The organism is Haemophilus sp. HN_Hi08 (assembly GCF_049824455.1).
GTDB classification, from domain to species: Bacteria; Pseudomonadota; Gammaproteobacteria; order Enterobacterales; family Pasteurellaceae; genus Haemophilus; species Haemophilus influenzae_D.
Map to the genome: position 1 here is coordinate 288,358 of NZ_CP187493.1, position 115,343 is coordinate 403,700.

Below are 115,343 nucleotides of genomic sequence, written 5' to 3' on the forward strand. Positions count from 1 at the left end.
AAATTCCAGCAGCTTCCATTTCCACGCCTAAGATGCCGTATTTTTCCATTACATCGAACATTTCAACATCAGGTGTATAGAATAAATCAGCGGAGAATAGGTTACCGACACGAACGGCTTTGCCTTTTGCTTTTGCAGCTTGAACTGCGGCTTGTGCCATATCGAAATCAGCAATAGCTGCAAAGTCGTTATCTTTGAAACGAATACGGTTTACTTTTGAATCAGTACATGCACCCAAACCGATAATCACATCGCGCACTTTTACGTCCATACGAACAGCACCACAAGACCCTACACGGATGATTTTTTTCACGCCATATTCAGTAATTAATTCTTTCGCGTAAATAGAGCAAGATGGGATCCCCATTCCGTGTCCCATAATAGAAATTTTACGACCTTTGTAAGTTCCAGTAAAACCAAGCATATTACGAACATTCGTTACTTCAACTACATCTTGTAAAAAAGTTTCTGCAATGTATTTTGCACGAAGTGGATCGCCAGGCATTAAAACAACATCAGCAAATGCACCTTCAGGCGCGTTAATATGTGGAGTCATAATTTTTCCTTAATTTTTGATAATGAATAAAAATGAATAAAGTGCGGTCATTTTTACCGCACTTTTTAATTGATTAAGATAAATTAAAGTGCTGCAGCACCTAAGCCGATAAATAAACCAGCAATAGTTGCACTCATTAAGTTAGCGAGAGTACCAGCGATAACGGCTTTGATACCTAAACGAGCAACATCACTACGACGGCTTGGAGCCATACCACCTAAACCACCGATTAAGATTGCAATTGAGCTGAAGTTAGCAAAACCACAAAGCGCGAAAGTAATAATAGCTTTGGTTTTTTCAGTTAATACAATCGCAGAATCTGGTTGTAAATATTTTGCAAATTCAAGATAACCCACAAATTCATTAACCGCTAATTTCATCCCGATCATTTGTCCTGCAATACCTGCTTCAGCACCATCTGTTACACCGATTAAGTATGCTAATGGTTTGAAAATTAAACCAAAGATAGATTGTAACGTTAAGTCGCCGTAGCCAAACCAGCCACCAACGCCACTTAAAATACCATTAATTAATGCAATTAAACCAACAAATGCGATTAACATTGCACCTACGTTTAATGCAAGTTGCATACCTGCAATCGCACCGCCCGCCATTGCTTCAAGTACGTTAGTTGGTTTTTCTGAATCATTGTCTTCTGGTTGTTTATCTGTGAATTGTTCAGTTTGTGGGAACATTAATTTCGCAAATAATAAACCTGCTGGCGCTGCCATAAATGATGCTGCGATTAAGTATGTCAATGGCACGCCCATTCCTGCGTAACCCGCCATTACTGAACCCGCAATAGAGGCTGTTCCACCTACCATAATGGCAAATAATTCAGATTGGGTCATATTTTTAATGTAAGGGCGAACAACTAATGGTGCTTCAGTTTGACCAACAAAAATATTCGCAGCCGCTGACATTGATTCTGCTTTTGACGTACCCAATGCTTTTTGCAATGCACCACCTAATACTTTAATCACGACTTGCATAATGCCGAGATAGTAAAGCACAGAAATTAAGCCAGAGAAGAACACGATAATCGGTAATACTTTCACTGCAAAAATGAAACCGGATGGTTTACTTGGATCTGCCAATCCGCCGAAAACGAAATTAATCCCGTCGTTACCATAGGCAATAACGTTAGATACCATATCCGCAGCGGCACCCAACGCCTGTTTACCTGCTGGCACATATAAAATAAGGGCGGCAAATCCTACTTGGATTGCTAACGCCCCCATTACGGTTCGAATACTAATCGCTTTACGATTATTGGACAGTAACACGGCAATAGCGATTAATACGACCATTCCCAAAATGCTGCTTAACACACTCATTTTTGATTCCCCTAGATTAGTTAAGTTAATAAAATTCGGCTTATTCTACTTGTTTTCTTATGAAAAGTCGGCGAATTTTCACCGCACTTTTTGTAAACGTCTATAAAATAGTCAAAACCTTGTTAATTCCACATTGACGTGCATAAGTAGCTAGGGCATTAGTTTCTTCCACACTTGGAATATATGCTGATAACCCTGATTCATCACGCGCACCTTTACTATGCACACGGATAATTTTTAATGCCACGTCTGGATAATTTCGTAGTAGTTGAGCAACTTTGCTCACTAAATGTTCCGCATCAAAAAAATGCTTCAAAAAAACCAACCGCACTTCTTCCACTTTATTTAATGGCAATAAGGTAGCTAAATTTTGCAAATTCCGCTCCAGTTTGTCGTTTTTTATATGTAAACGTTCTGGCATCACTTGCTGTGGTACGATTCCTGCTTGATTTTTCCGATCGAAACAAAGTGTTTGCAAGCCAACCCCCTCTCCTTTCAGATCGAATAAAAATTTGTCAGTAACATCTATTAACGAACGAATACGATCAAATTCAAAAAAGCCACTACTATCCAAATAACAAGTCAATCCTTTTGAACGTAAAGCCTTAAAGAGTGGCACAAGTTTTTTGTGATGAATAGTGGGTTCTCCACCAGAAACCGTTACACCTCGAATAAAGGGCGTAGCTTCCATCACTTGATCACATAAGTACTGTAAACTGACTAATTTTGCACTTTCCGTATAACGTGGAATGGTTTCTGGATTATGGCAATACAAGCAATTTAGTTTACAGCCTTGTAAAAAAATACTGGTACGATTGCCTTGCCCTTCTACATTTGAAAACGGAATAATCCGATGCAACGGCACAAAAATCTCAGAAAGTGCAGTCATTTTTTCAATTATTTTTCAGCAATGACATCTTTCTCATCGCGTAATTGGCGATCAAACACGTTGGCACATTCATCCGTACCCGAGCCATACCAAGTTGTATCGCGTAATGCGACTTCGCCTTTGCGATATTTTTCAACTTCGCTTTTCTTCACTAAATAACCTGTAACACGAATTAAATCTGTATTTTTCAAATAGGTGGTAATGTAGCGATAACCTAAGGAAAATGCACCATCAATAATATCTACCACCGCATCGCAGTGATCTACATAGGTTTGATCAAAGGCGAATAAATCCCCTGTACCAGATGGGAAATATTTATGGAACGGTGCAGACTGTTTCAAATGCGCAAGTAAAGTCGGTTCTTCGCCTACACGAATACGATGCGCTGGTGCGTTGCGTTTGTCTTCTTCGTGGTTGCTTGCGCCCACTTGTGCGTGTAATAAATAACGATTGCCAGTGCGTTCGGCATAAACTCCTTCGTGCGCATCAGTAATTTCTTTCAATTTATCCATAATCGCTGTGGCAATGTCATCGCCACGAACGCTCTTACCAAAGGTTTCATTTAAGCCTTCACATTGCAATAAGTGATTTGTGGCATCAGCCAAGCCTACAATTGCGAACATCCCCGTAAAATTAGTACGTTTGATAAAGCCTTCTTTTTCGAGGAATGAACTGTTAAAGAAATTACTTTCTTCCACTACAAACTTATGGCGTTTATCCATCGTCGAAAGAGCACATTTTGCCACACGTGGTAATAATTCGTTTACCATTTCATCCGCACTTTTACAGGTGCGAGCAATTGTCCCTAGACGTAAACGCGTTAATGTATAAGCACCGCCACATTCAGGCAGTGCGTTATAGCAACTTGCTACGCCATATTCTTCACCAAGATCGGAAATATAGTAAGCATCGTTCGCAAAAGATGGTTTAGAAACTAATAAACAGGCTTTTGCTGCAAGTTCAGCAAACTCACGGCTCGTTTTGGATTTATCATAACGAATAGTCATATTCGGTGTTGGCGCTTCAAGCTCAATCACCGCGCGTAAAATCAAGCGACCCGCTTTCGTATCATAAGGTCCAATATTGGCATGACAGAATGAATCAGGCACAGTTTTGTCGATATGATTTAAGAAACGTTTAATTTTGATGTAGTCTTTTTCTTCATCAGTAATGAACGGTTCGAGCAATACATCAAGACGACCAACATAAACAGGATAAGTTGTAATGGATGGCACGTGGGAGTAAAGAATCAATAATCCATCAAGTGCCTCATCAAGATCTTTTGGTGGCGGCAGCTCTAAAAATTCGCAGCCTTTTTGGATATATACATTATAATCAGGCAGGATATAGCGAGGGCGATAAATCGCGTAACCTTCACATAAATCACAAATCATCTGATTCTGTAAAAAGCTCCATTCTTCATCGGTATAGCCAAGCAAATCGCGAGGATCAAATAAACGCTCAGCAATATTGCCTAATGTCATTAATTTTTGATGATAAGTCAGATTATTGGCTTTAACCGTATCGAGAATATCTTGAAGTGAAGCTAACATAACGTCCCCTTTAAAAATGGTTTTGTATTGTACGCAATGGTAACAAAATAGACAATTTTGAAAACGTGAGGAAGATCACAGTTTTAGAAAATAAACATTATGCAAACGGTTACTCAAAATAAATAATATGTTTTTGATATAAATGAACTGACAAAATTATTTCTGTTTTTGCGTCTTTCCTTTTATGATAAAACGGAACATAAAAGGTAATAAATATGAAGAAAAAAGCACGCGTTATCCCCCACACATCTTGGGCAGCCACATCATTATGGACAGTGCAATATAAAACCATTTCAATCTTACTTTTTGCTCTTTCTATTTTAGGTATTGGAGATGGGCTTATTGTATTATCAGGTTTAGGATCGACACCTTGGACTGTACTTTCACAAGGTATAGCAATACAGACAAATTTTGACATTGGCTGGTCATCTTTTTTAATTAGTTGCGCAGTAATGTTGGTATGGAAACCACTCAAATTACGCCTTGGGCTTGGGACATTATTAAATATTATCATTATTGCTCTATTTCTAGGGATCACAACAAAAATACTGACGCCGCCAACCGCACTTTTTTCACGAATGATCTTCTGTCTGATCGGTATATTACTCTATGGTTTTGGAACTGCCTTATATCTCACTTGTCACTTAGGCGCAGGCCCTCGAGACGGATTAATGGTTGGTATTTGCCAACGTTTTCATTTAAGCATCAACGTGGTACGCTCAAGCCTTGAAATCTCGGTTTGTTTACTTGGTTTTTTACTTGGAGGTGTCGTTGGCTTGGGTACTGTCCTTTTCGCCACTAGCATAGGCAGCGTTGTTCAATTCTTCTTAAATATTATTGCTCGTTTGCCACATATTCCGTATGAAAAGTGATATTTCAGCTAACGCATTGTCTATTGAAATTAACTCTAAATTCATTTGAGTCTCTTTTCCCGCAGGTGGGCAAAATGCAAGATGCTTATCTGCATCATTAATAGGCTTCCAACGTCTCGGCTGAGAAGAACGGCTATTTGGATAAAACCCAATGGTCGGAATATTAAAAGCGCTACTTAAATGCAATGGGCCTGTAGAACCTGCAATAAATAAATCCGCACAAGCCAAAGAATGAGCAAAATCCACTAAACCTTTATTCTTATCGTAAACAACTACGCGTAAATCATTCACAAGAGCTGCCAATTTATGGGCGTTTTCACTTTCGCCAGGCCCTGCTGTCAGCACAACATTGCAATCAAATTCAGCCAATAAGCCTTTAATTAAATCCGCATATTGCGCTAAAGAAAGATTCGTTGCTGAACCACCGGAACCACTATGCACAAAGATCCATTTTTTATTTGCGGAAAGCCCTAAACTCTCTTGCAAGAAAACACGCTGATTTTCCACCGCACTTTTCCCGAAAGTTAAATAAGGCGGTTTAGGTTCAACAATTGACATATTATGCTTTTGCAAAAAAGCCCGAACTAAGTCTTGATTGTATTCAGCCTCCGATTTTTCAGAACGAGAACGGCGTTGTGTTAAGCGGTGATTATAGAGAATTTGAACCCATTTAGTCGCAGGTGCAAGGCGATATTTAATCCCACTTTTCCAAGCAAGTTTTCCATTATGGGTATTAGAAAAGAAACTAATCATTCCATCAAACTGCTGCGCTTTGATTTCCTGCACAAGACGATTGAAATCCGTTTTATCATTTTTTTTGCTATCAATAATAACATCATCAATAAACGGACAAACTTCCGCTAGAGGTGCAGTGTAACTCGGCACAAGTGCGGTTAATTTTAAAGAAGGATTTGATAACTTCAACATTGCAAAAGCAGGCCATGCTTGCATAAAATCGCCTAATTTATCGTTACGAATAACTAAGATCTTTTCCATAATTTCTCCGCTAAAATAAAAAACCGCACTAATAAAGTGCGGTCGTATTTTATGTTATTTTTGTAGATTATAAAACATCAACACAGTTTAAGTCTTCGAAAGATTGTTCTAAGCGTTTAGACATAGATTCTTCCATTTTACGTAACCAAACACGTGGGTCGTAATATTTTTTGTTTGGTGCATCTGGGCCTTCAGGATTACCTAATTGACCTTGAAGATATGCTTCATTTGCTTTGTAGAAGTTCAAAATACCATTCCAAGACGCCCATTGCGTATCAGTATCAATGTTCATTTTGATTGCACCGTAGCCAATTGCTTCGCGGATTTCTTCGCGGCTAGAACCAGAACCACCGTGGAATACGAAATTAATTGGTTTCGCAGGAAGATTGCGTTCTTTCGCAACGAACTCTTGTGATGCACCTAAAATAGATGGTTTTAATTTTACGTTACCTGGTTTGTAAACACCGTGTACGTTACCGAATGCTGCAGCAACGGTAAAGTTAGGGCTTACTGGGCGTAATTGGTCATAAACATAAAGTACGTCAGAGGGTTGTGTATATAAACGTGATTCATCAACATCAGAATTATCTACGCCATCTTCTTCTCCACCAGTAATACCAATTTCGATTTCAAGGGTCATCCCCATTTTATCCATACGCGCAAGATATTCACGGCAAATCGCCATATTTTCTTCCATTGGCTCTTCAGATAAATCGATCATATGTGAAGAGAAAAGTGGACGACCGGTTTCTGCGAAATGTTTTTCGCCTGCATCTAATAAACCGTCGATCCAAGGTAATAATTTTTTCGCTGCGTGATCAGTATGAAGAATAACAGGCACACCGTATTCTTTCGCTAAAGTATGAACCTGTTTCGCACCAGCGATTGCACCAAGTACATCAGGACGAGTACCACTCGTTGGTTTGATACCTTTACCTGCATAGAAAGCTGCGCCACCATTTGAGAATTGAATAATCACTGGCGCTTTTACGCGAGCAGCAGTTTCTAACACAGCATTAACAGAGTCAGAACCCACACAGTTTACCGCAGGAATAGCAAAGTTATGCTCTTTTGCATAAGCAAAAACTTTTTGCACATCTTCGCCTGTTACAACACCGGGTTTCACGATATCTAATAATTTAGCCATACTTGTGTTTCCTTTTTTATGTTTAGCGAGACAAGCCCGCAATTTGAAGAATTTGTATTGATGATGGCATTTTTGATGCCACCATCAATATGTTATAGAGGAAAAGTGCGGTTAGTTTTTCGCACGTTTTTCAAGAATCTCTACTGCAGGTAATACTTTGCCTTCTACAAATTCTAAGAACGCACCGCCACCCGTTGAAATGTAAGAGATCTTGTCAGCAATACCGAATAAATCAATAGCCGCTAAGGTATCTCCGCCACCAGCGATAGAGAATGCATCGCTGTTTGCAATGGCGTGAGAAATAATTTCAGTCCCTTTACGGAAGTTAGGGAACTCAAACACGCCAACTGGGCCATTCCATAAAACAGTTTTTGCATTTTTGATAATTTCAGCCAATTGTTCTGCTGATTTATCGCCAATATCAAAAATAGATTCATCATCTTTCACTTCATTTACCGCTTTTTCTGTTGCTGCTGCCGTTTCAGAGAACTCTAAACCTACACGAACATCAACTGGCACAGGAATATCAGTGCTTTCTGCTAATTCTTTCGCAACTGGGATTAAATCAGCTTCATATAAAGATTTACCTACATTATGGCCTGCTGCCGCAATGAAAGTATTTGCAATACCACCGCCCACAATAATTTGGTCAGCGATTTTTGAAAGAGAATTTAATACTTCTAATTTAGTTGAAACTTTAGAACCACCAACAATAGCCACCATTGGACGAGCAGGTTCTTTTAATGCTTTACCTAATGCATCTAATTCAGCAGCTAATAATGGGCCTGCACAAGCAATTGGTGCAAATTCTGCAACGCCGTAAGTGGAAGCTTGAGCACGGTGTGCAGTACCAAACGCATCCATTACAAATACGTCACAAAGCGCGGCATATTTTTTACCTAATTCAGGATCGTTTTTCTTTTCGCCTTTGTTTACGCGTACGTTTTCTAAAACAACGATTTCGCCTTCTTTAACCTCTACGCCGTTTAAATAATCTTGTTCTAAACGCACATTGAAGCCTGCGTTTTTTAAGTAATCAACAACTGGCTGTAAAGAATCTTCTGGTTTGAATTCTCCTTCAGTTGGACGACCTAAGTGAGAAGTTACCATCACTTTTGCGCCTTTTTCTAAGGCTAATTTTAAAGTGGGAATGGTCGCACGAATACGCGCATCTGAGGTCACTTTGCCATCTTTTACTGGCACATTAAGATCTGCACGGATAAATACACGTTTACCCGCTAAATCTAAATCGGTCATTTTGATTACTGACATAATCTATCCTCTTGTTAAGTTAAAATTAAAATTGAAAACTTTTCGTATTATACCTACTTCGTGCTAGGTTGTAACGATTTAGATCAAAGAAATTCTTATTTGCTTTGGCAATTCATTACCTGCCATTTTTTATCATAACAAATAAATAATTCATTTCGACTTGCCTTCAAATACGCATTTTTTAATTGTGGATTATGTTGTTTCATCCAACCAAAAAGTTCATTACGGCTTAATTTTTGATTCGGTAATTTTAATGCGTTAAATAATTCCTGCTCCTTAGCAAAATATTGCTGGGCAGAATCAAAAGCACAACTACCGTGTTTTTCCCACTCGCCTTGCAATAATTGCTCGCTCGGAGAAATTGCCAAATATTGTGCTAATAAACCTTTTGGCAAAGCAAGTAAATCGCCTTTGCAAAAACGAGGATGATCTGAAACAACGCGAGCATTTGCATTTTGGGGCCATAATCCATGTACAACCCAACCAAAAGTGCGGTTATTTCCACATTGATATTGGGAGGATGCAGGCAACTGATCGCCATATTTTTCACGCTGAATATCACAAAATCCAGGCGACCAAGATAATGCCAACATATAATAATCGACTGGTGCCTTTGCATTTTGCCCAATATGATCATTGCGCATAATCACATCATAGTTTGCAAAAACATCTGGATTTTTTACCGCACTTTTTTCAATATCTGTCCGCTTTGTCTCAAATTGAGGCTCTAATTTAGGTTCAGGTGCTTTTGTTTGCTTAGCCTGTTCGATTACGGGAGAAGACGATTGATGTTTAGCTTTGGTTGGATCAGTAAAATATTGCCAAATTGCTAATACAACAAGGATAATAAGAGAAAGAATGGAAGTAAGTTTTTTCATAAATTTTGTTTAGTTTTTGTCAATCAAGTTTTTGTCAGCTATAATTCGCCGCTTTCAACTTCTATTAAGGATCACAATGGCATTACTCATCACTAGCAAATGTACCAACTGCGATATGTGCTTGCCTGAATGCCCAAACGAAGCCATTTCCATTGGCGATGAAATTTATGTGATCGATCCTGTACTTTGTACGGAATGTGTCGGCCACTACGACACGCCAACCTGCCAAAAAGTTTGCCCAATCACTAACTGCATTAAGCCCGACCCTGCACATCAAGAAACCGAAGAACAGCTTTGGGAACGCTTTGTAATGATTCATCATTCCGATAAGTTGTAGAAAATAACTTGCCTTCCCCTACTTGTGGGGGAAGGTGCCCGAAGGGCGGAAGGGGGCTTTCTATATATCCCCTCAACCTTCGGAAGCTCCCCTGCAAACAGAGGGAGAAAAGTGTTTTCTCTAGGGAAAAATCAAATATTATCCCGCTACGGCTGGTAAATATCCCCATTGAATTAAAAATGGAATAATCATAATCACGATGCCAATCAATAACGCAATCACCAAAGCAAAATTACCGCCAACAACACGATATGATAATGTTGGATTTTCAATACGTGTACGCCACGCCAAACCAATTGGTAAAATTAAGCAATAGAACGCACACAATAAACCTGCGTAACTTAATGCTGTAATAAATCCTTCAGGATAAAACAATGCAAACACAAGTGGCGGTAAAAATGCTGCAATGGTTAATACAAAGCGATTATTTGGCAAATGATAACGCTTGAATAAATCCCCCAATCCCTCAAATACACCAAGCATTACGCCTAAGAAAGAAGTGATCAGTGCAAGTGATGAAAACGCACGCACAACCTCTCCCATAAAATGCGAACCTGTGATTTCACGTGTTGCATTCACTAAGCCATTTAGGGTTGGATCGGCTTTTAAAATTCTCACAAATTCGCTTTGGCTTAATACACCGTGGGTTGCTAACTGCCATACAAGGTAAGCAGCTAATGGAATCGCAGTACCAATCAAAATGGCACGACGAAATTTATCAACACTTCCACCTAAGTAGCTATTTACACTCGCCATAATGACGTGGAAACCGAAAGAGGTAAAAAATATTGGTGCAGCAGAAACCACAAAAGCATAATCCAAAGGCAATGCCATTAAATTATCTGTTGCTACTTTTGGAAGCATCATAAATAGCACAAAAGCAAAGGCAATTAACTTACCAATAAATAACACGCGAGTTAAGCCATCCACGCCTTTTGTTCCTACAACCACAAAAGAACCTAATACCACCGTAAAAATAATAATCGCAGTTTTAAGTGAGATTGCGTCCATTCCAAAAGCCGTTGGCAAGCCTGAAAGCAAAGAGCCACCACCAGTAATATATGCAGCAGAAAGCGCATAAAGTAAAATTAACAAACTCAACGTTGCTAAAATTCGTCCCGAAACGCCAAAATATTTTTCAGCGAGGGTTGCGACACCGTCATCCAACTGATCCGCTGTTTGATACACTTCCACAAACAACAATCCACTGTAAACCAACAAAGCCCACAAGCCAACGAGCAATAACACGGTGTAACCAAAACCCATGCCCGCTGATGTAAGCGGCATAGCAAGCATACCTGCACCAATGGTTGTGCCTGCAATAATCAGCGCACTCCCAAATGTTTTGTTTTTTAGCATAAAATTGTCCTTATAATGTTGTGTTTAAAAACTAATTTAAATCTGTCCGCACTTTTCTTTATAGTGTAAACGGCAAACAGAAAGGTAAGAGTCATTGCCCCCAATTTGAATTTGCGCACCTTCTTTAATGACCTCACCTTGATCATTTAAGCGCAAAACAAAGTTAGCCTTGCGGCCACAATAACAAATTGTTTTTAATTCTTCGAGTTGATCCGCCCAAGCCAGTAAATATTTACTTCCTTCAAAAAGTTCCGCTTGGAAATCTGTTCGCAAGCCATAACAAAGCACAGGGATTTTGAATTTATCAACAACATCACTCAACTGGTAAACTTGTTGTTTGCTAAGAAATTGCGCTTCATCCACCAGCACGCAATGTACTTTTTCTTTTTTTATGTGTTCATTGATTTCATCAAACAAATTGGTTTCCGAGCGAAATAAAAAGGCATCTTGCGAAATACCAATACGCGATGTGACTTTCCCCACGCCAAAACGATCATCAATCGCAGCCGTATAAACTAATGTATTCATATCACGCTCACGATAATTATAGGAAGATTGTAGCAACGTCGTTGATTTTCCAGCGTTCATTGTGGAGTAATAAAAGTAGAGTTTTGCCATTTTTTTCCTTCATACCTAGGGTAGGTATACCCTAGGTTCATTTCAGTGTTATCCCTTTGGGATAAAGTGATTGTTCTCCAAAAGATAAGTTTATTACTATAATTAGCTGTGGATATACCTACCCACGATAAAACATAAACATTAAATCGCTTCTAATTCCGTCATTGCCCAACGAGGCTTAACATCAATAGCCAGATCGCTATGCTGACCTTTTTTTAAACGTAAAAAACCTGTGTAAGCAATCATTGCGCCATTATCTGTACAAAATTGAGGTTGAGGATAAAACACTTCTCCACCTAAATTTTGCATTAAGTGCGCAAGGCTTTCTCGGAGTTTTTTATTTGCACTCACTCCCCCCGCAATCACTAAACGTTTATAGCCGGTTTCTTTCAATGCACGTTTACATTTAATGGCAAGTGTGTCCACCACTGCATCTTGGAAAGCATAAGCAATATCTGCTTTTGTTTGTTCTGTCAGTTTGCCCTCGTTTTTAATCGCTTGATTAATCGTATTCGCAGCAAAGGTTTTTAAACCAGAAAAACTAAAATCAAGACCTGCTCGATCTGTCATTGGACGTGGAAATGTGAAACGATTTGGCGCACCTTTTTCTGCTAAACGAGAAAGTGCTGCGCCGCCTGGATAATCTAATCCAAGTAATTTTGCTGTTTTATCAAAGGCTTCGCCAGCAGCATCATCAATGGATTCGCCAATCACTTCATATTTTCCTACGCCATCTACACGTACCAATTGAGTATGACCACCCGATACCAATAAAGCAACAAAAGGAAAGTGCGGCGAATTTTTATCAAGCATTGGCGCAAGTAAATGCCCTTCCATATGATGAACACCAATCGCAGGGACATTCCACGCATAAGCTAAAGAACGTGCGATAGTTGCGCCTACAAGCAATGCACCAACCAAACCGGGCCCACTCGTATAAGCAACACCATCAATATCTCTCGCGGTTAAATTGGCTTCTTCTAATGCTGCCTTAATAAGAGGCGCTGTTTTACGGATATGATCGCGTGACGCCAATTCGGGTACAACGCCACCATAATCAACGTGCAGGGCAATTTGAGTATAAAGTTGATTAGCAATTAACCCTTTTTCTTCATCATAAATTGCCACGCCCGTTTCATCGCAGGAGGTTTCAATGCCTAATATTTTCATTGATTTTCTTCATTTATTACCTAAAATGTTGCGCGATTTTACCCTGTTTAAGCGGTTTTAACCAGTTGAAACCACAAATATTAAGGTGAATTGGCATTCTATCCTTTACTTTTTGCCTAAAAGTAGATTAGAATTGCATCCTTTATTAAATTTGTCATTTGCACACAGGTGCTTTGGCAAAAATAGAATTTTAAATTGCAATTAAATTAAACTCATTGAGGTGATTGGCTTATGCCTGTAATTAAAGTACGTGAAAACGAATCATTTGACGTAGCTTTACGTCGTTTCAAACGCTCTTGCGAAAAAGCGGGAATCTTAGCTGAAGTACGCGCTCGCGAATTTTACGAAAAACCAACTACAATTCGTAAACGTGAAAATGCAACACTTGCAAAACGTCACGCAAAACGCAACGCTCGCGAAAACGCGCGCAATACCCGTTTATACTAATTTATAGTATTTTCTGACTCGAGTTAAGACAAACCGTGAATCCTTTGGACTCACGGTTTTGTTACTTTAAGCACAACAAAAATCTACGCCAAAAACGACCGCACTTTCACACCACGATCACGGAGGCTCGACAATGAAAGGTTCTATTCCACGCCCCTTTATTGATGATTTACTAACAAAATCCGATATTGTCGATGTGATTAACACGCGCGTAAAACTAAAAAAAGCTGGCCGCGATTATCAAGCCTGCTGCCCTTTTCACCACGAAAAAACTCCATCCTTCACAGTTAGCCAAAAGAAACAGTTTTATCATTGCTTCGGCTGTGGCGCACACGGTAATGCCATTTCCTTTTTAATGGATTATGACAAACTTGAATTTGTCGAAGCTATTGAAGAACTTGCAGCAATGGCAGGACTTGAAGTACCTTACGAAAAACGCGCTAATAACAGTGGAAAACCTCTAGCTAATTATCAAACCAAACGAAATCTCTATGAATTAATGCAAGAGATTGCCAAGTTTTATCAAAACCAATTACCATTAAATACGCAAGCACAAGAATATTTACAACAACGCGGGCTTTCAGCTGAAATTATTAAGCGTTTTCAAATTGGGTTTGTGCCGAATGCAATGGATACTGTACTGCGTAAATTTGGCGTTAATCGTGAAGAACAACAAAAACTCATTGAGTTAGGTATGCTTTCTCGCAATGATCGTGGCAATATTTACGATAAATTCCGCAATCGCATAATGTTCCCGATTCGCGATAAACGTGGTCGTACAGTGGCTTTTGGTGGACGAGTATTAACGGATGAAAAACCGAAATATCTGAATTCGCCAGAAACCATTACTTATCATAAAGGTAACGAGCTTTATGGTTTGTATGAAACCTTACAAGCCAACGATGAACCAAAACAATTACTGGTTGTTGAAGGTTATATGGATGTGGTGGCATTAGCACAATTTGGCGTGGATTATGCGGTCGCTTCTTTAGGTACGTCCACGACATCAGAACAAATTCAACTTATTTTTCGTTCGACCGAACAAGTGGTTTGTTGTTACGATGGCGACCGTGCTGGGCGTGATGCAGCGTGGCGAGCGTTAGAAAATGCGTTGCCTTATTTAGAAGATGGCAGACAACTCAAATTTATTTTCTTGCCAGAAGGAGAAGATCCTGATACTTACATTCGTCAATACGGCAAAGAAAAATTTGAAGAATATATCGAAAGTGCGCAATCTTTAAGCGAGTTTATGTTTGCACATTTAAGTCCTCAGGTTGATTTTTCCACTAAAGAAGGGCGCGGAAAATTAGTTGCGCTAGCTGCGCCGTTAATTCGCCAAATTCCTGGAGAAATGCTTCGCTTATCGCTACGCAATATGCTTGCTCAAAAACTTGGGATTTTTGATCAAACTCAGCTGGAAAATCTTATTCCAAAACAATTAGAACAAGCCAATACACAACAAAAAGTCGCTAATAATAAGATCAAAAAGACACCAATGCGAATGGTCATTTCATTGCTTCTGCAAAATCCTGAATTAGTAAAACGTATGTCTGAAAGTGGCGTGCAAGCATTACGTGCGGAAGCAGGGTTTGAAATTCTGGAAAAATTGACCGCACTTTGTCGCCAACGAGAGGGCATTACTACGGGGCAAATTTTGGAATACTTCCGCAATACATCTTACAGTAATCCCCTTGAAATACTGGCAACTTGGGATCATTTATTAGACGAATCCGATATAATCAACGCATTTTCACAAAATTACCGTCGCTTAAATATTCAAGCTATTGAGCGCGATATTGAAATGCTTATTGCCAAAGAACGAACTGAGGGTCTCACTAATGAAGAAAAAACGGTACTTGTACATCTTTTAGCTGGTAAAGAACAGCAGAAAAAACAGTTAGTGAATCCGCTGTAACAATGGTAGAATCTCAGGTTCATAAAAAATCTTATCTTCTCAATCACATCAAGCAAAACGAGTATAAAAATGGAAAAAAATCAACAATCTACGGCTGAACAATATTCAGAACAAATTGAGCAATTGATGGAGCTAGGTCGTACACAAGGGTATTTAACTTTTGCTGAAATCAATGACTTATTGCCCGAAGATGCTATTGATCCTGAATATTACGACAAGTTGCTACAAACGTTGCAAAATGATGCAGGCATCCCTGTGTTAGATGAAGCACCAGAAAGCGATGATATGATGTTGAGTGATACCATCCCTGATGAAGATGCAGTGGAAGAAGCAACTCAAATTCTTTCTAATGTAGAATCTGAAATCGGTCGAACAACGGATCCTGTCCGTATGTATATGCGTGAAATGGGAACAGTTGATCTTCTTACTCGTGAAGATGAAATCAGCATTGCAAAACGTATTGAAGAAGGGATTGATGAAGTTCAAACCTCTATCGCAGCCTATCCTGAAGCATTAAATGGATTACTAAAAAACTATGATGATGTAGAAAAAGGTAATTTCCGTTTGACCGATTTAATTACAGGTTTTGTTGATCCAAATGCCGAAATAGAAGAACACAACGGACTTGATGAAGACTTTTCTGATGAAGATGAAGATGAAGATGAAGATGATGAAGAAGAAGGATCGAGTAATGCAGATGTGGAAGACAATGAATCAGAATCCACATCAGATTCAAGCGACTCTGATAACAGTATTGATCCTGAAGTTGCTCGCGAAAAATTTCAGCAATTAAGAGAACAGCACTCTAAAACCCTTGCTGTTATTGAAAAACACGGTCGCTCTGGAAAACGCGCTCAAGATCAAATTGCACTACTTGGCGAAATTTTTAAACAATTCCGTTTAGTGCCAAAACAATTTGATTTACTCGTTCTATCAATGAAAGAAATGATGAAACGTGTACGTTATGAAGAACGTCAGCTACAAAAAATATTAGTGGATATAGCAGGAATGCCAAAGGATGATTTTGAAAAAATTATTACTACTAATGGCAGTAACAGAGAATGGGTAACAAAAGCATTAAAATCTAGCAAACCTTGGGCTAAACGTTTAATTAAATATGAAGATCGTATTTATGAAGCCTTAAACAATCTAGCGATAACAGAAGAAAATACTAAACTTACCATTACGCAAATGCGTAACATTTGCGATGCAGTCGCACGAGGCGAACAAAAAGCACGCCGAGCTAAAAAAGAAATGGTTGAAGCTAACTTACGTTTAGTAATTTCTATCGCGAAAAAATACACAAATCGAGGTTTACAATTCTTAGATTTAATTCAAGAAGGGAATATCGGTTTAATGAAAGCGGTAGATAAATTTGAATATCGACGTGGTTACAAATTCTCTACCTATGCAACTTGGTGGATTCGTCAAGCAATCACTCGCTCTATTGCGGATCAAGCGCGTACAATCCGTATTCCTGTGCATATGATTGAAACGATCAATAAACTTAATCGTATTTCTCGCCAGTTATTACAAGAAATGGGACGTGAAGCAACACCAGAAGAATTGGCAGAACGTATGGGAATGCCAGAAGATAAAATCCGTAAAGTACTGAAAATTGCAAAAGAGCCAATTTCGATGGAAACACCTATTGGCGATGACGATGATTCGCATTTAGGGGATTTTATTGAAGATTCAACCTTAGAACTTCCTCTTGATTCTGCCACAGCACAAAGTTTAAAAGTTGCAACTCACGAGGTGCTTGAAGGTCTGACACCACGTGAAGCAAAAGTATTACGTATGCGTTTTGGTATCGATATGAATACCGACCATACGCTTGAAGAAGTGGGTAAACAATTCGATGTAACACGCGAACGCATTCGTCAAATTGAAGCAAAAGCATTACGTAAATTACGTCATCCTAGCCGTTCTGAAACACTGAGAAGTTTTTTAGATGAATAGAGAGAAACATAAAAAAGAAACATCAATCTAAACTTAAAAATCAGATACATTTATTTAAGGACTAAGTTCTATAATCCGCAGAATTTAGTCCTTTTATGTTTTACTTAAAACATTTTAACCATAAAAAATCTGCGCCCGAATTAGCTGGTTTATTTATTCAGCTTTAAGGCACAGATTAAAGTGCGGTAAATTTTTTTGATATTTTTACTTAAATTATTTATTTAACTTCGCTTTGTAAGTTGGGTTCATTAAGTTTTCTACAGAAAGAATGTCATCTAATTGTTCTTCTGTTAATAAACCTTTTTCTAACACAACTTCACGTACGCCTTTGCCTGTTTGAGCACAGATTTTACCCACTAAGTCGCCGTTGTGGTGACCGATAAATGGATTTAAGTAAGTCACGATACCGATTGAGTTAAACACATAGTTTTCACAAATTTCTTTGTTTACAGTGATGCCATCCACGCATTTATCGCGTAAGTTCACACAAGCATTGGTTAAGATGTCGATAGATTCGAACATTGCTTGACCAATCACTGGTTCCATTACGTTTAATTGTAATTGACCTGCTTCAGATGCGAAGGTCACCGTTGTATCGTTACCAATTACTTTAAAGCATACTTGATTTACTACTTCTGGAACAACTGGGTTTACTTTTGCTGGCATAATAGAAGAGCCAGCTTGTAATTCAGGTAAGTTAATTTCTTTAATACCAGCACGTGGACCAGAAGAAAGTAAACGTAAGTCATTACATACTTTAGAAAGTTTCACTGCAGTACGTTTTAATGCACCGTGAACCATGACATAAGCGCCACAGTCAGATGTTGCTTCAATTAAATTTTCTGCAGGCACGCAAGGCAAGCCTGTTACTTCAGCAAGATGTTTTACAACTAATTCCGTATAGCCTTGAGGCGTATTTAAACCAGTACCAATAGCAGTCGCACCAAGGTTTACTTCAAGTAATAAACCTGCAGTACGTTTTAAGTTACGCACTTCTTCTTCAAGTAATACAGCAAACGCTTTGAATTCTTGACCAACCGTCATTGGCACCGCATCTTGCAATTGAGTACGCCCCATTTTTAAGATATTCGCAAATTCTTTTGCTTTATTGTCAAAACCATCTTGTAAATATTGAATTTTATCGATCAATTTTAAGATGCTATTGTATACCGCAATACGAAAACCTGTAGGATACGCATCATTGGTTGATTGACTTGCATTAACGTGATCCATCGGATTAATCACGTTATATTCGCCTTTCTTATGACCAATTTTTTCAAGGGCAAGATTAGCAACCACTTCATTAGTATTCATATTGACAGACGTACCTGCACCACCTTGATATACATCTGATGGGAATTGATCTAAGCATTTTCCAGTGGTAAGGATTTCATCACAAGCTGCTACAATCGCTTTTGCAATATCACTTGGAATTGCACCTAATTCGCCATTGGCTAAAGCCGTTGCTTTTTTTACCATTACCATACCACGTACAAACTCAGGCACGTCCGAAATGGTTACGTTAGAAATATTGAAATTTTCTACCGCTCTTAATGTATGAATTCCCCAATATGCTTCTGCTGGCACATCACGTTCGCCGAGTAAATCTACTTCTTTTCTAAATTGAGTCATTTTAATTACCTTTTTGGGTTAGTTAATTTATCGTCATTATAGAAATTTCAAGAAGAAAAAACTTGATGAAGATCACATTTTCAAAAAATGCTCTCAAGACATATTTTCATTTTTCGGATTAGTTTTTTTAGGGAAAAATAAGATATCCATTAATCTTATGTAGATTTCAAGAGCTTACCAATTTTCTCAAACAAATTCTGAATTTGCTCTGCACGACACCCGAGTATCCGCACCATTAAGCCATATTCATTGAGTTGTGATATGCCTATCAACAAACCTTGTTCTTCCATAAACTGCTGTTGTAAGGCTTGCACTTGTTGCTTAATTTCAAGTGAACTTTTCCCTAAATGCAAATAAATTAGCGAACCTTGATGGGAATAATTTTCCATCTGGCTCAAAGCGGTAAGGTTCATTTTAGACGGCAGCCATTGAATACAATCACTGACAAGCGGTCGTTTTTTACCATCATTTTGCAAAGCATAAATCTTCAAATGGGAAGAAAACTGACGGAAAGCAAAACGTTCGTCATTCAACACCCGACCAATCGCCACGATTTCACCGTAAATCAGCTCGCTTTGTTCGTCCATTTCAATCTGGGTTTGCTGCTTAAAAACGGAATCTTTATGCAACACCAGTGGATGCGGCAAATAGAATAAACGGCTGTTTTCGGCAAGGGCAATACGAGTAATTTGCTCTGCACTGTCGCCCTCATTCATCGCCAGCACCCGAGTAAATGCCTGCGTATTGAGCGAAAGTGCGGTCAATTTTGCCAACGAAATGTCAATCTCTAACACATCGCCCGCTAGCACCCCAGGGGAGGAAGACATCTGCATCGCATTCAAGCCATTCGCCCACGCATCATCGTAACTTGGCAACGTTATCAATTTAAACGGTGGCATCGCAAAGTATTCGGCAAGCTGGGTTTTACCGTTGGAGGAAAGTTTGGTGGAAAGGGATAATTTGCTGTTCATAGATTTTGTAGAGGCTAATTATTATATTAGCCCCGATATTTCACCAATAATTGGGCAAATGTAATTTGCCCCTACGATTAACGAACTAAAGATGCGGGTTCTTCCACATTCTTCAACAACGCATATTTTTCAATCCAACCAATCACTCCATCTAGATTTTCTTTTTTCATCAGGTTGGTGAAAATAAACGGCTGACCGTTACGCATACGGCGGGCATCGCGTTCCATCACGCTTAAATCTGCCCCCACAAACGGAGCAAGATCTGTTTTATTAATGACTAACAAATCTGAACGAGTGATACCCGGGCCACCTTTACGAGGGATTTTTTCGCCTTGTGCCACGTCGATCACGAAAATCGTCACGTCTGCCAAATCTGGGCTAAAAGTCGCCGAGAGGTTATCGCCGCCCGATTCAATAAATACAATTTCCACATCAGGGAAACGTGCCACCATTTCATCTACCGCCTCCAAGTTCATTGACGCATCTTCACGGATCGCCGTATGCGGACAACCGCCCGTTTCCACACCCATAATTCGCTCAGGCGGAAGTAAGCTGTTTTTCGTTAAAAATTCCGCATCTTCTTGAGTGTAAATATCGTTAGTAATGACTGCCACACTATATTTTGACGCGATTTCTCGAGTGAGTTTTTCAATTAACGCCGTTTTACCCGCGCCAACAGGGCCAGCCACGCCGATTTTAATGTAGTTACGCATTTTTCTTTCCTTTAATTAACCTAGCAACTGTGATTATTTACTACAAGCGGTAAGGTGGACATAAGCCCACGCATTTAGCTCTGAGTTTTTATTTTCCTTCTAAAACGCTCTTTAGAAAAAAGGGAAAAAATGTGGTCAAAATCAACCGCACTTTTCATTGTTAAATAAACACGTGGGCTTACGCCCACCCTACCCCTGAAAAATAAAAACACAGCAATCACAGATTATGACATATATAATCTGGTATAAAGCACTTCGTGTTGCATAGCCCGAATATCATTCGCCAGCGTTGCCGCACCAAGCCATTCTTCGTCGGGTTCAAGGCTTAATTCCACCGCTTGCACGAGTGAGCCTCGCAAATAAAACAGAATATCTTGCCCATCCATTTGGCTGAGGGGAATAAGCTTCACACCGTTAGTGATTGCACCGACTGCTGCGTTGTAGTAGAACGCATAGAGTGTGTCGGTTTTGCTTAAACCCATTGTTTGAGCAACCATTGCAAATACTATCGGAAAATAGCCCTGTACTCGTTTTTCGACAATCGCTTGTTGGTAAGTCGTAAGCAGCGTATGTGTTTCATAGCGAATAAAAATTTTCAGCAATCGTACGCCGAGTTTGAAACTCCCTTCTCGGCTTTCACGTGCCACTTTGGTGGCGGAAAGTTGCCAATCCAGTTCGCACAAGCGGTCAAAATTACCCTCATTCATTGCATCGAATGCAAGGGAAAGATATGCCCCGTCGTTGTAAATCCAGTTTTGTAAAAGCTGGGTTTGCACATACTCTTCGAGGCTTGCTTTAGTGGAAACAACGCCTTGCTGCACAAAGGTTTCCAAGCCGTTGGAGTGATTAAATCCACCAATCGGCAAGGTGGGATCGACCAAGTGCAGCAACGCACCTAAATCCGTTAAAGACCGGTTTAATGTTGATGCCAATTGCCGTCTCCGTGATGATGATAACCGTGATGATCGTGCGAATGACTATGTGAATGCCCGTGCCCTTGTACAGAGTTAGCTCTCAACGCTTGGCTTAAACGGCGTTCTGCTTTTTTCGGTTCAAATCCCGCCGCTTGTAACCACTCAAACATTGGCTTATCGTAAGGTAATGTCACTTCATCGCCATCTAAAAACAGCGGCGAATGTTTATTGCCAATTTCATAGCACGCCCGTGCCATTTCAGGCAAGGTTTTCGGAGACAGTACAATTACTTCGCTTGGCAAAATTTCAATCGCAATCACTAATTCATCGCTGATAAACACCACATCATCGTGTTTTAAACGTTGCCCTTCTTTGAGTAGGCGAAAAGCGACTTCACGCCCAGTATTTGTGGTTTTACGCAAAATATTCCGTTCGCTTTCATACCACTGCAATGCCACGCGTTCAATAGTCTGATTAGTAATTTTGCCTTCAGCCTGAAGGCTAGTTAAGTCGCCCAAAATGGTATCCATAATGGGCAAAATGGGGTTGAGGATTTTCATATTTCGTCTTATGCCTGTGGTTTTGTGCTAAACAAAACCTCATATTTTTCATTCATCTCTGCCGCCCAAGCGGTTAAATTTGGAAATTCTTTTGCAAGATCTAATCCAATTTTCTCAGCTCTGAATAAGAACCAATCAATGACTGCGACTGTCGTTAGCGTACCAATGTTTAATTCAGTGCCAAACGGTTTTAAATCTTGCTCAAGTCTTACAAAACTTTGACGATTACGTTCGGTTAGTTGTTGATGGCGAGCTGTCCACCATTCACTTTCAGGGCGAAGCATTTTTTCCGCCATCATTGGCACGGTGTTTTCCATAATGCCATCAGCTAAATTATGCAACGCTAACGTTGCCCAACGTGGCTTGCCACTCTCTGGAATGAGTTTAGGCTCTACCTTGCCTTTTTGATCAAGATATTCGCAAATGAGCAAACTGCCATAAAGCCAATTACCACAATTACGTTCTAACGCTGGCACTCGACCTAGTGGATTTGCCTGATTATGCGGAGAGCTTGCATCAAATGATGAACCAATTTTAATCAGTTCTGTTTTGTCTAAGAGTTGTTGATATTTCAACGTTACCAGCACTTTACGTACATACGGGCTGGTAGTGGAGTACCAAAGTTTCATTATAAATTCTCCTTAAAATTTGACCGCACTTTTCAGCTTAGAACATAAAATATCGTTGTCCTAACGGCACGGTATCCACGGGTTCACAGGTAATTAACTCTCCGTCCACTCGAACTTCATAACGTTCAGCATCAACAGTAATATTTGGTGTTGCATTGTTGTGAACGAGATCTTTTTTACCCACACTGCGGCAGCCTTTCACAGCAATGGTTTCTTTGTGTAAACCGAATTTCGCACGAATATCTGCTTTTTCAGCGGCTTGTGAAACAAAGAATACCGCGGTTTGTGCTGTCGCTAAGCCTTGTGCGCCATACATTGGACGGTAGAATACAGGTTGCGGTGTTGGAATTGAGGCATTTGGGTCGCCCATTTTCGCATAGCTAATAAAGCCTTTTTTAATTACTACTTCTGGTTTTACCCCAAAGAACATCGGTTTCCATAACACAATATCTGCAATTTTGCCCACTTCTAACGAACCAATATGATCTTCAATACCGTGTGCAATTGCTGGGTTGATAGTGTATTTCGCAATGTAGCGTTTAATGCGGAAGTTATCGTTTCCTTCATTACCTAGCTCACCACGTTGCATTTTCATTTTATCAGCGGTTTGCCAAGTACGAATAACGACTTCGCCAATACGTCCCATTGCTTGAGAGTCAGAACTCATAATGGAGAAAACGCCCATATCGTGCAAAATATCCTCCGCTGCAATAGTTTCAGGACGAATACGGCTATCGGCAAATGCCACATCTTCTGGCACGCGTTTATCTAAGTGATGGCAAACCATCAACATATCTAAATGTTCATCAATGGTGTTTTTCGTAAATGGACGAGTCGGGTTGGTTGAAGCAGGCAATACGTTTGGATACATCGCTGCTTTAATAATATCAGGAGCGTGTCCGCCACCCGCACCTTCTGTATGGAAGGTATGAATTACACGTCCATCAATTGCTTTCATCGTATCTTCTAAAAAGCCACTTTCGTTCAGCGTATCGGTGTGGATTGCCACTTGAATATCCATTTCATCAGCCACTTTTAATGCTGAATCAATTACTGCAGGTGTTGCGCCCCAGTCTTCGTGGATTTTTAAACCTAATGCACCTGCTTCAATTTGTTCGCGTAGCGGATCTAAAGTTGAGCAGTTTCCTTTACCAAAAAAGCCTACGTTTACAGGCAATGCTTCTGCTGCTTGGAACATACGCTCCATATACCACGCACCCGGTGTACAAGTAGTCGCGTGTGTACCATCAGCAGGGCCTGTTCCGCCACCAATTAGCGTGGTAACCCCACTTTCAATCGCATGCTGTGCTTGTTGAGGGCAAATAAAGTGAATATGCGTATCAATACCGCCAGCGGTCGCAATTAAATGAGCACCGTTATGCACTTCCGTGCTTGCACCGATAATCATATTTGGCGTGACATTATCCATGGTGTCAGGGTTACCAGCTTGACCGATGCCCACAATGCGACCATCACGAATACCAATATCCGCTTTGATAATGCCTAATTTGGCATCAATAATCATCACGTTGGTAATCACAAAATCCAATACATTTGGATTGTCACGAGTTGCCGTACCACTTTGAGCCATGCCATCACGCACACTTTTACCGCCACCAAATTTACACTCATCGCCTTTGGTCAATAAATCTTGTTCAATAGTTGCCCATAAATTGGTATCGCCTAAACGGACTTTATCGCCAACGGTTGGGCCATAAGTTGCTACATATTGTGCTCTTGAAATTGTTAATGTCATCTTGCCCTACTTTATAATTTGCCATCAATTTGATTATGGAAACCGTAAATAATTTGGTTACCACCAAAAGCCACTAACTCAACGGTTTTGACTTCGCCTGGTTCGAACCGTACCGCATTGCCTGAAGGCACATTCAAACGCATACCGCGCGCCAAAGTGCGGTCAAATTTAAGGGCATTATTGGTTTCAAAAAAATGGTAGTGAGAACCCACCTGAATGGGTCTATCACCCGAGTTGGTTACTTCAATTGTCACTGTTTTTCTGCCGACATTAGCGAGAATATCGCCTTCGGCTAATTGGTATTCGCCTGGGATCATATCTTTGTTCCTTGTAGGGTGGGCTTTAGCCCACCATTAATATTTTTATTTTGGTGGGCTAAAGCCCACCCTACGGTTATCTAATCGGATTATGCACGGTAACAAGTTTTGTGCCATCTGGGAAAGTTGCTTCAATTTGTACTTCGTGTACCATCTCAGCGACGCCTTCCATCACATCATCAACGGTTAAAAGTGTTGAACCATACTGCATGACTTCAGCCACACTCATTCCATCTCTTGCCGCCTCTTGTAAATGACTCGCAATATAGGCAACAGTTTCTGGATAATTTAATTTAACGCCACGTGCTTTGCGTTTTGCCGCCAATTCTCCTGCGAGGAAAAGCATCAGTTTTTCTTGTTCTCTGGAAGTTAAATGCATATTTTCATTCCTTAATTTATTTATTATACGAAAGTCAGCGAATTTTACGTAAAAAATCTAAAATAGGAAAAATATTTTGTCAGAATTTTTTGTAACTCCCCTTGAAAGAAAAAAAATCTTCCTTATATAAAGACCGCACTTACAAACTCTTAAGAAGGAAATTAATTATGAATATTCGTCCTTTACACGATCGTGTAATTATTAAACGTGAAGAAGTCGAAACCCGTTCAGCTGGCGGTATCGTATTAACAGGTTCAGCGGCGACCAAATCAACCCGTGCGAAAGTATTAGCTGTGGGTAAAGGTCGTATTTTAGAAAATGGCACGGTTCAACCTTTAGATGTTAAAGTTGGCGATACCGTAATTTTCAACGACGGTTACGGCGTGAAAAGCGAAAAAATCGATGGCGAAGAAGTATTAATTATTTCTGAAAACGACATCTTAGCAATTGTAGAATAATTAGATAAGGAAAAAGAAAATGGCAGCAAAAGACGTAAAATTTGGTAATGACGCACGCGTAAAAATGCTTAAAGGCGTGAATGTATTAGCAGATGCAGTAAAAGTAACCCTTGGCCCTAAAGGTCGTAATGTAATTTTAGATAAATCATTTGGCGCACCAACTATCACTAAAGACGGTGTATCTGTTGCTCGTGAAATCGAATTAGAAGATAAATTCGAAAATATGGGCGCACAAATGGTAAAAGAAGTAGCATCTAAAGCAAATGATGCAGCAGGCGATGGTACAACTACTGCAACTGTGCTTGCTCAAGCTATCGTAAATGAGGGATTGAAAGCAGTAGCGGCAGGCATGAACCCAATGGATTTAAAACGTGGTATTGATAAAGCAGTAAGTGCGGTTGTTTCTGAGCTTAAAAATTTATCTAAACCTTGTGAAACAGCAAAAGAAATTGAACAAGTAGGGACTATTTCTGCAAACTCTGACAGCATTGTGGGTCAATTAATTGCTCAAGCTATGGAAAAAGTGGGCAAAGAAGGCGTGATTACTGTTGAAGATGGTACGGGTCTTGAAGATGAATTAGATGTGGTTGAAGGGATGCAATTCGATCGTGGCTACCTTTCTCCATATTTCATCAACAAACCAGAAACTGCAACGGTTGAATTAGATAATCCATATCTTCTTCTTGTAGATAAAAAAATCTCTAACATTCGTGAATTACTTCCAGTGTTAGAAGGTGTTGCAAAAGCAGGTAAACCATTATTAATCATCGCTGAAGATGTGGAAGGCGAAGCACTTGCAACCTTAGTAGTGAACACGATGCGCGGTATCGTAAAAGTTGCAGCCGTGAAAGCACCAGGCTTTGGAGATCGTCGTAAAGCGATGTTACAAGATATTGCAATTTTAACAGCGGGTACAGTAATTTCTGAAGAAATCGGTATGGAGCTTGAAAAAGCGACACTTGAAGATCTTGGTCAAGCAAAACGTGTTGTTATCAATAAAGATAACACAACCATTATTGATGGTATCGGAGATGAATCTCAAATCAAAGGTCGTGTGGCTCAAATTCGCCAACAAATTGAAGAATCAACTTCTGACTACGATAAAGAAAAACTTCAAGAGCGCGTTGCTAAATTAGCTGGCGGCGTGGCAGTAATCAAAGTAGGCGCAGCAACTGAAGTTGAAATGAAAGAGAAAAAAGACCGTGTAGATGACGCATTACATGCAACTCGAGCTGCGGTTGAAGAAGGTATCGTTGCCGGTGGTGGCGTTGCATTAGTTCGCGCAGCAGCGAAAGTTGCAGCAAGCCTAAAAGGTGACAACGAAGAACAAAATGTGGGTATCAAACTTGCATTACGTGCGATGGAAGCACCTTTACGTCAAATCGTCACTAACTCAGGCGAAGAAGCATCTGTTGTGGCAAGTGCGGTTAAAAATGGCGAAGGAAACTTTGGTTATAACGCAGGTACAGAACAATACGGCGATATGATCGAAATGGGTATCTTAGATCCAACTAAAGTAACTCGTTCTGCATTACAATTCGCGGCATCCGTAGCAGGCTTAATGATTACCACTGAATGTATGGTAACTGATCTGCCAAAAGATGATAAAGCCGATTTAGGTGCTGCTGGAATGGGCGGTATGGGTGGAATGGGCGGAATGATGTAATTCGCTTATACGAGTAAAAAATCTATCCCAACAGAAAATTTGAGCTCTATATGACTTAGGGCTCAAATCTACTAAAATAAGGGATACTAATTTTAGGCTTAGAAGATATCTGTAATAGTCATAAAAACAACTATATACAAAATGATACCCTTATAAAAATAAGGGTATCTTATGCAACACTAGCTAAATTTCGATCTTTTATGCAGCTACTACATAATCACCAGAAATTTTAACCGCACTTTTAATTAATATTAGATTACTTCGCAGGAATATCGGCAAGTACTCTTGTCAATAAATCCCAATAGGTTTGTACTGTTGCGATTTCCACTTTTTCATCTGGCGAGTGAGCATTTCGGATTGTTGGCCCAACAGAAATCATTTCAATGTGTGGATAATGTTCTTTTAAAAGACCACATTCTAATCCTGCGTGAATGACTTTCACTACAGGTTGCTCGCCTAGCACTTCAGCATAATGTTTGCGAGTAACGTCTAAGATAGTTGAGTCATTTACTGGTTGCCAGCCTGGGTAAGGCGCAGAAAACTCAACTTTTGCATTTGCTAAGATTGCAAGTGAGCTAAGCATTTCAGTTACGTAATATTTACCGCTTTCAATTAATGAACGAATTAAAATGGTGCTTTTTACCGCGTTACCTTCTGTTTTCAATACGCCAACGCTTAATGAGCTTTCTACAACATTTTTAACTACATCACTATTGCGGATTACGCCGTTTGGCAATACGTTGAGTGCATTAATTACCGTTTGAGTACTTTGTGCTGTGAATACTGTTGCAGATTTTTCTACAAATTCTACAAAAAGTGTGAGATTAGGTTCGGCAATGGCTAATTCTTCTTTAAGCACAACTGCGAGATTTTCTACCGCACTTTCTATGGCTTTTACATCGCCATTAAAGGCTAATACAGCCACAGCTTCTCGAGGAATTGCATTACGAATTGAGCCACCACGAATTTCAGAGAGAGTAAAGTGCGGTTCATTTTGAGAGAGTTTTGCTAATACTCGCGCTAACACTTTAATTGCATTTGCACGTCCTGTATGAATATCAACACCAGAATGGCCGCCACGTAAACCTTTAAGGGTGATTTGTACACTATGCTCAAACGTATTGGTTTCATATTGAACTGGAATTTCAAAGTTTGCGTTAATGCCGCCCGCACAACCAATGTAAATTTCGCCAATTTCTTCGGTATCTGTATTGATTAAAATTTCAGATTGTAACCAGTTATGACGCAGGTCTTTCGCACCATCCATCCCCGTTTCTTCTGTCATTGTTAAAAGCACTTCAAGAGGTGGATGCGCTAAATCATTGCTTTCTAACACAGCTAGAGTAGAGGCTAAACCGATACCATTGTCAGATCCTAATGTTGTACCTCGCGCTTTTACCCATTCTCCATCAATATAAGGTTGAATAGGATCTTTGGTAAAATCATGCGGGTTACCTTCATTAGCCTGTGGCACCATATCTAAGTGCGCTTGTAGAACAACAGGTGTGTGATTTTCCATTCCTTTCGTCGCGGGTTTACGAATGAGAACATTGCCTACTTCATCGCGTTCCACAAAAAAATGCTTTTCTTTCGCCCAATTTACAATAAAGTTAGCTAACGCATCTTCATAATGAGAAGGATGAGGGATTGCACAAATTTGATCAAACCATTTCCATAACAATGAGGGTTGAAGTGTTGTAATTTCAGACATAATTGCTCCTTTTACTGAAAATATTTACGAAATAATAGCATAAAACGCCATTTCGGGTTATCCTTACGCAATTTTTTATTTCTCGATAAATTTAAACTAAGGTGCAATTATGAGCGAAAAATATGTGGTGACCTGGGATATGTTTCAAATGCATGCCCGCAAATTATCAGAACGTTTACTTCCAGCTTCCCAATGGAAAGGTATTATTGCGGTAAGTCGCGGTGGTTTGTTTCCAGCGGCTGTGTTGGCTAGAGAATTAGGTCTTCGCCATATTGAAACCGTTTGTATCGCAAGCTATCACGATCATAACAATCAGGGAGAACTACAAGTTCTGCATGCAGCCCAAGTGCCAAATGGCGGCGAAGGGTTTATCGTAGTAGATGATTTAGTTGATACGGGTAATACAGCGCGTGCAATTCGTCAAATGTACCCAAATGCAAAATTTGTCACTGTATTTGCAAAACCTGCAGGTGCGGAATTAGTAGATGATTACGTGATTGATATTCCACAAAATACTTGGATTGAGCAACCTTGGGATTTAGGTTTAACCTTTGTTCCACCTCTCTCTAGAAAATAATTTTTACACAAAAAAGTGCGGTTAAAATAAAAGAATTTTTAACCGCACTTTCTTTCATTTTATCGTTTTTCCTAATTTTTCACGGTAAACTGGTTAAAATTTTACTCACAACAAATATCCGTATGCGACTTCTTATTTTAATCCTTCTTTCAGTATTAGTATTGTTTCAATATGATTTTTGGTTTGGCAGTAACGGCTTTTTAGATTATCGTCAAAATGCTGAGAAAATTAAGGAAAATCAAGCAGAAAATGAAAAGCTATCTCAACGTAATCAGCGTATTAATGCAGAAATTCAAGGATTAACAAAAGGTTTTGAAGCGATCGAAGAACGCGCACGAATGCAACATGGCTTAGTGAAAGAAAATGAAGTGTTCTATCATATTGTAAAAGAGAGTAAATAATGGCTCGTTCAATTATTGTGGTCTTGCCTGCGGCTGGTGTTGGTTCACGGATGCAAGCGGATAAACCTAAACAATATTTAACGCTGCTTGGCAAAACACTGCTTGAACATACACTCGATGTGATGCTTTCTTATCCTGCCGTATCTAAAATTATTTTGGCTGTAAGCAAAGATGATCCTTATATTTCTACACTATCGCTCGATCCTAAAATTCAGCTAGTGGAAGGTGGCACAACGCGAGCTGAATCTGTCTTAAATGGTTTAAATGCAATTGCGGAAAAAAATGCGTGGGTGCTTGTTCACGATGCTGCTCGCCCTTGTTTACAACATGCTGATATTGATAAATTGTTAGCTATTGAAGATAAACAGGGTGCGATTTTGGCAATCCCAGCAACAGATACGATTAAACGGGCGGATAATCAGCAATGTATTGTGAAAACAGAAGATCGTAGCCAGCTTTGGCAAGCAATGACACCGCAGTTTTTCCCAGTAGATATATTAAGAGATGCGCTTTCCACAGGAATTCAACGAGGTGCGAATATAACAGATGAAGCATCAGCAATGGAACTGGCAGGATTTCGACCGCACTTGGTGGCTGGACGCGGCGATAATTTAAAAGTGACTCGTCCAGAAGATTTAGCATTAGCAGAATTTTATTTAACAAGGAATAAATTATGATCAGAATTGGACACGGCTTTGATGTTCACGCTTTTGGCGAAGATCGTCCATTAATTATTGGTGGTGTAGAAGTGCCTTATCACACTGGCTTTATTGCGCACTCTGATGGCGATGTAGCACTACACGCATTAACTGATGCAATCTTGGGGGCAGCGGCTTTAGGCGATATTGGAAAACTTTTCCCAGATACCGATATGCAATATAAAAATGCGGATAGTCGAGGCTTACTGCGTGAAGCGTTTCGTCAAGTGCAAGAAAAGGGATATAAAATTGGTAATGTTGATGTTACCATCATCGCACAAGCACCTAAAATGCGTCCACATATTGATGCAATGCGTGCCAAAATAGCTGAAGATCTCCAATGCGATATTGAGCAAGTTAATGTAAAAGCAACGACCACCGAGAAATTAGGCTTTACAGGAAGACAAGAAGGAATTGCTTGTGAAGCTGTTGCCCTTTTAATCCGACAATAATTGCCTATCCTTAAAAGTGCGGTGAAATTTTAAAAGAATTTCATCGCATTTTTATTTTTGTGATCTGGATCACAGTTTTAACCAAAGAAGAGGCATACCATATTCTTGTACAGTCAGTTTGTAGTTGATAATACAAACAATAAATGAAAAGGTTTCGGCGCAAGAAAGGAAGTTTGCGCCGTTTGGCATTGCACTGTGCAATTTACCTATTGGGTTTGGCGGGCTGTTGTCTGACATTCCCGATTATCCCAAATCAGTGAAATAATAAGCGATTGCTCGGTATTATTAAGTGGTCATTGGTGAAAGGAAACGCCCATTTATAGGTGAGGGAGCAATGGAGGGCTTCAGTCCGCTTTTTGCTTACCAACCTTGTTGTTAGGTAATATATGGTTCATTATTAATTGATGGAATTTATACGTTTTAACAAGAATATTCCATTCACTAAACCATTTAATAAACAAATGTAAAACAGCGAGCTTATTACCAAATTCGATTTTCTTGTTATACATTTAACCAAAACGTCACAGGCCCATCATTTGTTAAGCTCACTTGCATATCCGCTGCAAATTGCCCTGTTGAAACAGGTAATTTCTCACCGCACTTTTGGATAAAATATTCATATAATTCATTAGCCAATGCTGGGGACGCACCTTTTGAAAAACTCGGGCGTAGACCTTTTTGTGTATCCGCCGCTAATGTAAATTGCGAAACGATAAGTAATTCCCCTTGTACTTGTTGAACATTTAAATTCATTTTGTCATTTTCATCACTGAAAATTCGATAATTAAGCACTTTTTCAGCAAGTTTATCCGCTTTTTCTTGGTTATCTTCTTTTTCTACACCAAGTAAAACTAATAACCCCTTTCCAATTTGCCCTATTGTTTCGCCATTTACATCCACTTTTGCTTGAGACACACGCTGAATTAGGGCAATCATTTCAATCCCTCAATAAAACTCGGTAACCATTCTTCAGCATAACTTTCTTGATCATCCACGTTTAACACGTCAATTTTTAAAGTCTCACAAATTTTGACCGCACTTTTTGCTTGAAGTGTTTGCTCCACTTGTTCCGCAGCATAGCAGAAAGTATCATAATCAGAATTACCTAATCCAACGACCGCAAAGCGAACATCTGAAAAATCCTTTTGGCTATTCGCTAATTCATCAAATAGAGGTTTTAAATTGTCTGGTAATTCGCCTGCACCGTGCGTTGAAGTGACAATCAGCCAAATTTTCTCGTTTTCAATGTCAGATAAATTTGGTCCGTGAAAAAGTGCGGTGGAAAAACCTTGAGTTTCTAAAACATCGTTTAAATGCTCGGCAACATATTCCGCCCCACCTAAAGTGCTGCCTGAAAGAATACAAATGTGCATTTTATTATCCTATATTTATTTTCTTCTCAAAGAGAAAAGAAAATTATTGAAATGATTAATAATAAAAAGGCTTAGAAAATCTAAGCCTTTTATTACGATTAAACGTTATCAAACTTACCAAGTAATGAACGAATATGCTCTTGCCAGTTACGATGTTCGTTTTTCAGCTGTTCATTTTCAGTTTGTAAGTTTTCAATATTTCTTTGAGATTCTGCGTTTTTCTCTTTTAATTCTTCAACTTCTAATTGAAGTAATTGGATAGTTTCTACCGCTTGTTTAATTTTTTCTTCAAGCTGGTCTAAAATTTCTAAAGACATAATGATTTCCTTTTAAATATGGGTAAGTTTAGGGGTATTTTACCCAGTAAATTTACCTTTTTAAAGCATTGAATAAAAATTTATTATGCAAACGATTACTCAGTGATAGAATGATGCTATTTTTGCCATAATCTTGAAAAATAAGCAGAAGGAGAATAATAATGAATCGAGCATTAGCCATTGAATTTTCACGAGTGACGGAAGCAGCCGCTCTAGCAGCTTACACGTGGCTTGGTCGAGGAGATAAAAATGCGGCAGACGATGCAGCGGTAAAAGCGATGCGTTATATGCTGAATTTGATCCATATGGACGCTGAAATCGTTATAGGTGAAGGCGAAATTGATGAAGCCCCAATGCTTTATATTGGCGAAAAAGTCGGCTCTGGCTTAGGGGAATTAGTTTCTATCGCAGTAGATCCTATTGATGGTACACGTATGACCGCAATGGGGCAATCTAATGCTATTTCTGTCTTGGCTGCAGGTGGCAAAAATACCTTTTTAAAAGCACCTGATATGTATATGGAAAAATTAGTGGTGGGTTCAAATGTAAAAGGCATAATTGATTTAAATTTACCACTGGAACAAAATCTTCGCCGCATCGCATCTAAACTAGGAAAATCCCTTTCTGACCTTACCGTAATGGTATTAGCAAAACCACGTCACGAGGCCATAATTAAACAAATACATAATTTGGGCGCGAAAGTATTGGCAATTCCTGATGGCGATGTAGCAGGTTCTGTACTTTGCTGCTTACCTGATGCTGAAGTCGATCTTCTTTATGGAATTGGTGGTGCGCCAGAAGGTGTGGCAGCTGCTGCAGCCATTCGAGCATTAGGTGGCGATATGCAAGCGCGGTTAATCCCACGCAATGAAGTAAAAGGCGACACCGAAGAAAATAAAAAAATTGCAGCTAATGAAATTCAGCGTTGTGCAGCACTGGGCGTAAAAGTGAATGAAGTGTTAAAACTGGGAGATCTCGTGCGTGATGACAATCTTGTATTTACTGCAACGGGCATTACCAATGGCGATTTGCTTAAAGGTATCTCCCGCAAAGGTAATTTAGCCAATACTGAAACCATTTTAATTCAAGGAAAATCTCGTACAATTCGTAAAATTCAATCCATTCATTATTTGGATGACCTTTATAAAATTTTGAATATTTAGTATTAGAAACAAAAAAATCGCACCTTTAACAGTGCGATTTTTTCTTATATTAATTTAGGACATTCTACCGTTTTCTATACCAATTACCTGATCACAAATTGCCATAGTGGATTGGCGGTGGCTGACGAGAATAATCAATTTTTCAGCTTTAACATTGAGTAATGATTTCAAAATCATTGCTTCGTTTAAGCTATCCAAATTGCTAGTTGGTTCATCAAGTAAAATAATCGGCGCATTATGCAAGAATGCTCGTGCAATACCGATACGTTGTTTTTCTCCGTCAGAGAGATTGCCACCCAATTCCGTCATTTTTGTTTGATAGCCTTGTGGCAAACTCAAAATAAAATCATGAATTGAGGCTTTCTTCGCTGCTTCCATAATTTCTTCTAAGGTTGCATCACGGCGAGCAAGGCGAATATTTTCCTCAATAGTTTCGTTGAAAATATAGGTTTGCTGAGTAATGTATGCCATATTGTCACGCAAGCTACGAGTGTTAATATTCGGTAAAGTTTCGCCGTTAATTTTAATGCTACCTGATTTAGGATCGTAAAAACGCATAAGCAGTTTTAACAAAGTACTTTTACCGCTGCCGCTTCTGCCGTGAATACCTAAAATTTCGCCTTTTTTCACAGATAAGCTGACATCCGATAAAATTTGTTCTTCGCCGTAAGCGAAGTTTAGGTTCTCTACATCAATGCGAGAAACATCTTTTAAATCTACCGCACTTTCTACGTCTTTTAACTCTGGTTCTTCTGCTAACAAACTTAATACTCGTTCGCCAGAAGCCAAAGTTTGTAATAAGTTGCTTGAAAGGTTACTTAAGGCGATAACTGGCCCATAGCTCGACATTAATAAAATAACGCCGATTAAAAAGGCAGCGAAATCAATTTTATCTAAGCTAAACAAAATTAAGCCAGTAAACAGCATAATGATGTTGAAAACAGATACTGCCACTTCAGTATAAACACGAACTTTCGCTTCTTGGTCTTTAATGCGTTCAAAGGCGGTATCAATTTTTTGGCTACGTTGTTGGATTTCTGCTAAACGTTGTTGTGCATAGCCAAAAAGCTGAATTTCTTTCATACCACGCACGCTGTCAAGGAAGAAATCATTCATTTCGCCGACTAATTCACGATAGCGTCTGCCATCTTCACGAGCCAATTTGGTGGTGATAATCGGTAAAATCACACCTACCGTTAAATAAGCGGCTAATGCGACAACTACAAACCAACCTGAAAGATGGGCAAAGACCAACAATAGAATCGCAGAGGTAAAGAACGCAATCATAATTGGTGCAATGGTGTGTGCATAAAATACTTCGAGCAATTCAATATCATTGGTTACTAATGACACTAATTGCCCTGCTTGTTTATCTTGCAACTTCACAAAAGCCAAACGACGCAAAGAAGAAAACACTTTGTCACGCAATAATGCGAGTAATTTAAAAGCAATATAATGCCCAGACATTTGCTCTAAATAACGCAATACACCACGAGCCACCGCTAATACGATAAGTGCGGTCAAAATGCCAGAAAAACTTAAATGGGTGTCAAAGTTTAAGAGATTTACTAACCCCATTGCACCAAACACCATAATAAAGATGGCAGCAAGGAAACCGAGCGTCCCCATAGTAATGGTAAACGCCATAATGTGTGCAAGTGGAGTCACTAATTTCAACAAATGCCCCATTACAACAAAACCATTTTTACGCATTTGCCACCTCTCTAATTTGTTCTAAATCTTTTTGTTGTTGGAACATTTCAGCATACGCACCTTGTTTTGCCATTAAGCTTTCGTGTGTGCCTTGCTCAATCAATTTGCCTTGGTCAAGCACATTAATACAGTCCGCATTCACAGCATTTGCCAAACGGTGAGAAATCATCACAATGGTTTTTTGTTGTTTAAATTGTTGAATAAACTGCAAAATAATTTCTTCGCTTTCCACATCAATATTACTGGTCGCTTCATCAAAAATATAAAGCTCGGCATTGTGTAACAAAGCACGCGCTAAAGCTAAACGTTGAATTTGACCGCCCGATAAATTCGCACCTCGGCTTAATAGCTGCATATCTAAGCCGCCATTTTCGCGTACAAATTGGGCGAGATTCACTTGTTCTAAACAAGCATAAATTTGTTCATCTGTGGCATCAATTTTCGCCATCGTCATATTTTCACGCAGCGAGCCTTTAAACACATAACTGCTATGGCTTACTAACGATACTTTTTGATAGAAAGAAGTGCGGTCAATATTGAGGGCGTTTTGTCCATTAAATAAAATCTCACCTTGTTGCGCTTTATTAAAGCCCATCAATAACGAAACCAAGGTTGATTTACCGCAACCACTTTTACCCACAAATACAGAAAGTTGGTTTGGCAAGATACTCAAATCTAAACCTGTAATTGCTGGTTTTTCTTCACTATAAGAAAAATGCAGATCTTTAATTTCCACTTGAAGGTTATTTTTGGCTTCAAAATCCACCGCACTTTGTTGGATTTCCACTGGTGTATCAAGCAATGTGAAGATCTTATCTGAAGCCGCTTTGCCATTCATCGCCACATGGAAGAATGAACCAAGCAAACGAAGCGGAATAAAGAACTCAGAAGAAAGGAGAATAAATAAAATCACGCCTAACACGCTGAGTTGTGCATCTTGGAATTGCAATAATGCAGTTAAAATCCCAATTGCAGCACCACCGTAAGCAAGTAAATCCATCAGTGATACCGAGTTAAGCTGCATAGTAAGCACTTTCATGGTGATTTTGCGGAAATGCTCAGCCTCTTTATCCATCGCTTTCGCTTTATAAGCGTCGTCTTGATAGATTTTTAGCGTAATTAAACCCTGTAAGTTATCTAAAAAGCTACTGCCTAATCCCACATAAATCGACCAATATTTTGCCAAGAGTTTTTTCGCAATTTTATTTACTGCAATGATCGACATAGGGATAAGCGGCACGCAAATTAATAAAATAATGGCTGTTTTAAAGCTGAAAAATATCAGGAAAGCAAAGAGGGTAAGCGGTGCAAGCAAGCTATAAAAAAGCTGCGGCAAATAACGCCCAAAGTAGATTTCAAGCTGTTCTACACCTTCTGATGCCACTTGGATAATGCTTGAAGTGGATTGCTGGTTCACTTGGTTAAGCGGCATAGAAGCCAATTTACGATAAATAAGGCTACGCAATTCATGCTTCACTTTTGTGCTGGCAAAATAAGACGCCTGCACCGATTTTTTACCCGCAAAAGCACGTAATGCCAATGCTGCAATCAAAAGGATGCCAAAAATGACCGCACTTAACGGGCTCAATTCGTGAAAATAAGCCGCCTGTAAAATATAAGAAAACACGACGGCACTAATAATCCCGCCAACTAACGCCACCCAATTCCACAACACCGTGACGCCAATCCATTTTTTGCTGTCAGCCACCGTGTTAATTAGGCGTTTATCTATCATCATAATGATTACTCCTAAAATAAAAAGAAGTACGCATAGAAAGAATTATACGTACTTAATGTAGGGTGGGCTTCAGCCCACCAAAATATCTCACGACTGTTTGATGGTGGGCTGAAGCCCATCCTACAACTACTAACGCCACCCAATTCCACAACACCGTGATACCAATCCATTTTTTACTGTCAGCCACCGTGTTAATTAGGCGTTTATCTATCATCATAATGATTACTCCTAAAATAAAAAGAAGTACGCATAGAAAGAATTATGCGTACTTAACGTAGGGTGGGCTTCAGCCCACCAAAATATCTTACGATTGTTTGTTGGTGGGCTAAAGCCCACCCTACAACTACTAACGCCACCCAATTCCATAACACTGTGACACCAATCCATTTTTTGCTGTCAGACACCGTGTTAATTAGGCGTTTATCTATCATCATAATGATTGCTCCTAAAATAAAAAGAAGCACGCATAGAATGATGCGTACTTAATGTAGGGTGGGCTTCAGCCCACCAAAATATCTCACGATTGTTTGTTGGTGGGCTAAAGCCCACCCTACAACTACTGAAGCCCACCAAAATATCTCACAATTGTTTATTGGTGGGCTAAAGCCCACCCTACAACTACTAATCAACAATCAATGGCTCGCATTATAGGAAACAAGCAGGTTTAAATACAGAAAATAATAAGAATAGTTTTTATTTCTTGATTTTTATCAAAAATCAATCTTTATTGTTGTGAGAAAATGCTTCCTCGTATAATATATTTGAGAATTATTATTATTTTTTTATAGGATTAAATATGACCAATTTTAGATTAAACGTGCTTGCCTATTCCGTTATGCTTGGGCTAACGGCAAGTGTTGCTTATGCTGAACCAACCAACCAACCAACCAACCAACCAACCAACCAACCAACCAACCAACCAACCAACCAAAATAGTAATGCTTCTGAACAACTAGAACAAATAAATGTTTCTGGCTCTACCGAAAATACTGATACGAAAGCTCCGCCAAAAATTGCCGAAACTGTAAAAACGGCTAAAACGCTAGAAAGAGAACAAGCAAACAACATTAAAGACATCGTTAAATACGAGACGGGCGTTACTGTTGTTGAAGCAGGAAGATTTGGACAAAGCGGTTTTGCGATTCGTGGGGTAGATGAAAATCGAGTAGCGATTAATATTGATGGATTACGTCAAGCTGAAACCTTATCTTCTCAAGGCTTTAAAGAACTTTTTGAAGGTTATGGTAACTTCAATAACACGCGTAATGGTGCAGAAATTGAAACCTTAAAAGAAGTAAATATCACAAAAGGTGCTGATTCTATTAAGAATGGTAGTGGTTCCTTAGGTGGTTCTGTAATTTATAAAACAAAAGATGCGAGAGATTATCTCCTTAACAAGGATTACTATGTAAGTTACAAAAAGGGATACGCTACGGAAAATAATCAATCATTCAATACCCTTACTCTTGCTGGACGTTATAAAAAGTTCGATGTGCTAGTGGTTACAACAAGCAGAAATGGACATGAACTTGAGAACTATGGTTATAAAAATTATAACGATAAAATTCAAGGTAAAAAAAGAGAAAAAGCAGATCCATATAAAATTGAACAAGATAGTACATTATTAAAATTATCTTTCAATCCTACAGAAAATCATCGTTTTACCTTTGCCGCTGATTTATATGAACATCGTTCTCGTGGGCAAGATTTATCCTATACACTAAAATATCAACGTAGTGGTTATGAAACCCCTGAGGTTGAATCTAGACACACCAATGATAAAACAAAGAGACGTAATATTTCATTTAGTTATGAAAATTTCTCCCAAACTCCATTTTGGGATACGCTAAAACTCACTTATTCTGATCAACGTATTAAAACTCGTGCACGCACAGATGAGTATTGTGATGCAGGTGTAAGACATTGTGAAGGCACAGACAATCCTACGGGACTAAAATTAACAGATGGCAAAATAACACGTCGAGATGGATCAGAACTTCAATTTGAGAAAAAAAACAAAAACAATAATGATGAATATAACTTCAATAGATTTATTGATACTGATGGTCAAGTAATTGACAAAGGAATTAAGCTAGGGCGCACCTCTGAAACTTGGTATGATTGTTCAATATTTAATTGTGATGATAAAAAAATAAAAGTTTTTGAGGGTAACAATTCTTATGGCCATGATGGAAAATGGAAAGAAGTTGAACTTGAAACAAAAACATTAAATGGCAAAAAATTCGCTAAAATAAAGGATACGGGTTATAAAATAAGATCTATTCTTCCCTCTTCACCTGGTTATTTAGAACGTCTCTGGCAAGAGAGAGATTTAGACACCAACACTCAACAATTAAATTTAGATTTAACCAAAGACTTCAAAACTTGGCATATTGAACATAATCTACAATATGGTGGATCATATAATACCGCGATGAAGCGCATGGTTAATCGTGCTGGCAATGATGCTTATGATGTGCAATGGTGGGCTGAACGTACTTTAGGCTTTAAAACAAGTTGGTACGCACCACTAGAAACTCCAGAAACCTGTGAAGGATCATCTACCTGGAATGCTAACCTTTGTCCTCGAGTTGATCCTGAATTTTCTTACTTATTACCCATTAAAACAACAGGAAAATCAGTCTATCTCTTTGATAATTTTGTTATAACTGATTATTTATCTTTTGATTTGGGTTATCGTTATGACAATATCCATTATCAACCAAAATATAAACACGGTATCACACCCAAATTACCCGATGATATTGTGAAAGGATTATTTATTCCATTAAAACAAAATGCAAAGACTGATGAAGATATTAAGAAAAATGTACAACAAAATATTGACTATATCGCTAAGCAGAACAAAAAATATAAAGCACATTCTTATAGTTTTGTTTCAACGATTGATCCAACGAGTTTTCTTCGTTTACAACTAAAATATTCTAAAGGTTTTAGAACACCAACTTCAGATGAAATGTATTTCACCTTTAAACACCCTGATTTCACTATTTTGCCAAATACTGATCTAAAACCAGAAATAGCAAAAACCAGAGAAATTGCTTTCACATTACATAATGATGATTGGGGATTTATCTCGACAAGTCTGTTTAAGACTAACTATAAAAACTTTATTGACCTAATATTTAAAGGGGAACAAGATTTCCCTTTAGTTAGCGGAGGTAGCTCATTACCATTTTCTCTTTATCAAAATATAAATAGAGATAATGCGTCTTTAAAAGGTATTGAAATTAATTCAAAAGTATTCCTTGGTAAAATGGCAAAATTTATGGATGGGTTTAACCTGAGCTATAAATATACCTATCAAAAAGGCAGAATGAATGGCAATATTCCTATGAATGCAATTCAGCCTAAAACGATGGTGTATGGCTTAGGCTATGATCACCCAAGCCAAAAATTTGGATTTAATTTCTACACTACCCACGTAGCAAGTAAAAATCCAGAAGATACTTATGATATTTATGCGAAAGATAAAAACCAAACCAACACTAGCATAAAATGGCGCAGTAAATCTTATACTATTCTAGATTTAATTGGATATGTGCAACCAATTAAAAACTTAACCATAAGAGCTGGTGTATATAATCTTACAAACCGTAAATACATTACTTGGGATTCTGCGCGTTCAATTCGTTCATTTGGTACAAGTAATGTTATAGATCAATCAACAGGATTAGGCATTAACCGTTTCTACGCCCCAGGTAGAAATTATAAAATGTCAGTTCAGTTTGAATTTTAAACCTGTCTAAAATCAAAAGTGCGGTAAATTTTTACCGCACTTTTTCTTAAGAAAGGATCTATCTTTTACTCTCTCTTTCAAAGCCAATGTTCAAACATCGGCATTTGTGCAAAATCTCCTTGAAAATCAAGCTATTTTTGCGATCTAGATCGAAAGATTGAAATGACTATCTCGCCAAATTTTTAGTTTCTATTTATGATTACACATCAAAAATTAATAACTTATTAGTTATTGAAATAAGTAGATAAATAGGATAAATTATGTACGAGATTCTCTTTTACAGAGACCAAAATGACATTGAGCCAGTGAAAGAGTATCTGCTATCTCTGGCTCAAAATGAAAGCAAAGATAGTCGAATTAAACTGAATAAAATTCGAGATTATGTAAAGTTATTAAGCGAACTCGGGACGTCTGTTGGCAAACCCTATGTGAAACATTTAGACGGTGAAATTTGGGAACTTCGTCCAATTAGGGATCGCATCTTGTTTGCAAGATTAATGGATGGTCGCTTTGTCTTACTACATCAATTTATGAAGAAAACACAAAAAACGCCAAAACGAGAAATCCAAACAGCCCAACAACGCTTAAGTGAATTAAAAGAGAGATTGAAAAATGAATAAAATTAGCCCATTAGGTTCAAATTGGAATGAGTTTGAACAGCAAATTTTCAATGAAGAAGAAATCCGAGAAAGTAATTTGCGTGTAGCCTTAATTAAAGAATTGATTACTTCTCGCCAGCAACTTGGGATTTCCCAAAAACAACTTGAAACCTTAAGCGGTGTGAAGCAACCTATGATTGCACGCATTGAAAAAGGACAAACGAATCCTCAGCTTGAAACGTTGTTAAAATTGCTCGCTCCTTTAGGGAAAACCCTGTCGATTGTGCCTCTAAGGGTAAAAAATGCCTAAGATATACCCGTTTGACTTGTTATATTATAAATAGTTTTTATTGCGTCTTATTATACGTGGCTTTTTTGACTAGAAAATCGATAAAATCGGAATAGACTGTTCCGAGAAAAGAAAAAATATTGCAAAATAGCCTCAAATTAAGACCTATGTAGAAAAATGATTATATTTAGTAACTTATCTTTAAAACGAGGGCAAACGGAACTTCTCGAAAATGCTTCTGCTATGATTAATCCCAAGCAAAAAGTCGGTTTGGTGGGGAAAAATGGTTGTGGAAAATCTTCGCTTTTTGCCTTATTAAAAAAAGAATTAATGCCAGAGGGCGGAGAGGTGAATTATCCAGCAAATTGGCGAGTCTCTTGGGTAAATCAAGAAACGCCTGCATTGGATATTTCTGCGATTGATTATGTGATTCAAGGGGATCGTGAATATTGCCGTTTGCAACAAGAGCTTGAACGTGCAAATGAACGCAATGACGGTAACGCTATTGCGCGTATTCACGGGCAATTAGAAACCTTGGATGCGTGGACAATTCAATCTCGTGCCGCTTCTTTATTGCATGGTTTAGGATTTAGTCAAGAAGAAACAATACAGCCAGTGAAAGCCTTTTCGGGCGGTTGGCGGATGCGTTTGAATTTGGCACAGGCATTGCTTTGTCCATCGGATTTATTGTTACTGGATGAACCGACCAACCATTTGGATTTGGATGCGGTTATTTGGTTAGAACGTTGGTTAGTGCAATATCAAGGCACCTTGGTATTAATTTCTCACGACCGTGATTTTCTTGATCCAATTGTGACAAAAATCCTTCATATCGAAAATCAGAAGCTCAACGAATACACGGGCGATTATTCTTCCTTTGAAGTGCAACGAGCCACTAAACTGGCACAACAAACGGCGATGTATCGTCAGCAACAACAAAAGATTTCCCATTTACAAAAATATATTGATCGCTTTAAAGCCAAAGCGACCAAAGCCAAACAAGCGCAAAGCCGTATGAAAGCACTAGAAAGAATGGAGCTGATTGCGCCTGCTTATGTGGATAATCCTTTTACTTTTGAATTTCGTCCACCGCAATCCTTGCCGAATCCGTTGGTGATGATTGAACAGGCAAGCGCAGGTTATGGTAGTGGCGAAAGTGCGGTAGAAATTTTAAGTAAAATTAAGCTGAATTTAGTGCCTGGTTCGCGCATTGGTTTACTCGGGAAAAATGGTGCAGGTAAATCAACCTTGATTAAACTTTTAGCTGGAGAACTGACCGCACTTTCAGGCACAGTTCAGTTGGCAAAAGGTGTTCAACTTGGTTATTTTGCCCAGCATCAATTAGATACTTTACGCGCAGATGAATCTGCTCTGTGGCATATGCAAAAACTCGCGCCTGAGCAAACGGAGCAACAAGTTCGGGATTATTTAGGCAGTTTTGCGTTTCACGGCGATAAAGTAAATCAAGCAGTGAAATCTTTTTCTGGAGGAGAAAAAGCTCGTTTGGTGTTGGCTTTGATTGTTTGGCAACGCCCGAATTTGTTACTACTTGATGAACCAACTAACCATTTGGATTTGGATATGCGTCAAGCATTAACGGAAGCATTGGTGGATTACGAAGGTTCTTTGGTGGTGGTGTCTCACGATCGTCATCTATTACGCAATACCGTGGAAGAATTTTATTTAGTTCACGATAAAAAAGTGGAAGAATTTAAAGGCGATTTAGAAGACTATCAAAAATGGCTGAGTGAACAAAACAGTACGTCTGAAAATAAAGTTTCAGAAAAAGTGGGCGATAATGAAAATTCGGTTCAAAATCGTAAGGAACAAAAACGCCGTGAAGCAGAGTTACGCCAACAAACTGCACCATTACGTAAAAAAATCACGCAATTAGAAGAAAAAATGAATAAATTTTCTTCTGAGCTTGCGAACATAGAAAATCAACTGGCAGATGCCGAATTATATAATGCGGAAAATAAAGAAAAATTGACCGCACTTTTGGCACAGCAAGTGGACGTGAAGAAAGCATTAGATGATGTCGAAACGGAATGGATGACTGCACAGGAAGAATTGGAAGAAATGCTTCAAGCGTAAGGATAGATTATGAATCAAAGCCTTTTTCATCATAGCAAACAACAGGAATATTGCCCTCAATGTGGTGCGCCGTTGCAAATTAAACAAGGCAAAAAAGGGCTGTTTTTAGGTTGCTCTGCTTATCCTGAATGTGATTATTTGCGTCCTTTGCAACGATCGGAGCATAAAGTATTAAAAACACTTGATGAAATTTGCCCGAAGTGCAGTAATTTATTGCAGTTGAAACAAGGCAGTTTTGGGATGTTTATTGGTTGTAGCCATTATCCTGAATGCGATTTTGTGGTGCGGGAAGAATCTGAGTCTGAGGAAAAAATTGCTTGTCCTGAATGTAAAACGGGGCATTTGATTTCTCGTCGAGGTCGCCAAGGAAAGATTTTTTACGGCTGTGATAATTTCCCTAAATGTAAATTTTCTTTGCCTGCCAAGCCTTATGCCGTGCCTTGCCCAACGTGCCATTTTCCTCTTTCTTTGTTAAAAAGCGAAAATGGGGAAAAACAAATTTTCCAGTGTGCAAATAAAACTTGCCGTCATATTTTTGAGCAATAAAAGTAAAAGAATGAAATGAATAGAGAACAAATCGCCGAGACCCTTCGACAAAATCAAGTGGTTGCTTATCCCACTGAAGCTGTATTTGGTTTAGGCTGTAATCCGCAAAGTGAAAGTGCGGTAAAAAAATTACTTGATTTAAAGCAACGCCCAGTGGAAAAAGGGCTGATTTTAGTGGCGCCTAGCTTGGATTTTTTCCGTCCTTTTGTCGATTTTGAGCAGATTAACGATGAACAGCTTTCTCGCCTGCAAGGCAAATATGAACGCCCAACTACTTGGATTGTGCCAGCTAAATCCACCACCCCGCATTTTCTCACAGGAAAATTTGATAGCATTGCAGTACGTTTGTGCGATCACCCATCTGTGAAAGCCTTATGTGAAATCACGGGTTTTGCATTAACTTCGACTAGCGCAAATCTGACAGGAGAGCCACCTTGCCGCATCGCCGATGAAGTGCGGTCACAATTCGGTTCAGATTTTCCAGTATTAGATGAAATTGTGGGCGGTGCACTCAATCCATCAGAAATTCGAGACTTGCGTACAAATCAACTTTTTAGACAGGGATAATTTATGGATCTTTATGCTGTATGGGGCAATCCGATTGTGCAAAGTAAATCGCCATTAATTCAAAATAAGTTAGCCGCCCAAACCCATCAAGCCATAGAATACATTGCAAAATTAGGCGATCTTGATACTTTTGAACACCAGCTTTTGGCATTTTTCGATGAGGGGGCGAAAGGTTGCAATATTACTTCGCCTTTTAAAGAACGAGCTTATCAGCTGGCAGACGAATATAGCCAACGAGCAAAACTGGCGGAAGCCTGCAATACGCTAAAAAAACTCGATGATGGAAAACTTTATGCGGATAACACTGATGGGATTGGCTTAGTGACGGATTTACAACGTTTGAATTGGCTTCATCCAAATCAACGCATATTAATTCTAGGAGCAGGCGGAGCAACAAAAGGCGTATTATTGCCACTTTTACAAGCTCAACAAAATATTATGCTTGCCAACCGCACTTTTTCGAAAGCCAAAGAATTAGCTGAAAGATTTCAGCCTTACGGCAATATTCAAGCTGTCTCTATGGATTCGATTCCACTACAAACTTATGATGTAGTGATTAATGCAACTTCCGCTGGATTAAGTGGTGGAACGGCTTCAGTTGATGCTGAAATTTTAAGATTAGGTTCAGCTTTTTACGATATGCAATATGCGAAAGGCACAGACACGCCATTTATTGCATTATGCAAAAGTTTAGGTTTAACCAATGTTAGCGATGGCTTTGGAATGTTAGTCGCGCAAGCAGCACATTCTTTCCATTTGTGGCGAGGCATAATGCCAGATTTTGTCGCGGTTTATGAGCAATTAAAATAAGGTAATTGGCAATGGAAAATAAATACAGCGATTTTAATATTTTCACTTCTCGTGAACAGCGTGAAGGTTTTATGGAACGTATTTCATCTATTTCCTTAGCCCTAAAAAGCGAAAAGCCTCAATGAAACTCACTGAAGCTATGACGCCGACCAAGCACCCTCGATCCACTTGGCTCGGAATATATCAAAATGTTTTATTTTGTCAAGTTTTAATATGCAACAAATAACCAGATGCCCTTGGGTTGGCGAACAACCTATTTATATTGATTATCATGACAAAGAATGGGGAAAACCTGAATTCGACAGCCAAAAGCTATTTGAAAAAATTTGTTTGGAAGGGCAGCAAGCGGGACTTTCGTGGATTACGGTTTTGAAAAAACGTGAATCTTACCGTGAGGCTTTTCATCAATTTGATCCGAAAAAAATTGCAAAAATGACCGCACTTGATATTGATGATTGTATGAAAAATGCAGGATTAATTCGCCATCGAGCCAAGTTAGAAGCCATTGTTAAAAATGCGAAAGCTTATTTGGCGATGGAAAAGTGCGGTGAAAATTTCAGTGATTTTGTTTGGTCATTTGTAAATCATAAACCGATTGTCAATGATGTGCCTGATTTGCGAACTGTACCAGCTAAAACAGAAGCATCTAAAGCACTTTCTAAAGCCTTAAAAAAACGTGGTTTCGTCTTTGTTGGCGAAACCACGTGCTATGCGTTTATGCAATCTATGGGGCTGGTGGACGATCATTTAAATAATTGTCCTTGCAAAACTCGCTAGTGTTTATGCTGATCGCGCTCCCATAAATCGGCGTATTTTACAAAGGTTGAATGCGCCGATAACACCGCTAATAAAAATCCTTGTTTGCCATCTAAAAAACCTGCTTTTAACAAATACATCTTCACAAAACAACCAAGCGCGTGCGAAATTCCTTGCCAAAGTGTGGCTTTTTTTCCTTTAGCTTGGCGTTGGTCTGCCCATGCTTTGGCATAACCTGCGGATTTCACTAGATAATGATGGATGCTTTTATAAGTGAAATGCTCTAAATCCCCTGTTAATTTTTCTACTTTTGTGCCAGCTGGAAATTCCACTTTTTCATGTACAAGTGAATCATTATATTGCGCATAGTTTGTGCGATAGAGGCGAACTACATAATCGGGATACCAGCCTGAATGGCGAATTTCACGCCCAAATACTTCACTCACTCGTGGAATTTCATAAACGGTATTTTCTCGATCATTTTTAACCGCACTTAAGATAGCCTGTTGTAGCTTGAGTGTAACGCGTTCGTCAGCATCTAACCAGAGTACATAATCACTGGTTACATATTGTTGGGCTAATTGGCGTTGTTTACCAAATCCTTGCCAGTTGCTATTTTCATAGAATTTCGCCCCATAACTGAGCGCAATTTCTTTAGTGTTATCTGTGCTACCAGAATCTAGAATGATAATCTCATCCACCCAATCTTTTACGGTGTCTAAGCAATTGGCGAGGTCTTGTGCTTCATTCTTTATAATCATTGCAACGCTAATTGTAGGCATATTTTCAATCCTTTTTTTGCTATACTAGCCGAAATTTTTTCAAGTATAACCGAATTTCATTTATGTGGCGTTTTTTTTATACCAGCTTGCTTTTAATTTGCCAGCCGTTGATATTGTGTTTTATTGGCTTGCTCAGTGTTAAATCTCCACGTTATCGTCAGCGTTTGGCTGAACGTTATGGTTTTTATGGCAATGCGTCTTGCCCTCCACCACAAGGAATCTTTATCCACGCAGCCTCCGTAGGGGAAGTGATTGCTGCGACACCGCTGGTTCGTCAATTGCAACAAGATTATCCACATTTATCCATTACTTTTACGACTTTTACGCCCACAGGTTCAGAGCGCGTCAAAGCCACTTTTGGAGACAGCGTTTTTCATTATTATTTACCCCTTGATTTACCTTTTTCGATCCATCGTTTTATTAATTTTGTACAACCTAAATTATGTATCGTGATGGAAACAGAACTTTGGCCTAATCTTATTCATCAATTATTTTTACGCAATATTCCATTTGTTATCGCTAATGCACGTTTATCTGCGCGTTCTGCGCATCGTTACGGAAAAATAAAAGCACACTTACAAACAATGTGGTCACAAATTAGCTTGATTGCAGCACAGGATAACATTAGTGGAAAACGCTATGCCACTTTGGGCTATCCAAAGGAAAAATTGAATATCACGGGCAATATTAAATATGATCTCAATACGAATGATGAACTATTACGTAAAATTGATTCATTGCGTACCCTTTGGAAGCAAGATCGCCCAATATGGATTGCTGCCAGCACGCATAATGGAGAAGATGAAATCATTTTAAAATCTCACCGCGCTTTGTTAGCAAAATACCCAAATTTATTGTTATTGCTCGTTCCACGCCATCCAGAGCGTTTTAATATGGTGGCTGATTTACTTAAAAAGGAAAAATTTCAATTTATTCGTCGCTCCAAAAATGAATTACCAAATGAAAATACCCAAGTGATTTTAGGCGATAGTATGGGCGAACTGATGTTGATGTATGGCATTTCCGATATTGCTTTTGTGGGTGGAAGCCTTGTGAAACACGGGGGGCATAATCCACTGGAACCTCTTGCGTTTAAAATGCCAGTGATTACTGGCAAGCATACTTTTAATTTCCCTGAGATATTTCGAATGTTGGTGGAAGTGCAAGGTGTGTTGGAAGTTAATTCAACCGCAGATGCCTTAGAACGTGCAGTAGAAGCCTTATTAAACTCAAAAGAAGCCCGCGAACATTTAGGCAATGCTGGCTATGAAGTGCTGATGGAAAACCGTGGTGCATTACAGCGTTTGTTAGATTTATTAAAACCTTATTTGGAGCGCAATGTATGACGAGCGTGATTTATCCTGGTACTTTTGATCCGATTACGAACGGTCATTTGGATATAATTGAAAGAAGTGCGGTAATTTTTCCTCGTGTTTTAGTGGCGGTGGCAAATAGTCCAAGCAAAAAGCCACTCTTTTCTTTGGAGGAACGCGTGGAACTTGTGCGTCAATCTGTTGCGCATTTATCCAATGTGGCGGTGTTTGGCTTTTCTGATTTGTTGGCCAATGTGATTAAACAGCACAATATTTCTGCCATTATTCGCGGCGTACGCACAACAACAGATTTTGAATATGAACTGCAATTGGCTGCCCTTAATCGTTTACTCACAAAAGGCGTAGATAGTCTGTTTTTCCCACCAGCAGAAAAATGGGCGTTTGTTTCTTCCACCATTGTACGTGAAATTTATTTACATGGCGGAGATGTGGCTGAGCTAGTGCCTGTGTCTGTGTTCAATGCGTTAAAAGCACGATGATAAAAACTTTTATTTTTTTAACCGCACTTATCGCTTTATCTGGTTGTGGTTCCGTGGTCAAACTTATCGATCCAACAGAAAAATATACCGCCTATGCAGGGGCGGCTTATGATCTTGAAATGGCTCAACAATGGGGATTGCCAATCTTAGATTTGCCCCTCTCATTTTTATTAGACACCGTATTACTGCCCTATGCGTGGGCTCAATAATTCTTATGAAACTCAATTCTCAACAACAACAAGCCGTTGAATATGTGACAGGCCCTTGTCTTGTGCTTGCTGGCGCAGGCTCAGGCAAAACTCGCGTAATCATTAATAAAATAGCCCATTTAATTGGAAAGTGTGGTTATTCTCCGAAACAAATTGCTGCTGTTACTTTCACCAACAAAGCCGCACGTGAGATGAAAGAGCGTGTAGCACATTCCATTGGCAAAGAACAATCTAAAGGCTTGCTCGTTTCCACTTTTCATACCCTCGGTTTTGACATTATTAAGCGTGAATATAAAGCGTTGGGCTTTAAATCAAATATGACCTTGTTTGATGAACAGGATCAATTTGCGTTGTTAAAAGAGCTAACCGCTGATGTGTTAAAAGAAGATAAGGATTTATTGCGTGAGTTAATTTCAGTGATTTCTAACTGGAAGAATGATTTGATTTCGCCAAAACAGGCGTTTGCGTTGGCGCGTGATGCAAAATATCAAACTTTTGCAAAATGTTATGAGCGTTATACCACACAAATTCGAGCTTACAATGCCCTTGATTTTGATGATTTGATTATGCTGCCGACGTTGTTGTTCAAGCGAAATGAAGAAGTGCGGTCAAAATGGCAGGCAAAAATTCGTTATTTGTTGGTGGATGAATATCAAGACACTAACACCAGCCAATATGAGCTGATTAAACTTTTAGTGGGTGATCGTGCTTGTTTCACTGTGGTGGGCGATGATGACCAATCTATTTATTCGTGGCGTGGTGCACGACCAGAAAATATGGTGCGTTTACGCGATGATTTCCCTCGTTTGAACGTGATTAAGCTAGAGCAAAATTACCGTTCAACCCAGCGTATTTTGCATTGCGCCAATATTTTAATTGATAACAATGAGCACGTGTTTGATAAGAAACTTTTTTCAACCATTGGAGAAGGAGAAAAATTGCTTGTTATCGAAGCAAAAAATGAAGAACACGAAGCAGAGCGGATTGTCGCAGAGTTGATCGCCCATCGTTTTAGCCGTAAAACCAAATATAAAGATTACGCGATTTTATATCGAGGCAATCATCAATCCCGATTACTCGAAAAAGTACTGATGCAAAACCGTATTCCTTACAAAATTTCGGGCGGTACTTCTTTTTTCTCCCGTGCAGAAATCAAAGATATGATGGCGTATTTACGCTTGGTGGTGAATCAAGATGATGACGCCGCATTCCTGCGTATTGTGAATACACCGAAGCGTGAAATTGGCACCGCGACGTTACAAAAACTTGGTGAGCTGGCTCAAGAAAAACATATCAGTTTGTTTGAAGCTATTTTTGAGTTTGAGCTTATTCAACGCATCACGCCAAAAGCCTATGATTCATTGCAAAGATTTGGCCGTTGGATTGTAGAACTTAATGATGAAATTCAACGTTCTGAACCAGAACGTGCGGTACGTTCAATGTTATCTGTGATTCATTATGAAGAATATTTGTACGAATACGCAACAAGCCCTAAAGCGGCAGAAATGCAAAGTAAGAATGTTGCCACGCTATTTGACTGGGTTGCGGATATGTTAAAAGGCGATGAAACCAATGAGCCGATGAACCTTAATCAAGTAGTAACCCGCCTGACATTACGCGATATGTTGGAGCGAGGCGAAGACGATGATGAGAGCGATCAAGTTCAACTGATGACATTGCACGCCTCTAAAGGATTGGAATTTCCTTATGTTTATTTGATCGGTATGGAAGAGGGCATTTTGCCCCACCAAACTAGCATTGATGAAGACAACGAGGAAGAAGAACGCCGCTTGGCTTATGTGGGTATCACAAGAGCGCAAAAAGAACTCACTTTTTCTTTGTGTCGAGAACGCCGTCAATATGGAGAATTAATTCGCCCAGAACCAAGCCGATTTTTAGATGAATTACCCAATGACGATGTGCTGTGGGAACGTGATAAACCAAAACTAACCACCGAGCAAAAACAAGAAAAAACACAAAACCAACTTGATAGATTGAGGGCGATTTTGAAAGGAGGCTAGGAAATCTAGCTTTGAATTACAAAATAAGAAATAAAAAGTGCGGTTAGGTTTTAAAGTATTTTTACAAATGGACTTTAAAATTTGATGCTTATGAATTTTAATTATCCCCTCAGCTTTTCTGCTAAAAAGTCTAAAAACACACGTAGGCGAAGGTTGACAGCTTTATCACTGTAATAAACAGCGTTGAAAGGGAGTGTTTCATCGGTGATGTGATTAGAAAATAGGGGAATTAATTTTCCTTCAGCGATGTCATTGTCTACCAAAAAATCTGATAAGCAAGCGATACCACAACCTGAAAGGCACAATGACCGTAAGATTTCACCGCTGCTGGCGGTAAAGTGCGGTGAGATTTTATAGGGATTTCCTTGAGCATCTAGAACCGCCCATGTATTTAGAGAACTAGGTTCAGTGAAGCCTAAACATTGATGGTTGGCAAGATCTTCAGTTGATTGTGGTGTGCCGTGTTTTGCCAAGTATTCTGGACTGGCAACTAATCGGAAGTGGCTATCAAACAGATGACGAGCACGCAACCCAGAATCATTCAATTCTCCAGCTCGTAAAGCAATATCGACTTTGCGTTCAATCAGATTGATATAGCCTTCGGAAGAAACTAGCGAAAGTTGGATATGCGGATAACGTTCGTTGAATTTCGCTGCTAATGGCACTAGCAGATGTAACACCATCGGCATGGCGGAATCTATGCGTAGTACGCCTTGTGGTACTTCGTGCACAGCCAACATTTCAGCTTCTGCTGCAGCCATTTCTTGCAGAATTTTCTGCACTCGGCGAAAATATTGTGAACCTTCTTCTGTTAGTCTTAGCTGTCGCGTGGTGCGGTTGATTAGGTTAACGCCTAATTTTTCTTCTAACCTTTTCACCACACGGCTTACAGCAGAATTTGCCATCGCTAGCTGTTTGGCCGCACGGCTGAAACTACCATTTTCGACTACTTGTACAAATACGGTTAATTCTTCAGAAGTTGTTTTCATTTTATTATTCTGTTTAACGCAAAAGAGTTTTTTTATTTTTGCACTTTTTAAGTATAAAGTAAAACAGCATAATAAAGCTCTCTTTGGATTATTGCTTTAGGAGCAAAAAGATGAATATTTTATTATTAGACGGTGGTAAGGCGTTCGGACATTCTCACGGCGGGTTAAACCACACGCTTCATAAAAAAGCGAAAGAGGTTTTGACCGCGCTCGGACACAATGTACAAGAAACCGTGATTGATGCCGGCTATAATGTTGAAGAAGAAGTTGAAAAATTCTTGTGGATGGATGCCGTGATTTGGCAAATGCCAGGTTGGTGGATGCACGAACCTTGGACAGTGAAAAAATACATAGACGAAGTATTAACCGCTGGACACGGCAAGTTATATCACAGCGATGGCAGACACAGCGTCAATCCGACTGAAGGTTATGGCACAGGCGGCTTGTTGCAAGGCAAAAAACATATGCTTTCACTTACTTGGAATGCGCCGATTGAAGCCTTTACTCGCGAAGGCGATTTCTTTGAAGGCAAAGGTGTGGATGCTGTGTATATGCCTTTCCACAAACTCAATGAGTTCATCGGCTTGACCCGTCTGCCGACATTCTTATGTAACGATGTGGTTAAAAATCCACAAGTAGAACAATATTTATCAGACTACCAAGCACATTTGGAAAAAGTGTTTGGCTAATAAAAAATCCATCTTCAATACGAAGATGGATTTTTTGTTTATTTCCTTGAGATTGTTGTTATTTAACAACTTCCCCACAAATCATATTCATCAGAATTTGTGATGGTTACTTTAATCACGTCGCCCACTTTGACATTGATTCCGCTTAAATTATCTACATAAACTAAACCATCCACTTCAGGGGCATCTGCTTTGGAGCGGCCAATAATGCCTTCTTCGTCAATTTCATCCACTAATACATCAAGAGTTTTACTGATTTTTTGTTTTAAACGGTTTGCAGAAATTTCCTGTTGTAATTGCATGAAACGATGGAAACGTTCTTCTTTCACATCTTCTGGCACTTGGTCAGCCATATCTGTTGCAGGTGCGCCTTCAACGGGGCTGAATTTGAAACAGCCTACGCGATCAAGCTGGGCTTCTTTTAAGAAATCGAGCAATAATTGGAAATCATCTTCTGTTTCTCCTGGGAAACCTACAATGAAAGTGGAGCGTAATGTTAAATCTGGGCAAATTTCACGCCATTGTTTAATGCGTTCTAAAGTACGGTCAATACTGCCCGGTCTTTTCATTGCTTTTAAGATTTTCGGGCTGGCGTGTTGTAATGGAATGTCTAAATACGGCAAGAGCGTGCCGTCTTCCATTAATGGAATTAAATCATCCACATGCGGATAGGGATACACATAATGTAAGCGAACCCAAATGCCAAGTTTGCCAAGCTGTTTACAAAGGGTCATTAAATCATTTTTAATTGGCATGCCATTCCAAAAAGCCGTTTTTACACCGCCCTCTTGGCGTTTTAAATCCATGGAATAAGCGGAAGTATCTTGTGATACCACAAGTAATTCTTTTACGCCTGCTTCGGCTAAACGTTTTGCTTCGTCCAAAACTTGCGTAATAGAGCGGCTTTCCAAATCGCCACGCATAGATGGAATAATGCAGAACGTACAACGGTGATCACAGCCTTCAGAGATTTTCAAATAGGCATAATGTTTTGGTGTCAGTTTTACGCCTTGTTTTGGTACTAAGCTGGTGTAAGGGTTATGTGTCGGTTTTGACACGTATTTGTGAACTTGAGCCATCACTGTTTCATAACTATGTGGGCCGCTAACTTCCAAAACTTTAGGATGCACTTCACGAATTTGATCTTCTTTTGCCCCCAAACAGCCAGTTACAATGACGCGCCCATTTTCTTCTAATGCTTCGCCAATCGCTTCGAGGGATTCCTGCACCGCGCTGTCAATAAATCCACAAGTATTCACAATCACTAAATCAACATTTTCATAGCTTGGCACAATGTTGTAACCATCGGTGCGTAGTTCCGTTAAGATTCGTTCAGAATCTACTAAGTTTTTGGGGCAACCAAGGCTTACAAAGCCAATGCTTGGAGTTGAATTTTGCATAAAAATAACCGTTTTTTCGCTCTATAAAATTTCAAGCGCAAGATTTTACTCAATTTTCGCAAGAAAGGCGATAAATTAAAGGCTTGGAAGAGTAAAGATTTTAAGCTAAGTGATGTAGAATAGATGGTTATGTCGGAATCATTTTTATCATTATGGAAAATTCATCTTTACTTTTAACCGCACTTTTCGATCCTGATCACTTAATTATTTTTAGCAAAATGCTATTGGCGATGGTGCTTGGTAGTATTATTGGCTTAGAGCGTGAACTTAAACGTAAGCCTGTGGGTGTAAAAACCTGCGCTATTATTGCCGTCACCACTTGTGTGCTAACCATTGTTTCGATTCAAGCCGCAGAGCATTATGCACAAGTTTCAGACAATATTCGTACGGATCCGATGCGTCTTGCGGCTCAAGTGATTAGTGGAATCGGTTTTTTAGGTGCTGGTGTGATTTTGCATAAGAAAAATGATGCGATTTCAGGTTTAACCACTGCGGCGATTATTTGGGCTTCTGCGGGGATCGGTATTGCTGCTGGAGCAGGTTTCGTATTCGATGCGGTCATTGCAACTGTGATGATTTTGGTGTCTATTCGATTAAGTCCGTTGGTTCAACGTTGGGTACATCGTAAATCGCAACGTCGTCGGACAAAATTCAATATTCTTGTCAATGGTGCGGAAAGTATTGGAAAAGTCACTCAATTGTTAGTAAACAATCAGTATCGTATTGAACATATACAAGTGAAAGATCAAAGTAGTGGTGAAGTGCGGTTACAAATCTGTTGTTTTTCCATTGATTCCACAATGTTGAAAGATGCGTATGCGTTGTTGAAAGCGGAAGAAGGTGTAATGAGTGTGGAAGTAGATAACTAGAAAAAGAGTGATTAAATTAAATTTTCTTTTAAATTAACCACACTTTTTTATTTTTTATTTAATTTCTTTCACAACAGATCAATTTTCATTAAAAATACTTGATTTTGCTAACGCTATCTTGTAATTAGTAATTCTATTCAAACACAACAAACTAAGGAAACAACAATGAAAAATGTAGGCTTTATCGGTTGGCGCGGAATGGTCGGTTCCGTATTAATGGATCGTATGTCGCAGGAAAATGATTTTGAAAATCTTAATCCTGTATTTTTTACAACTTCACAAGCAGGTCAAAAAGCCCCTGTATTTGCAGGTAAAGAAGCGGGTGAGCTTAAAAATGCATTCGACATTGATGAACTTAAAAAATTAGACATTATCGTGACTTGCCAAGGTGGCGACTATACCAATGAAGTCTATCCAAAATTAAAAGCAACAGGTTGGGATGGTTATTGGGTTGATGCAGCTTCAGCGCTACGTATGAAAGATGATGCAATTATCGTACTTGATCCTGTGAATCAAAACGTGATTTCTGAAGGCTTGAAAAAAGGCATTAAAACTTTCGTGGGCGGTAACTGTACCGTGAGCTTAATGTTGATGGCTATCGGTGGTTTGTTTGAGAAAGATTTAGTGGAATGGGTATCTGTCGCAACTTATCAAGCGGCTTCAGGTGCGGGTGCAAAAAATATGCGTGAATTACTTTCACAAATGGGTTTATTAGAACAAGCGGTTTCAAGTGAATTAAAAGACCCAGCTTCTTCTATTTTAGATATTGAACGTAAAGTGACTGCAGAAATGCGTACTGATAACTTCCCAATTGATAACTTCGGTGCAGCATTAGGCGGTAGCTTAATCCCTTGGATTGACAAACTTCTTCCTGAAACAGGGCAAACTAAAGAAGAATGGAAAGGCTATGCAGAAACCAATAAAATCTTAGGTTTAAGCGACAATCCAATTCCTGTTGATGGTTTATGTGTGCGTATCGGTGCATTACGTTGCCACAGCCAGGCGTTCACCATTAAATTGAAAAAAGACTTACCACTAGAAGAAATCGAACAAATTATTGCATCACATAATGAATGGGTAAAAGTAATTCCAAACGACAAAGAAATCACATTGCGTGAATTAACGCCAGCGAAAGTAACTGGTACATTAAGCGTGCCAGTTGGGCGTTTACGTAAATTGGCTATGGGGCCTGAATATTTGGCAGCCTTTACTGTGGGTGACCAATTATTATGGGGGGCAGCAGAGCCAGTTCGCCGTATCTTAAAACAATTAGTGGCATAAATTTTACTTTCACTACAAAGGGCGTATTTACTACGCCCTTTTGATTAAAAATTATGATCAGAGAACCTTATTTTCATCAATTTGCTCTTAAAGAATTATTGCCTTTTTTTGAGCAATTTCCGACCCAATATCTTTCTGGCGAACGAAATATAAAATTAGCTTATCGTCATTTAATTCAACCTGAAAGTGCGGTCAGAAAATTGATGATTTTAGTAAATGGTCGTGCTGAAAATATGTTGAAATGGACTGAGCTTGCTTATGATTTTTATCATCAAGGCTATGATGTATTACTATTTGATCATCGCGGTCAAGGCTATTCACAGCGTATTATTCCTCAAAAAGGGCATTTAGACGAATTTCGTTTCTATGTCGATGATATGGCGAAAATCATCAAAAAAGTAACCGCACTTTTCAGCTATTCGACGCAGCATTTGCTTGCTCATTCAATGGGCGCATTGATTTCCACCTATTATTTGGCGAATTGTGATCATCGCATTAATAAAGCGGTACTTTCTTCGCCTTTTTACGGCATTTCTTTAAAACATCCAATTAGAGATGAACTGATTATTGCCCTAATGAATATTTTAGGACAAGGCGAGCGTTATGTTTTTGGCAAAGGACATTACAAACCGGCAGATTTAAACCTTAATGAACTTAGCCATTGTAAAACGCGAATGAAATGGATGAACCGAGTTAATCGAAAACACGCTGCTATTCACTTAGGCGGCCCCACTTTCCGTTGGGTGCATTTGTGTTTGAATGCAATTAAACGCTTACCGAAAGTTATTCCTAAGATTGAAATTCCAATCCTAATTTTACAAGCGGAAAAAGAAAAAATCGTAGATAACAAAAATCTTGAAAAATTGACCGCTCTTTTTCCTCATGCAGAATCTATACTTGTACCTCAAGCAAAACATGAAATCCTTTTTGAAAAGGATAACGTGAGAAAAGCGGTGCTTGAACGCATGAATCAATTTCTTCATTCTTAAATTTTCCTAATTAGATTAAATATAAAACATTATATATTTATTTATGTAATGTTTTTTTATTTTTATCTCATGAGTGTTTAAGCTTTTATTGAGCAAGATCATAGTTTCTTTCTCACTATATCCCTACAATCCATAATACTTATTTGTAGTTATACTTTTTATTGTTTGTATAGTTGGAGTGTCTATGTCAAAAATGAAGAAAATTGTCACCGCACTTTGCTTGGTGGGTGTCGGTGTTGTAGCATTGTGGGGAACGCAATGGGTTATGCATAAAACCAGTACAACTGAGTTTTGTGTAAGTTGTCATTCAATGAGCTATCCAAAAGCAGAATGGGAAGGTTCGAGCCACTTTGCGAATACAAAAGGCGTGCGAGCACAATGTTCAGACTGCCATATTCCAAAAGAAGGTTGGCATTATGTTAAAGCTAAATTTATTGCTTTGAAAGATTTGTGGTATGAAGCTCAAGGCAAGATTGAGAATAAAGAAAAATATGAAGCTCATCGTGAAGAAATGGCACAACGAGTGTGGGACGATATGAAAGCCAACGATTCAGAAACCTGTCGCAGCTGCCACAGTTTTGATGCAATGGAGCTTTCAAAACAAACTAAATTAGCAAAACAAACTCATACAGATGCCCAAAAAAATGGCCAAACCTGTATTGATTGCCATAAAGGTATTGTTCACTTCCTTCCTGAAGCACATGGCGATCAAAATGCGCAAAAATCCTCTGCTGTACAAGGTGGTACTCTCTCTGATGGTTCAGCCATTTTTGCCACTGAAATGATGAAAGCGACTAATGATAAAGGAAATGAGGTTCGCTTAATGCCTTATGCAGAATTAATGCAATGGAAAGTAAATGGCGATCAAGTTCAAGGCATCTTGCATGGTTGGCAACAAGTAGGAGCTGAAGCGGTTGTTTATCAAGAGTTAGGCAAACGTATCACGCTTGCTTTACTGGATGAAGATGCACGTAATCATGTTCAAGTATTAAAAACAGTTCATGATGCAGTAACAGATTCTGACTGGAAAGAAATCAATGTTGCGGTGAATGTTAAAAAAGAAAAAATGACATCAGATTTAGCCGCACTTAATCAATACGGTAGTCAGTTAAATCAAACTCAATGTAGTAGTTGTCACGCAGCAATTAGCGCGGATCATTACACGGCTAACCAATGGATTGGTGTGGTGAATTCTATGAAAGACCGTACATCAATGAACAAAGATGAAGTACGTGCATTAACTATTTATCTGCAACGCAATGCCAAAGATATGGCAAAAAAATAATTACTGAGTATCTAACGAGGCTGAAATGAAAAAAAATAACGTAAACGAACAACGTCGTGATTTTCTGAAAAAAACATCTTTAGGCGTGGCTGGTAGTGCCCTTTCCGGTGGTATGGTGGGCATTGTATCAAAAAGTGCTGTAGCAAAAGAAGCTGAAATGAAAACGGTAGTGACTGCCGCTCATTGGGGATCTCTTGGGGTTGTTGTACAAGATGGTAAGGTCGTGAAATCTGGTCCTGCTATTGAGCCTGCAGTGCCGAACGAATTGCAAACAGTTGTTGCCGATCAATTGTATAACGAAGCCCGCGTGAAATATCCAATGGTGCGTAAAGGCTTTTTAGCTAACCCAGGAAAAAGCGATACTACAATGCGTGGTTGTGATGAATGGGTGCGCGTTTCTTGGGATGAAGCGTTAGATTTGGTACACAATCAACTTAAACGTGTACGTGACGAACATGGACCAACAGGTATTTTTGCCGGTTCTTATGGTTGGTTTAGTTGTGGTTCATTACATGCTTCTCGTACGTTATTACATCGTTATATGAACGCTACCGGTGGTTTTGTGGGGCATAAAGGAGATTATTCTACGGGTGCTGCGCAAGTAATCATGCCGCATGTGCTTGGTACTATTGAAGTCTATGAACAACAAACCAGCTGGGAATCCATATTAGAAAGTAGTGATATTATTGTGCTTTGGTCTGCAAATCCACTCACAACCATGCGTATTGCTTGGATGTCTACTGACCAAAAAGGGATTGAATATTTCAAAAAATTCCAAGCGAGTGGAAAACGCATTATTTGTATCGACCCGCAAAAAAGCGAAACTTGCCAAATGCTGAATGCAGAATGGATTCCGGTGAATACAGCAACGGATGTGCCATTAATGCTTGGTATTGCACATACTTTAGTTGAACAAGGTAAGCACGATAAAGATTTCTTGAAAAAATACACGTCGGGTTATGCTAAATTCGAGGAATATTTATTAGGTAAAACCGATGGCCAACCAAAAACAGCAGAATGGGCGGCAAAAATTTGTGGTGTACCAGCAGAAACGATTAAACAGCTTGCAGCAGATTTCTCTAGCAAACGTACCATGTTAATGGGGGGCTGGGGTATGCAACGCCAACGCCATGGTGAACAAACCCACTGGATGTTAGTAACGCTAGCGTCTATGTTGGGACAAATTGGCTTGCCAGGTGGTGGTTTCGGTTTAAGTTATCACTATTCAAATGGTGGGGTGCCAACGGCGACAGGGGGTATTATCGGCTCCATTACCGCAAGTCCATCAGGCAAAGCGGGTGCAAAAACATGGTTGGATGATACCTCTAAATCTGCCTTCCCATTAGCTCGTATTGCTGATGTGTTGCTCCATCCAGGCAAAAAAATTCAGTATAACGGTACTGAAATTACTTATCCTGACATCAAAGCGGTATATTGGGCAGGTGGTAACCCGTTCGTTCACCATCAAGATACCAATACCTTAGTGAAAGCTTTCCAGAAACCTGATGTGGTGATTGTCAATGAGGTGAACTGGACGCCAACTGCACGCATGGCAGATATTGTATTGCCGGCAACTACCAGTTATGAACGTAATGACTTAACCATGGCAGGCGACTACTCCATGATGAGCGTTTACCCGATGAAACAAGTGGTTCCACCACAATTTGAAGCGAAAAATGACTACGATATTTTCGTTGAGCTTGCTAAACGTGCCGGTGTGGAAGAACAATACACTGAAGGTAAAACGGAAATGGAATGGCTGGAAGAATTCTACAATGCAGCCTTTACTGCCGCACGTGCAAACCGTGTAGCAATGCCACGTTTTGATAAATTCTGGGCAGAAAATAAACCATTAAGTTTTGAAGTGGGCGAAGCCGCGAAGAAATGGGTGCGTTATGGTGAATTCCGTGAAGATCCATTGCTCAATCCGCTCGGCACGCCATCAGGCAAAATTGAGATTTTCTCTGATGTTATTGAGAAAATGCATTATAACGACTGTAAAGGTCACCCAAGCTGGATGGAGCCAGAAGAATTTGCGGGTAATGTGACAGAAGAATATCCATTAGCTTTAGTGACGCCACATCCTTACTATCGTTTACATAGCCAATTGGCACATACTTCATTACGTCAAAAATATGCGGTAAATGATCGTGAGCCAGTGATGATTCACCCTGAAGATGCCGCTGCTCGCGGTATTAAAGACGGTGATATTGTTCGCATTCATAGCAAACGCGGTCAAGTGCTTGCAGGTGCGGTTGTCACAGAAAACATCATCAAAGGTACTGTCGCTCTCCATGAAGGCGCGTGGTATGACCCAATGGACTTAGGTGAAAGTGAAAAACCATTGTGTAAAAATGGTTGTGCAAATGTCTTAACTAGAGATGAAGGTACATCTAAATTGGCACAGGGTAATTCTCCAAATACTTGTATCGTTCAGATTGAGAAATTTACAGGTGTAGCACCAGAAGTTACGGTATTTAAACAACCTAAACAGGTGGCGTAAAACTATTAAAAATATAACCGCACTTCAAAAAGTGCGGTTCTTTTTTAATAATAGAACGAAGAGGCATTAACAGCACTAAATTCTAAACATGAGGTGTTATTTGAGCAAGATGAATTAAGACGGGAAACAATATCTAAGATTTTAGTACTTTTGAATGATAAGTAGATTTTTATTCAATAATATATTTAATGTGTAGATAAAATATTCAAACAGGTGTGTTTTTCAAAAAATGGTTTGACATATTTTCTAAAAAACGTATTATACCGCTCACACTGATTGTGGTGAGATGGCCGAGCAGGCTGAAGGCGCTCCCCTGCTAAGGGAGTATGGGGTTAAAAAGCTCCATCGAGGGTTCGAATCCCTCTCTCACCGCCATTGTTTGTTTTATTTATTCTGCACCCGTAGCTCAGCTGGATAGAGTACTCGGCTACGAACCGAGCGGTCAGAGGTTCGAATCCTCTCGGGTGCGCCATTTTTAAAACGGCTCTATCTTATTAAAGTGGTTATGAATAATTAAAGCATCATCTACGCACCCGTAGCTCAGCTGGATAGAGTACTCGGCTACGAACCGAGCGGTCAAAGGTTAGAATCCTTTCGGGTGCGCCATTTCTACATTATTACTTTCATTAAAATATTCTTTACTATTCAATACATTTGTTATATTTATTTCTTGCATCTATTTATTTTTAATCATTTAAAATATGAAAAAACAATCTTTACCAACTAAATTTAGCCCGTTTGCTTGGGGGCTTGCTGCTTTTTGTTCGCCTATATTATTGTGTCCAATGGCATTATTAATTTCTACGGCATTCAGTAAAAATCCTCATCTAACAAACTGGCAAATCAATTTATTTTCAATACTTTTTTGGGTTTATCCCTTTATTCTAGCCATTACAGCTCGAATACTATACCTTATTCATCAACATAAACCTAAACTAGCAAATAAATTATTAATATTAAGTGCGGTCATTTTTTATGTGGTTTTAATTACGATTTGTAAAATTGGTTTATAAAAAAATCCTACGATAAAACGTAGGATTTTTTATTTTATTTTTTCTTTATTGGTCGCTGCCAACCTTGAATATGTCGTTGAGCAACTCTTGTAATCACTAATTCATTTTCGCCTACATCACGTGTAATTGTTGTGCCTGCACCAATAGTTGCACCACTTGCGACTTTCACTGGCGCGACTAATTGTGTATCAGATCCCACAAATACATCATCACCGATGATCGTTTTAAATTTATTTGCACCATCGTAGTTGCAGGTTATAACACCCGCTCCAATATTACAATTTGAGCCGATTTCAGAATCGCCAACATAGGTTAGGTGATTTACTTTAGAACCTTTACCAACGGTAGATTTTTTAATTTCTACAAAGTTACCGACATGCGTTTCAGCTGCGAGTTCTGCACCTGGGCGTAAACGAGAAAATGGACCAATTGCAGCTTTTTCTCCCACTACAGAATCCTCTAGCACTGAATAGGGTTTTATTTCTACATCATTGCCAATAACAACATTTTTCAATACGCAACCTGCGCCAATTTTTACTCGATCGCCGAGTTTAACACTACCTTTGATAATAACATTAACGTCAATTTCCACATCTTTTCCACACTCTAATGTTCCACGTAGGTCAAAGCGAGCGGGATCGTAGATCATTACGCCTTCAAGTAATAGTTTGGAGGCTTGTTTATTTTGGAAATAACGTTCAAGTGCGGCTAATTGTAAGCGATTATTTGCACCTTCAACTTCCATGACATCTGTTGCTTGTACAGCAATAACTTGGCAATTATCTTGGTTTGCGAGAGCAATAAGATCCGTTAAGTAATATTCGCCTTGAGCATTATTATTGCCTACACGAGCGAGCCATTTTTTGAAACCTGCACCATCGGATACCATAACGCCAGTATTTACTTCTTTAATATTTAGTTGATCTGCATTTGCATCTTTTTGTTCTACAATTGCTACAACGTTCCCATTTTCACGGATAATTCGTCCATAGCCTGTTGGGTTATCTAAATTTACGGTAAGCAATGCAATGCCATTTTCTGGTTTCGCTTTAATTAATTTTTCTAATGTTTCTTTCGTTATTAACGGTGCATCGCCGTAAAGCACAACAATATTTTCGTTATCTTTAAAGAAAGGTGCCGCTTGTTGAACTGCATGTGCAGTGCCAAGTTGTTCTGTTTGTAATACCCAGTTTACTTGTTCATTTGTAAGATAGGAACGCATTAAGTCCCCACCGTGACCATAGATTAAATGAATATTTTCTGAGCCTAATTGATGGGCGGTATCAATCACGTGTTTTACCATTGGTTTACCAGCGATTGTATGTAGCACTTTAGGTAAATCGGAATACATGCGAGTTCCTTTTCCAGCTGCTAAAATTACCGCACTTAATGCTTTTTTTGTCATAGATTTTCTCTTTATTCATCAATAATGGGTAATATTCTATCGTAGAAAGATAGCGAATGGTAAGTTTTTAAGTAAAAGCTATAACAGACTTTTAGATAAGAAAAAAACCGACGGTTTCCCATCAGTTTTTTGAATTTTAAAGTGGTTAAAATAGAAATTATTTAACTTCTACTTCTGCACCCGCTTCTTCTAATTCTTTCTTAAGTGCTTCAGCTTCTTCTTTAGAAACACCTTCTTTTAAGTTAGCTGGAGCAGATTCAACTAAATCTTTAGCTTCTTTTAAGCCTAAGCCAGTTGCACCACGTACTGCTTTAATTACTGCTACTTTGTTAGCACCTGCAGATTTAAGTACAACGTCGAATTCAGTTTTTTCTTCTGCTGCCGCTGCACCGCCTGCTGCTGGAGCTGCTGCTACTGCTGCCGCTGCTGAAACACCGAATTTTTCTTCCATCGCTGCGATTAATTCAACGATTTCAGTTACAGTTTTTGAAGCAATCGCTTCAATGATTTGTTCGTTAGTTAATGACATAACAATCAATTCCTAAAATAAATAAAGTTAGATGAAGTAAGAAACGCTTAATGATTAAGCTGCTTCTTGTAATTTGTCGCGTAATGCCGCGAAGGTGCGAGCAAGTTTGCCTGCTGCAGCTTCTTTCATTGTGCCCATTAAACGTGCAATCGCTTCTTCGTAAGTTGGTAATGTTGCCAAGAATTCAACATCTTGGATTTTACCTTCAAAGGCTGCACCTTTAATTTCAAACTTATCGTTTGCTTTAGCAAACTCTTTGAACAAACGAGCAGCTGCGCCCGGGTGTTCGTTAGAGAACGCGATAAGTGTTGGACCTACAAACGTATCTTTTAAGCATTCGTAATCTGTGCCTTCAACTGCGCGACGTAATAAAGTATTACGAACTACACGCATTGTAACGCCAGCTTCACGTGCTGATTTACGTAATTCAGTCATTTTCTCAACAGTTACACCGCGAGAATCCGCGATTACTGCTGAAAGTGCACCTTTGGCTGCTTCATTTACTTCAGCAACAATTGCTTGTTTGTCTTGAAGATTTAATGCCATTGGCTTTTAGCTCCTGAATACACTCCGATTACTCGGAATTAATTTACCTAATCCTAAGACTAGGATGACTTCGGCGCCCAGAAGCAAGAAAAATTCTTATTCTGTTCACCATCTACGTAGGATAATTAAGATTACTCCCCTACGGTCTTGGATGGGGCTTGAATAGGTCAAGCACCAACCAGAAATTTGTTAGATTGACTAACACAGGCGCAGGATTATAGAGAAAAGCTATGTTCTTGTAAAGAATATTGTTGGAAAAAGAGCCAAATTCCTATGATAGCTTCTCTACTAATTCCACTGCAGCCCCAATATAAGTAGCGGGTGTTAATTTTTGTAAACGTAATTTTTCTTCTTGTGGAATAGCCAACTTATCAATGAATTCACGCATAGCTTGTTCTGTCACTCGTTTACCTCGCGTTAATTCTTTTAATTTTTCGTAAGGTTTTTCTATTCCATAGCGGCGCATTACGGTTTGAATTGGTTCAGCTAAAACTTCCCAGTTTTGATTGAGTTCTTCTAATAAGTGCGGTTGATTTACTTCAAGTTTACTAATGCCTTTGAGAGTTGAAGCATAAGCGATCAAACAATAACCTAATCCTACGCCTAAATTACGTAATACGGTTGAATCCGTTAAGTCACGCTGCCAGCGTGAAATTGGTAATTTTTGACCTAAGTGGGTCATTACTGCATTGGCTAAGCCTAGATTGCCTTCTGAATTTTCAAAATCAATTGGATTGACTTTATGTGGCATGGTAGAAGAACCAATTTCGCCTGCAATAGTTCGTTGTTTAAAGTGATTTAATGCAATGTATCCCCATAAATCACGATCAAAATCAATGATAATGGTATTAAAGCGTACTACAGCATCAAAAAATTCAGCGATATAATCGTGCGGCTCAATTTGAGTGGTATAAGGATTCCATTGAATACCTAATGAAGTGACAAATTCTTCGCTGAATTTATGCCAATCAATATTAGGATATGCTGATAAATGCGCATTGTAGTTACCTACCGCACCATTGATTTTACCTAAGATTTCTGCGTTCTGAAGTTGTTTAAATTGACGTTTTAGGCGATAAACGACATTCGCTATTTCTTTGCCCACTGTGCTTGGTGAAGCTGGCTGTCCATGTGTGCGAGAAAGTAATGGAATCGTTTTATATTCTTCTGCAAGACGAGTGATTTCATCAATCAGTTTTTGCCATTCTGGTAAAATCACTTCGTCACGAGCGGTACTTAACATTAATGCGTGAGAGAGGTTGTTAATATCTTCTGAGGTGCAAGCGAAGTGAATAAATTCGGAAACGTTTACTAGTTCCACTTCATTTTGAATTTTCTCTTTCAGAAAATATTCAACGGCTTTCACATCGTGATTAGTTGTGCGTTCAATTTCTTTAATATGCGCAGCATCTGTTTCATTAAAATTAGCCACAATTCCATCTAAAAAAGCATTTGCTTGCGTAGAAAATGGCGGTACCTCGGTAATTTCTGCCGTTGAAGCTAATTTTTGTAACCAACGAACTTCCACAGCTACACGGAATTTCATTAACCCGAATTCGCTAAAAATAGTGCGTAATGGCGTTACTTTATCTTGATAACGGCCATCAAGAGGGGAAAGTGCGGTCAGTGTAGAGAGTTGCATAAATGTTTGCTCCAGAATTGTATTAATAAATAGAAGAATAAATCTGTTTTGCGGTGGCAAGTAATTTTCTGCGGAAAAATAAAATTTGCCATTTTGTTCCGCCCATTTGTTTCCATAGCACAGCAGAGCGAATGCCTGCAAGTAACACTGCACGAATTTTATTTTGTACGAGTTCTTGTCGCAAATAATCAGGCGAGCCTAGGATGTGAATTTTTTTGCCCAATGGACTAATAACGTCGCTGTAAATATTTGCCATAATAGATAGCATTGTTTCACTATCTCGAGCGTAATGAATTTCTTGTTCTTTTAGGCGAGAAATTCGATTGCCCAATGTTTGTTTGGCATCGGGATTTTTCGATAATTTTCCTTCTAATGCTAAAAGGCTTAGCCAATAGCGAGTTAAATTTTGATCGCCTTGCGCGTTGAGCTGATGAATTAAGGTTTCCAGACCTAATTTTAAATGACGAACTTCTCCACCAAAAACATCTTCGATTTGTTGTGGTTGGGTAATGAAAAGGCTATTAAGTGCGGTTAAAAATGTATCTGAATCTGCTCGACTTTCTGTTGCAAGTTGATGAACCAATTTTGCTGATTGGCACACTCCAGCAAGGGCAAGAACAATATCGTGGTAGTTTTTCATTAGAAAATATTAGGAAAACGTTTCCGTTAAATATAGCATTTTTAACCTAGCTTTTGAACTCGAACATTAAAAAAGCCTAGAGTTTCTGATATGATGAGCGAACAGTTTTAAGGTATTAAGGATTGATTATGGCAAAACCAATTGTTTTTAGTGGCGTGCAGCCTTCTGGTGAATTAACTATCGGAAATTATTTGGGCGCGTTGCGCAACTGGGTGAAAATGCAAGAGGATTATGAATGTATTTTCTGCGTAGTTGATTTACATGCGATCACTGTGCGTCAAGATCCTGTTGCCCTTCGCAAAGCAACGCTCGATGTGCTTGCACTCTATTTAGCGTGCGGAATTGATCCAAATAAAAGTACTATTTTTGTTCAATCTCACGTTCCAGAACACACGCAATTAAGCTGGGTGTTAAACTGCTACACCTATTTCGGTGAAATGAGCCGAATGACGCAATTCAAAGATAAATCAGCGCGTTATGCAGAAAATATTAACGTGGGTTTGTTTGATTACCCTGTGTTAATGGCGGCGGATATTTTACTTTATCAAGCAAAAAGCGTGCCTGTTGGCGATGACCAAAAACAACACTTAGAAATTACGCGTGATATTGCAAATCGCTTTAATGCGCTCTATGGCAATATTTTCACCATTCCTGAAATTTTCATTGGAAAGGCAGGTGCACGTATTATGTCATTGCAAGATCCTGAAAAGAAAATGTCAAAATCAGATGATAATCGCAACAACGTGGTGACACTTTTGGAAGATCCAAAATCTGTGGCGAAGAAAATTAAACGTTCCGTAACAGATTCAGATGAGCCGCCAGTTGTTCGTTATGATGTGCAAAATAAAGCGGGGGTATCTAATCTTTTAGATATTCTTTCTGCGGTTACGGATAAGCCAATTGCTGAGCTTGAAAAAGAATTTGAAGGTAAAATGTACGGACATTTAAAAACTGCAGTAGCGGATGAAGTCTCAACTTTACTTGCTGGTTTACAAGAACGTTTCCATCAATATCGTAATGATGAAGCTTTATTAGATAATATCTTACGACAAGGTGCGGAAAAAGCGCGTGCAAAAGCCCAAGAAACCTTGGCGAAAGTGTATGAAGCAGTAGGTTTTGTTGCTGCAAAATAATCTGAATAAAAGGGATAATATTATGGCAATTCAAACTGAAAAACCGATTGAATGTGTAGGTTGTAACACATTTGATATGAAATCACTTTTCGATAATCGTGATTGTAGTCAGGTTATTGAATATATTTATGACGGTGAAGAACAAGCGCAAGAAGCGCTCGCATTTTTTACCCAGAAAGCGCGTGATGTAGAAAGTGAATCTTGTGAAATTCAATCTGAAATTACAAAAGTGGATGATGGCTATTTATTAAAGGCAAATTTCACTTTCTGTTGTCAAGCTGAATTGGTGATTTTTCAAATGCGTATTGCGTAAGAAAAACAGCTGAAAAATAAGCCGCACTTTTACGGCTTGTTTTGTTTTTAGGATTAGCTTTCTACAAAGCTTAAGGCGGTTTCAACTACTTCAACTCCCGCACCTTGTTTAAACGCATTTTCACTTAAATATCGTCGCCATTGACGAGCACCTTTGCAATTTTGGAATGCGCCTAATATATGACGGACGATATGATTAAGGTGTATTCCTTGGCTAAGTTGTTGTTCAATATAAGGAAGCATTGACTCTACCGCTTCATGAGCGGTAACAATTGGTGCGTTAGGATCAAATAAGGCTTGGTCAATTTGCCCAAGTAAACTTGGATTTTGATAGACCTCTCGCCCAACCATCACGCCGTCCACATATTGCAAATGTTGTTTCATTTCTTCAATGGTTTTTATACCACCATTAATTACGATAGTTAGATGTGGAAAATCACGCTTTAGTTGATAAACCCGAGCATAATCTAATGGCGGAATTTCTCGATTTTCTTTGGGACTTAACCCCGAAAGCCAAGCTTTTCGTGCGTGGATAATAAACTCTTGGCAACCTTTTCCTTGAACCTTTTCAATAAAATCACATAAAAATTCATAGCTGTCTAATTCATCAATGCCAATACGCGTTTTCACAGTGACTGGAATTTTGACCGCACTTTGCATTTGTTCTACACAGTCTGCCACCAAATCTGCTTTCGCCATTAAGCAAGCACCAAACATTCCATTTTGTACGCGATCAGAAGGGCATCCTACATTAAGATTAATTTCGTGATATCCTCGTTCCTCAGCAAGTTTTGCACAATATTTGAGTTGTTCAGGATCGCTTCCTCCCAGCTGTAACGCAACGGGATTTTCTTGTAAATCAAAATCCAAGAGATCGTATTTGGCATGAATAATCGCAGGTGCGGTGACCATTTCAGTGTAAAGTAACGCATGCTTTGAAAATTGGCGATGAAAATAACGACAATGGCGTGTTGTCCAATCTAACATTGGTGCAACAGAAAAACGGCAGCGGTAAAAGTGCGGTAGATTTTGAAGCATTTTTATTTCTCTTGTTCGGTTTTGCTGCGTAATTCTTCGGCTTGGCGAGCTTGCATTTGCTGGCGAAAACAGCCTGCAGCAAAGTGGTAAAATGGTTTTGGGCTAAATTGGTGCGAGATTATGGATGCAATAATGCTGGAAATCAAGAGCCAAATGAGAACGGGTTGTGCGCCTGTCATTTCCATTACAACAACACTGGCTGTAACTGGCGATTGTGTGCAGCCAGCTAAAAATGCCGCCATACATAAAATCACCAAAAAACGTTGATCAACCATACCGCCACTTAGATCCCAAAGCATTGTGCCAATGCCTGTGCCTGTTGTCAGTGATGAGGTAAAGATACCACCGGCAATACCATTCCTAGGGGTAACACAAACCAAACTGCAACAGGATATTTAGATGACCAGTGAGCATTTAGTTCTAATCCAAAATCAAATAATTTAATAAATATTTACATATATAAAATAAAAAATGCGGAGAATTTTCTCCGCACTTTTCTTTTTGTTTTTTCTGTCTTTTATCTTTAAGACATTCAGGAATCCATCAATTACTTGATGATTTTCGCTACAACACCCGCACCTACTGTACGGCCACCTTCACGGATTGCGAAACGTAAACCTTGGTCCATCGCAATTGGGTGGATTAAGCTTACTGTCATCTTGATGTTATCGCCTGGCATTACCATTTCCACGCCTTCTGGTAATTCAATAGTACCAGTTACGTCTGTTGTACGGAAATAGAATTGTGGACGGTAACCTTTGAAGAATGGAGTATGACGACCACCTTCATCTTTTGATAATACGTACACTTCTGATTCGAAGTCAGTGTGTGGTGTGATTGAACCTGGTTTCGCTAATACTTGACCACGTTCGATTTCTTCACGTTTGGTACCACGTAATAATGCACCGATGTTTTCACCTGCACGACCTTCGTCAAGTAATTTACGGAACATTTCAACACCCGTTACAGTAGTTTTCGCTGTATCTTTGATACCGACGATTTCTACTTCATCACCTGTACGGATGATACCACGTTCTACACGACCTGTTACTACGGTACCACGACCTGAGATTGAGAACACATCTTCGATTGGAAGAAGGAACGGTTGGTCAATCGCACGTTCTGGTTCTGGAATATAAGTATCTAAGTGACCCGCTAATTCTAGGATTTTTTCTTCCCATTCTGCTACGCCGTTTAATGCTTGTAATGCTGAACCACGTACGATTGGAGTATCGTCACCTGGGAAGTCATATTGAGATAGAAGTTCACGAACTTCCATTTCTACTAATTCTAATAACTCTTCGTCATCTACCATATCGCATTTGTTTAAGAATACGATGATATATGGTACACCTACTTGGCGACCTAACAAGATGTGTTCACGAGTTTGTGGCATAGGACCATCTGTTGCTGCTACTACTAAAATAGCACCATCCATTTGCGCCGCACCGGTAATCATGTTTTTAACATAGTCGGCGTGTCCCGGACAGTCTACGTGTGCGTAGTGACGAGTCGGTGTATCGTATTCAACGTGTGAAGTATTGATGGTAATACCACGCGCTTTTTCTTCTGGCGCGTTATCGATTTGGTCAAATGCACGCGCTGCACCACCGTAATGTTTTGCCAATACGGTTGTAATTGCTGCTGTTAAAGTTGTTTTACCGTGGTCAACGTGGCCGATTGTACCCACGTTTACGTGCGGTTTTGTACGTTCAAATTTTTCTTTAGACATTTCTAATGTTTCCTAAGAAGTGCGGTATAAAACAATCATATTTTACACCGCTGGTTTACAAAAATTATTTTTTACGCGCTTCAATTACTGCAGCCGCAACACTTGTTGGAGCTTCAGCATATTTTAACGGTTCCATTGAGTAAGATGCACGACCTTGAGTTTGTGAACGTAAGTCTGTTGCATAACCGAACATTTCTGAAAGTGGAACTTCAGCATCGATCTTAACAACAAACTCGTTCGCTTCTTGACCATTTACCATAGCACGACGACGGCTTAAATCACCAATTACATCACCAACATACTCAGGTGGAGTTTCTACTTCAACTTTCATGATTGGCTCAAGTAATACTGGGTTTGCTTTTGAGAATGCTGCTTTAAATGCTAAAGACGCAGCAAGTTTAAATGCTAACTCAGATGAATCCACATCATGGTATGAACCAAAGTGTAAACGCACACCAAGATCAACCACTGGGTAACCCGCTAATGGACCAGATTTAAGCTGTTCTTGAATACCTTTATCAACCGCAGGAATGTATTCACCAGGAATTACACCACCTTTGATTTCATTTACGAATTCATAACCTGGACCTTCTGGATCTAATGGATATAAGTCGATAACAACGTGACCATATTGACCGCGACCACCAGATTGTTTTGCGTGTTTACCTTCCACATCATTAACACGAGTGCGGATAGTTTCACGGTAAGATACTTGTGGTTTACCGATGTTAGCTTCCACTTTAAATTCACGTTTCATACGGTCAACGATGATATCTAAGTGTAATTCACCCATACCAGAAATAATGGTTTCGCCAGATTCTTCATCAGTGTGAACACGGAATGAAGGGTCTTCTTGTGCTAAACGACCTAATGCTAAGCCCATTTTTTCTTGGTCAGCTTTAGTTTTTGGTTCTACCGCAACAGAAATTACTGGCTCTGGGAATTCCATACGCTCAAGGATAATTGGCGAATCAATTGCACATAATGTATCACCAGTAGTTACATCTTTTAATCCGATAGCTGCCGCGATATCACCTGCACGAACTTCTTTAATTTCTTCACGTTTATTAGCGTGCATCTGTACGATACGACCAAAACGTTCACGTTTTTGACGTACAGAATTCAATACTGTATCTCCAGAATTAATAACACCAGAGTATACACGGAAGAATGTTAAGTTACCTACAAATGGGTCAGTTGCAATTTTAAATGCTAATGAAGAGAATGGTTCTTCATCACTTGCGTGACGCTCACCTTCAGTTTCATCTGGATTGATACCTTTAATTGCAGGGATATCAGTTGGTGCTGGTAAGTATTCAACAACTGCATCGAGCATTGCTTGAACACCTTTGTTTTTGAACGCAGAACCACAAGTTACTAAAATAATTTCATTTGCTAATACGCGCTGACGTAATGCTGACTTAATTTCTTCTTCAGTTAAGTCTTCGCCACCTAAGTATTTTTCCATTAATTCTTCTGATGCTTCAGCTGCCGCTTCAACAAGATTTTGACGCCATTCTTCACAGTCTGCTTGCATATTTGCAGGCACTTCTTCATAAGTGAAAGTCATACCTTGGTCTGCTTCATTCCAGTTGATCGCTTTCATTTTGATCAAATCAACTACACCAGTGAAGTTTTCTTCTGCACCAATTGGAAGTTGAAGTGGAACCGCATTAGCACCTAAGCGGGTTTTTAATTGTTCAACAACACGTAAGAAGTTCGCACCAGTACGGTCCATTTTATTTACGAACGCAATACGTGGAACTTCATACTTGTTAGCTTGACGCCATACGGTTTCAGATTGTGGTTGAACACCACCAACCGCACAGTAAACCATTACTGCGCCATCAAGAACACGCATAGAACGTTCTACTTCAACAGTAAAGTCCACGTGTCCCGGAGTATCGATAACATTGATACGATGTTGTGGGAATTGTTGTGACATACCAGACCAGAATGCAGTTGTTGCCGCAGAGGTAATGGTGATACCACGCTCTTGTTCTTGTTCCATCCAGTCCATCGTTGCTGCACCATCGTGCACTTCACCGATTTTGTGGCTAACACCAGTATAGAATAAGATACGCTCAGTAGTAGTGGTTTTACCCGCATCAATGTGCGCACTGATACCGATATTACGATATCTTTCAATAGGGGTTGTACGAGCCATTATTATAACCTTGTTTATTTAATATCAGTTTATATAAGGGTAAGGCTTCATCAATGATGAAGCCCTTTAAATTCAAAAACTTATTACCAACGGTAGTGAGCAAATGCTTTGTTAGCTTCAGCCATGCGGTGAACGTCTTCACGTTTTTTAACTGCTGCACCTTTATTATCTGAAGCATCAGATAATTCGTTTGCAAGGCGTAAAGCCATTGATTTGTCACCACGTTTACGTGCTGCTTCAACGATCCAACGCATACCTAATGCGTTACGACGTACTGGACGCACTTCAACTGGTACTTGGTAAGTAGAACCACCAACACGACGAGATTTAACCTCAACAGTTGGACGTACGTTTTCAAGTGCAACTTCAAACGCTTCTAAAGGCTCTTTACCTGTGCGTTGTGCTAAAGTTTCTAAAGCACCATAAACGATTGATTCAGCAACGGATTTTTTACCGTCTACCATGATTACATTAATAAATTTTGCAAGTAATTCTGAACCGAACTTCGGATCTGGAAGAATCTTGCGTGCTTCAACACTACGACGACGTGGCATTGCGAATTTCTCCGTATTTTAATCTTCAGGATATCCAAAACCCATCAGCAATATTTCTCTTTGAGAAAATTTGCAGCACAAAGTGCTTTTTGACTGGAGTTTATGGTTTAAATTTTTTTGCTAATTTAGACGTTTGGCCTTACTTAACGGAGAACCATTAAGCTTTAGGACGTTTAACGCCGTATTTAGAACGACCTTGTTTACGATCTTTAACGCCTGCGCAGTCTAATGCACCGCGTACTGTGTGGTAACGCACACCTGGTAAGTCTTTAACACGACCACCACGGATTAATACAACACTATGCTCTTGAAGGTTGTGACCTTCACCACCAATATAAGAAGTTACTTCAAAACCGTTAGTTAAGCGGATACGACATACTTTACGTAACGCTGAGTTTGGTTTTTTAGGAGTTGTAGTATATACACGAGTACATACACCACGTTTCTGCGGGCAAGCCTCTAATGCAGGAACGTTGCTTTTTACAACCTTTTTCACACGCGGTTTGCGTACTAGCTGGTTGATAGTTGCCATTAAAAAAGCTCCAGTTTAAATGTTATTCAATAATAGAATGTTATTCAATAATAGAATGTTGTTCAAAAAATCTACTTCCATATAGAAATAGACGGCGAATTTTAATAGTTTTACGCTTTATTGTCAATAATTAAACAATATACTCTAGGCTTAAAACTAGATTAAAATTTACCGCACTTTTGTTTTTTAATAAAAAACTTTATTCCCCACGTTTTAGCATGCCTTGTTTTTTCAAATTAACCAGAATAATTGAAATAGCAGCAGGCGTTATACCTGAAATTCGGCTCGCTTGACCAATGGAAACCGGGCGATGTTGTTCCAACTTCGCACGTACTTCATTAGATAAACCAGACACTTTACTATAATCAAAGTTAGCTGGAATAGCCGTATTTTCGTGGCGTTTTTGTTTTTCAATTTCTTCTTGTTGATGCTCAATATAGCCTTGATACTTAATAGCAATTTCCACTTGTTCTACGGCTTCTCTATCTTCCATTGCTGGTTTATATGGAGTTAAGGAAGTCAAAATATCGTAGGTCATTTCTGGACGGCGTAATAAATCTTCACCGCTGGCTTCACGCACAAGTGGACTGCCAAGCACTTTATTGGCTTCTTCTAAATATTCAGAACGCGGATGCAACCAAATACTGCGTAAGCGTTGGCGTTCCAATTCAATATTTTCCATTTTTTGATTAAAGCGCACCCAACGAGCCTCATCAATTAAACCTAATTCATGGGCAATTGGCGTTAAACGAATATCCGCATTGTCTTCACGTAATAACAAACGGTATTCAGCACGAGAAGTGAATACACGATATGGTTCTTTGGTACCAAGCGTGCAAAGATCATCCACCAATACTCCAGTATAAGATTGATCACGACGTGGATACCATGCCTCTTTCTCTTGTACATAAAGACCTGCGTTAATCCCCGCCAATAAGCCTTGTGCCGCTGCTTCTTCATAACCGGTTGTACCGTTAATTTGGCCTGCGAAGAATAAACCAGAAATAGCTTTTGTTTCTAACGTTGGTTTTAAATCACGTGGATCAAAATAATCATATTCAATGGCATAACCCGGTTTAATGATGCGAGCTTTTTCCAAACCTTTCATGGAATTCACAATGCCCATTTGTACGTCAAACGGCAAACTGGTAGAAATCCCATTTGGATACACTTCGTTACTGGTTAATCCTTCTGGTTCCAAATAGATTTGATGTGAATTACGATCCGCAAAACGCATCACTTTATCTTCAATAGATGGGCAATAACGTGGACCGATCCCTTCAATTACACCAGTATACATTGGACTACGATCCAAATTATTACGGATTACTTCATGAGTTTGTTCATTGGTGTGAGTAATATAACAAGGAATTTGTTGCGGGTGATCAGATACCGATCCCATAAAAGAAAATACAGGTAATACAGCATCACCATGCTGTTTAGCTAAAATATCAAAATTGATCGTGCGTGCATCAATACGTGGTGGTGTACCTGTTTTAAGGCGATCTACACGTAATCCGAGATCTCTTAATCGATATGAAAGATTTACAGAAGCAGGATCTCCAGCACGACCACCTTCATAATTTTCCAAACCAATATGAATTTTACCGGCTAAGAAAGTACCTGCAGTTAATACCACTGATTTAGCACGAAAAATTAATCCCATTTTTGTGCTAACGCCTGTAACTCGATCTTGCTCAATTAGAATATCTGTCGCTTCTTGTTGGAAAATATCTAAATTAGGTTGATTTTCTAATGCTGTACGAACAGCTTGACGATATAAAACTCTGTCAGCTTGAGCTCGAGTAGCACGTACTGCTGGACCTTTACTACTATTTAAAGTACGAAATTGAATTCCTGCTTTATCTGCAGCATGCGCCATCAAACCACCCATAGCATCTACTTCTTTTACTAAATGACCTTTACCGATCCCACCAATTGCAGGATTACAAGACATTTGCCCTAAAGTATCTACATTATGTGTTAATAAAAGGGTTTTTAATCCCATTCGAGCTGGTGCAAGCGCAGCTTCTGTACCCGCATGGCCACCACCGATCACAATCACATCATAAGTTTCAGTGTAAAACATATCTATCTCTATTTATTCGGATCAAAAAATTGGCGTTATTCTACAGAAATTTAAAACACCTGACAAAAAAAGAATGGATCTATTGATCCTTTGAAACATCAGGTTTGTATTAGTAAATAAGATCTCTTTTTATATATAAAGATCTTATTATTGTTACTATTAAGATCCTTTGTAATTGTGAGTAACCTTATTAGATCCTTACGGAAACTGGTGTTATAGGATCTAAAGATCTTGTGAAAATACGATCATTTTCTTTAAAAATCTTGTGTGTAAAATGGAAAGTTATTAACAACTTTATTTTTTCTCAAAGTTACCAAATGAGTAAAAACAGTTTTATGACAGGTTTTTATAAAGTTATCCACAATAAAAATTTTATTGATGCTGAGCTTTTTCTAATGAGAGTTAATGACTTGATACTGTAGTTACTACAAACTATCTTCTTCTTGAAGAATAAATAAAATAGTGATGGAAACAAAATAGAAGAAGTTTCTACAGTATAAAATAATCTCTCCGAAAAATGCCAGAAATGTGTTGTTTGCCTCTATAGCCAAATTTCTAAAAATAGAATGGTATTGTGCATTAGTTTTATAATTATTACTTTTTATATGGTAGTTCAGATAGCTATTTACATCTTTATTGAACCTATAATAGGTTGTTAGGCTTCGATAGAAATAGTCTCTTTATCAAAGTTAGCGGCAGCTTTGCTGGGGGTTGGGATTAATTTGTAAAATAAAGATAGATTGTGAATTGAGCAAAAATCTTTAAAAATTTAACCGCACTTTGGGAAGAAAAAATGCCGCCTAAATTTTGATATTCAGGCGACATTTTATTTTCCTAATTATTATTTAGACAAATCAATTTGATATACAGCAAATCCAACTTCATCTGTACCCACTTGTTTCATTGGATACTGTGCTTTTTCTTTGATGAATTGAGCTGCTTGTTCGCTTGGTGAGGTTTCAAAACGAACATCTAATTTATCGTTGCCTTTGATTGGCGTAAAGCGCCAGTTTTTATCCGCGCGAGGGTTTACAGAACCTTCTTTTTCACTGGTTACTTTAATGTAATCAGCTAAAATTTGACGGTTTTCATCTGGTGATGCGTAAACAATATGTTGATCGCCAGTGCCTGGGAATTTATTACCGTAAGCACGATAGTTATTCGTTGCAATCAAGAATTCTGCTTTTGGATCAACCGGTTTGCCTTGATAAGTGAGATTCACTACACGATGCGATTCTGGGTTGATCAATTTACATTCACCATCATAACGTGCAGGTTTAGTTAGATCATATTCATAATTGACACCATCAATCACATCAAAGTTGTAAGTACGGAAACCTTCCCAGTCGATTAATGATTGTGGTTTATCACTTGTAGGGTCAATTTGTTTAAACATACCAGCACTACATTCTAACCATTCTTTTAATTGTTCGCCTGTCGCTTTCACTACCACAAGCGTGTTCGGGTAAAGGTATAAATCCGCCGCATTACGGAAAGTTAATTCACCTTTATTTACTTCGGTATAACCTGTTGGGTCATTTTTACGACCACCAGCTTTAAATGGTGCTCCTGCACTTAAAATAGGTAAGCCAGCCATTGCTGCAACACTTGGTGCAACTTTTTCTACATACGCTTTTTGTGCTTGGTTCACTATTTGGATGGTTGGATCATCTTGCACTAATGCAAGATAGCTGTACATATTGTCTGTGGCTTTACCAATAGGTTGAGAAACAAACTTACGTGTAGCTTCGTGAACTGGTTTTAAAAGTGCGGTAATTTCTGGGTCATTTTCTGCAAGCACTTTTTTATTTTTAGCATCATAGATTGGACGAAGTACCGCTTTTCCAGAGGTAACAATCCATTTGCCTTTGTGTTCTGTTAAGCCTAAATCCACCACGCTGATATTATTTGCCCAGTAACCAGCCATACTTTCTGGTACGCCTTTTACGGTACCATTTACGATGTCTGCATTTGGTGATTTCGCAAATTCTTTATTTGGGAATAAACGGTGTGAGTGACCAAAAATAACGGCGTCAATATGTGGTACATCAGCTAGATAGAATGCTGAGTTTTCAGCACCTTCTTGATAAGGTTCATCAGATGGGCCTGTGTGAGCTAATGCAACGATAATATCAGCCCCTTTTTTCTTCATTTCAGGTACATATTTTTGCGCTGTTTTTACAATATCATGGGTTTCTACTTTACCTTGAAGGTTCGCTTTATCCCAAACCATAATTTGCGGTGGCACAAAGCCGATGTAACCAATTTTTAATTTATGTGTTTTGCCATTATTATCCACCACAGATTTTTCTTGAATGACATAAGGTGTGAAATAAGGTTCTTCTGTCCCCGCTTTTACTACGTTCGCATTCACAATTGGGAATTTAGCTTGTTTGATGGCATCTGCAAGATAATTGAGACCATAGTTAAATTCGTGGTTACCTAATGTACCCACTTCATAATTCATCGCATTTAAACAATCGACCGCAGGGTTAGATTTACCCTCTTTATAGCCTTGTGCAGCTTGATAGTCTGCAATTGGATTACCTTGAATTAGGTCACCGTTATCTACTAATACACTATTTTTCACTTCAGCACGTGCTTGACGAATAAGGCTTGCCGCACGAGTAAAACCGAATTTATCTGTTGGTGCATCTTTATAATAGTCAAAATCGGTCAAGAAACTATGAACATCTGTTGTTGCCACAATGCGTAAATCAACTTGTGTGTCGCTTTTCGCAAAAGCAAAACGGCTCGCACTTAACGCTAAAATGCTGCTTGCGCCAAGCTGGATGAAATATCTTCTGTTGATCATATGAGCTCCTGTTGTGTAAGAATCGGCAAGATTTTAAAGCTCTTTTATATATAAAGAAAGTGAAATATAAAGTTATGAAATGAAGTGTGATATGCATCACAAAATAAGGGATTGAATTTGGTTGCAAAACTTCACGTTTGGGACAAAAATAGGGTATCCAATCCAGTAAAAATAACTTCATTCACAGTAAGGTAGCCATTATTGATGGCATCCGATAAGGAGATCTCTATGGCTTTTAATCTTAAAAATAGACACCTATTGAGTTTTGTTCATCATTCAGAATGCGAAATTAATTATTTGTTAGATTTATCACGTGATTTGAAACGTGCTAAATATGCAGGCACAGAACAACAAAAATTAAAAGGCAATCAAGAATAATTTATCTCCATACTTTTTGTGGTTTTATTTTTATATAAAAATTAAATTTATTTTTTGATAATGATCACATTTTTTGAAAAATATTATTGACATGATATTTACACAAGCAGAGAATATACCTAACTAAGGTTAGTTTAGATAGAAAGAGGGAATTTTTCTATGCTACTTCGTACATATATACACAGATACGTCTATACGAAAGTATTGAGACTTTTATGGTTTAATCCGATAAAAGGTCGTTCTTTGATGGCGCATATCCGTCGTACACGCCATATTATGATGCCATCGCATCGCTCTTGCTTCTCATACTCAGTATTCGCTTCTCAAAATAAACCATCCAACACGGCTCTCTAAACAGAGTTGTTCTCTCTGTTTAGAGAGTCTCCATAGATTAATTTCTGAATATTTTTGTATTGTCTAGAACAGGCAAGAAATATTTTGTGAAATTAACTTAATCTTATTTAATTTAAAATAAAAATTCTTACTTTAGTTTTTTATATTAAAAAACTAGAGCGAGTTGTTTTATTCTAAATAAATCTATTGCGTTATTAAAATTAATAGCGCAGGGTAACTTTACGTCAAAAAAATAAATAAAAGGAGTTTATTATGCCAAACTTAAAAATTGCATATAATCCAAAAGTTGAACAATATTTCTCTACAAATAGAGAATTAGTTGAAATTACCAAAACAGACTTTACTGATGTTGCAGCTATCATGTTGACATCAGGGGATGTAGGTGAATACCTTGAACGTATTCAAGCAACAAATTTTGGTATCCCAGTATTTGTTGTTCAAACTGAAGAAGAACAAGTTGATCCGAAATTCTATGATGCTATTTATCATATTCAAGATTTAAATGGTTATGACATTAAGCTTTATAGCCGTCAAATCGAAACTGCTGCAAGACTTTATGAAGAAAAAATGTTACCTCCATTCTTCAAAATGTTAAGTGAATATGTAGAAATGGGTAATATTGCTTTTGACTGTCCGGGACATCAAGGTGGTCAATACTACCGTAAACACCCAGCAGGTCGTTTCCTTTATGACTTCTACGGTGAAAACATTTTCCGTTCAGATATTTGTAATGCAGACGTGAAATTAGGTGACTTGTTAATTCACGAAGGTGCAGCTTGTGATGCACAAAAATATGCTGCTCAAGTATTCAATGCAGATAAAACTTACTTCGTATTAAATGGTACATCTTCTTCAAACAAAGTTGCATTAAACGCAGTACTTGCTCCGGGCGATTTAGTATTATTTGACCGTAATAACCATAAATCAAACCACCATGGTGCATTAATTCAAGCGGGTGCAACCCCAATTTACTTAGAAACTGCACGTAATCCATTTGGTTTCATTGGTGGTATCGATAGTCACTGCTTCGAAGAAGATTATTTGAAATCATTAATTAAAGAAGTGGCGCCTGAAAAATTAAACCAAAAACGTCCATTCCGTTTAGCCGTTATTCAATTAGGTACTTATGACGGTACAATTTATAACGCACGTCAAGTGGTAGATAAAATTGGTCATCTTTGTGACTACATCTTATTCGACTCTGCATGGGTAGGTTATGAACAATTCATTCCAATGATGAAAGACTGCTCTCCATTATTGCTTGAATTAAATGAAAATGACCCTGGTATTTTAGTGACTCAATCTGTTCATAAACAACAAGCAGGTTTCTCACAAACTTCACAAATTCACAAAAAAGATAAACACATTAAAGGTCAAGATCGTTATGTAAACCACAAACGTTTCAATAATGCCTTTATGTTACATGCGTCAACCAGTCCGTTCTATCCATTATTTGCGGCGTTAGATGTGAATGCAAAAATTCAAGGTAGCGAAGCGGGTCGTCGCTTATGGCATGAATGTGTGAAAGTAGGTATCGAAGCGCGTAAATTAGTGTTAAATCACTGTGAATTAATTCGTCCATTTATTCCAACCACAATTAAAGGTAAAAAATGGCAAGATTATGATACAGAAGAAATTGCAACTAATCTCGAGTTCTTCAAATTTCACCCAACAGATACATGGCATAAATTTGAAGGTTATGCTGATGAACAATACTTTGTTGACCCTTGTAAATTCTTGCTTACCACACCAGGTATTAGCTTAGAAACAGGCGAATATGAAAAATTTGGTGTACCAGCAACTATTCTTGCTAACTACTTACGTGAAAACGGTATTATTCCGGAAAAATGTGACTTGAACTCAATCTTATTCTTGCTCACTCCGGCAGAAACCCTCACCAAAATGCAAACTTTGGTCGCTCAAATCGCCTTGTTTGAAAAACACATTAAACAAGACTCTTTATTAAAAGATGTATTGCCAACTGTGTATAAAAACAATGAAGACCGTTACAAAGGCTATACCATCCGTCAATTATGCCAAGAAATGCATGATCTTTATGTAAGCCGCAATGTGAAACAACTTCAAAAAGATTTATTCCGCAAAGCGACATTACCAGAATATGTATTAAATCCACATGATGCAAATATTGAGTTAGTACGTAACAAAGTTGAACTCGTTCCATTGACTGATATTGTTGGTCGTGTGGCTGCGGAAGGTGCATTACCTTATCCTCCAGGTGTGTTATGTGTGGTGCCTGGAGAAAGATGGAGTCCAACTGCACAAAAATACTTCCTTGCATTAGAAGAAGGTATCAACACATTACCTGGTTTCGCACCTGAAATCCAAGGGGTTTACTTACAAAAAGACCCTGATGGACGTACTCGTGCATATGGCTATGTTTTAACTGACTATTAATAAAGTGAGGTTGTGAGGATCTTCCTCATAACCCTCTCAGCACAAACAAAAGAAAGTGCGGTTAAAAACATCTGATTTTTTGACCGCACTTGTAGGAGTATAAATTATGAGCGCTAAAAGTAATAAAATTGGTGTAGTACAACTCACCATTCTTACCATGGTTAATATGATGGGTTCCGGTATCATTATGTTACCGACCAAATTAGCTGAAATTGGGACTATTTCCATTGTTTCTTGGCTTGTAACAGCCGTAGGTTCAACAGCCTTAGCTTACGCATTTGCACAATGTGGTATGTTCAGTAAAAAATCTGGTGGTATGGGCGGTTATGCGGAATACTCTTTCGGTAAAGCCGGTAACTTCATGGCAAACTATACTTACGGTGTATCATTAGTTATTGCCAATACAGCAATCGCAATTTCTGCGGTGGGTTATGGTTCAGAGCTTTTCGGTGCAACCCTTTCACCTCTTTCTATCGCATTATGGACTATCTTCACTCTTTGGCTTGCAACCGTTCTTAACTTTGGTGGTGCAAGAATCACCGGTAATATCAGTTCATTTACCATTTGGGGCGTAATTATTCCTGTGGTAGGTATTTCTATTATTGGTTGGAAATGGTTTGATGGTTCAATGTATGTAAATTCTTGGAACCCACACAATGTACCAACTTTTGAAGCGATCGGTGTATCTATTTCAATGACATTATGGGCGTTCTTAGGGTTAGAATCAGCTTGTGCTAACGCAGATGCAGTTGAAAACCCAGAGAAAAACGTACCAATAGCAGTACTTGGTGGTACTTTAGGGGCCGCGGTAATTTATATTGTTTCAACTAACGTGATTGCAGGTATTGTACCTAACCTTGAACTCGCTAATTCAACAGCGCCATTCGGTTTAGCCTTTGCTCATATGTTTGATGAAACTGTCGGTAAAGTTATCATGGTCTTAATGGTGATGTCTTGCTTTGGTTCATTATTAGGCTGGCAGTTCACTATTGCTCAAGTATTCAAATCTTCAGCAGAAGAAGGTTATTTCCCAGCATTTTTCAAAAAAGTTACCAGTAAAGATGCGCCTGTTGTTGGTATGATTACTATTACTGCGTTACAAACTTTACTTTCTTTAATGACAATCAGCCCATCATTAAATAAACAATTCAATGTGTTGGTGGACTTAGCAGTGGTTACAAACGTCATCCCATACTTGCTCTCAATGGCTGCTCTCGCAGTGTTATTGAAAGAGGAAAATGTTGCGCCACAAAAATATAAAACAACAGTTTTTGTTGCCTTTATTGGTTCACTCTATAGTATCTATGCACTTTATGCAGCCGGTGAACAAGCGATGTTATATGGTTCAATTGTGACCTTTATCGGTTGGACATTGTATGGTTTTGTTTCTTACAAATTTGACCTTAAAAAATCTCAAGCTTAATTAAAAAAAGAAAAGCCTACATCTTAATGTAGGCTCTTTCGAGTAGTAATAAACTTAAAGTATAAAAGAGCGGTTGAAATGATCTGACCCCAAAAAGTTAGACTGTCATTTAAAGGATTGTTTTCGATATTGTACCGGACTCAGTCCCTTTAATTTCAGTTGGATTCGACGGTGATTATAATAGTCCAAATAATCCCTTACTGCTTCAACTATTTCTTCTTTTGTTTTAAATTTCTTGCCATAAAAGCATTCCTTTTTTAATAGTCCAAAGAAACTTTTCATCGCAACGTTATCCAAGCAATTCCCTTTTCTAGACATACTTTGAATGATACCATGTTCAGTCAAGATTCGACGATAAGCTACCATTTGATATTGTCATCCCAGGTCTGAATGTAAAATGACACCACAAGCTTTATTTAATCCTTTGCTCGGCTTCGTCCTGAAGTCTGAGTCTTCTCAACTCCTTTAGGTAAGCTACCTCCTCTTCAAGCTGTAAAATTCTCAAACGTAAACGGTCTTCTTCAGTTTTGGGTGGCGGTGGCATTTTTGCATATTTAGGTTTCATCGGCGGTCGTCCTGATGGTTTACGGGGAATAAGTCCTTTTATGCTACTTTTTTCAAACCGTTTCAACCACGTCCCGATTAAGGCGTTGGAAGGAATATTATAAAAACGCACAGCTTCTCTAATACTCATTTTCCCATTCAAAATAGGTTGAATAACCTGTAATTTAAATTCGATTGTGTAGTGTTTACCCATAAAAAATCTGCACCTCAATTGTTGGTTTGGTTAGTCCAACTTTTGGGGTGCAGATCAATAAAGTGCGGTCTGTTTTTTACTATTTTTACAACATAAATAATGCTAAGAATAAAACTGCAAGTATCATGCCTGGTGCGGTGCGTTTTACCATTTCTACTGGGCTTACCATCGCAAGTCCTGCACAAACAATAGTTACGCCTGCAATTGGTGAAACAGTACGACCAATTGCACCAGTAATTGCTGCTGCCATACCAAGATTTACGTGAGTGTAGCCGAGTTCTACAGCATGTGGCGTGACGGCTGTATTAAAAGCAATAGCTGCTGCATCGCCAGAGCCTGTAATTAAGCCCATTAAGAATGGTCCAATTGTTGCACCCCAACGTACAAATTCGTTGGATTCTTTTAAGAAAGAAATTGCCACATCAACTGCACCCGTAGATTTTAATCCTGCTACAAATACGCTGGCTGCAATGATTATACCAAGTACATTTGCATAAGAATTTCCCATACCATTGAAAAATTCTTCAGTGATTTTTACTGGGGAAATACGAGTTACGATAATGCCGTAAATTGCGCCAATAAGCATAGCTTGAGGAACGCCCATTTTAGTCCATTCAAGACCCTGTATTTGTTGTAATGACGTTCCACCAATTACTAAAATAACTAATGGTATTAATGGTGCAAGGGCATAAAGTACATTGACGCCTTCAACAACTTTAATTTCATTTTCTTTTTGTTCTGCAAGATAAGCTTGGCGATGTTGTTCACCATAATCTTTAAAAACAAGCGCAAGAATTGTTAAAACAATAGCACCTATTGCACCTGCGATTATATTGTAAGGTGCGTGAGAAAGATTGACTTGTGTAATGGTTAAACCTGACATTTCACTAATCATTGCTGAGTGAGAAGAACCAGGGCTCATCATTGATCCAAAAGTTCCTGCTAAAATAGCTGCACCAGCAGTAGCTGGTCGAACACCCGCACTTTTTAAAACGGGAATTAATGTTGCTCCAACTGCAGCAGCACAACCAGCAGCAGAAGGAATAGCAATATTGATGAAAAAGGTGATGACGGTTGCAATCGGAATTAAGAAGAATTTTAATCCGCTTAATGGTTTAGTAAGTAAATGTACCAGATGAGTATCACATTGAGTGTATTTCATCACGTAAGCAAAACCCATACTGGAACAGATAGCCATAATTAATCCGCCAGATGTCATGCTTTTGGCAAAAGCATCTAATGCACCCATTGGATTCAGCGTCAGAATGGACATTATTAAACCGACACCAATCAAAACTGTTCGGGTTTCGGCTTTTTTAATCAGAAAATAAATTGTGGCAATAATGCCAATTACTGCAACGATGGATTTGAATAATTCCATTATATGTTCCTTTTAAGTTAATAAGAAAAAGTTGTATTGATATCAAATGTGCCACATTCCATATTTTCACTGAAGCACAAAATAGGATTTTCACCCAACACAGTTGCCATTTCATTTTGTATATGAAGTGCAGAACCTTCAGGCAATGCATATACAAGTGCGGTTGGATTAACGAGTAAAAATTCAGCCAAACGTTCTTCTCGGCTTTCGCCATTATGACCTTGCATTTTACCTGAAATAAAGTGCGGATTAATTTGATGAGGAAAAAGCTGTAATGCTTGAAATGAAGGAGGATAAGTAATCGGCATATCATTCGTTGTCATAATGGATGCACCCGCTACATTTGCCCCAGCACTCCAACCAAAATAAGGCGTACCGTTATTCACTTTTTCACGAATGATATCAATTAAATTGTGTTCATAAAGCTGTTTTAACAAACAAAATGTATTCCCGCCGCCAATAGCAATGACATCTGCTTGTTCAATAATATCTCGATGCTGTTTACCATGATGAACGGAAACAATATTCATCTCTAAATAAGAAAGTGCATTTTGCACAGTTTTTTCATATTCATCAAAAGTGCGGCATACCCCAGCATAAGGCACAAAAGCAATTGTTTTACCACGATAATCCGCCAAGAAATTTTGTAACCAAGGTAGAGTGTGTTCAAGATAACCTGTGTTCTTGTATTTTGAGCTACTGAGCAGTAACATGTTTTTCATTTTCCACTCCTTTTTAGAGGCATTTAGCAATACCGATATTACACTTAGAAAAGGTTAATTTTCAAAGAAAATTATTGTTGTTTGACGAATATCAAAAAATAAACCGTATCAGGAGAAAACTATGTCAATTAATCTTAATCGTGTTCAAAATTTAATTGAAAAACTGGCTTTTATTTCATCAGTACCAAACGAGCTGACTCGCTTAGCTTTTACAGAGGAGGATGAAAAGGCCCATAATATGATTATTGAATTATGTAAAGAATATGATTTATCTATTCGTCGAGATTCAATTGGAAATCTTTTTATTCGTAAGGCAGGTAAAGAAGATTTTTTACCTGCAGTTGCATTCGGATCGCATATTGATACTGTTGTGAATGCGGGTAAATTTGATGGTCCTTTGGGATCTGTTGCTGGGCTGGAAATTCTTTTGCAATTGTGTGAACAGAATATTCAGACTCGTTATCCTTTAGAATTGATAATTTTTACTTGTGAAGAATCGAGTAGATTTAATTTTGCTACATTGGGTAGTAAAGTTATGTGTGGCATAGTAAATCAAGAAAAATTAAGTTTGTTACGTGATAAACAAGGAAAGGGTTTATCAGAAGCTATGGCTGAAGTAGGAATGAATTTTAATTTGATTAATCAAGCAAAACGTGATGCAAAGGAATTTAAATGTTTTTTTGAACTTCATATAGAACAAGGCCCTCGTTTAGAGAATGAAGGAAAAACAATAGGTGTTGTGACAGGTATTGCTGCTCCAATTCGTGCAATTGTTAAAATTAAAGGACAAGCGGATCATTCAGGAGCAACAGCAATGCATTATCGTCATGATGCATTGTTAGGAGGAGCTGAATTATCACTTGCTATTGAGCAAGCGGCTATTCAAGCTGGACATTCTACAGTAGCTACTGTAGGTAATATTACAGCTAAACCAGGAGTAATGAATGTTGTGCCAGGATATTGTGAATTATTAGTAGATATTCGAGGTACACATGTACAAGCTAGAGATTCTGTATTTGAATTATTACAAGAGGAAGTTAGTAAAGTTTCAGAAAAAAGAGGATTATTAATTGAGTTGCAACTTATTTCAAAAGATAATCCAATAGTATTACCTGAAAATATGGTAAACCAAATAGCTGAAACAGCACATTCCCTTGGTTATTCTTACGAAATAATGCCAAGTGGTGCTGGACATGATGCAATGCATATGGCAATACTTTGTCCGACAGGTATGATTTTTGTTCCATCTCATTTTGGAATTAGTCATAACCCTCTTGAATTTACAGATTGGAAAGATATAGAGGCAGGAATTAAAGTTTTACAAAAAGTTATATTAGAACAGGCTGAAGTTTGTTAATTATTATAAAAACTCGTATAAATAATACGAGTTTTTTTATAAAGGCAACTCAGTTGTTGATTTAACCGTTTTTAGTGTTACTTCTGATTTTAAGGTTTTAATGCCAAGCCTGGAATTAAGATAGGTGGTTTTAATGTGGTTAAACTCTTCTAAATCTGATACACAAAATGTCAGAAGAAAATCGAAGGTTCCTGCCATAAAATGGCATTCAGTAATTTGAGGGATTAATTTCACTTCAAAAATAAACCGCTCTTTTAATTCAGGATCTTCTTCAAAGAAAGAACCTAATACATAAACAATAAGATGACAATTTATTTTTTTGGGATTCAATAAGGCAACATAACTATCAATTACGCCGCTTTCTTCCAGTTGATTTACTCGGCGTAAACAAGCTGAATTTGAAAGTCCTATTTCGTTAGCCAGTTCATTATTTTGTAATCGACCATTGCGTTGCAATGCTTTAAGAATACGGGTATCAATATTATCAAAGCGTTTTTTAAGCATAGTAAATCCTTTTTATGTTAACAAAAAAGATAACCTAGTATAAAAGAAACCGCCTAGAAAAACTGTGATCTAGGTGGCAATTTGACTAATTAAACGCTATATAAGGATACTTGTACTACCAGTAAAATAGATCCGATTAGTAATAAACATCCAATCATAGGCATCACGAATTTAACCCATCTATCAAACGGAATATGCAACATTTGGAGAGTCACCAATACTAATCCTGTTGGTGCCAAGAATAGCATTGCATATTGTCCCCAGTTGTAAGCGGAAACCACGATATCGCGTGGAATACCCACTGAGTCAGCAAGTGGAGCCATAATTGGCATTGAAAGCACGGCTAAGCCTGAAGAAGACGGCACGATTAAGCCTAGGAAAATAAATACGACTAATTGACCTAAGATGAATACGCTACCTGGCATACCACTAACTACATTAGACATATAATCAAGAATGGTGTCAGAAATCATACCTTGTTCGAGCACTAAGTTTACGCCACGAGCAAGACCAATGATTAAGGATACGCCTACTAATTCTGATGCACCTTCAGTGAAAGATTCCACAATATCTTTTTCAGACAAGCCACTGATAAACATAATGATGATAGTAATGGAAAGGAAAGATGCAGCCATTTGAGGGAACCACCATCCGCCAACCATTACACCCCAAATCATAATCGGGAATGCAATGCAGAAAAGCGTTAAGATTAATTTGTGACGAGCTGAGAATGCGATAGTTGCATTTGGATCAAAGTTCTTCATATAACGTTGGCGAAATTCTTCGCGATCGTCATAAGTGAAAGAAAAACTTGGGTCAGCTTTGATTTTTTTACAGTACCAATAAAGATATACGATTACGCAAGTTGCCCCCAAAACTAAACCTAGAGCACGGAAACCAATACCTTCAGTAAATTGAATACCAGCTGCATTTGATGCGATAACAACGGAGAATGGGTTAATTGTAGAGAATGCAGATCCCATAGATGAAGCAAGGAATATAGCCCCTACGCAGACTATTGCATCATATCCCAGAGCTAAGAATACTGGCACCAGAATCGGATAGAATGCCACTGCTTCTTCTTCGATACCACAGGTTGTACCGCCTAACACCATTAAAACAGATACGCTGAATACAATAAAAAACTCATTGCCTTTGTTTTTTTTCACGAGAGCCATCAAACCGGCATTAAAAGAACCGGTACGGTTAATGACACCAATCATACCACCTAATACAAAGATAAAGACCATAACATCAACGGCTTCGATGGTGCCTTCAACCATACTTTTGGTTATATCTTCAATGCCTTTATGGTGTTGTTCTACACGTTGATAAGTACCAGGAATAGCGATTGGTTTTTTGATCACGCCTTCGGTGAAATTGGAGAGTTTAATTTTTATATTGAGATTATCAAGAGTGTCTGTTGTGGCGGGATAAGTTTTATCATCAACGCCATAAGCTTTGACCACAAAGACATTATCAGTGGAATTATATGTTAATTTTGAATATGAACCAGATGGAATTATCCAGGTTAATCCAACAGCGAGAATTAATATTGCAAATAAAATGGTAAACGCTGATGGGAAATTAAACGTTTTCTTCTTTTTGGACGCATCCATAGCGAGCTCCTTATGTGTAACGTTTAAAGTGCGGTTGGTAAAAACATCGGTTAAACCGACCGCACTTTTTACCTTGAGAATGGCTTCTCAAAGTTCCTTTATTATTTAAGCATAGTAAGAAATGCCTTCAGCTTTTTTCGTAATACGAGTACCAGCTTTGCCTTTCACAATGTCCACAATATTAGATAAAGAGCCTATTACTGCATCTTTTCCTGTTTGTTTTGCAAAGTTGATGGCTGCTTGTACTTTTGGCCCCATAGAACCTGCTGCAAAACCAAGTTCTGAAATTGCTTCAGGTGAGGCAACTGAAATTGCTTTTTGAGTTGGTTTTCCCCAATCTACGAAGGTTGCTGAAACATCAGTTGCAATGATGAATAAATCAGCATCAAGATTTTCTGCAAGTAAAGCTGAACATAAATCTTTGTCAATAACGGCTTCAACACCTTGTAAATTATGCTGTTCATCATAATAGGTCGGAATGCCACCCCCCCCCGCACAAATGACGATACTGCCTTTTTCAAGCAACCATTTTACTGGGCGAATTTCAAAAATACGTTTTGGCAATGGGCTTGGCACAACGCGACGATATTTATCTCCATCTTGTGCGATAGACCAATTTTTTTCTTTTGCCAAACGTTCAGCCTCTTCTTTCGTATAAACAGGACCAATTGGTTTAGTTGGATTTTTGAAAGCTGGGTCGTTGATATCAACTTCTACTTGAGATAATAACGTTGCAAATGGCACTTCAAATGGAACTAAATTACCGAGTTCTTGTTGAATCATATAACCAATCATTCCAGCTGTTTCTGCTCCCAATACATCTAAAGGATAGGTTGGCACATCAGTATAAGCGGCACCTTGTAAAGCGAGCAAACCCACTTGTGGACCATTACCGTGTGCTATCACTAATTCATTATTTGGCCAAATCTTAGCAATTTGCTCACAAGCAATGCGAACATTTTGTCGTTGATTTTCGGCTGTCATTGGTTCTCCGCGTCGTAATAACGCATTACCGCCTAATGCAATCACTATTCTCATACGTTTTCCTTATGCCAAACTTGCTACCATTACAGCTTTAATTGTGTGCATACGGTTTTCTGCTTGTTCAAATGCAATGTTCATTGGCGATTCAAATACATCTTCAGTCACTTCAATACCATTAGCTAATTCAGGATATTTTTCAGCAATTTGACGACCAACTTTGGTTTCGCTGTTATGGAAGGCTGGCAAGCAGTGCATAAATTTCACTTTTGGATTATCAGTGCGTTTCATTAATTCAGGTGTTACTTGATAAGGAAGTAATAATTTAATGCGTTCGCCCCAAGTTTCTAATGGTTCACCCATTGAAACCCACACATCAGTATGAACAAAATCAACACCTTTCACCGCTTTGTCGATATCTTCAGTTACGGTAATACGAGCGCCGCTTTCTTTCGCAAATTTTTCGCACATTTCCACAAGACTTGCTTCTGGTAATAAAGCTTTAGGTCCACAAATCCGCACATCCATACCCAATTTTGCACCAATTAATAAAAGTGAATTACCCATATTATTACGAGCATCCCCAATATAGACATAGCTAATTTCGCTTAATGGTTTGTCGCAATGTTCAATCATGGTAAGTACGTCGGCAAGCATTTGTGTTGGATGGAATTCATCGGTTAAACCATTGAATACTGGCACCCCAGCATAATCAGCAAGTTCTTGAACGATACTTTGTTTAAAGCCACGATATTCAATTCCATCATACATTCTGCCTAATACGCGGGCGGTATCTTTCATACTTTCTTTGTGGCCAATTTGGGAGGAGTTAGAGTCGATATAGGTGACTTGTGCGCCTTGGTCATAAGCGGCGACTTCAAATGCACAGCGTGTGCGAGTGGAGGTTTTTTCAAAGATGAGTGCGATATTTTTGCCTTTTAATTTTTGTTGTTCTATGCCTGTATATTTGGCTCGTTTCAAATCTCGGGAGAGATCTAAGAGATATTTAATTTCACGTTCTGTGTGATGAACAAGACTAAGTAAATGTCTGTTTTTCATATTGAAAGCCATAATAATCTCCTTGTTTTTTGACTATCCATTGGGGAATAAACATACATCATTCGAGGTACTGCTTGTTGTTCGAACACTTGTATTATAAGAGAGGTAAAATGAAATTTGTTATCGTTTTTCAACTGGTAATTCCAGTATGTAGAATTTTATTGCGAGATTTTTAGCTTTATTAGAATTTATATTCATTCTAATAAAAATAAACTAACTCTTTATTGGTATTTGTTTAATTTCTAATAGTAGATCAATTTAAACGAAAATATGTTTTAGCTTATTATTGGATAAAGAGGAATGTGTCTATTGATGCTTAATAAAAGTGCGGTTATTTTTATTACAGTTTTTAATACATTGATCTTCAGCAAGTACCATTTGTATATTTAGTGATATGATAAGCATAGTTTATTTTTTGAGGTTTTTATGAATTTACCTTTTCGAGCAATGGTGTCTGATTTAGATGGCACGCTTTTAACACCTGAACATTTAGTGGGTGATCTTACCATTGATACGCTGAGAGCATTAGAGCAAAAAGGCGTAGATATTATTTTGGCAACAGGACGTAATCATACCGATGTGTCATCCATTCTTGGAAAAATTGGTGCGGAACGTGCGGTTATGATTACATCAAATGGTGCTCGTGTACGGGATTTACAGGGTAATTTGCTTTATAGCAATAGCTTACCTGAAGAATTAGTTCTCGAGCTTTACAAAACGCCATTTGATACGTCCAAAGTATGCATGAATAGCTATCAAGATGAAGGCTGGTTTACTAATAAAGATATTCCTGCAATGCGTCAGTTCCATAAAGAATCTGGATTTGATTATAACGTAGTTGATTTTTCCAAACATCATGGACGTGGGACAGAAAAAGTCTTTTTTATTGGTAAAACTCCAGAGGATTTAGTTGAAGTAGAAACTTATTTACGAGATAAATTTGGTGATGTAACGACAATTGTTTATTCTGCATTAGCTTGTTTGGAAGTAATGAATAAGAATGTTTCAAAAGGGGATGCATTAAAACATTTACTCGAATCACGAGAATATGAGTTAAAAGACTGTATTGCTTTTGGTGATGGAATGAATGATGTAGAAATGCTTTCTTGGGCTGGAAAAGGTTGCATTATGAAAGATGCTGATATTCGTTTAAAAACGGCTTGTCCAGATTTAGAAGTTATTGGATCAAATAAAGAAGAATCAGTCGCTTGTTATTTGCGAACTCAATTTGGATTAGATTATTAATGCAGGCATTATTATTCATAAGTTGTGGTGCAATATTAGGCGCGTCATTGCGTTGGACTATAGGATTGTTATTTAATCCTTTATTTTCTTCCTTTGCTTTTGGGACTTTAATCGCTAATTTGCTTGGTTGTTTAATTATTGGTGTATTACTTGGGATTTTTTGGCAATTCCCACAAATTAGTTCTGAATGGCGGTTATTTTTAATTACCGGTTTTTTAGGATCGCTAACTACATTTTCGTCTTTTTCTTCCGAAGTTGTGGAATTATTTTTTAATGACAAGTGGTTAAATGGATTTTGTGTATTGATTATGCATTTATTTGGATGTTTAGCTATGACTGGGTTGGGCATTTGGATATATAAAATTTGTTCTCAACTTTTACATTAATCCCATTCACTTTGGTTTTGCCCAATTAAATCAGCAAATTCATCGCTACGAAATCCGTGTGATAGCATATATTGCCAAATTTTTTGTTTCATTTTAGGCGTTTGCTGTTCGTTGTAATTTGGGAATTTTTTACGTAACAAGTTCTCAGCCATTTCATACCAATCAATTTCTGATTCCATTAAAACTTCATCAATAATATCAGAAGACACACCTTTTAATTGGAGTAATTCTTGTCGAATTCTTCCTACACCATAACCTTTTTGCGCGCGTGAATTTAGATAATTTTCTGAAAAACGACGATCACTTTGCCAATTTTTTGCTTGGCATTGAGATAAAGCTTCATCAATTTCTTCTTCCGAAAAGTTCTTTTCCTGCATTTTATTGCGGAGTTCAAATTCACTATATTCTCTGCGTGTAAGAAGATTGACTATGTAATTAAAAGCAAGGGATGACAAGGAATGATTCCTTTATTTTTATTGAGTTGATATAAAGTGCGGTCATTTTTAACCGCACTTTTGGCATTTGTAATTTTCTTTATTCAAAATCACTTTCTAATTCAGTATTATTTTCAGATTGTTCAATATCCGCCATTAAGGCTTGTTCTGGATTAGCTACTAATTCAGCACGTAAACGAGCTTCTAATTCATCTGATTTTTCTATATTTTCGTTAAGCCATTTCATTGAATTAGCCTTTCCTTGACCAATTTTTTCGCCATTATAGGAATACCACGCACCTGATTTTTCTACAAGTTTGTGTTTTACCCCAAGTTCTAATAATTCACCTGCTTTTGAAATGCCTTCTCCATAGAGAATTTGGAAATCCACTTGGCGGAATGGAGCTGCTAGTTTGTTTTTTACTACTTTTACGCGAGTTTCATTTCCTATAATATTTTCCCCGTCTTTTACAGAACCTGTACGGCGAATATCTAAGCGAACGGATGAATAGAATTTTAATGCATTACCGCCTGTGGTAGTTTCAGGATTACCAAACATTACACCTATTTTCATACGGATTTGGTTAATAAACACAACTAGACAGTTTGCATTTTTAATTTGACCTGTGAGTTTACGCAAAGCTTGAGACATTAAACGCGCTTGCAGACCCATATGAGAATCCCCCATATCGCCTTCAATTTCAGCTTTTGGTGTCAGTGCGGCAACGGAGTCCACAATAATTACATCAATTGCACCAGAACGAACTAATGCATCACATATTTCAAGTGCTTGTTCTCCATTATCTGGTTGAGAAACAAAAAGTTCTTTTACATCTACACCAAGTTTTGCTGCATAAATAGGGTCAAGTGCGTGTTCTGCATCAATAAATGCACAGGTTTTTCCTGCTTTTTGCGCTTGAGCAATGACGGAAAGAGTTAATGTTGTTTTACCAGATGATTCAGGTCCGAATATTTCTACAATTCGACCCATAGGTAAACCACCAATTCCCAGTGCAACATCTAAGCCAAGTGATCCGGTAGAAATAGATTCTACATCCAACGTTTTAGTATCGCCTAATTTCATAATTGAGCCTTTACCAAATTGTTTTTCTATTTGCCCTAATGCAGCCGCTAGTGCTTTTTGTTTTTCTTCTTGAGTTGCCATAATTAAATTCCTGTTTGAATGTCCAATTTTTTATGATTATATCTGTATTGATGTACAGATCAAGAAAAATATTTATATTAATAAAAAATATGGGGTATACATTCTAGTAAAAAAGGTGGGTTAGTCTAAAAATTAAAATTTTGATAGAATAATTAGATCAAATTATGTACAATTTTTAATCGCAAAAAAAGTTTTAAATATAGTATATTTATATATAAACCAATCGTTTACATAAAAATAAATTTCAAATTTACGATCTGCTTCACAAATCTGAGATTTATATTTAGGTGTAGTAAAAACTTCATGATATAAATGAAATCAGAAGTACTTCTACTGATTCTTTTAAAATAATTATTCATTGGAGGTTATATATGAATATAAAGGATGGGCATATAGATAAAGTTTGCTCTTTGCTAGACCTGTTAGTAGGAAATGTTACCTTTAAAAATCTTTTTACTGGTTACGGTTTGTTTCACAAGGAAGAGACAATGTTTGCCATCTGGCAAAATAAAAAGCTTTATTTACGAGGTGAAGATGAGCTTGCAACTCAATTAATAAAATTAGGTTGTGAACCTTTTACAACGAATGAATTGAATAAACGGTTTGTGCTTTCACAATATTATGCACTTACTGAACAGGTTTTACGTAATAATATGTTATGTAGAAAATTGATTATTCTTTCTATTAAACAGATTATTGAGCAGAAGCTAGAATATACGTTAAGAAAGTTAAATCGATTAAAGGATTTACCCAATTTAACGATTAAACACGAAAGAGCTTTAATAAAAGTTGGTATTACAGATGTTGTGATGCTAAGAGAAATTGGTGCAGAAAATGCATTGGTGGAATTAAAGAAAAATGGCAGTGGTGCTACGCTTGATTTTTATTGGAAGTTAGTATGTGCTTTGCAAAATAAAAATAGTCAGATGTTAAGTCAAGCTGAAAAAGAGCGTTTATTGAAGAAATTAAACGAAGTTTTGAGAAAAAATGGCTTGAAAGGCTATAGAAAATTAGATGATGAATAAAATTTGCTCATTCAAATAAATTTTTGTAAAAAGTACTTGCAAGGGATTTGAAAATCCCTATAATGCACCGCACACAACGACGCACTGTTGTGAAGTTTTTAAGTTTCCAAGTGCGTCGTTCTTTTTTGCTCTTTAACAATATATCAGACAATCTGTGTGGGCACTTGTTGATTGACTTGTTTTAAAAATATTTTTTAATTTTGAAGTCTTAATAGGTGCTTAACTGAAAATTCATAATTACTTTTTTAAGTAGTGTTTATTTATAGCTAAGCAGTATATTGAGCGATTGAACTTGAATTGAAGAGTTTGATCATGGCTCAGATTGAACGCTGGCGGCAGGCTTAACACATGCAAGTCGAACGGTAGCAGGAGGAAGCTTGCTTTCTTGCTGACGAGTGGCGGACGGGTGAGTAATGCTTGGGAATCTGGCTTATGGAGGGGGATAACGACGGGAAACTGTCGCTAATACCGCGTAGTGTCGAGAGACGAAAGGGTGGGACTTTTAGCCACCTGCCATAGGATGAGCCCAAGTGGGATTAGGTAGTTGGTGGGGTAAAGGCTCACCAAGCCTGCGATCTCTAGCTGGTCTGAGAGGATGACCAGCCACACTGGAACTGAGACACGGTCCAGACTCCTACGGGAGGCAGCAGTGGGGAATATTGCGCAATGGGGGAACCCTGACGCAGCCATGCCGCGTGAATGAAGAAGGCCTTCGGGTTGTAAAGTTCTTTCGGTATTGAGGAAGGTTGATGTGTTAATAGTACATCAAATTGACGTTAAATACAGAAGAAGCACCGGCTAACTCCGTGCCAGCAGCCGCGGTAATACGGAGGGTGCGAGCGTTAATCGGAATAACTGGGCGTAAAGGGCACGCAGGCGGTTATTTAAGTGAGGTGTGAAAGCCCCGGGCTTAACCTGGGAATTGCATTTCAGACTGGGTAACTAGAGTACTTTAGGGAGGGGTAGAATTCCACGTGTAGCGGTGAAATGCGTAGAGATGTGGAGGAATACCGAAGGCGAAGGCAGCCCCTTGGGAATGTACTGACGCTCATGTGCGAAAGCGTGGGGAGCAAACAGGATTAGATACCCTGGTAGTCCACGCTGTAAACGCTGTCGATTTGGGGGTTGGGGTTTAACTCTGGCGCCCGTAGCTAACGTGATAAATCGACCGCCTGGGGAGTACGGCCGCAAGGTTAAAACTCAAATGAATTGACGGGGGCCCGCACAAGCGGTGGAGCATGTGGTTTAATTCGATGCAACGCGAAGAACCTTACCTACTCTTGACATCCTAAGAAGTTTGCAGAGATGCGAATGTGCCTTCGGGAACTTAGAGACAGGTGCTGCATGGCTGTCGTCAGCTCGTGTTGTGAAATGTTGGGTTAAGTCCCGCAACGAGCGCAACCCTTATCCTTTGTTGCCAGCGATACGGTCGGGAACTCAAAGGAGACTGCCAGTGATAAACTGGAGGAAGGTGGGGATGACGTCAAGTCATCATGGCCCTTACGAGTAGGGCTACACACGTGCTACAATGGCGTATACAGAGGGAAGCGAAGCTGCGAGGTGGAGCGAATCTCATAAAGTACGTCTAAGTCCGGATTGGAGTCTGCAACTCGACTCCATGAAGTCGGAATCGCTAGTAATCGCGAATCAGAATGTCGCGGTGAATACGTTCCCGGGCCTTGTACACACCGCCCGTCACACCATGGGAGTGGGTTGTACCAGAAGTAGATAGCTTAACCTTTAGGAGGGCGTTTACCACGGTATGATTCATGACTGGGGTGAAGTCGTAACAAGGTAACCGTAGGGGAACCTGCGGTTGGATCACCTCCTTACAGAAGACGAGAGACAGCGAGTGCTCACACAGATTGGCTGATAGTTGTAGACAAGATTAAAAGCGAAGCGAAAGTAACGTTGAAAATAAACGTTAAAAGATAAAAAGAAGATAGAGTATCTTTAATTGATGTCCCCATCGTCTAGAGGCCTAGGACATCGCCCTTTCACGGCGGTAACCGGGGTTCGAATCCCCGTGGGGACGCCAATTAAAGATAACTTTGTTAGATTATCTTGTTGTTCTTTAAAAAATTGGAAACAAGCTGAAAACAAGAGATTTTCGAGAGAAAGTCTGAGTAGGCAAGACAGGAAAGTGAGAGGAGGGAACTGAGAAGGAAACTCTAAAAACAAAACCTGTTTTGCATAAAATCTTGATTGAACAAAAGCAATCAAGTGTTTAGTTGAATGAAAATACGCATCAAATTGACCGTACTTTGAAGTGAAAACTTAAAGTGATTGAAAACATTTGAGGTTGTATAGTTAAGTGACTAAGCGTACAAGGTGGATGCCTTGGCAATCAGAGGCGAAGAAGGACGTGCTAATCTGCGAAAAGCTTGGATGAGTCGATAAGAGGCGTTTAATCCAAGATATCCGAATGGGGAAACCCAGTAGATGAAGAATCTACTATCAACAAGTGAATACATAGTTTGTTGAGGCAAACCGGGAGAACTGAAACATCTAAGTACCCCGAGGAAAAGAAATCAACCGAGATTTCGTCAGTAGCGGCGAGCGAAAGCGAAAGAGCCAGTAAGTGATAACAGTATGGTTAGGAGAATGTGTTGGGAAGCACAATCAAAGAGGGTGATAATCCCGTATCTAAAAACCATATTGTGGTACTAAGCTAACGAGAAGTAGGGCGGGACACGTGATATCCTGTTTGAAGAAGGGGGACCATCCTCCAAGGCTAAATACTCCTGATTGACCGATAGTGAACCAGTACTGTGAAGGAAAGGCGAAAAGAACCCCGGTGAGGGGAGTGAAATAGAACCTGAAACCTTGTACGTACAAGCAGTGGGAGCCCGAAAGGGTGACTGCGTACCTTTTGTATAATGGGTCAGCGACTTATATTTTGTAGCGAGGTTAACCGAATAGGGGAGCCGAAGGGAAACCGAGTCTTAACTGGGCGAATAGTTGCAAGGTATAGACCCGAAACCCGGTGATCTAGCCATGGGCAGGTTGAAGGTTGGGTAACACTAACTGGAGGACCGAACCGACTAATGTTGAAAAATTAGCGGATGACTTGTGGCTGGGGGTGAAAGGCCAATCAAACCGGGAGATAGCTGGTTCTCCCCGAAATCTATTTAGGTAGAGCCTTGAGGTGACACCTTTGGGGGTAGAGCACTGTTTCGGCTAGGGGTCCATCCCGGATTACCAACCCGATGCAAACTACGAATACCAAAGAGTGATACTCAGGAGACACACGGCGGGTGCTAACGTCCGTCGTGGAGAGGGAAACAACCCAGACCGCCAGCTAAGGTCCCCAAGTCTATATTAAGTGGGAAACGAAGTGGGAAGGCTTAGACAGCTAGGATGTTGGCTTAGAAGCAGCCATCATTTAAAGAAAGCGTAATAGCTCACTAGTCGAGTCGGCCTGCGCGGAAGATGTAACGGGGCTGAAATATAGCACCGAAGCTGCGGCATCAGGCGAAAGTCTGTTGGGTAGGGGAGCGTTCTGTAAGCGGATGAAGGTTAATCGAGAGGTTAGCTGGACGTATCAGAAGTGCGAATGCTGACATAAGTAACGATAAAACGGGTGAAAAACCCGTTCGCCGGAAGACCAAGGGTTCCTGTCCAACGTTAATCGGGGCAGGGTGAGTCGGCCCCTAAGGCGAGGCTGAAAAGCGTAGTCGATGGGAAACAGGTTAATATTCCTGTACTTGGTAAAGCTGCGATGTGGGGACGGAGTAGGTTAGGTTATCGCACTGTTGGATATGTGCGTTTAAGTTGGTAGGTGGGAAGTTTAGGCAAATCCGGGCTTCTATTAAACACTGAGAGATGATGACGAGGCTCTACGGAGCTGAAGTAACTGATACCACACTTCCAGGAAAAGCCACTAAGCGACAGGCTTTACTAAACCGTACTGAAAACCGACACAGGTGGTCAGGTAGAGAATACTCAGGCGCTTGAGAGAACTCGGGTGAAGGAACTAGGCAAAATAGCACCGTAACTTCGGGAGAAGGTGCGCCGGCGTAGATTGTAGAGATTTACTCTCGAAGGTTGAACCGGTCGAAGTGACCCGCTGGCTGCAACTGTTTATTAAAAACACAGCACTCTGCAAACACGAAAGTGGAGGTATAGGGTGTGATGCCTGCCCGGTGCTGGAAGGTTAATTGATGGTGTAATCGAAAGAGAAGCACCTGATCGAAGCCCCAGTAAACGGCGGCCGTAACTATAACGGTCCTAAGGTAGCGAAATTCCTTGTCGGGTAAGTTCCGACCTGCACGAATGGCATAATGATGGCCAGGCTGTCTCCACCCGAGACTCAGTGAAATTGAAATCGCCGTGAAGATGCGGTGTACCCGCGGCTAGACGGAAAGACCCCGTGAACCTTTACTATAGCTTGACACTGAACATTGAATTTTGATGTGTAGGATAGGTGGGAGACTAAGAAGTAGTCACGCCAGTGATTATGGAGTCATCCTTGAAATACCACCCTTTAACGTTTGATGTTCTAACGAAGATTGCGGAACGCGGTCTCGGACAGTGTCTGGTGGGTAGTTTGACTGGGGCGGTCTCCTCCCAAAGCGTAACGGAGGAGCACGAAGGTTTGCTAATCACGGTCGGACATCGTGAGGTTAGTGCAATGGTATAAGCAAGCTTAACTGCGAGACAGACAAGTCGAGCAGGTACGAAAGTAGGTCATAGTGATCCGGTGGTTCTGAATGGAAGGGCCATCGCTCAACGGATAAAAGGTACTCCGGGGATAACAGGCTGATACCGCCCAAGAGTTCATATCGACGGCGGTGTTTGGCACCTCGATGTCGGCTCATCACATCCTGGGGCTGAAGTAGGTCCCAAGGGTATGGCTGTTCGCCATTTAAAGTGGTACGCGAGCTGGGTTTAGAACGTCGTGAGACAGTTCGGTCCCTATCTGCCGTGGGCGTAGGAGAATTGGTTGGGGCTGCTCCTAGTACGAGAGGACCGGAGTGGACGCACCACTGGTGTTCCGGTTGTGTCGCCAGACGCATTGCCGGGTAGCTAAGTGCGGAAGAGATAAGTGCTGAAAGCATCTAAGCACGAAACTTGCCAAGAGATGAGTTCTCCCTGTCTTTAAGACAGTAAGGGTTGTTTAAGACGAAGACGTAGATAGGTCTGGTGTGTAAGTGATGTGAGTCATTGAGCTAACAGATACTAATTGCCCGAGAGGCTTAACTATACAACGCTCAAGTGTTTTTGAGAAAAGAGCGAAAGAGAAGAGTAGACAAACAACTTAAATATAGAAGACTTAATAGAAAGGAAAAATAGAAAGAAAATCGAGTTCAGCTTGTTGCCGATAAGAAGAAGAGAGACGAAAAGCGAAAAAAGTGAAGTCGTAAAAGAGAAGAAACAAAGAGAGAAGTTATTAAAGAATTATCCCGGCGGCGATAGTGCGGTGGAACCACCTGAGACCATACCGAACTCAGAAGTGAAACGCTGTAATGCCGATGGTAGTGTGGGGTTTCCCCATGTGAGAGTAGGGCACCGCCGGGTTATCAAATAAAAATCTAAATCACATAAAAAAAGAAGAACCCCAGTCGAAAGGCTGGGGTTTTTTCTATCTTTAAATTTTAAAAAATTAGTAGAACACTCTTTGTGTCTGCCGATATCTCAATAGCAATACTGGGCAGGGATACCTCTTATCCTTACATCAGTACCTTATTTACTAAGATAGAATAAAAAATAATCAATTTGCTCTCATTATAATGAGAGTGTTTATTCCTGTAAAGGAATAAACAAACATCTTGTAAATAATGAACTTAAATCAGGAGAAAAGTGTATGCTTATCCCAATTTTTGAAAATGGTAAGAAAATACACCAAGATAGCTCTGGTAATAAGTACCAGTATGATTTAACCAATTCAATGGATCAATTTTCTTATTCTACAGATCTCAGTGCACAAATGCGTGATAAATCATCTATTACGACAACACGAAATCCAAATGGAGGGGGAATTTATGAGTAATTTCTTTAATTCTTTATTTTCTGATAAAGGAGAAATTAAAGGTATTGATAATCAATATTCTGTATCTGAAATCGTAGATATTCTTAAGGAAGAAGGTTATTCTATTAATGTAATACAAGATAATTTTTTGGTGTTTAGATTACAAGGTACGAATGTTGTAGTTGTTCCCCATGATGGAGGTGATATTCAATTTTGTATCATGTATGACGATGATGAGAACCGATTTTCATTAAGAAAAGTGAATAAAATAAATATTGATTATAGACTCGGAAAATTTTATTTAACAGATGATGATAAATTAGGAATCGAGCTTCTTTTGCGCAATGATGGTAATGGTGTAACTAAGTCTCAAATTATTCAAGGACTATCAGATATTTCTTTATTAAATGGATTAGCTAAGAAAGAATTTTGGTAAGTTATTAGTTCCATATCCTAAGATCAAATCAAATATGCTACAGGTTATTTTACATCTGTCTTAGAGAGAATTAAAAAAATCTCCCCAAATTCGAATATTAATCTAAGCCCCATTTGGGGCTTTTCTATACATCTTTTTCTACCTGTGCTACAATCCCACTAAAATTCTACCCTTAAAAACAAGAGAAATTATGACCGCACTTAATGTATTAATTTATCCTGATGATCATTTGAAGGTTGTCTGTGAGCCTGTTACTGAAGTTAATGATGCAATTCGTAAAATTGTTGATGATATGTTTGATACGATGTACCAAGAGAAAGGTATTGGTTTAGCTGCGCCTCAAGTAGATATTTTGCAACGTATTATTACTATTGATGTTGAAGGCGATAAACAGAATCAGTTTGTTTTGATTAACCCTGAAATTTTGGCTTCTGAAGGCGAAACGGGAATTGAAGAGGGCTGTTTATCCATTCCAGGGTTCCGTGCGTTGGTTCCTCGTAAAGAAAAAGTGAAAGTGAGAGCGTTGGATCGTGATGGTAAAGAATTTACTTTAGATGCTGATGGTTTGCTTGCGATCTGTATTCAACACGAGATCGATCATCTTAATGGAATTTTATTTGTTGATTATCTTTCTCCACTTAAACGCCAACGCATTAAAGAAAAGTTAATTAAATATAAGAAGCAGATTGCGAAAAGCTAAAACGTAGGGTGGGCTTTAGCCCACCAATCATTTCAAAAAATGGTGGGCTAAAGCCCACCCTACTTCCTATCAATCACCGTAACGTAGAACATTATGAAATCACTTAATATTATTTTTGCTGGTACGCCAGATTTTGCTGCACAGCATTTACAAGCTATTCTAAATTCTCAACATAATGTGATCGCTGTTTATACTCAACCAGATAAACCAGCTGGTCGCGGTAAAAAACTGCAAGCAAGCCCAGTCAAGCAACTTGCTGAGCAAAATAACATTTCCGTTTATCAACCTAAATCCTTACGTAAAGAAGAGGCACAGACTGAATTAAAAGCGTTAAATGTAGATGTAATGGTTGTTGTGGCTTATGGATTAATTTTACCGAAAGCTGTATTAGATGCCCCTCGTTTAGGTTGTTTGAATGTGCATGGTTCTATTCTTCCACGTTGGCGAGGTGCAGCACCCATTCAGCGTTCAATTTGGGCTGGTGATGCACAAACTGGTGTAACCATTATGCAAATGGATGAGGGCTTAGATACAGGCGATATGTTACACAAAGTCTATTGTGATATTTTACCGACTGAAACTTCAACGAGTCTTTATAACAAACTGGCGGAGCTTGCTCCATCGGCGTTAATCGATGTTTTAGATAATCTTGAAAATGGTAAATTTATAGCCGAAAAACAAGATGACAGCCAAAGCAATTATGCAGAAAAACTTTCTAAAGAAGAGGCACAATTAGATTGGTCTCTTTCTGCAATGCAACTTGAGCGTAATATCCGTGCCTTTAATCCTTGGCCTATTGCTTATTTTTCAACAGAAGATAAGGATGGCAATGCTCAAACGTTAAAAGTATATCAAGCAGAAGTATTGCCTCATCAAGATAAACCAGCGGGAACTATTTTAAGTGCAGATAAAAATGGCATTCAAATTGCGACTGTCGATGGCGTCTTAAACTTATTGCAATTACAGCCTGCAGGTAAAAAGCCTATGTCTGCACAAGATTTATTAAATGGCCGTGCAGAGTGGTTTACTATTGGTAAGGTGCTTGCATAATGAAAAAATTTTCTTCTAAAACTATCAAAGTAAAAAATTCAGTAAAAATGACCGCACTTTCGACCAGGGCTATTGCCGCAAACTTAATTTTGCAAGTATTGGATGAGGGCAAATCATTGTCAGCGTTAATTCCAGAAGTGCAACTTTCTGTAAAAGCTCAAGATTTGCCTTTACTACAAGAAATTTGTTTTGGCGTGTGTCGAGTATTGCCTCGCTTAGAGCAAATTATCAAACGTCTTGTGGATAAGCCGCTTAAAGGTAAAACTCGCATTGTTCATTGCCTGTTACTTGTAGGGTTATACCAATTGCTTTATATGCGAGTGCCTGCTCATGCGGCAGTTGATGAAGTTGTGAACGCAACAAAATCATTAAAATCTGATAGTTTTAGAGGATTAGTGAATGCGGTTTTGCGTAGATTTTTACGTGAGCAAGATGAAATTTTGGCAATTATCGATAAAAATTGGCAAACGCTTCACCCTGAATGGTTCGTGAATAAATTAAAAAAAGCCTATCCGAATTGGCGTGAGATCATTGAGGCGAACAATCAGAAACCACCAATGTGGCTACGTGTGAATTCACAAAAAAACGCCCTTGAAACTTACCGCACTTTACTTGAAGAACAAGGTGTTTCTTTGAAAACAAGCCACCATCCTAATGCGCTATGTTTAGATATACCGATTGCGGTGCAAAAATTACCGCACTTTGAAGAAGGTGCTGTAACGGTACAAGATTTGAGTGCGCAATGGGCGGCAATGTTGCTTGAGCCTAAAAATGAGGAATGGATCCTCGATGCTTGCGCTGCACCCGGTGGTAAGACGACCCATATTTTAGAACTGGCACCTCAAGCTAATGTGATTGCATTAGATGTAGAATCTCATCGCTTAAAACGAGTAGAAGAAAATCTTGCACGTTTAAATCAGCAAGCGATAGTGGTTTGCGGCGATGCGAGTAAACCTGACGAATGGTTAGCTGAAATTGGTAAAAGTGCGGTGAAATTTGACCGAATTTTACTTGATGCACCTTGTTCTGCTACAGGGGTAATTCGACGCCACCCCGATATAAAATGGTTACGCAAAGAAACCGATATCGCTCAGCTCGTTGAATTACAGAAGAAAATCCTGAGTGCACTTTGGGAAAAACTGAAGCCAAACGGTGTTTTGCTTTATGCGACTTGTTCTGTATTGCCAGAAGAAAATGGCGAACAAATCCAAGCATTTTTAAATGCTCACGCAGATGCGGAGTTATTGCCATTACCTGTTAGTGATGATAAAAGTGCGGTGGGTTTTCAATTCATTCCGCAACCAAATAGTGGCGATGGGTTCTATTATGCTAAATTGCTTAAACGAGCATAAAGGAGAGCGATAATGAAAATCATCATTTTGGGTGCAGGTCAGGTAGGAACGACGCTTGCAGAAAACTTAGTCAGTGAAGATAACGATATTACCTTAGTGGATAATGAATCACCTCAGTTACAAACATTGCAAGAAAAGCACGATTTGCGTGTGGTACAAGGCTCTCCATCATCTCCAAAAGTGCTTCGTGACGCAGGCGCGGCAGATGCCGATTTAATGGTTGCCGTGACAGCCTCCGATGAAATTAATATGGTCGCTTGTCAAATGGGCTATACATTATTTAATACGCCAACGCGAATTGCACGTATCCGTAATTCAGAATATTTACGTGAAAAAGACAAGTTGTTCAACAATGAAAATATACCTATTGATCATTTAATTTCGCCTGAAAATCTTGTCACTGATGAAATTACGCGTTTAATTGCTTATCCAGGTGCATTACAAGTTGCCCATTTTGCCAATAATCGTATTAGTATTGTTGTAGTGAAAGCTTATTATGGGGGGCCTTTGGTTGGATATGCACTTTCCGCATTTCGCGAACATATGCCACATATTGATTGTCGTATTATGTCTATTTTACGTAATGGCAAACCGATTCGTCCACAAGGCTCAACCATTGTAGAAGCTGGCGATGAAATCACGTTTATTTGCGCTACTGAACATATCAAGGCGGTAATGGGAGAGTTACAACGTTTGGAGAAACCTTATAAGCGAGTAATGATTGTTGGTGGAGGAAATGTTGCTTTTGGCGTAGCAAAACGTTTGGAAAATTCTTGTACTGTAAAGCTTATTGAACGAGATTCAAACAGAGCGCAAGCCTTAGCAGAAAAGTTGCCAAAAACGTTAGTATTTAATGGAGATGCCTCAGACCAAAACTTGCTTTTTGAAGAACATATTGAAAGTGTGGATGTATTTCTTTCATTAAGTAGCGACGATGAAGCGAATATTATGTCAGCTTTGTTAGCCAAGCGTTTAGGTGCGAAAAAAGCAATGGTACTGATTCAACGGATTGCTTATATTAATCTTATTCAGGGAGGCACGATTGATATTGCGGTTTCTCCACAACAAGTAACGATTTCTGCTTTGTTAGGTCACGTGCGTAAAGGCGATGTAAAAAATGTGGCAACATTACGACATGGCATTGCCGAAGCCATTGAAATTGTTGCACACGGTAATGTGAATACTTCAAATATAGTAGGGCGAAAAATTGGTGAGTTGCGTTTGCCGATGGGAACCATTATTGGTGCTTTATTACGAGGGAATGATGTAATTATTGCTCGTCGTCAAGTGATTATTGAAGAAGGCGATCATATAGTGATTTATTTAAGTGATAAGAAAAATGTGCCAGAAATTGAGAAATTATTCCAACCAAGCGCATTCTTTATTTAGTTTTTTTACTTTTCAGAGTGATTTATTATAATAGTCGCTCTTTTTATGTAATTTTTGAAGGGGAACATTATTATGAATTTTATTAAAGAATTTCGCGAATTTGCAATGCGTGGCAATGTCGTAGATATGGCTATCGGTGTGATTATTGGTAGCGCATTTGGCAAGATCGTAAGTTCACTTGTTAGTGATATTTTTACGCCCGTGTTGGGGATTTTAACTGGTGGTATTGATTTCAAAGATATGAAATTTGTATTAGCACAAGCACAAGGCGATGTTCCTGCTGTTACTTTAAATTATGGTTTGTTTATTCAAAATGTGATTGATTTTATTATTATTGCTTTTGCAATCTTTATGATGATCAAAGTAATCAATAAGGTAAGAAAACCAGAGGAGAAAAAAACTGCACCAAAGGCAGAAACATTGCTTACTGAAATCCGTGATTTATTAAAGAATAAATAATATTTAAAGAATGAAAGTTAGCAGAAATGCTGACTTTTTTTATTACTATTTTTTAAGCTATAATCAGCCCTCAATTTTAGGGAAATAAAATGGAAAAATATAATAAACTTCGCATTGAATGGGATTGTCGTCGAGGAATGCTGGAGTTAGATAAAATCATAATGCCTTTTTATTTGACGCATTTTCATGAATTAACAGATGACAAAAAAGATATTTTTATTCGCTTGTTAGAAAGTTCTGATTTGCAGTTGTTTTCGTGGTTTTTTAATCGTGTGAAATCACAAGATGTAGAGCTTCAAATGATGGTTGAATATATTCAAAAAGTGCAGAAAATCATCATAAATTAAAATTATTGATTAGCGAATGAACTTTTTTAACACGCTTTTGTCTGAACAAGCAACAAGAGCTTGCTGTCTTGATATTAAGGCGTGTTAGATATTGGCATGGGAGAAATATGGCTGAACAGCTAACAGATCAGGCTTTGGTAGAAAGAGTACAGCAAGGGGATAAAAAAGCCTTCAATTTGTTGGTTTCGCGTTATCAAAATAAAGTAGCAGGGCTTTTGACCCGATATGTATCGCGTAACGATATTCCTGATGTGGTGCAAGAATCCTTTATAAAGGCTTATCGCTCAATTGAATCTTTTCGTGGCGAAAGTGCTTTCTATACATGGCTTTATCGAATTGCCGTTAATACGGCAAAAAATTATTTAACGGCTCAAGGTCGCCGTCCACCAAATGAAGATATTTTGGCAGAAGATGCTGAAAATTATGATGTGGGAACACACCTTAGGGATGTGGATACACCCGAAAATGAGATGTTGTCTAGTGAGTTAGAAAGAATTGTTTTTGATACTATTCATAACTTACCAGAAGATTTAAAAACTGCGATTACGTTACGAGAACTAGAAGGTTTAAGTTACGAAGATATTGCAGAAATTATGGATTGTCCTGTTGGTACGGTTCGTTCCCGAATCTTCCGAGCAAGGGAAATGATCGAAAATAAAATTCAACCTCTAATGTAGAGCGAATAACAATCGGAGTTTACTATGCAAAAAGAGCAGCTTTCAGCCTATATGGATGGAGAACAAGTCGAAACTGACTTGATAGATGCTTTATTAAGAGACGAAGAATTACAAGCGTCTTGGCATTCATTTCATACCGTTCGTTCAGTAATGCGTAAAGAAAGTGCGGTCTTTTTAGGGGCTGATTTTACCGCTAAAATGGCAGATTTGATTGAGTTAGAAGACGTGAAGAAAGTTGATGTCATTGCTGTGTCTCAACCTGAACCAGAAGACGCACATAATTCTGTATTTATGCAAAAATTAAAAGCGTTCTTTGCACCAATGACGCAAGTTGCTGTTGCTGCTGGTGTATGTTTAGTGGCAGTACTTGGTGTTCAATCTTTCAATAATAAAAACGATGCGTCTAATTTACCTGAGACTCCAGTATTGCAAACCTTGCCATTTAATAATGCGGTTCAAGAGGTTAGCTATAATGCGCCAAGTAAAGATACATTAACTTCAGATCAGCTTGAGAAAAAAAGTCGTCGCATTGGCGCAATGTTGCAAAATTATGAATTGCAACGTCGAATGCACTCTGATGCTTTAGATGTAAGTAGCAGTCAAGTAAGATAAATTGGTTTCCTTTGTTCAGATTATTGATTCACCACCTAATTGTTATTTAGTGTGGTGAATTTTTATCCTTTAGATTTCTATGAAAAAAATCCCATTAAAATTTACCGCACTTTCTCTTTCTTTGCTATTAAGTAGCATTGCTTCTGCTGAAGAGCTTTCTGCGAAGCAGTCTTTAGATAAAATGACACAAGCATTGGATAATCTCAATTATGAAATTGCCTTTGTGCAAACTACTCCCGCAAATATGGATTCGTTTCGTTATCGACATATCAAACAAGATAACAAAACTTACGCACAATTAGTTACTTTAGATGGCCGTCAGCAAGAAATTATTCAGCGTGATAATTTAGTCAGTTATTTTCAGCCAAATGCACAAGCATTTACGCTTAATAGTAGCAATATAGTTGATGCGATGCCAGCAGTTGTGCGTGCAAATTTTGATAAGCTTTCTTCTGATTATGATTTCGTAAAATTAGGTAAAGATCGTGTTGCTGGGCGTTTCGTTGATACGATTAGAATTGTGCCTAAAGATGATTTTCGGTATCAATATTTGGTGTTTGTCGATGAAGAAAATGGCTTGTTATTGCGCGGTGATATGCTTGATCGTGAAGGCAAGCTACTCGATCAATTCAGAGTCGTAACACTTTATATTGATGACAGATTAAGAGGATTAACCGATTATATTAATAAAGTGTCAATGCCACCTTTATTGAAAGAAAGTAAAAATAAACAAACTTCAAATATAACTTGGTCAGCGGGATGGTTACCAAGAGGTTTTTCTTTGAGACGGTATACACAAGAAGTATTAGAAAATGAAATCATAGATAGCGCATTATATAGCGATGGTTTATTTACTTTTACGTTGTTTGTTTCTAATGTAGGCTCTAATGACTTACCAGAAAATACTTGGAAACAAGGGGCCTATACGATTTATAGTGAAGTGATCGGTGGAAAAGAAATTACTTTTATTGGGCAATTACCAATCTCGACGGCAAAGCGCATTGTGCAAGAAGTCAAATTTTGATAAAAAGTGCGGTAATTTTTTACGATATTTTTATCAATAACTGATTTTGAGTTAGGCATTGACTAAGATTCGCACGTTTTTACGTGCGAATTTTTATTTTCTTAATTTTATTAATTCTACTTGATGATTATGACCTTTTTTTAGAATTAAATTTGCACGCTCACGAGTTGGAAGAATATTTTGATTAAGGTTTAACCCGTTAATTTCATCCCAAATTTTACTTGCCGTCGAGATAGCCTCTTCTTTAGATAAGCTTGAGTAATGTTTAAAGTAAGAATTAGGATCGTTGAATGCACTTTCGCGGAATTTCAGAAATCGTTTGATATACCATTCTTTCAATAACTTTTCTTCTGCATCAACATAAATAGAGAAATCAACAAAATCTGATACGAATGTTTGATCGGTTTTATTATTACCCGTTTGAAGTACATTCAAGCCTTCTAAAATAAGAATGTCAGGTTTATCTACCACATCAAATTTATCGGGAATAATATCGTATGTTAAATGAGAGTAAATTGGTGCTGTAACATTGCTTTTACCTGATTTTACATCCGCTAAAAAGCGAATGAGTTTAGATGTGTCATAAGAAACGGGAAAACCTTTCTTTTGTAAAAGATTATCTTGTTTAAGCTTGTTTAATGGATAAAGAAACCCATCTGTTGTGATGAGATCAACTTTTCTTTCAGTTGGCCAATGAGAAAGTAGAGATTGTAGAATACGTGCAGAAGTGCTCTTCCCAACAGCGACACTGCCAGCAATACTAATTATGTAAGGTGTTTTGGCATTATTTCTGCCTAAAAAACGATGTAGTACCGTTTGGCGATGTAAATTTTCATCAATGTAATAGTTAATAAGACGAGTTAATGGTAGGTAAATTGTACTTACTTCATCTAATGAAAGGTCTTCATTAAAGCCTAAGAGTGGTTTGAGATCTTGCTCTGTCAATTTTAATGGAACGGATTTACGTAATTCCGCCCATTGTTCACGATTAAAGCTTAAAAAAGGTGTTTGCTGAGTTGAAAATTCCACAATAATTTTATTTGATGGCTAAATAAACAGAGAAAAATATACGCTATAAATAAAAATTTAGCATTCATTTTTCATTAAATGTACGCTAATTTGATTAAAAAATCACTTTTTTGATTGTGATTTAAACGAATAATCAAAAAAATAAACTTTTTTATAAAAAATACTTGTCAGTTAAAGTTTTTTCCATATAATACGCCTTACTTGCTTACGACACGCCGACTTAGCTCAGTAGGTAGAGCAACTGACTTGTAATCAGTAGGTCATCAGTTCGATTCCGATAGTCGGCACCATTCTTTCGTATCAAGTATTCATTTAGTGTGGAGGGGTTCCCGAGCGGCCAAAGGGGGCAGACTGTAAATCTGTTGGCTCAGCCTTCGAAGGTTCGAATCCTTCTCCCTCCACCATCTTTTAGATGGATCCTGATGGGACAGACGAATTTAGGACTTGCGGGCATCGTATAATGGCTATTACCTTAGCCTTCCAAGCTAATGATGCGGGTTCGATTCCCGCTGCCCGCTCCAGACGCTGATATAGCTCAGTTGGTAGAGCGCACCCTTGGTAAGGGTGAGGTCGGCGGTTCAAATCCGCCTATCAGCACCAGTCTTATAATTCCTCATCCTTATATCAATCAGCAAATAAATTTATTGGTTAATGTGGTTTAATTTACCCATCGATAACCGTGTCTATTTAGAGGGACTATTTCAATGTCTAAAGAAAAATTTGAACGTACAAAACCGCACGTAAACGTGGGTACAATCGGCCACGTTGACCACGGTAAAACAACTTTAACAGCAGCAATTACAACCGTATTGGCAAAACATTACGGTGGTGCAGCGCGTGCATTTGACCAAATCGATAACGCGCCAGAAGAAAAAGCGCGTGGTATTACCATCAATACTTCACACGTTGAATACGATACACCGACTCGTCACTACGCACACGTAGACTGTCCGGGACACGCCGACTATGTTAAAAACATGATTACCGGTGCGGCGCAAATGGATGGTGCTATTTTAGTAGTAGCAGCAACAGATGGTCCTATGCCACAAACTCGTGAACACATCTTGTTAGGTCGCCAAGTAGGTGTACCATATATCATCGTATTCTTAAACAAATGCGATATGGTAGATGACGAAGAGTTATTAGAATTAGTAGAAATGGAAGTTCGTGAACTTCTATCTCAATATGACTTCCCAGGTGACGATACTCCAATCGTACGTGGTTCAGCATTACAAGCATTAAACGGCGTAGCAGAATGGGAAGAAAAAATCCTAGAATTAGCGGGTCACTTAGATACTTATATTCCAGAACCAGAACGTGCGATTGACCAACCGTTCCTTCTTCCAATCGAAGATGTGTTCTCAATCTCAGGTCGTGGTACCGTAGTAACAGGTCGTGTAGAACGTGGTATCATCCGTACAGGTGATGAAGTAGAAATCGTCGGTATCAAAGATACAGCGAAAACTACTGTAACGGGTGTTGAAATGTTCCGTAAATTACTTGACGAAGGTCGTGCAGGTGAAAACATCGGTGCATTATTACGTGGTACCAAACGTGAAGAAATCGAACGTGGTCAAGTATTAGCGAAACCAGGTTCAATCACACCACACACTGACTTCGAATCAGAAGTGTACGTATTATCAAAAGATGAAGGTGGTCGTCATACTCCATTCTTCAAAGGTTACCGTCCACAATTCTATTTCCGTACAACAGACGTAACTGGTACTATTGAATTACCAGAAGGCGTGGAAATGGTAATGCCAGGCGATAACATCAAGATGACAGTAAGCTTAATCCACCCAATTGCGATGGACCAAGGTTTACGTTTCGCAATCCGTGAAGGTGGCCGTACAGTAGGTGCGGGTGTTGTAGCGAAAATCATCAAGTAATTGATGGATTCCTGAATGTCTTAAAGATAAAAGACAGAAAAAACAAAAAGAAAAGTGCGGAGAAAATTCTCCGCATTTTTTATTTTATATATGTAAATATTTACTAAATTATTTGATTTTTATAGTGATAGTTGTGGTGAATAATTTTCAGTGATTCCAACAAGTTCTTCTATTGAAATTAATTTTATCTTGCTGCTTTGAGGTAAAAGTGCGGTGAGATTTCTTGCTAAAATATCTTGTTTCAATATCATGCAATTCCCTTTACATTTGACAAAATAATCAGGATATTTTACTGCCAATAACACACCATCTTGCCATAATACTACCGCATCTTTTTCTGTAATATATGAAAAATAGTCGTCTAGTTCAGTTTTGGGGTAGTCTGACTGGGAAAATGTATAAAGCATAATATTCCTTAGAAAGTAAACAATTTTTCTTCTTGATTAAGCTTTTCTATCAATAAAGAGCGGTCAATTTTTTCACAAGATAGGATGAGTTGTTTATCCTCTAGCTTAAATTTCTGTAAAGATTCCGTGCAGATAAAGCGTTGTTCTAAATCATATAAATCTAATAATTTAAAGGTTCTAATAAAGTCTTTCTGTTGAATGATTTCAGGATGCTGATGATTAATAAGGTTTAATACACCATCATCGATAAAAAATACGCCAATATCATCTGGATCACAAAAAGCTGTTGCGGCAAGAATTGCATCTAAGCCTTCTCGTGAAATGGATGTGCCATGTGGAGATGTGCGAAATAAAAAGGCTATTTTCATAGGGTTATCACTCGATCTGCATTTAAACTTGCTGCTATAAATTCTCCAAGACCTGCAATTATAAATCCCTCTGCAAGATTATAGTGATCTGTAGTTGGTGTAGTTAAGCTATCAACAACACCTCGTCGTTGAGAGGCTGCAACACATAAATGCAAAGGAACATTGTGGGTAATAGAAAACATTTGCCAATGTTTTTGTAAATTAACTTCATCATTGGCTGGATACACTAATGCATTTCCGTTACTCACTCCATCTTGAAAGAAAAAAATCTGTGAGATTTCGTGCCCTTTTTTGATTAAGGCGTTTGCAAATTGATAAGCTAAAAATGCCCCTTGTTTTCCGTAAATAGGGCTTTTGACAGCGATAACATAGCGCATTATTCTTGCTCTTGTTTGATTTGGCGGATGTATAGGTAAACCGTATGTCGGGAAATATCTAAACGTTCTGCGACTAAATTAATCGCATCTTTAATATCAAAAATACTTTTTTCGTAAAGAGAAAGGACGATTTGTCGGTTTTTAGTATTATTGGCAACAGCGCGATCTGCATTGACTTCTTCTATTGTTTTTTCAATAGTCTGCGCA

At 38.7% G+C, this 115,343-nt stretch carries 109 protein-coding genes, 8 tRNA genes, 3 rRNA genes and 4 pseudogenes (2 of these 124 only partly in view); 64 read left to right on the forward strand and 60 right to left on the reverse strand.

What is annotated here, in order from left to right; genetic code table 11:
* The 4 genes from deoD to ACPT8O_RS01430 form a co-directional block, all read right to left on the reverse strand.
* Positions 1–556, reverse strand: partial view of a purine-nucleoside phosphorylase gene (gene deoD, locus ACPT8O_RS01415; protein ID WP_005651974.1) — the 5' portion only. It extends 161 nt beyond the left edge of the window; 556 of the gene's 717 nt are visible here — the first part of the coding sequence; it begins with the start codon at positions 554–556; its stop codon lies beyond the left edge, outside the window.
* A gap of 83 nt (positions 557–639) precedes the next feature.
* Entirely contained in the window at positions 640–1,893 is a 1,254-nt protein-coding gene (locus tag ACPT8O_RS01420) for a NupC/NupG family nucleoside CNT transporter (protein ID WP_061725095.1), read from the reverse strand.
* Positions 1,894–1,993: 100 nt separating this feature from the next.
* Positions 1,994–2,782, reverse strand: coding sequence for a 4Fe-4S cluster-binding domain-containing protein (locus ACPT8O_RS01425; RefSeq protein ID WP_105872832.1), 789 nt, complete (start codon positions 2,780–2,782; stop codon positions 1,994–1,996).
* Positions 2,783–2,790: 8 nt separating this feature from the next.
* A complete protein-coding gene (locus ACPT8O_RS01430) occupies positions 2,791–4,335 on the reverse strand; it encodes a YjjI family glycine radical enzyme (protein ID WP_094037826.1) in 1,545 nt (514 codons plus the stop codon).
* A gap of 215 nt (positions 4,336–4,550) precedes the next feature.
* Here ACPT8O_RS01430 and ACPT8O_RS01435 point away from each other — a divergent pair, with 215 nt between their 5' ends.
* Entirely contained in the window at positions 4,551–5,207 is a 657-nt protein-coding gene (locus tag ACPT8O_RS01435; protein ID WP_005658016.1) for a YczE/YyaS/YitT family protein, read from the forward strand.
* Here the strand turns inward: ACPT8O_RS01435 and ACPT8O_RS01440 are convergent.
* The 4 genes from ACPT8O_RS01440 to ACPT8O_RS01455 form a co-directional block, all read right to left on the reverse strand.
* Positions 5,163–6,203 carry a glycosyltransferase family 9 protein gene (locus ACPT8O_RS01440; RefSeq protein WP_021034607.1) on the reverse strand — a complete coding sequence of 347 codons (1,041 nt, stop codon included), beginning with the start codon at positions 6,201–6,203 and terminating at the stop codon, positions 5,163–5,165. The genes ACPT8O_RS01435 and ACPT8O_RS01440 overlap by 45 nt on opposite strands.
* Positions 6,204–6,270: 67 nt before the next feature.
* Positions 6,271–7,350, reverse strand: coding sequence for a class II fructose-bisphosphate aldolase (fbaA, locus tag ACPT8O_RS01445; RefSeq protein ID WP_021034606.1), 1,080 nt, complete (start codon positions 7,348–7,350; stop codon positions 6,271–6,273).
* A 111-nt stretch (positions 7,351–7,461) separates the two neighbouring features.
* Positions 7,462–8,622, reverse strand: a complete 1,161-nt coding sequence (pgk, locus tag ACPT8O_RS01450; protein WP_021034605.1) for a phosphoglycerate kinase — start codon at positions 8,620–8,622, stop codon at positions 7,462–7,464.
* 95 nt (positions 8,623–8,717) lie between these two features.
* On the reverse strand, positions 8,718–9,500 hold the full coding sequence (locus tag ACPT8O_RS01455) for a ribonuclease T2 family protein (protein ID WP_021034604.1): 783 nt from the start codon (positions 9,498–9,500) through the stop codon (positions 8,718–8,720).
* 76 nt (positions 9,501–9,576) lie between these two features.
* Here ACPT8O_RS01455 and ACPT8O_RS01460 point away from each other — a divergent pair, with 76 nt between their 5' ends.
* Positions 9,577–9,837 (forward strand): YfhL family 4Fe-4S dicluster ferredoxin, encoded by a 261-nt coding sequence (locus tag ACPT8O_RS01460; protein WP_041175264.1) that lies wholly within the window; start codon positions 9,577–9,579, stop codon positions 9,835–9,837.
* Positions 9,838–9,975: 138 nt separating this feature from the next.
* Here the strand turns inward: ACPT8O_RS01460 and ACPT8O_RS01465 are convergent, their stop codons facing one another.
* The 3 genes from ACPT8O_RS01465 to tsaD form a co-directional block, all read right to left on the reverse strand.
* On the reverse strand, positions 9,976–11,196 hold the full coding sequence (locus ACPT8O_RS01465) for an aromatic amino acid transport family protein (RefSeq protein ID WP_021034602.1): 1,221 nt from the start codon (positions 11,194–11,196) through the stop codon (positions 9,976–9,978).
* 36 nt (positions 11,197–11,232) lie between these two features.
* A complete protein-coding gene (locus ACPT8O_RS01470) occupies positions 11,233–11,814 on the reverse strand; it encodes a thymidine kinase (RefSeq protein ID WP_041175263.1) in 582 nt (193 codons plus the stop codon).
* A gap of 141 nt (positions 11,815–11,955) precedes the next feature.
* Positions 11,956–12,984, reverse strand: a complete 1,029-nt coding sequence (gene tsaD / locus ACPT8O_RS01475; RefSeq protein ID WP_021034600.1) for a tRNA (adenosine(37)-N6)-threonylcarbamoyltransferase complex transferase subunit TsaD — start codon at positions 12,982–12,984, stop codon at positions 11,956–11,958.
* Positions 12,985–13,215: 231 nt separating this feature from the next.
* Between tsaD and rpsU the strand changes: the two genes are divergently transcribed.
* The 3 genes from rpsU (at position 13,216) to rpoD (ending at position 17,308) form a co-directional block, all read left to right on the forward strand.
* Positions 13,216–13,431 (forward strand): 30S ribosomal protein S21, encoded by a 216-nt coding sequence (rpsU, locus tag ACPT8O_RS01480; RefSeq protein ID WP_005627632.1) that lies wholly within the window; start codon positions 13,216–13,218, stop codon positions 13,429–13,431.
* Between the two features lie 133 nt (positions 13,432–13,564).
* Positions 13,565–15,346, forward strand: a complete 1,782-nt coding sequence (gene dnaG, locus ACPT8O_RS01485) for a DNA primase (protein ID WP_021034599.1) — start codon at positions 13,565–13,567, stop codon at positions 15,344–15,346.
* Between the two features lie 69 nt (positions 15,347–15,415).
* The gene (gene rpoD, locus ACPT8O_RS01490) at positions 15,416–17,308 is read left to right on the forward strand and encodes an RNA polymerase sigma factor RpoD (RefSeq protein WP_021034598.1); all 1,893 of its coding nucleotides are present in this window, start codon (positions 15,416–15,418) and stop codon (positions 17,306–17,308) included.
* Between the two features lie 213 nt (positions 17,309–17,521).
* Here the strand turns inward: rpoD and aspA are convergent, their stop codons facing one another.
* The 9 genes from aspA to ureA all read right to left on the reverse strand — a co-directional run bounded on the left by aspA (position 17,522) and on the right by ureA (position 25,179).
* Positions 17,522–18,940 carry an aspartate ammonia-lyase gene (gene aspA, locus ACPT8O_RS01495; RefSeq protein WP_005692068.1) on the reverse strand — a complete coding sequence of 473 codons (1,419 nt, stop codon included), beginning with the start codon at positions 18,938–18,940 and terminating at the stop codon, positions 17,522–17,524.
* A gap of 155 nt (positions 18,941–19,095) precedes the next feature.
* Positions 19,096–19,911, reverse strand: coding sequence for an urease accessory protein UreD (locus ACPT8O_RS01500; protein WP_021034597.1), 816 nt, complete (start codon positions 19,909–19,911; stop codon positions 19,096–19,098).
* Between the two features lie 77 nt (positions 19,912–19,988).
* A complete protein-coding gene (gene ureG / locus ACPT8O_RS01505; protein WP_005664465.1) occupies positions 19,989–20,624 on the reverse strand; it encodes an urease accessory protein UreG in 636 nt (211 codons plus the stop codon).
* A 224-nt stretch (positions 20,625–20,848) separates the two neighbouring features.
* Positions 20,849–21,556: an urease accessory protein UreF gene (locus tag ACPT8O_RS01510; protein ID WP_041175262.1), complete on the reverse strand. Its 708-nt coding sequence runs from the start codon at positions 21,554–21,556 to the stop codon at positions 20,849–20,851.
* The gene (gene ureE, locus ACPT8O_RS01515) at positions 21,541–22,098 is read right to left on the reverse strand and encodes an urease accessory protein UreE (RefSeq protein ID WP_054249333.1); all 558 of its coding nucleotides are present in this window, start codon (positions 22,096–22,098) and stop codon (positions 21,541–21,543) included. Before ureE ends, ACPT8O_RS01510 begins: the two co-directional genes overlap by 16 nt.
* A gap of 8 nt (positions 22,099–22,106) precedes the next feature.
* Complete coding sequence (locus tag ACPT8O_RS01520) at positions 22,107–22,727, reverse strand: glutathione S-transferase (RefSeq protein ID WP_021034593.1); 621 nt, start codon at positions 22,725–22,727, stop codon at positions 22,107–22,109.
* A gap of 37 nt (positions 22,728–22,764) precedes the next feature.
* Complete coding sequence (ureC, locus tag ACPT8O_RS01525) at positions 22,765–24,483, reverse strand: urease subunit alpha (RefSeq protein WP_021034592.1); 1,719 nt, start codon at positions 24,481–24,483, stop codon at positions 22,765–22,767.
* Positions 24,484–24,494: 11 nt separating this feature from the next.
* Positions 24,495–24,800, reverse strand: a complete 306-nt coding sequence (gene ureB / locus ACPT8O_RS01530; RefSeq protein WP_021034591.1) for an urease subunit beta — start codon at positions 24,798–24,800, stop codon at positions 24,495–24,497.
* A gap of 76 nt (positions 24,801–24,876) precedes the next feature.
* Positions 24,877–25,179: an urease subunit gamma gene (gene ureA, locus ACPT8O_RS01535; RefSeq protein WP_021034590.1), complete on the reverse strand. Its 303-nt coding sequence runs from the start codon at positions 25,177–25,179 to the stop codon at positions 24,877–24,879.
* 167 nt (positions 25,180–25,346) lie between these two features.
* Between ureA and ACPT8O_RS01540 the strand changes: the two genes are divergently transcribed.
* Both ACPT8O_RS01540 and groL read left to right on the forward strand, forming a co-directional pair.
* Complete coding sequence (locus ACPT8O_RS01540; RefSeq protein WP_005629492.1) at positions 25,347–25,637, forward strand: co-chaperone GroES; 291 nt, start codon at positions 25,347–25,349, stop codon at positions 25,635–25,637.
* A gap of 19 nt (positions 25,638–25,656) precedes the next feature.
* On the forward strand, positions 25,657–27,303 hold the full coding sequence (groL, locus tag ACPT8O_RS01545; RefSeq protein ID WP_021034589.1) for a chaperonin GroEL: 1,647 nt from the start codon (positions 25,657–25,659) through the stop codon (positions 27,301–27,303).
* A 256-nt stretch (positions 27,304–27,559) separates the two neighbouring features.
* Here the strand turns inward: groL and ACPT8O_RS01550 are convergent, their stop codons facing one another.
* A complete protein-coding gene (locus ACPT8O_RS01550; RefSeq protein WP_021034588.1) occupies positions 27,560–29,014 on the reverse strand; it encodes an aminoacyl-histidine dipeptidase in 1,455 nt (484 codons plus the stop codon).
* Between the two features lie 109 nt (positions 29,015–29,123).
* Here ACPT8O_RS01550 and gpt point away from each other — a divergent pair, with 109 nt between their 5' ends.
* The 4 genes from gpt (at position 29,124) to ispF (ending at position 31,142) form a co-directional block, all read left to right on the forward strand.
* Positions 29,124–29,591: a xanthine phosphoribosyltransferase gene (gene gpt, locus ACPT8O_RS01555; RefSeq protein WP_005632242.1), complete on the forward strand. Its 468-nt coding sequence runs from the start codon at positions 29,124–29,126 to the stop codon at positions 29,589–29,591.
* A 122-nt stretch (positions 29,592–29,713) separates the two neighbouring features.
* On the forward strand, positions 29,714–29,992 hold the full coding sequence (gene ftsB / locus ACPT8O_RS01560) for a cell division protein FtsB (protein WP_005658968.1): 279 nt from the start codon (positions 29,714–29,716) through the stop codon (positions 29,990–29,992).
* Positions 29,992–30,669, forward strand: coding sequence for a 2-C-methyl-D-erythritol 4-phosphate cytidylyltransferase (gene ispD / locus ACPT8O_RS01565; protein WP_021034586.1), 678 nt, complete (start codon positions 29,992–29,994; stop codon positions 30,667–30,669). The genes ftsB and ispD overlap by 1 nt, the downstream gene beginning before the upstream one ends.
* The gene (gene ispF / locus ACPT8O_RS01570; RefSeq protein ID WP_021034585.1) at positions 30,666–31,142 is read left to right on the forward strand and encodes a 2-C-methyl-D-erythritol 2,4-cyclodiphosphate synthase; all 477 of its coding nucleotides are present in this window, start codon (positions 30,666–30,668) and stop codon (positions 31,140–31,142) included. The genes ispD and ispF overlap by 4 nt, the downstream gene beginning before the upstream one ends.
* Positions 31,143–31,211: 69 nt before the next feature.
* Here ispF and ACPT8O_RS01575 read toward each other — a convergent pair whose 3' ends face one another.
* The 4 genes from ACPT8O_RS01575 to ACPT8O_RS01590 form a co-directional block, all read right to left on the reverse strand.
* Positions 31,212–31,379 (reverse strand): hypothetical protein, encoded by a 168-nt coding sequence (locus tag ACPT8O_RS01575; protein WP_021034584.1) that lies wholly within the window; start codon positions 31,377–31,379, stop codon positions 31,212–31,214.
* A 264-nt stretch (positions 31,380–31,643) separates the two neighbouring features.
* Positions 31,644–32,078 carry a D-aminoacyl-tRNA deacylase gene (gene dtd / locus ACPT8O_RS01580; protein ID WP_021034583.1) on the reverse strand — a complete coding sequence of 145 codons (435 nt, stop codon included), beginning with the start codon at positions 32,076–32,078 and terminating at the stop codon, positions 31,644–31,646.
* Entirely contained in the window at positions 32,075–32,515 is a 441-nt protein-coding gene (gene mioC, locus ACPT8O_RS01585) for an FMN-binding protein MioC (protein ID WP_021034582.1), read from the reverse strand. Before mioC ends, dtd begins: the two co-directional genes overlap by 4 nt.
* Before the next feature lie 98 nt (positions 32,516–32,613).
* A complete protein-coding gene (locus ACPT8O_RS01590) occupies positions 32,614–32,832 on the reverse strand; it encodes a cell division protein ZapB (RefSeq protein ID WP_005650820.1) in 219 nt (72 codons plus the stop codon).
* Positions 32,833–32,993: 161 nt separating this feature from the next.
* Between ACPT8O_RS01590 and glpX the strand changes: the two genes are divergently transcribed.
* A complete protein-coding gene (gene glpX, locus ACPT8O_RS01595; RefSeq protein ID WP_021034581.1) occupies positions 32,994–33,995 on the forward strand; it encodes a class II fructose-bisphosphatase in 1,002 nt (333 codons plus the stop codon).
* A gap of 54 nt (positions 33,996–34,049) precedes the next feature.
* Here glpX and cydC read toward each other — a convergent pair whose 3' ends face one another.
* From cydC to ACPT8O_RS01615, 4 genes and pseudogenes are all read right to left on the reverse strand, one after another.
* On the reverse strand, positions 34,050–35,708 hold the full coding sequence (gene cydC, locus ACPT8O_RS01600; protein ID WP_021034580.1) for a thiol reductant ABC exporter subunit CydC: 1,659 nt from the start codon (positions 35,706–35,708) through the stop codon (positions 34,050–34,052).
* A complete protein-coding gene (locus ACPT8O_RS01605; protein WP_021034579.1) occupies positions 35,701–37,446 on the reverse strand; it encodes an ABC transporter ATP-binding protein/permease in 1,746 nt (581 codons plus the stop codon). Before ACPT8O_RS01605 ends, cydC begins: the two co-directional genes overlap by 8 nt.
* Positions 37,447–37,573: 127 nt before the next feature.
* Positions 37,574–37,663, reverse strand: a pseudogene (locus tag ACPT8O_RS01610) (ABC transporter); the annotation flags it as partial.
* A gap of 127 nt (positions 37,664–37,790) precedes the next feature.
* Positions 37,791–37,880: pseudogene (locus ACPT8O_RS01615) on the reverse strand (ABC transporter); the annotation flags it as partial.
* A 362-nt stretch (positions 37,881–38,242) separates the two neighbouring features.
* Between ACPT8O_RS01615 and ACPT8O_RS01620 the strand changes: the two are divergent.
* The 8 genes from ACPT8O_RS01620 to ACPT8O_RS01655 all read left to right on the forward strand — a co-directional run bounded on the left by ACPT8O_RS01620 (position 38,243) and on the right by ACPT8O_RS01655 (position 46,888).
* A complete protein-coding gene (locus tag ACPT8O_RS01620; protein WP_425623330.1) occupies positions 38,243–41,206 on the forward strand; it encodes a TonB-dependent hemoglobin/transferrin/lactoferrin family receptor in 2,964 nt (987 codons plus the stop codon).
* 260 nt (positions 41,207–41,466) lie between these two features.
* Complete coding sequence (locus ACPT8O_RS01625; protein ID WP_005694481.1) at positions 41,467–41,826, forward strand: type II toxin-antitoxin system RelE/ParE family toxin; 360 nt, start codon at positions 41,467–41,469, stop codon at positions 41,824–41,826.
* Positions 41,819–42,115 (forward strand): helix-turn-helix domain-containing protein, encoded by a 297-nt coding sequence (locus ACPT8O_RS01630; RefSeq protein ID WP_005650837.1) that lies wholly within the window; start codon positions 41,819–41,821, stop codon positions 42,113–42,115. The genes ACPT8O_RS01625 and ACPT8O_RS01630 overlap by 8 nt, the downstream gene beginning before the upstream one ends.
* A gap of 156 nt (positions 42,116–42,271) precedes the next feature.
* A complete protein-coding gene (locus ACPT8O_RS01635; protein WP_021034575.1) occupies positions 42,272–44,188 on the forward strand; it encodes an ABC transporter ATP-binding protein in 1,917 nt (638 codons plus the stop codon).
* A 9-nt stretch (positions 44,189–44,197) separates the two neighbouring features.
* A complete protein-coding gene (locus ACPT8O_RS01640; protein WP_021034574.1) occupies positions 44,198–44,734 on the forward strand; it encodes a DNA topoisomerase family protein in 537 nt (178 codons plus the stop codon).
* A gap of 15 nt (positions 44,735–44,749) precedes the next feature.
* A complete protein-coding gene (locus ACPT8O_RS01645; protein WP_021034573.1) occupies positions 44,750–45,301 on the forward strand; it encodes a Sua5/YciO/YrdC/YwlC family protein in 552 nt (183 codons plus the stop codon).
* A 3-nt stretch (positions 45,302–45,304) separates the two neighbouring features.
* Positions 45,305–46,111 carry a shikimate dehydrogenase gene (aroE, locus tag ACPT8O_RS01650; RefSeq protein ID WP_021034572.1) on the forward strand — a complete coding sequence of 269 codons (807 nt, stop codon included), beginning with the start codon at positions 45,305–45,307 and terminating at the stop codon, positions 46,109–46,111.
* A gap of 213 nt (positions 46,112–46,324) precedes the next feature.
* Positions 46,325–46,888: a DNA-3-methyladenine glycosylase I gene (locus tag ACPT8O_RS01655; RefSeq protein ID WP_021034570.1), complete on the forward strand. Its 564-nt coding sequence runs from the start codon at positions 46,325–46,327 to the stop codon at positions 46,886–46,888.
* Here the strand turns inward: ACPT8O_RS01655 and ACPT8O_RS01660 are convergent.
* Complete coding sequence (locus ACPT8O_RS01660) at positions 46,885–47,649, reverse strand: glycosyltransferase family 2 protein (protein WP_021034569.1); 765 nt, start codon at positions 47,647–47,649, stop codon at positions 46,885–46,887. The genes ACPT8O_RS01655 and ACPT8O_RS01660 overlap by 4 nt on opposite strands.
* A 62-nt stretch (positions 47,650–47,711) precedes the next feature.
* Here ACPT8O_RS01660 and waaA point away from each other — a divergent pair, with 62 nt between their 5' ends.
* From waaA to rep, 4 genes are read left to right on the forward strand one after another with little or no spacing between them, the layout of a single operon-like run.
* Positions 47,712–48,995, forward strand: a complete 1,284-nt coding sequence (waaA, locus tag ACPT8O_RS01665; RefSeq protein ID WP_021034568.1) for a lipid IV(A) 3-deoxy-D-manno-octulosonic acid transferase — start codon at positions 47,712–47,714, stop codon at positions 48,993–48,995.
* Positions 48,992–49,462: a pantetheine-phosphate adenylyltransferase gene (gene coaD / locus ACPT8O_RS01670; RefSeq protein ID WP_021034567.1), complete on the forward strand. Its 471-nt coding sequence runs from the start codon at positions 48,992–48,994 to the stop codon at positions 49,460–49,462. Before waaA ends, coaD begins: the two co-directional genes overlap by 4 nt.
* On the forward strand, positions 49,459–49,671 hold the full coding sequence (locus ACPT8O_RS01675; RefSeq protein ID WP_005644190.1) for a YceK/YidQ family lipoprotein: 213 nt from the start codon (positions 49,459–49,461) through the stop codon (positions 49,669–49,671). The genes coaD and ACPT8O_RS01675 overlap by 4 nt, the downstream gene beginning before the upstream one ends.
* 5 nt (positions 49,672–49,676) lie before the next feature.
* Complete coding sequence (gene rep / locus ACPT8O_RS01680; protein WP_021034566.1) at positions 49,677–51,692, forward strand: DNA helicase Rep; 2,016 nt, start codon at positions 49,677–49,679, stop codon at positions 51,690–51,692.
* A 101-nt stretch (positions 51,693–51,793) separates the two neighbouring features.
* Here rep and yafC read toward each other — a convergent pair whose 3' ends face one another.
* On the reverse strand, positions 51,794–52,681 hold the full coding sequence (gene yafC / locus ACPT8O_RS01685) for a DNA-binding transcriptional regulator YafC (RefSeq protein ID WP_021034565.1): 888 nt from the start codon (positions 52,679–52,681) through the stop codon (positions 51,794–51,796).
* A gap of 110 nt (positions 52,682–52,791) precedes the next feature.
* On the opposite strand from yafC, the gene ACPT8O_RS01690 reads away from it, so the two are divergent.
* Positions 52,792–53,370 carry an NAD(P)H-dependent oxidoreductase gene (locus tag ACPT8O_RS01690; RefSeq protein WP_021034564.1) on the forward strand — a complete coding sequence of 193 codons (579 nt, stop codon included), beginning with the start codon at positions 52,792–52,794 and terminating at the stop codon, positions 53,368–53,370.
* Between the two features lie 62 nt (positions 53,371–53,432).
* Here the strand turns inward: ACPT8O_RS01690 and rimO are convergent, their stop codons facing one another.
* Positions 53,433–54,770: a 30S ribosomal protein S12 methylthiotransferase RimO gene (rimO, locus tag ACPT8O_RS01695; protein WP_021034563.1), complete on the reverse strand. Its 1,338-nt coding sequence runs from the start codon at positions 54,768–54,770 to the stop codon at positions 53,433–53,435.
* A gap of 152 nt (positions 54,771–54,922) precedes the next feature.
* Here rimO and ACPT8O_RS01700 point away from each other — a divergent pair, with 152 nt between their 5' ends.
* The 9 genes from ACPT8O_RS01700 to ACPT8O_RS01740 all read left to right on the forward strand — a co-directional run bounded on the left by ACPT8O_RS01700 (position 54,923) and on the right by ACPT8O_RS01740 (position 62,710).
* Positions 54,923–55,639 (forward strand): MgtC/SapB family protein, encoded by a 717-nt coding sequence (locus ACPT8O_RS01700; protein WP_005650876.1) that lies wholly within the window; start codon positions 54,923–54,925, stop codon positions 55,637–55,639.
* A 165-nt stretch (positions 55,640–55,804) separates the two neighbouring features.
* Entirely contained in the window at positions 55,805–56,920 is a 1,116-nt protein-coding gene (gene asd, locus ACPT8O_RS01705) for an aspartate-semialdehyde dehydrogenase (protein ID WP_021034562.1), read from the forward strand.
* A gap of 53 nt (positions 56,921–56,973) precedes the next feature.
* On the forward strand, positions 56,974–57,909 hold the full coding sequence (locus ACPT8O_RS01710; protein ID WP_021034561.1) for an alpha/beta fold hydrolase: 936 nt from the start codon (positions 56,974–56,976) through the stop codon (positions 57,907–57,909).
* 184 nt (positions 57,910–58,093) lie between these two features.
* Positions 58,094–59,194, forward strand: a complete 1,101-nt coding sequence (locus ACPT8O_RS01715; protein WP_021034560.1) for a NapC/NirT family cytochrome c — start codon at positions 58,094–58,096, stop codon at positions 59,192–59,194.
* Between the two features lie 25 nt (positions 59,195–59,219).
* The gene (torA, locus tag ACPT8O_RS01720; protein ID WP_021034559.1) at positions 59,220–61,697 is read left to right on the forward strand and encodes a trimethylamine-N-oxide reductase TorA; all 2,478 of its coding nucleotides are present in this window, start codon (positions 59,220–59,222) and stop codon (positions 61,695–61,697) included.
* 280 nt (positions 61,698–61,977) lie between these two features.
* Positions 61,978–62,072, forward strand: a tRNA-Ser gene (locus tag ACPT8O_RS01725).
* 20 nt (positions 62,073–62,092) lie between these two features.
* Positions 62,093–62,169, forward strand: a tRNA-Arg gene (locus tag ACPT8O_RS01730).
* 57 nt (positions 62,170–62,226) lie between these two features.
* A tRNA-Arg gene (locus tag ACPT8O_RS01735) sits at positions 62,227–62,303 on the forward strand.
* Positions 62,304–62,398: 95 nt separating this feature from the next.
* Positions 62,399–62,710, forward strand: coding sequence for a DUF5389 family protein (locus tag ACPT8O_RS01740; RefSeq protein ID WP_005654509.1), 312 nt, complete (start codon positions 62,399–62,401; stop codon positions 62,708–62,710).
* A 34-nt stretch (positions 62,711–62,744) separates the two neighbouring features.
* On the opposite strand, the gene glmU is transcribed toward ACPT8O_RS01740, so the two are convergent.
* The 5 genes from glmU to hflD all read right to left on the reverse strand — a co-directional run bounded on the left by glmU (position 62,745) and on the right by hflD (position 67,472).
* A complete protein-coding gene (gene glmU / locus ACPT8O_RS01745) occupies positions 62,745–64,115 on the reverse strand; it encodes a bifunctional UDP-N-acetylglucosamine diphosphorylase/glucosamine-1-phosphate N-acetyltransferase GlmU (RefSeq protein WP_021034558.1) in 1,371 nt (456 codons plus the stop codon).
* Between the two features lie 157 nt (positions 64,116–64,272).
* Positions 64,273–64,644, reverse strand: a complete 372-nt coding sequence (gene rplL / locus ACPT8O_RS01750) for a 50S ribosomal protein L7/L12 (protein ID WP_005650892.1) — start codon at positions 64,642–64,644, stop codon at positions 64,273–64,275.
* 54 nt (positions 64,645–64,698) lie between these two features.
* The gene (gene rplJ / locus ACPT8O_RS01755; protein WP_005626605.1) at positions 64,699–65,190 is read right to left on the reverse strand and encodes a 50S ribosomal protein L10; all 492 of its coding nucleotides are present in this window, start codon (positions 65,188–65,190) and stop codon (positions 64,699–64,701) included.
* 271 nt (positions 65,191–65,461) lie between these two features.
* On the reverse strand, positions 65,462–66,832 hold the full coding sequence (gene purB, locus ACPT8O_RS01760; RefSeq protein ID WP_021034557.1) for an adenylosuccinate lyase: 1,371 nt from the start codon (positions 66,830–66,832) through the stop codon (positions 65,462–65,464).
* Between the two features lie 22 nt (positions 66,833–66,854).
* Positions 66,855–67,472, reverse strand: coding sequence for a high frequency lysogenization protein HflD (gene hflD, locus ACPT8O_RS01765; RefSeq protein ID WP_021034556.1), 618 nt, complete (start codon positions 67,470–67,472; stop codon positions 66,855–66,857).
* A gap of 128 nt (positions 67,473–67,600) precedes the next feature.
* On the opposite strand from hflD, the gene trpS reads away from it, so the two are divergent.
* Together trpS and ACPT8O_RS01775 are read left to right on the forward strand one after the other, a co-directional pair.
* Positions 67,601–68,605, forward strand: a complete 1,005-nt coding sequence (gene trpS, locus ACPT8O_RS01770) for a tryptophan--tRNA ligase (RefSeq protein WP_021034555.1) — start codon at positions 67,601–67,603, stop codon at positions 68,603–68,605.
* A 22-nt stretch (positions 68,606–68,627) separates the two neighbouring features.
* Positions 68,628–68,918: a YfcZ/YiiS family protein gene (locus ACPT8O_RS01775; RefSeq protein WP_021034554.1), complete on the forward strand. Its 291-nt coding sequence runs from the start codon at positions 68,628–68,630 to the stop codon at positions 68,916–68,918.
* 53 nt (positions 68,919–68,971) lie between these two features.
* Here ACPT8O_RS01775 and dusA read toward each other — a convergent pair whose 3' ends face one another.
* From dusA to cpdB, 8 genes are all read right to left on the reverse strand, one after another.
* Positions 68,972–69,955 (reverse strand): tRNA dihydrouridine(20/20a) synthase DusA, encoded by a 984-nt coding sequence (dusA, locus tag ACPT8O_RS01780; RefSeq protein WP_041175260.1) that lies wholly within the window; start codon positions 69,953–69,955, stop codon positions 68,972–68,974.
* A 2-nt stretch (positions 69,956–69,957) separates the two neighbouring features.
* Positions 69,958–70,350 (reverse strand): chloride channel protein, encoded by a 393-nt coding sequence (locus tag ACPT8O_RS01785; RefSeq protein ID WP_257842410.1) that lies wholly within the window; start codon positions 70,348–70,350, stop codon positions 69,958–69,960.
* Between the two features lie 152 nt (positions 70,351–70,502).
* Positions 70,503–71,687, reverse strand: a complete 1,185-nt coding sequence (gene tuf, locus ACPT8O_RS01790; protein ID WP_005654658.1) for an elongation factor Tu — start codon at positions 71,685–71,687, stop codon at positions 70,503–70,505.
* 64 nt (positions 71,688–71,751) lie between these two features.
* On the reverse strand, positions 71,752–73,854 hold the full coding sequence (gene fusA, locus ACPT8O_RS01795) for an elongation factor G (protein WP_021034550.1): 2,103 nt from the start codon (positions 73,852–73,854) through the stop codon (positions 71,752–71,754).
* 83 nt (positions 73,855–73,937) lie between these two features.
* The gene (gene rpsG / locus ACPT8O_RS01800; protein WP_005626581.1) at positions 73,938–74,408 is read right to left on the reverse strand and encodes a 30S ribosomal protein S7; all 471 of its coding nucleotides are present in this window, start codon (positions 74,406–74,408) and stop codon (positions 73,938–73,940) included.
* A 157-nt stretch (positions 74,409–74,565) separates the two neighbouring features.
* Positions 74,566–74,940, reverse strand: a complete 375-nt coding sequence (gene rpsL, locus ACPT8O_RS01805; RefSeq protein WP_005543325.1) for a 30S ribosomal protein S12 — start codon at positions 74,938–74,940, stop codon at positions 74,566–74,568.
* Positions 74,941–75,139: 199 nt separating this feature from the next.
* Positions 75,140–77,029, reverse strand: a complete 1,890-nt coding sequence (gene mnmG, locus ACPT8O_RS01810; RefSeq protein ID WP_021034549.1) for a tRNA uridine-5-carboxymethylaminomethyl(34) synthesis enzyme MnmG — start codon at positions 77,027–77,029, stop codon at positions 75,140–75,142.
* Between the two features lie 841 nt (positions 77,030–77,870).
* Positions 77,871–79,844, reverse strand: a complete 1,974-nt coding sequence (cpdB, locus tag ACPT8O_RS01815) for a 2',3'-cyclic-nucleotide 2'-phosphodiesterase (protein WP_021034548.1) — start codon at positions 79,842–79,844, stop codon at positions 77,871–77,873.
* A gap of 228 nt (positions 79,845–80,072) precedes the next feature.
* Here cpdB and ACPT8O_RS01820 point away from each other — a divergent pair.
* The 4 genes and pseudogenes from ACPT8O_RS01820 to potE all read left to right on the forward strand — a co-directional run.
* Positions 80,073–80,210 (forward strand): annotated as a pseudogene (locus tag ACPT8O_RS01820) (ornithine carbamoyltransferase); the annotation flags it as partial.
* Positions 80,211–80,381: 171 nt separating this feature from the next.
* On the forward strand, positions 80,382–80,576 hold the full coding sequence (gene speFL / locus ACPT8O_RS01825; RefSeq protein ID WP_197532058.1) for a leader peptide SpeFL: 195 nt from the start codon (positions 80,382–80,384) through the stop codon (positions 80,574–80,576).
* 252 nt (positions 80,577–80,828) lie between these two features.
* On the forward strand, positions 80,829–82,991 hold the full coding sequence (gene speF, locus ACPT8O_RS01830; RefSeq protein ID WP_021034546.1) for an ornithine decarboxylase SpeF: 2,163 nt from the start codon (positions 80,829–80,831) through the stop codon (positions 82,989–82,991).
* A 106-nt stretch (positions 82,992–83,097) separates the two neighbouring features.
* Complete coding sequence (gene potE, locus ACPT8O_RS01835) at positions 83,098–84,414, forward strand: putrescine-ornithine antiporter (protein ID WP_041175258.1); 1,317 nt, start codon at positions 83,098–83,100, stop codon at positions 84,412–84,414.
* Between the two features lie 105 nt (positions 84,415–84,519).
* Here potE and ACPT8O_RS01840 read toward each other — a convergent pair.
* From ACPT8O_RS01840 to pepE, 4 genes and pseudogenes are all read right to left on the reverse strand, one after another.
* Positions 84,520–84,813, reverse strand: a pseudogene (locus ACPT8O_RS01840) (transposase); the annotation flags it as partial.
* Positions 84,814–84,826: 13 nt separating this feature from the next.
* Entirely contained in the window at positions 84,827–85,171 is a 345-nt protein-coding gene (locus ACPT8O_RS01845; RefSeq protein ID WP_021034543.1) for a helix-turn-helix domain-containing protein, read from the reverse strand.
* 85 nt (positions 85,172–85,256) lie between these two features.
* Positions 85,257–86,552 carry a C4-dicarboxylate transporter DcuC gene (dcuC, locus tag ACPT8O_RS01850; protein ID WP_021034542.1) on the reverse strand — a complete coding sequence of 432 codons (1,296 nt, stop codon included), beginning with the start codon at positions 86,550–86,552 and terminating at the stop codon, positions 85,257–85,259.
* A 17-nt stretch (positions 86,553–86,569) separates the two neighbouring features.
* Positions 86,570–87,274 carry a dipeptidase PepE gene (gene pepE / locus ACPT8O_RS01855; protein WP_041175257.1) on the reverse strand — a complete coding sequence of 235 codons (705 nt, stop codon included), beginning with the start codon at positions 87,272–87,274 and terminating at the stop codon, positions 86,570–86,572.
* A gap of 121 nt (positions 87,275–87,395) precedes the next feature.
* Here pepE and ACPT8O_RS01860 point away from each other — a divergent pair, with 121 nt between their 5' ends.
* Positions 87,396–88,631 carry a Zn-dependent hydrolase gene (locus ACPT8O_RS01860; RefSeq protein WP_021034540.1) on the forward strand — a complete coding sequence of 412 codons (1,236 nt, stop codon included), beginning with the start codon at positions 87,396–87,398 and terminating at the stop codon, positions 88,629–88,631.
* Positions 88,632–88,667: 36 nt separating this feature from the next.
* On the opposite strand, the gene ACPT8O_RS01865 is transcribed toward ACPT8O_RS01860, so the two are convergent.
* The 4 genes from ACPT8O_RS01865 to ACPT8O_RS01880 all read right to left on the reverse strand — a co-directional run bounded on the left by ACPT8O_RS01865 (position 88,668) and on the right by ACPT8O_RS01880 (position 92,806).
* A complete protein-coding gene (locus tag ACPT8O_RS01865; RefSeq protein ID WP_021034539.1) occupies positions 88,668–89,135 on the reverse strand; it encodes an Lrp/AsnC family transcriptional regulator in 468 nt (155 codons plus the stop codon).
* 89 nt (positions 89,136–89,224) lie between these two features.
* Complete coding sequence (locus ACPT8O_RS01870) at positions 89,225–90,754, reverse strand: YfcC family protein (RefSeq protein WP_021034538.1); 1,530 nt, start codon at positions 90,752–90,754, stop codon at positions 89,225–89,227.
* 105 nt (positions 90,755–90,859) lie between these two features.
* The gene (gene arcC / locus ACPT8O_RS01875) at positions 90,860–91,792 is read right to left on the reverse strand and encodes a carbamate kinase (RefSeq protein ID WP_021034536.1); all 933 of its coding nucleotides are present in this window, start codon (positions 91,790–91,792) and stop codon (positions 90,860–90,862) included.
* Positions 91,793–91,801: 9 nt separating this feature from the next.
* On the reverse strand, positions 91,802–92,806 hold the full coding sequence (locus tag ACPT8O_RS01880) for an ornithine carbamoyltransferase (RefSeq protein ID WP_021034535.1): 1,005 nt from the start codon (positions 92,804–92,806) through the stop codon (positions 91,802–91,804).
* Between the two features lie 414 nt (positions 92,807–93,220).
* Between ACPT8O_RS01880 and ACPT8O_RS01885 the strand changes: the two genes are divergently transcribed.
* Together ACPT8O_RS01885 and crcB are read left to right on the forward strand one after the other, a co-directional pair.
* Entirely contained in the window at positions 93,221–94,039 is an 819-nt protein-coding gene (locus tag ACPT8O_RS01885; protein WP_021034534.1) for a Cof-type HAD-IIB family hydrolase, read from the forward strand.
* On the forward strand, positions 94,039–94,425 hold the full coding sequence (gene crcB / locus ACPT8O_RS01890) for a fluoride efflux transporter CrcB (protein ID WP_021034533.1): 387 nt from the start codon (positions 94,039–94,041) through the stop codon (positions 94,423–94,425). The genes ACPT8O_RS01885 and crcB overlap by 1 nt, the downstream gene beginning before the upstream one ends.
* Here crcB and recX read toward each other — a convergent pair.
* Positions 94,422–94,880 carry a recombination regulator RecX gene (gene recX / locus ACPT8O_RS01895; protein WP_041175256.1) on the reverse strand — a complete coding sequence of 153 codons (459 nt, stop codon included), beginning with the start codon at positions 94,878–94,880 and terminating at the stop codon, positions 94,422–94,424. The genes crcB and recX overlap by 4 nt on opposite strands.
* A 79-nt stretch (positions 94,881–94,959) precedes the next feature.
* A complete protein-coding gene (gene recA, locus ACPT8O_RS01900; RefSeq protein ID WP_021034531.1) occupies positions 94,960–96,024 on the reverse strand; it encodes a recombinase RecA in 1,065 nt (354 codons plus the stop codon).
* Between the two features lie 371 nt (positions 96,025–96,395).
* Between recA and tfoX the strand changes: the two genes are divergently transcribed.
* The 16 genes from tfoX (at position 96,396) to rseB (ending at position 111,066) form a co-directional block, all read left to right on the forward strand.
* The gene (gene tfoX, locus ACPT8O_RS01905) at positions 96,396–97,049 is read left to right on the forward strand and encodes a DNA transformation protein TfoX (RefSeq protein ID WP_080228090.1); all 654 of its coding nucleotides are present in this window, start codon (positions 96,396–96,398) and stop codon (positions 97,047–97,049) included.
* 294 nt (positions 97,050–97,343) lie between these two features.
* Positions 97,344–98,881, forward strand: a 16S ribosomal RNA gene (locus ACPT8O_RS01910).
* Positions 98,882–99,011: 130 nt separating this feature from the next.
* Positions 99,012–99,087, forward strand: a tRNA-Glu gene (locus tag ACPT8O_RS01915).
* Positions 99,088–99,357: 270 nt separating this feature from the next.
* Positions 99,358–102,255 (forward strand): 23S ribosomal RNA (locus tag ACPT8O_RS01920).
* A 198-nt stretch (positions 102,256–102,453) separates the two neighbouring features.
* Positions 102,454–102,569, forward strand: a 5S ribosomal RNA gene (rrf, locus tag ACPT8O_RS01925).
* Together the 16S, 23S and 5S rRNA genes with 1 tRNA gene alongside form the textbook arrangement of a ribosomal RNA operon.
* A gap of 286 nt (positions 102,570–102,855) precedes the next feature.
* Positions 102,856–103,041 (forward strand): hypothetical protein, encoded by a 186-nt coding sequence (locus ACPT8O_RS01930; RefSeq protein ID WP_021034529.1) that lies wholly within the window; start codon positions 102,856–102,858, stop codon positions 103,039–103,041.
* Positions 103,034–103,456 (forward strand): YbjN domain-containing protein, encoded by a 423-nt coding sequence (locus ACPT8O_RS01935; RefSeq protein ID WP_041175255.1) that lies wholly within the window; start codon positions 103,034–103,036, stop codon positions 103,454–103,456. The genes ACPT8O_RS01930 and ACPT8O_RS01935 overlap by 8 nt, the downstream gene beginning before the upstream one ends.
* 190 nt (positions 103,457–103,646) lie before the next feature.
* Positions 103,647–104,156 (forward strand): peptide deformylase, encoded by a 510-nt coding sequence (gene def / locus ACPT8O_RS01940; RefSeq protein WP_021034527.1) that lies wholly within the window; start codon positions 103,647–103,649, stop codon positions 104,154–104,156.
* A 93-nt stretch (positions 104,157–104,249) separates the two neighbouring features.
* Complete coding sequence (fmt, locus tag ACPT8O_RS01945; RefSeq protein ID WP_021034526.1) at positions 104,250–105,206, forward strand: methionyl-tRNA formyltransferase; 957 nt, start codon at positions 104,250–104,252, stop codon at positions 105,204–105,206.
* The gene (gene rsmB / locus ACPT8O_RS01950) at positions 105,206–106,558 is read left to right on the forward strand and encodes a 16S rRNA (cytosine(967)-C(5))-methyltransferase RsmB (protein ID WP_021034525.1); all 1,353 of its coding nucleotides are present in this window, start codon (positions 105,206–105,208) and stop codon (positions 106,556–106,558) included. Before fmt ends, rsmB begins: the two co-directional genes overlap by 1 nt.
* Before the next feature lie 12 nt (positions 106,559–106,570).
* Positions 106,571–107,947, forward strand: a complete 1,377-nt coding sequence (trkA, locus tag ACPT8O_RS01955; protein WP_021034524.1) for a Trk system potassium transporter TrkA — start codon at positions 106,571–106,573, stop codon at positions 107,945–107,947.
* Positions 107,948–108,019: 72 nt separating this feature from the next.
* Entirely contained in the window at positions 108,020–108,406 is a 387-nt protein-coding gene (mscL, locus tag ACPT8O_RS01960; RefSeq protein WP_005651263.1) for a large-conductance mechanosensitive channel protein MscL, read from the forward strand.
* An 89-nt stretch (positions 108,407–108,495) separates the two neighbouring features.
* Positions 108,496–108,753 carry a succinate dehydrogenase assembly factor 2 gene (locus tag ACPT8O_RS01965; RefSeq protein WP_021034523.1) on the forward strand — a complete coding sequence of 86 codons (258 nt, stop codon included), beginning with the start codon at positions 108,496–108,498 and terminating at the stop codon, positions 108,751–108,753.
* 107 nt (positions 108,754–108,860) lie between these two features.
* Positions 108,861–109,430 (forward strand): RNA polymerase sigma factor RpoE, encoded by a 570-nt coding sequence (gene rpoE, locus ACPT8O_RS01970; RefSeq protein WP_005658683.1) that lies wholly within the window; start codon positions 108,861–108,863, stop codon positions 109,428–109,430.
* A gap of 24 nt (positions 109,431–109,454) precedes the next feature.
* Positions 109,455–110,042, forward strand: coding sequence for an RseA family anti-sigma factor (locus ACPT8O_RS01975; protein WP_005651258.1), 588 nt, complete (start codon positions 109,455–109,457; stop codon positions 110,040–110,042).
* 79 nt (positions 110,043–110,121) lie between these two features.
* Positions 110,122–111,066, forward strand: a complete 945-nt coding sequence (gene rseB, locus ACPT8O_RS01980; protein ID WP_021034521.1) for a sigma-E factor regulatory protein RseB — start codon at positions 110,122–110,124, stop codon at positions 111,064–111,066.
* Between the two features lie 93 nt (positions 111,067–111,159).
* On the opposite strand, the gene coaA is transcribed toward rseB, so the two are convergent.
* Positions 111,160–112,095, reverse strand: coding sequence for a type I pantothenate kinase (gene coaA / locus ACPT8O_RS01985; RefSeq protein WP_021034520.1), 936 nt, complete (start codon positions 112,093–112,095; stop codon positions 111,160–111,162).
* A 214-nt stretch (positions 112,096–112,309) separates the two neighbouring features.
* Between coaA and ACPT8O_RS01990 the strand changes: the two genes are divergently transcribed.
* From ACPT8O_RS01990 to tuf (ACPT8O_RS02010), 5 genes are all read left to right on the forward strand, one after another.
* Positions 112,310–112,385, forward strand: a tRNA-Thr gene (locus ACPT8O_RS01990).
* Positions 112,386–112,414: 29 nt separating this feature from the next.
* Positions 112,415–112,499: transfer RNA gene (locus ACPT8O_RS01995), tRNA-Tyr, on the forward strand.
* 42 nt (positions 112,500–112,541) lie between these two features.
* Positions 112,542–112,616 (forward strand) — tRNA-Gly (locus ACPT8O_RS02000).
* 3 nt (positions 112,617–112,619) lie between these two features.
* Positions 112,620–112,695: transfer RNA gene (locus tag ACPT8O_RS02005), tRNA-Thr, on the forward strand.
* A 104-nt stretch (positions 112,696–112,799) separates the two neighbouring features.
* Positions 112,800–113,984, forward strand: coding sequence for an elongation factor Tu (gene tuf, locus ACPT8O_RS02010; RefSeq protein ID WP_005654658.1), 1,185 nt, complete (start codon positions 112,800–112,802; stop codon positions 113,982–113,984).
* 119 nt (positions 113,985–114,103) lie between these two features.
* Here tuf (ACPT8O_RS02010) and ACPT8O_RS02015 read toward each other — a convergent pair whose 3' ends face one another.
* The 4 genes in view from ACPT8O_RS02015 to ACPT8O_RS02030 are tightly spaced (at most 8 nt apart) and all read right to left on the reverse strand, a layout consistent with a single transcriptional unit that may run on beyond the window.
* Positions 114,104–114,391 carry a sulfurtransferase TusB gene (locus tag ACPT8O_RS02015; RefSeq protein ID WP_021034519.1) on the reverse strand — a complete coding sequence of 96 codons (288 nt, stop codon included), beginning with the start codon at positions 114,389–114,391 and terminating at the stop codon, positions 114,104–114,106.
* 8 nt (positions 114,392–114,399) lie between these two features.
* Positions 114,400–114,759 (reverse strand): sulfurtransferase complex subunit TusC, encoded by a 360-nt coding sequence (gene tusC / locus ACPT8O_RS02020; protein ID WP_021034518.1) that lies wholly within the window; start codon positions 114,757–114,759, stop codon positions 114,400–114,402.
* Positions 114,756–115,136 carry a sulfurtransferase complex subunit TusD gene (gene tusD, locus ACPT8O_RS02025; RefSeq protein ID WP_021034517.1) on the reverse strand — a complete coding sequence of 127 codons (381 nt, stop codon included), beginning with the start codon at positions 115,134–115,136 and terminating at the stop codon, positions 114,756–114,758. The genes tusC and tusD overlap by 4 nt, the downstream gene beginning before the upstream one ends.
* On the reverse strand, positions 115,136–115,343 hold the end of the coding sequence (locus ACPT8O_RS02030) for a helix-turn-helix transcriptional regulator (protein WP_021034516.1). It continues 458 nt past the right edge of the window; the window shows 208 of its 666 coding nt (coding positions 459–666); the start codon falls outside the window, past its right edge — the gene reads right to left on this strand; the stop codon is at positions 115,136–115,138. Before ACPT8O_RS02030 ends, tusD begins: the two co-directional genes overlap by 1 nt.

What these genes read in the sequence shown, in the direction of transcription:
- ACPT8O_RS01655 (WP_021034570.1), top strand. Translation starts at nt 46,325, where the DNA reads ATGCAACAAATAACCAGATGCCCTTGGGTTGGCGAACAACCTATTTAT.
- ACPT8O_RS01540 (WP_005629492.1), top strand. Translation starts at nt 25,347, where the DNA reads ATGAATATTCGTCCTTTACACGATCGTGTAATTATTAAACGTGAAGAA.
- dusA (WP_041175260.1), bottom strand. Translation starts at nt 69,955, where the DNA reads ATGCTTCAAAATCTACCGCACTTTTACCGCTGCCGTTTTTCTGTTGCA.
- ACPT8O_RS01930 (WP_021034529.1), top strand. Translation starts at nt 102,856, where the DNA reads ATGCTTATCCCAATTTTTGAAAATGGTAAGAAAATACACCAAGATAGC.
- rpoD (WP_021034598.1), top strand. Translation starts at nt 15,416, where the DNA reads ATGGAAAAAAATCAACAATCTACGGCTGAACAATATTCAGAACAAATT.
- ACPT8O_RS01440 (WP_021034607.1), bottom strand. Translation starts at nt 6,203, where the DNA reads ATGGAAAAGATCTTAGTTATTCGTAACGATAAATTAGGCGATTTTATG.
- ureC (WP_021034592.1), bottom strand. Translation starts at nt 24,483, where the DNA reads ATGACATTAACAATTTCAAGAGCACAATATGTAGCAACTTATGGCCCA.
- glpX (WP_021034581.1), top strand. Translation starts at nt 32,994, where the DNA reads ATGAATCGAGCATTAGCCATTGAATTTTCACGAGTGACGGAAGCAGCC.
- dtd (WP_021034583.1), bottom strand. Translation starts at nt 32,078, where the DNA reads ATGATTGCCCTAATTCAGCGTGTGTCTCAAGCAAAAGTGGATGTAAAT.
- ACPT8O_RS01425 (WP_105872832.1), bottom strand. Translation starts at nt 2,782, where the DNA reads ATGACTGCACTTTCTGAGATTTTTGTGCCGTTGCATCGGATTATTCCG.
- tusD (WP_021034517.1), bottom strand. Translation starts at nt 115,136, where the DNA reads ATGCGCTATGTTATCGCTGTCAAAAGCCCTATTTACGGAAAACAAGGG.
- crcB (WP_021034533.1), top strand. Translation starts at nt 94,039, where the DNA reads ATGCAGGCATTATTATTCATAAGTTGTGGTGCAATATTAGGCGCGTCA.
- ACPT8O_RS01550 (WP_021034588.1), bottom strand. Translation starts at nt 29,014, where the DNA reads ATGTCTGAAATTACAACACTTCAACCCTCATTGTTATGGAAATGGTTT.
- ACPT8O_RS01700 (WP_005650876.1), top strand. Translation starts at nt 54,923, where the DNA reads ATGGAAAATTCATCTTTACTTTTAACCGCACTTTTCGATCCTGATCAC.
- torA (WP_021034559.1), top strand. Translation starts at nt 59,220, where the DNA reads ATGAAAAAAAATAACGTAAACGAACAACGTCGTGATTTTCTGAAAAAA.
- speFL (WP_197532058.1), top strand. Translation starts at nt 80,382, where the DNA reads ATGCTACTTCGTACATATATACACAGATACGTCTATACGAAAGTATTG.
- aspA (WP_005692068.1), bottom strand. Translation starts at nt 18,940, where the DNA reads ATGACTCAATTTAGAAAAGAAGTAGATTTACTCGGCGAACGTGATGTG.
- waaA (WP_021034568.1), top strand. Translation starts at nt 47,712, where the DNA reads ATGTGGCGTTTTTTTTATACCAGCTTGCTTTTAATTTGCCAGCCGTTG.
- rplL (WP_005650892.1), bottom strand. Translation starts at nt 64,644, where the DNA reads ATGTCATTAACTAACGAACAAATCATTGAAGCGATTGCTTCAAAAACT.
- tusC (WP_021034518.1), bottom strand. Translation starts at nt 114,759, where the DNA reads ATGAAAATAGCCTTTTTATTTCGCACATCTCCACATGGCACATCCATT.
- ACPT8O_RS01690 (WP_021034564.1), top strand. Translation starts at nt 52,792, where the DNA reads ATGAATATTTTATTATTAGACGGTGGTAAGGCGTTCGGACATTCTCAC.
- ACPT8O_RS01640 (WP_021034574.1), top strand. Translation starts at nt 44,198, where the DNA reads ATGAATCAAAGCCTTTTTCATCATAGCAAACAACAGGAATATTGCCCT.
- asd (WP_021034562.1), top strand. Translation starts at nt 55,805, where the DNA reads ATGAAAAATGTAGGCTTTATCGGTTGGCGCGGAATGGTCGGTTCCGTA.
- ACPT8O_RS01935 (WP_041175255.1), top strand. Translation starts at nt 103,034, where the DNA reads ATGAGTAATTTCTTTAATTCTTTATTTTCTGATAAAGGAGAAATTAAA.
- ACPT8O_RS01465 (WP_021034602.1), bottom strand. Translation starts at nt 11,196, where the DNA reads ATGCTAAAAAACAAAACATTTGGGAGTGCGCTGATTATTGCAGGCACA.
- ACPT8O_RS01605 (WP_021034579.1), bottom strand. Translation starts at nt 37,446, where the DNA reads ATGATGATAGATAAACGCCTAATTAACACGGTGGCTGACAGCAAAAAA.
- potE (WP_041175258.1), top strand. Translation starts at nt 83,098, where the DNA reads ATGAGCGCTAAAAGTAATAAAATTGGTGTAGTACAACTCACCATTCTT.
- cydC (WP_021034580.1), bottom strand. Translation starts at nt 35,708, where the DNA reads ATGCGTAAAAATGGTTTTGTTGTAATGGGGCATTTGTTGAAATTAGTG.
- ACPT8O_RS01520 (WP_021034593.1), bottom strand. Translation starts at nt 22,727, where the DNA reads ATGAAACTTTGGTACTCCACTACCAGCCCGTATGTACGTAAAGTGCTG.
- fusA (WP_021034550.1), bottom strand. Translation starts at nt 73,854, where the DNA reads ATGGCTCGTACAACCCCTATTGAAAGATATCGTAATATCGGTATCAGT.
- ACPT8O_RS01430 (WP_094037826.1), bottom strand. Translation starts at nt 4,335, where the DNA reads ATGTTAGCTTCACTTCAAGATATTCTCGATACGGTTAAAGCCAATAAT.
- ACPT8O_RS01775 (WP_021034554.1), top strand. Translation starts at nt 68,628, where the DNA reads ATGGCAATTCAAACTGAAAAACCGATTGAATGTGTAGGTTGTAACACA.
- pepE (WP_041175257.1), bottom strand. Translation starts at nt 87,274, where the DNA reads ATGAAAAACATGTTACTGCTCAGTAGCTCAAAATACAAGAACACAGGT.
- ispF (WP_021034585.1), top strand. Translation starts at nt 30,666, where the DNA reads ATGATCAGAATTGGACACGGCTTTGATGTTCACGCTTTTGGCGAAGAT.
- trpS (WP_021034555.1), top strand. Translation starts at nt 67,601, where the DNA reads ATGGCAAAACCAATTGTTTTTAGTGGCGTGCAGCCTTCTGGTGAATTA.
- fbaA (WP_021034606.1), bottom strand. Translation starts at nt 7,350, where the DNA reads ATGGCTAAATTATTAGATATCGTGAAACCCGGTGTTGTAACAGGCGAA.
- ACPT8O_RS01455 (WP_021034604.1), bottom strand. Translation starts at nt 9,500, where the DNA reads ATGAAAAAACTTACTTCCATTCTTTCTCTTATTATCCTTGTTGTATTA.
- purB (WP_021034557.1), bottom strand. Translation starts at nt 66,832, where the DNA reads ATGCAACTCTCTACACTGACCGCACTTTCCCCTCTTGATGGCCGTTAT.
- ureE (WP_054249333.1), bottom strand. Translation starts at nt 22,098, where the DNA reads ATGAAAATCCTCAACCCCATTTTGCCCATTATGGATACCATTTTGGGC.
- rimO (WP_021034563.1), bottom strand. Translation starts at nt 54,770, where the DNA reads ATGCAAAATTCAACTCCAAGCATTGGCTTTGTAAGCCTTGGTTGCCCC.
- ACPT8O_RS01630 (WP_005650837.1), top strand. Translation starts at nt 41,819, where the DNA reads ATGAATAAAATTAGCCCATTAGGTTCAAATTGGAATGAGTTTGAACAG.
- ACPT8O_RS01500 (WP_021034597.1), bottom strand. Translation starts at nt 19,911, where the DNA reads ATGAACAGCAAATTATCCCTTTCCACCAAACTTTCCTCCAACGGTAAA.
- arcC (WP_021034536.1), bottom strand. Translation starts at nt 91,792, where the DNA reads ATGAGAATAGTGATTGCATTAGGCGGTAATGCGTTATTACGACGCGGA.
- ACPT8O_RS01715 (WP_021034560.1), top strand. Translation starts at nt 58,094, where the DNA reads ATGTCAAAAATGAAGAAAATTGTCACCGCACTTTGCTTGGTGGGTGTC.
- mscL (WP_005651263.1), top strand. Translation starts at nt 108,020, where the DNA reads ATGAATTTTATTAAAGAATTTCGCGAATTTGCAATGCGTGGCAATGTC.
- ACPT8O_RS02015 (WP_021034519.1), bottom strand. Translation starts at nt 114,391, where the DNA reads ATGCTTTATACATTTTCCCAGTCAGACTACCCCAAAACTGAACTAGAC.
- ACPT8O_RS01660 (WP_021034569.1), bottom strand. Translation starts at nt 47,649, where the DNA reads ATGCCTACAATTAGCGTTGCAATGATTATAAAGAATGAAGCACAAGAC.
- ACPT8O_RS01420 (WP_061725095.1), bottom strand. Translation starts at nt 1,893, where the DNA reads ATGAGTGTGTTAAGCAGCATTTTGGGAATGGTCGTATTAATCGCTATT.
- ureG (WP_005664465.1), bottom strand. Translation starts at nt 20,624, where the DNA reads ATGCGTAACTACATTAAAATCGGCGTGGCTGGCCCTGTTGGCGCGGGT.
- ispD (WP_021034586.1), top strand. Translation starts at nt 29,992, where the DNA reads ATGGCTCGTTCAATTATTGTGGTCTTGCCTGCGGCTGGTGTTGGTTCA.
- ACPT8O_RS01870 (WP_021034538.1), bottom strand. Translation starts at nt 90,754, where the DNA reads ATGGATGCGTCCAAAAAGAAGAAAACGTTTAATTTCCCATCAGCGTTT.
- rsmB (WP_021034525.1), top strand. Translation starts at nt 105,206, where the DNA reads ATGAAAAAATTTTCTTCTAAAACTATCAAAGTAAAAAATTCAGTAAAA.
- rplJ (WP_005626605.1), bottom strand. Translation starts at nt 65,190, where the DNA reads ATGGCATTAAATCTTCAAGACAAACAAGCAATTGTTGCTGAAGTAAAT.
- ACPT8O_RS01880 (WP_021034535.1), bottom strand. Translation starts at nt 92,806, where the DNA reads ATGGCTTTCAATATGAAAAACAGACATTTACTTAGTCTTGTTCATCAC.
- ACPT8O_RS01435 (WP_005658016.1), top strand. Translation starts at nt 4,551, where the DNA reads ATGAAGAAAAAAGCACGCGTTATCCCCCACACATCTTGGGCAGCCACA.
- rep (WP_021034566.1), top strand. Translation starts at nt 49,677, where the DNA reads ATGAAACTCAATTCTCAACAACAACAAGCCGTTGAATATGTGACAGGC.
- cpdB (WP_021034548.1), bottom strand. Translation starts at nt 79,844, where the DNA reads ATGATCAACAGAAGATATTTCATCCAGCTTGGCGCAAGCAGCATTTTA.
- ACPT8O_RS01975 (WP_005651258.1), top strand. Translation starts at nt 109,455, where the DNA reads ATGCAAAAAGAGCAGCTTTCAGCCTATATGGATGGAGAACAAGTCGAA.
- ACPT8O_RS01590 (WP_005650820.1), bottom strand. Translation starts at nt 32,832, where the DNA reads ATGTCTTTAGAAATTTTAGACCAGCTTGAAGAAAAAATTAAACAAGCG.
- ACPT8O_RS01965 (WP_021034523.1), top strand. Translation starts at nt 108,496, where the DNA reads ATGGAAAAATATAATAAACTTCGCATTGAATGGGATTGTCGTCGAGGA.
- ACPT8O_RS01635 (WP_021034575.1), top strand. Translation starts at nt 42,272, where the DNA reads ATGATTATATTTAGTAACTTATCTTTAAAACGAGGGCAAACGGAACTT.
- hflD (WP_021034556.1), bottom strand. Translation starts at nt 67,472, where the DNA reads ATGAAAAACTACCACGATATTGTTCTTGCCCTTGCTGGAGTGTGCCAA.
- trkA (WP_021034524.1), top strand. Translation starts at nt 106,571, where the DNA reads ATGAAAATCATCATTTTGGGTGCAGGTCAGGTAGGAACGACGCTTGCA.
- ACPT8O_RS01460 (WP_041175264.1), top strand. Translation starts at nt 9,577, where the DNA reads ATGGCATTACTCATCACTAGCAAATGTACCAACTGCGATATGTGCTTG.
- def (WP_021034527.1), top strand. Translation starts at nt 103,647, where the DNA reads ATGACCGCACTTAATGTATTAATTTATCCTGATGATCATTTGAAGGTT.
- tfoX (WP_080228090.1), top strand. Translation starts at nt 96,396, where the DNA reads ATGAATATAAAGGATGGGCATATAGATAAAGTTTGCTCTTTGCTAGAC.
- rpsU (WP_005627632.1), top strand. Translation starts at nt 13,216, where the DNA reads ATGCCTGTAATTAAAGTACGTGAAAACGAATCATTTGACGTAGCTTTA.
- ACPT8O_RS01575 (WP_021034584.1), bottom strand. Translation starts at nt 31,379, where the DNA reads ATGTCAGACAACAGCCCGCCAAACCCAATAGGTAAATTGCACAGTGCA.
- rseB (WP_021034521.1), top strand. Translation starts at nt 110,122, where the DNA reads ATGAAAAAAATCCCATTAAAATTTACCGCACTTTCTCTTTCTTTGCTA.
- rpoE (WP_005658683.1), top strand. Translation starts at nt 108,861, where the DNA reads ATGGCTGAACAGCTAACAGATCAGGCTTTGGTAGAAAGAGTACAGCAA.
- ACPT8O_RS01845 (WP_021034543.1), bottom strand. Translation starts at nt 85,171, where the DNA reads ATGGGTAAACACTACACAATCGAATTTAAATTACAGGTTATTCAACCT.
- tsaD (WP_021034600.1), bottom strand. Translation starts at nt 12,984, where the DNA reads ATGAAAATATTAGGCATTGAAACCTCCTGCGATGAAACGGGCGTGGCA.
- rpsL (WP_005543325.1), bottom strand. Translation starts at nt 74,940, where the DNA reads ATGGCAACTATCAACCAGCTAGTACGCAAACCGCGTGTGAAAAAGGTT.
- ureA (WP_021034590.1), bottom strand. Translation starts at nt 25,179, where the DNA reads ATGCATTTAACTTCCAGAGAACAAGAAAAACTGATGCTTTTCCTCGCA.
- rpsG (WP_005626581.1), bottom strand. Translation starts at nt 74,408, where the DNA reads ATGCCACGTCGTCGTAGTGTTGAAGCACGCAAGATTCTTCCAGATCCG.
- dcuC (WP_021034542.1), bottom strand. Translation starts at nt 86,552, where the DNA reads ATGGAATTATTCAAATCCATCGTTGCAGTAATTGGCATTATTGCCACA.
- glmU (WP_021034558.1), bottom strand. Translation starts at nt 64,115, where the DNA reads ATGACAAAAAAAGCATTAAGTGCGGTAATTTTAGCAGCTGGAAAAGGA.
- pgk (WP_021034605.1), bottom strand. Translation starts at nt 8,622, where the DNA reads ATGTCAGTAATCAAAATGACCGATTTAGATTTAGCGGGTAAACGTGTA.
- dnaG (WP_021034599.1), top strand. Translation starts at nt 13,565, where the DNA reads ATGAAAGGTTCTATTCCACGCCCCTTTATTGATGATTTACTAACAAAA.
- mnmG (WP_021034549.1), bottom strand. Translation starts at nt 77,029, where the DNA reads ATGTTTTACACTGAAACTTATGATGTGATTGTGATCGGTGGTGGCCAT.
- ACPT8O_RS01860 (WP_021034540.1), top strand. Translation starts at nt 87,396, where the DNA reads ATGTCAATTAATCTTAATCGTGTTCAAAATTTAATTGAAAAACTGGCT.
- recA (WP_021034531.1), bottom strand. Translation starts at nt 96,024, where the DNA reads ATGGCAACTCAAGAAGAAAAACAAAAAGCACTAGCGGCTGCATTAGGG.
- ACPT8O_RS01710 (WP_021034561.1), top strand. Translation starts at nt 56,974, where the DNA reads ATGATCAGAGAACCTTATTTTCATCAATTTGCTCTTAAAGAATTATTG.
- tuf (WP_005654658.1), top strand. Translation starts at nt 112,800, where the DNA reads ATGTCTAAAGAAAAATTTGAACGTACAAAACCGCACGTAAACGTGGGT.
- ACPT8O_RS01885 (WP_021034534.1), top strand. Translation starts at nt 93,221, where the DNA reads ATGAATTTACCTTTTCGAGCAATGGTGTCTGATTTAGATGGCACGCTT.
- fmt (WP_021034526.1), top strand. Translation starts at nt 104,250, where the DNA reads ATGAAATCACTTAATATTATTTTTGCTGGTACGCCAGATTTTGCTGCA.
- gpt (WP_005632242.1), top strand. Translation starts at nt 29,124, where the DNA reads ATGAGCGAAAAATATGTGGTGACCTGGGATATGTTTCAAATGCATGCC.
- yafC (WP_021034565.1), bottom strand. Translation starts at nt 52,681, where the DNA reads ATGAAAACAACTTCTGAAGAATTAACCGTATTTGTACAAGTAGTCGAA.
- ACPT8O_RS01865 (WP_021034539.1), bottom strand. Translation starts at nt 89,135, where the DNA reads ATGCTTAAAAAACGCTTTGATAATATTGATACCCGTATTCTTAAAGCA.
- ACPT8O_RS01740 (WP_005654509.1), top strand. Translation starts at nt 62,399, where the DNA reads ATGAAAAAACAATCTTTACCAACTAAATTTAGCCCGTTTGCTTGGGGG.
- ACPT8O_RS01620 (WP_425623330.1), top strand. Translation starts at nt 38,243, where the DNA reads ATGACCAATTTTAGATTAAACGTGCTTGCCTATTCCGTTATGCTTGGG.
- coaD (WP_021034567.1), top strand. Translation starts at nt 48,992, where the DNA reads ATGACGAGCGTGATTTATCCTGGTACTTTTGATCCGATTACGAACGGT.
- tuf (WP_005654658.1), bottom strand. Translation starts at nt 71,687, where the DNA reads ATGTCTAAAGAAAAATTTGAACGTACAAAACCGCACGTAAACGTGGGT.
- ACPT8O_RS01470 (WP_041175263.1), bottom strand. Translation starts at nt 11,814, where the DNA reads ATGGCAAAACTCTACTTTTATTACTCCACAATGAACGCTGGAAAATCA.
- groL (WP_021034589.1), top strand. Translation starts at nt 25,657, where the DNA reads ATGGCAGCAAAAGACGTAAAATTTGGTAATGACGCACGCGTAAAAATG.
- ACPT8O_RS01675 (WP_005644190.1), top strand. Translation starts at nt 49,459, where the DNA reads ATGATAAAAACTTTTATTTTTTTAACCGCACTTATCGCTTTATCTGGT.
- ACPT8O_RS01645 (WP_021034573.1), top strand. Translation starts at nt 44,750, where the DNA reads ATGAATAGAGAACAAATCGCCGAGACCCTTCGACAAAATCAAGTGGTT.
- mioC (WP_021034582.1), bottom strand. Translation starts at nt 32,515, where the DNA reads ATGCACATTTGTATTCTTTCAGGCAGCACTTTAGGTGGGGCGGAATAT.
- ureB (WP_021034591.1), bottom strand. Translation starts at nt 24,800, where the DNA reads ATGATCCCAGGCGAATACCAATTAGCCGAAGGCGATATTCTCGCTAAT.
- ftsB (WP_005658968.1), top strand. Translation starts at nt 29,714, where the DNA reads ATGCGACTTCTTATTTTAATCCTTCTTTCAGTATTAGTATTGTTTCAA.
- speF (WP_021034546.1), top strand. Translation starts at nt 80,829, where the DNA reads ATGCCAAACTTAAAAATTGCATATAATCCAAAAGTTGAACAATATTTC.
- ACPT8O_RS01625 (WP_005694481.1), top strand. Translation starts at nt 41,467, where the DNA reads ATGTACGAGATTCTCTTTTACAGAGACCAAAATGACATTGAGCCAGTG.
- aroE (WP_021034572.1), top strand. Translation starts at nt 45,305, where the DNA reads ATGGATCTTTATGCTGTATGGGGCAATCCGATTGTGCAAAGTAAATCG.